The organism is Myxococcales bacterium (assembly GCA_016703425.1).
Taxonomy (GTDB): Bacteria; Myxococcota_A; Polyangia; order Polyangiales; family Polyangiaceae; genus JADJCA01.
In genome coordinates, this window is the sequence record JADJCA010000011.1 from 286,946 (window position 1) to 399,620 (window position 112,675).

Genomic DNA, 112,675 nt, shown 5'->3' on the forward strand with positions numbered 1-112,675 from the left:
AAGACAACGCCTCGCGCTCGCGCGCGCGCTCGTCGCCGATCCGGTCATTCTCTTCCTCGACGAAGCCACGAGCGCCCTCGACGCGACCACGGAGCAAGAGGTGCAAGCGCAGCTCGACAAGCTCACATGCACGCGGGTCGTCATCGCTCACCGCCTCAGCACCATCAAGAACGCCGACCGCATCCTCGTGATGGAAGACGGCGTCTTGGTCGAGATGGGCAAGCACGACGAGCTCGTCCAGAAGCGCGGCGCCTACGCGCGCCTCGTCGCGGCGCAAATGGGCGAGCAGGCTCTCAAGGGTCCTGCTCCGGCGGGGCAGCCGGCGCAAGGCTCGCTGCCGCCGGGGGCGCCGCAGGGCGCGATGGCCCCGCAAGGCGCGCCTAAGGGCTCGCAAGCGCCAGGGCCGCAAGGCGCGCGTCCGTCGATGCCGGCGCAAGCGGGCGCGCCGCCCAACCCGCAACAGGCCGCGGCGCAGCAGCAGGCCCAACAGCAAGCCCAGCAGCAGGCAGCCGCCGCTCAAGCGGCGCTCGCCCAGATGAACCCGGCGCAGCGGCAGCTCGTGGGGCAAGCGCAAGCGCACATGCAGCAGCTCGAAGCGCAGCTCGTGGCGCAGATGCAAGCGCAGCTTCAGACGGTTCCGCCGGAGCAGCAGGCGCAGGCACGAGCGCAGTTCCAGCAACAGGCGCAGGCGCAGCTTCGCGCAGCGGCGCAGCAGGTGCACGGCCAGCTTCAGCAGGCCCTCGCGCAAGCCGCCGACCCGTCGCCTCAGCAGCAGCAGCAGCAGCAGCAGCAGCAGCAGCAAAGGGAGCGCAAGAGCGCGCGCTCGCCCAGGCTCAAATGGAAGCGCAGCAGCGCATGAGCAGCCGGCCGCCGACGCCGAGTGCGCCGCCGCAGGGCGCGATGCCCGGTGCTGTCATCGGCTCGCGGCCGCCGCCGTCGCTTCACTTTGGCGACGAGCACGCGACCCTCGCGCGCGGGCCCAAGCCGCCGTTGCCGCCGCCCCGCGGCAGCACGCCGCCGGGCCAAAGCCGCGCGCCCACCGGAGCGCAGACGACGGCGGGCCGCGACGTGCGCCCACCGGCGCTCCGCGCCATCGGCGGCGGTGCCACGCCCGATGGCGGAGGGGCGCAGTTTGAGGCGGCCGACGATGCGCCGACGCTCAGCGAGAAACAGTTCGAGAACCTCTGGAGGTCGTCGGCCGGATGAAACATTCCACTCTTCTCAAGTTGGTCGGAATCGTGGCGACCGTTCTTGGGGCGCCGCTGCTCGGCGTCTTGATGACGCCCAAACGCGAGAACGTCGCGAAGGCCGAGGAGGCGCAGACGGAAGCGGTGACGTCGGCGACGGCGGCGGCCAAGCCCATTCCCACCAGCGATTTCGTCGGCGTGCTGCTTTCGCAGCAGATGGCCACCATCTCGTCGTACGCCGACAGCCGCGTGATGTCGCTTGAGGTCAAAGTCGGTCAGCGCATCCACAAGGGACAGAAGCTCGTCGTCCTCGACCCTCGCTCGACGCAGCAAGAGCTCGAAGGCGCCAAGGGCGCGCTCGCCGCCGCCGGCGGCCAGGCCGGCGCCGCGGCCGCCGAGGCCCGCTTCGCGAGCCAACGGGCCAACCGAAGAAACGAGACCATCGACCTCGGCGGCGGACGAAAGATGTCCCTCGTCTCCGGCGAAGATCAGGGCCAGGCGCTCTCCGACCGCGCCGCCGCAGCGGGACGTGCAGCCTCCGCGGCAGGCTCGATGGCGCAGGCGCGCGCACGGATCAAGCAGCTCGAGCTCGCCCTCGAGAACATGGAGCCGATGGCGCCCTTCGACGGCGTCGTGCAGCAGATCATGGTCGAGACCGGAACGACGATTCACAACGGCCAGCCGCTCGTTCGGCTCGTCGGTGGCCAAGGGCTGCGCGCAAAGATCGCGATCCCGGAGGAGGCCGCTGGCGTTTGGCAAGGCCGTCGACGCGCGCAGCTCGACGTCGACATTCAAGGCCAGACGCGCACATTTTGGGCGGTCATCGATCAGGTGGCCCCGGAGGTTGAACCGGCCTCACGCTCCTTCTTCATTGAGGGACCAGTACCGGTGACGCCAGAAATGTGCGGCGGCGATTGCGTGATGCTCGGTGGGCGACCTGTGAAAGCGAGCCTCATTTCCGACAAGGAGTGAGCCCGCGCGCCGCCACGTGCGATACTCCATGTCGCCGTGACGACCCGCGAAGCAGGCGCCCTGGTGGCAGGACGGTACCGGCTCGAGCGACCGCTCGGCGCCGGTGGGATGGGCGAGGTGTGGGTCGCGACGAACATCGTGACGTCGGGCCGCGTCGCCTTGAAGTTCTTGAAGCCCGAATACGCCAAGGTGCCCGATCTGCGGCTGCGCTTTGTGCGTGAGGCGCGCGCCGCGAGCGCCGTGAGTCACCCGAACATCGTCACGGTTCACGATGTGCTCGACCTCGACAGCGAGTCGCCAGTGATGGTCATGGAGCTGCTGCAGGGCGAGGCCCTGAGCGAGCGACTCGCGCGCGAGCGAGCGTTGACGCTCGGCGAGGTCGCTCGCCTGCTCGTGCCCGCGCTCCACGGACTTCAGGCGGCCCATCGGGCCGGGATCGTTCATCGCGACCTCAAGCCCGACAATCTCTTCATCGTGCGGCATCCCGACGGGACCGAACAGACCAAGGTGCTCGACTTCGGCATCGCGAAGATGGTCGCCGCCGGCGAAGAGGACGTGGGAGGCGCGCTGACCAAGACGGGCGCCATGATGGGAACGCCCTATTACATGTCGCCGGAGCAGGCCTTCGGCGAAAAGAGCATCGACCATCGCTCGGACGTTTGGTCGATGGGCATCATCTTCTACCAGTGCTTGACGGGCATCCTGCCTACGGAAGCGGGCAATTTTGGCCAGATCGTGAAGATCATCACGATGCTGGGCATTCCTCCCATCGGCGAGCGCGCGCCGTCGTTGCCGTCTGACGTCGCCTCCGTCATCACGCGTATGTTGTCGCGCCTTGCCGCTGACAGGCCCGCCGATCTCGCGGACGTGGCCGCCATCCTGCAACCCTACGGCTCGGGAAGCGTCGCCGACACCAAGTACGTCGTCGCCGTCGCGGGAAAGATGCCCTCGTCGGGGCAAGGTCGGGCGCTGACGGCGCCGAGCTCCAACGGCATGGCGGCGTCCCTCGTCGAGCCGCCCCTCGTCTCACGACGGTGGGCCTGGTGGTTGATGGGGGGCGTGGCCACGCTTAGCGCGGTCACGCTGGCTGTCCAGCAGCGCGGCGCCACGACGACCAGCCCCCTGCAGCCGCCCGCAAGCACGGCGCAAGTGATGGCCGCTCCACCGGAAGCGAAGACCATCATGCCGCTTGCGGAACTCGCTGAGCGAGACGCGAGCGCGCCCGATACCGGTGCAACGACGACGCGCTTGCCGGTTAAGCTCGTGGCCAAACCGGAGGCGACGCTCGCGTCACCGGTTCGACCGCAGGCATCGAACGCGCCCTCGCCGAAGGCAGCAGAGGGTGCGACGCCCGCTGGGAGCGGACGCGTGTCCGACCGCCTCGCGCCAGCGCCCTTCTGATACCTTTGCCCCGTGCGCGTCGCCACCGGCCTCTTCGTGTTAGCCATGACGCTCGCGGTGACGGGCGCCTCGGCGCAAGACGACGACAAGAAGACGCAGGCGCGCACCGAGTTTCAGCGCGGCAGCGAGCTCGCGAAGGCGGAGTCTTGGGCGGACGCACTCGCGGCGTTCCAGCACTCGCACGAGCTCTTGGCGCACCCAAGCACGCTCTTCAACATCGGCATGTGCGAGCGCGTCCTCGGTCGCTTCACGCGAGCGCGCGAGAACATGAAGCGCGCCCTTGCCGACGCGTCGCTACCGGCGTCCCTGGCCGAGGAGGCGCGCACCTATCTCGCGGAGATCGAGCGCCTCTTGGCGCACGTCGAGGTCGAGCTGTCGCCGGCCGAGGCCGGCATCGCCGTCGATGGGAGGCCGCTCTTTACGGAGACAAGCGCGGCGGGCGGGAGCGCGCCGGTGCTCATCGCTGGCCTTCGGCCGGCGGCGCCCGGCGAGTCTGCCCCTAGCAGCTCGTTTGAGCTCGTCGCCGACCCAGGGACGCGCGTCATTGTCCTGTCTCGCAAGGGCTTCCGAGACATCGTTCGGCAGGAGCGCCTAGCGCCGGGCGCGCGGACGAAGCTGAAGCTGGAGCTCGAACGTCTGCCCGCCACCTTGCGCATCGAGGCCAACGTCGGTGCGGCGACCGTTCGCGTCAACGACGTCGATGTCGGCGCCGCGCCGCTTGAGGTCTCGCGCCCGGCTGGCATCTACCGCGTCGTCGTTCACAAGCCCGGGTTCGTGCCCCACGAGATGAACGTGACCGTCGGCCCCGGCGACGAGGCGAAGGTTGATGCCTCGCTCGCGGAAGAGCGCGTCCCGGTCACGAAGCGGTGGTGGTTCTGGGCCGGCGCGGCGGGCGTTCTGGCCGGCGGCGCCGCCCTAACGTACGCCCTCACGAGGCCAGAGCCCTCCCCTCCTCCCTACAACGGCGGCAGCACCGGTTGGGTCGTCGGTGGGCAATCGCTGCGCTGGTAGCTCAGAAGCCGCAGGCGTCGCGGCAGCGAGCCTGCTGGCAGAGTGAAAAGACTCCGTATTCGGGCAGCCTGGTCGATGCCTCGTTGCACTTCTCGCTGCACGACTCGTTGCCCTTGCAGTCGAGGCTACAGGCATCGGCGCGGGCGACCTCCGGCAAGGCGTGCCATGTTGCGAACTCGTCACCGCAGCGGTCAAACCAACACGCGACGCAAGGGTCCAGACGGCTCGGATCGTCGAGGCAATCGCGCGCGCAAGAGACGTTGACGCACGCCAGGTATTCGCCGTAACGCGGGATGCCGGCGGGAATGCGATCAAAACACGATGTGAAGGTGTTCTCGTCGCAGTACGTGCACCCGAGCATCGACTTGCAGGCGACGTCATTCTCACAGGCTCTTCGACTCTCGCAGCAACGTGAAACCATGCACGCGCGACAGCGAACGCGCCCTGGTGTCTCCGTCGGTGGCGCGGTGCAAGAAGCCCGGTCCACGCGGTAGAAGTCATCGACCCCGGAGCAGGCGTCGTCGAGCAAGGGATGGGCGCTCTTGCCCGACGGGCAACCGTTGCAGCTGCTCCGCGCCGAGGCGCGACAGCGAGAAAGATCCGCCGCCGCGCTCTCTGCCGCCGAGCCTTTGGGCTGGGGACATGTGTCGGCGCAGGCTCCGCCGTCTTCGCAGGACCGCGAGGCGCAGCGGTCCCACGCGGCGCACGTCGGCTCAGCGTTGCATCGCGAGGTGGCGAAGGCACAGCTTGCGGCGAGGCACGTGCCGCACGCGTCGAGAGGCGCCGCGCTCGCGTCGTCGCGATCGAGTGCGCCGGAGGGGTCACCGGTCGTGCGAGCGCAGGCCGTGGCCACGCCCATGAGCGCCGCGACCACCGCGAGGCCGCGACCCCGCCACGAGGGCATCGGACGAAACGAGGGGCCTACCATCGCCGAGAAAGACTGGTATCACATCGAGTCGATGAGGGCTTTCCGGCGCGCTGGAAGTTTCGCGCTCCTCGCCCTCGCGGGGGGCGCGTGTTCCGACGATGCGCCACCCCGCGCCCAGTGGCTGCTGGTCCTTGATACGACGGCTCCGCTCGTCGACGACCTTCGTCGCGACGCGACCTTGTCGGCGGACTTGGCCGTCGACACCTTGCGCATCGACATCTTGGCCGCACGCCGCGATGGGCCGGCGGAGGTCACCGAGAGCCGCGTGATCGTCGCGCCAAGTCCCGAGAGCTTTCCCCTATCGCTCGGCATCGTGCCCGACGCCGACCACGGTGCATTGGTGCGCGTTCGCCTCTTCCGTGGCGCGCTCGCAGCGACGGGCCGTGGCCCCGCCGGCGAGACGGTGACGGACCCCTTTCCCGAAACGACGATCGATCGCCTGGTGCACCTCGGCTCCGCCACTGGCGTGCCCGTCGCGAAGGTGGTGCTCGACGCCGATTGTCTCGGTGTTCCGTCGAGCTTCGGCGAGGTTCGTCGCACTTGTCTCGACGGGGGAACGCGGAGCGGGGACCCCGCCGACGGCATTGTCGTCACAGCCGATGCGCCGCAAGCTCGGTTCGCGAGCGTGGTGCCCTTCGCCAGGGCCGCGCCTTGCGGTGGCGCGGCCCCCAAGGGCGCGGTGTGCGTCCCCGGTGGATTTACCGTCCTCGGGGACCGACGCCTCGAAGGCTTCTCCGAGGGCGGCATGGTCCCGCTTCGGCCGGTGCTCCTGAGCCCGTTCTTCCTCGACGAAACGGAGTTTACCGTCGGACGTTTTCGGGCGCTCGTGGCGAGCGGCAAACTAAAGACTGCGCCGCCCAAGACGCGGCTCAGTACGGACATTTTTCGTGCAGATTGCACATGGACGGGCGCGGCCGACGGCAGCGCCGACGCGCTTCCGCTCAACTGCATCTCGGTGGCCTCGGCGGAGGCTGCCTGCGCCGCCGAAGGCGGCACCTTGCCCTCGGAGGCCGAGTGGGAGCACGCAGCTCGCGGGCGCGGAGAGCGGCGCAGCTATCCGTGGGGCGAGGAAGCTCCTTCTTGCTGCACGGCGAGCGTTTCGCGAGAAAACCCGGTTACAACCCTCGTGTTGTGCAAAGGACGAGGCCCAGAAGCGGCGGGGTCGCATCGGCCGACGGCGGGGTGCCCGGGCGGCGGTGATCTGTCGCGGGACGGGGTCTCCGACTTGGGCGGGAGCCTCGCGGAGGTGCTGCGCGACAAGTTCCGCCCCTACGAGAGCAATTGCCTCGGCCCCAGCGGAATCGCGCGCGATCCCGTCTGCGCAGATCCGGCTGCGCCCTTCCGCGTTCGCCGCGGCGGGGAGTGGTCGGCCGGGACGCTGATCGCCATGAGCGCGCTCCGTCACGCGACGGTCGGGGACGGCGACAACGTGACGGGCTTTCGATGCCGCTATCCGGGGACGCCATGACTGCCGCACGCATCGGCGCGGGCTTCATGCTCATCGCCTTAGGCGCCTGCGCCGTCGACGAGCCGGCTCGTAGTCAGTGGCGGGTGGCTGTATCGACGGACGCGCCCGTCCCGTTGTTGGCCGATCGCCTGCTCGTAGAGGTCTTGGACGACAAGGGTTCGCTCGCGTGCTCCGCATGCTCGCGGCTCTTCGGCGTAGCGCGCGAGACAACCTGGCCCGTCTCGTTTGGCGTCGTTCCCACGGGGCGAGAGCGCTTCGTCCGCGCGAGGCTCTACCGAGGCGCGCGCATCGGCGCGAACGGACTCCCGGAAGGGGCGATGCTCATCGACGGCCTTGGCGCGCTCGAGGCCCCACACGGCGTCACCGACGTCGCGCTACGACTCTCGATGCTGTGTTTTGGTCATGCGGCGGAGCCTACTCGCCCGGCAGCGTGCGATCCGGCGACCGGTGCGACGACGCCGCCGCTCACGCTCAAGGGCGACGCGCCACTCGAGGTAGGCCAGGCGGCGATCGCTGTGGAGTCGGAGTGCGATGGGGTCCCGAGCGGCATGGCCTGCGTGAAGGGCGGGGTGTTCGTCCTCGGCGATTCGCGCACCGTTGGGAGCGTCGCGCCAACGACGCCCGAGCGCTTGGTGCGCATCGATGCGTTCGCGATGGACAAGGACGAGATGACGGTCCGTGAGGCGCGTTCGCTGCTCGCAAAGGTGGGCGGCGACGACCGGCCCGGCCGTCGCGGCGAAAACGTGTGCACGTTCACCACCGAGCCCAGCGACAACGACGAGCTCCCCCTCAATTGCGTCAGTCACGCGCTCGCAGGCGCGCTCTGCAACGCTCTAGGCAAGCGCCTACCCACGGAGGCTGAGTGGGAATACGCGGCCGGCAGTCGTGGCGAAGAGCGCGAAACCCCGTGGGGCGACATTGGCAGTGCGTGTTTCGATGCCGTCCTCGCGCGCGGGCGCTCTCCCGCAGAAGGCGGGCCAAATCAGACTGACTCGACGTCGTGCCGCGTCGTACCTGGCGAGCCCACGCGCCCCTTCGGACCTGTACGAGGCGGCAGCGCGGGCGACGTGACGCGAGAGGGCCTTCGAAACCTTGGGGGCAACCTCACCGAGTGGGTCAGTGGCGCGCCAGCCCCCTACGACGACGCCTGCTTCGGGCCAGCGGGTGCGCTGACGAACCCCGAGTGCAAGGCGCGCGATGAACAGAGGCTCGTCCGCGGCGGCCACTGGGCTCTTGCGCCGACGTTCTCCGCCACGACCTTCCGCGGAGTCCAACGCCGTGGCCTCGGAGACAGCTTCACCGGCGTGCGATGCGTCATGCCGTTCGGACGGAAGTAGGAGCCGGGGCCCCCCATGTCGACGCCTCGTCCCTTTGATGCTCGGGCGCGCACCTGTCGCGCGGTGAGGACCTTCGCTGCCTGCGGCCTGGTGTTCGCCCAAGTCTCGCTGCTCTCATGCACCAAGCGAGGGCGCGAGGTGGAGGCCGGAGCGGCCCTCGCGCGGGCCGTTGCCGACGAGACACGCTACGCGCAAGAGGGCCGTCCGCGCGTGTTCTTGGCCGATGGCGCGCGAGCCGACTGCGAGCCGTTCCGGCGCTATGTCGCGACGTGCCCCGTCGTCCCCACCTGCGAAGCCGTTCGGAAGACGCACGAGGCGTTGACGCACAACGCCTGCGCAAACGAGCGTGGCGCGCTCTCTCGCGTGATGCCGTGCGGCACGGGCGCCGCGCCCAGCGAATCCTATTGCACGACGGTAGCCTTCCCGTCCTGCCGTGCACTGTTGGGCAGCCGATGCGATCTACAAGTTGCGCTCTGCGAGGCTGACGACGGCCGACTCGCCACGGTTCGATGCGCCGGAGGGCGTTACGTGCCGTTGCCTCTGCGAGACGCAGGCGCAGAGTGAGCGGTTTCGGTTGGCGGCCGTCGGCGCAACAACCCGCGAGCCGTCGTCGATGTAGGCTAGCGAAATGGCTTCACAGGTGCGCTCGCCGACGAAGCCGCTCCTTCGAGGAGTTTCGCACCAGGTCGCGTTCTTCGTCGCCGTGGTGGCCACGGCCTGGCTCGTGAGGGGCGCGCCTTCAGAACGAGCGGCCGCCGCGGCCCTCGTTTTCGGAACGAGCTTGGCGCTGCTGCTCGGCACCAGCGCGCTCTATCACCGCATCGACTGGCAGCCGCAGGCCCGCGCGCGCATGCGCCGCCTCGACCACGCGGCCATTTTCATTCTTATCGCGGGCGGGTACACGCCGCTCCTGTGGCTCGTGCCGTCGCCCGACCCGGGTGCGGGCGGGGGCAAGGGCGCCCTCCTCGCCGTTTGGCTCGGCGCTGCCGTGGGGGTCGTCAAGTCGATGGTGTGGAGCCAATCGCCCAAGTGGGTGACGGCGGCCATCAGCCTCGCCGTCGGCTGGATGGTCGTCGGCCCCGTCATCGACCGAGCGCCAGCGATGAGCGCGCTCTCCGTTGGATGCGTGGTCGCCAGCGGAGTTCTCTACAGCCTCGGCGCCGTCGTCTACGCCGCGAGGAGGCCCGACCCCGTCCCCCGGGTGTTCGGCTACCACGAGGTCTTCCATGCGCTCGTGGTGCTGGCGAGCGCGTGCCTCTTCGTTCACGTGACCCTCGTCGTCCGGGGCGGCGCGCGCTAAGTGACGTCGCCGAGGCGGCGCCGGCTCACCCAAACTTTCTGGGCCGCGTCGGTCTAAGCGACGTGTGGCTCTTGCTCTTCGCCCTCATGGCCTCGGCGCCGCTCAAGGCGCCCGGCCTACACAGCCCGATGCCCGGGGGCACGCTCGCGGGCTACCCCGGCGACACGGGCTTGGACATCGGCGGTCACTTCCTGTCGGTGCACGCCATCGCCAGCGGAACCCTCGAGTACTCGGAGCGCGGCCACACGTTGTGGACTAGAGCGCCCGACACGCCACACAGCGTCCGTCTACGGCTCGATGAACCGATCCCGTGGACGGATCGCCGAGATCCGAAACGCCCGCGCCAGCGCGCCGTCACTCACGTGTACTACACACACATGTCGACGCTGCGCTTCGCGGTGCCGGAAGGCAGCGAATCCTCGGTCCACGTCAGCGGCGGTGAGTGGCTCGGCCGTTCGGGGATCGGCAACGGCGTTCCTCACTTGCACATCGGCCTTCTGCTCGACGGAGACGTGTCGCAGTCGTCGTGGGAGTTCATCCTGCGCGAAGGCGAGGTGCGAGCGGTTCTCGGCAGCTACCGGAACGGCGCGCGCCTCTGAGGCGCGAAGGGCGTCGAAGGAGTCACCGACGCGGCCAAATCGGCCTAGCGTGGCGGCATGGGCGATCGACACGCATATTGGGACGCCGTCTACTCCAAGAAGAGCCCGACCGAGGTCAGCTGGTACGAAGCGTCGCCGACGCGGTCCCTTGAGCTCATCAAGCGCGCTGGGCTCCCGCCAAGCGCGCCCATCATCGACATCGGGGGCGGTGCATCGACGCTGGTCGACGAGCTCTTGGCGCGTGGGCATCTTGACGTCACCGTGGTGGATGCAGCCCAGAGGGCGCTCGACATTGTGGCCCAACGCACGCGAGACCTGCGACCGAAGGGCAGCGCCGTGCACCTCGAAGTCGCTGACGTCACGGCCTTCGAGCCGCGGCGACGCTTCTCGCTTTGGCACGATCGCGCGGTCTTCCACTTCTTGACGACCGCCGCCGATCAGGCGGCTTACCGACGCGTCCTTCTCGCGGCGCTCGCCGACGACGGCACGGCGGTGCTCATGACGTTCGCCGAAGGTGGCCCCGAGACATGCAGCGGCCTGCCCGTCACACGATGGTCTGAGGCCGCGCTCGCCGCGTTCTTTGCGCCCGAGCTGTCCCTCATCGAAAGCGGACGCGACGTGCACACGACACCGTGGGGCGCGCTCCAGGCCTTCACTTGGGTTCGCCTCGCGCGCCGGGCGGTTCACATGCCGTAGGGGTTCGGGTGAAGCTCGGGCCGCGGCGCCGGGGCTTCCGTCTTCGCGGGCTCCGGCGCGCGCTCCGGCTTCGCCTCCGCTTGCGGGTGCGGCGCGGGCTTCCCCTTGGGGCGGCCGCGCAAGACTTGTCGGCCTCCGGCAAAAGGCGCCGGCGTCGGACGAGGTGTCGCGATGACGGTGGGCTCCGCTTGTGCCGCGGCGGGGGCGGCCGGGGCCGGCGACGCATGGCCAGCACCAAACGGCAGCGCCTCGAGCACGGGCGTCGGCGGTGGGGCCGGCGGCGCCGGGGCGGCGATGGCCGTGGCCGCCGTCACCGGTGCCGAGGTCCCCGAGAGCACGAAGGGAATCGCCATCAGACCGAACATACCCACCGCGACGAGCGCCGCGAGCGCGACGCCGCGCTTCGGTCGACGGATCTTCTTGGCCGTCGCGAGCGAAGCTGCCGAGAGATCATCGAAGGGCAAGAGCGAGTCGGTCGTCGTGATGATCGGATCGATGGGCAGGCCGATGGGAATGAGGCTCGGCTCCGTCGCCGGCGCGTCGTCGGCCGTCAGCACGAACTCCGCCATCTGCGGCATGGGAACGATCGGCGGCAGCGTCAGCGTGTGCGCTTCGCCGTCGAGGCGCCCCGACGGCAATGGCGTCGAGCGGACGAGCGCAGGGCCCGAGGTCACCGCCGGCGTTGCCGTCGGCATTTGATTGACGACCGCCGCGAGCCTTGGCGACGCGAAGGGCGCGAAGGCGCGCGCTAACTCGGCAGCGGACTGGTACCGCTCGTGCGGCTCGCGCGCGAGGCAACGATTGATGATCGCCTCCACCGTCGGCGGGAGATCGGGGCGCACCTTGCTGAGGGGCGCGAAGCGGCGCTCGAGGACCGCGCAGAACACTTCACCGACCGATTGGCCGTCGAAGGGCAGGCGACCCGCGAGCAGCTGGTAGGCCACGATCCCCATCGACCAGATGTCCGTGCGGTGGTCCACCGAGCGCGCGTCACGAATGTGCTCGGGTGACATGTACGGAGGTGATCCGAGCATGCCGTCGCGCGACGTGGTGAGCGTGTGCTCAAACTCTTCTTGGCCACGCGCCTTCGAGATTCCGAAATCCAAGACCTTGAGCGTGTGACTACCGTCGGGGTTCGCGTGGTCGAAGAGGTTCGACGGCTTCACGTCGCGATGCACGACGCCGACTTGATGCGAGCACGCCAGCGCGTCACAGGCTTGAACGACGCAATCGGCGACGTCGCGGAGCCCGAGGGGCCCTTCGGCGCGGAGCCGCTTGCCGAAGTCCCGACCGCGGAGGCGCTCCATCACGATGAAGGGTGTCTCTTCTTCCGGCGAGCTGACGGCGATGACCTTGACGACGTGCGTGCTGTTGATGCGGGAGACGGCGCGCGCCTCGCGGAAGAAGCGCTCGACCCAAACACGCTCCGACGGCGGCGAGAGGAGCAGCTTGATGGCGACGGCGCGGCCTGCCTCGTCGCGGGCCGCCACGACCCGTCCCATGCCCCCCGTACCGATGACACCCTCGACCTGATAACGACCCGCGATGAGCTCCCCGTCGCGCGGGGCGCTGGGATCGTGGCGTTCGTTACGGGCTTCGGCGAGCGATCTCATGCGGGGGCGTAGACTCCTTCAAGCAACCGAGATGCCACGACGTCGGTCGCCAGGACCTCGATCCGAGGGCGGTTTTCTATTGTCTCCCAAGCGTGACGCGCCGTCGCGCCGCGTGCATGGAGAACCATCTATCCATGTACGACAATGGCGACTTTGTGCGCGAATATCTGCGAGATAGCCGCCTCGCGCTGTGGCCTAGGCGTTCACAACCGCCGTCTCCGAGCGCGCTTGCGACGTCTGCGAACCGTCGCGACCAGCCTTACATGCCGCCGGGCGGCGGCATGGTGCCGCCGGGCGGCGGATCGCTGGGACGAAGGCGCGCCATCATCCGGTAGAAGCTCGGGCGCGCGACGCCAGCGAGCTCGGCAGCGCGCGACATCACGCCGCTCGCGCGCTCAAGGACGCGCGGCAAGTACTGCTCTTCGAAGCGGTCGAGGACGATCTTCCGAGCCTCGTGGTAGGTGAGCGACGCGAGGTCGTCGTCAGCCGAGCGCGCGACAGCGCTCGCACGGTCGAAGAGTCCGCGCTCGCTGCCGAAGACCGCGTAACGCTCGACAACGTTGCGCAGCTCGCGGACGTTGCCGGGCCAAGGATAGGCCGCGAGCATCGAGGAGAAGTCCGCGGGGAAGTCGGCGTTGGGGTCGCCCCGCAACGCGCGCAAGATGACGCGCGCGATGGGCAGGATGTCTTCTGTGCGGTCGCGAAGCGGCGGCACGGTGACGCGGGCCACGGCCAAGCGATAGTAGAGGTCGGTGCGGAACTCGCCGGTGCGCGCGCCTTCGGCGAGGCGCCGATTGGTGGCGGCGATGACGCGCACGTTCACGGGCTTCGGCGCGCGCGCGCCAACGCGACGAATCTCGCGCTGCTCAAGCGCGCGAAGGAGCTTGGGCTGGAGGTCGAGCGGCAATTCGCCGATTTCATCGAGAAAGATGGTGCCGCCGTCGGCTTCTTCGAACATGCCGCGGCGCGATTCCGTCGCGCCCGTGAAGGCGCCGCGCTCGTGACCGAAGAGCTCGCTCTCGACGAGGTTTGCCGGGATGGCGCCACAGTCCACAACGACGAACGGACCGTCATAGCGGGGCGAACGCTGGTGAATGCCGCGGGCGAGGAGGTCTTTTCCAACGCCGCTCTCACCTTCGATGAGCACCGTGAGGTCGGAGCCGGCGATGCGCTCAAGGTTGGCGAACATGTGCCGCATGACCGTCGACGAGCCGATGGCGTCGCCGAAGCGGTCGGCCTCGCTGAGCGGGAGCTCGATGGACTCCGGTTCGATCGAGATCTGGATGGTCGTGCCGCCGATGGTGATGGCGGTGTCTTGCGACAGCGTGGCGTCGCGCACCCGCATGCCGCCGATGTACGTGCCGTTCTTGCTCGTGTCCTGGAGCCGCGCGCCGCTCAAGTCGAGCAGGATGCGCAGGTGCTCACGCGACACGCCGGGATCGGAGATCCGAAGGTCGGCGGTTTGGCCCGAGCCGATGATGAAAAGGGGCCGGTCGACGCGCGCCGTGATCCCTTGTTCGGAGCCTTTGAGGATGCGAAGCGAGACGGCGCGCACTCGAAATGCGCTGGCGCTCGCCGCCACGGTTTGGGTCAACTCGGAGACGGGAGGCACGTCGGAAGTGTGCACTTTTTCTTCAGCCATAGCCAAACGCTCTTTCATGGCACCCCGAAAAAAGACGTCGCGCTGCTGCCGGGGCTGCTACCGGGCCTGCTACCGGGCGAGCCGGTACGCGTCGCAGTCGGCCTTGTGAGCCCCGTAGCTGGGCCAGCTTCGAAAGGCCGACATTTGGTACACGGCGAACGCGCATTTGGCGTTCTCGGCCGCGTCGTAGAGCCGCTCGACCTTCGTTGGGCATCCCGGCGTGTTGGCCACGTGCACGCTGTTGATGAGGAAGAGGCCGACGTCCCAGGTTCCGTTGGGCCGGCGCCGCGCCGCCAAGTCGTTGAGACCCGACTCGTATTGGCCGATGCAGACCATGCGTGGGATCGTCGCCGCTGGAAAGCCAGCCTTCGCCAAGAGGTTCGCCACCGCCGCGTCGCTCAACGTTCGTTCATCGGAGAGCGCCTCGCTCGTGGTGCCGGTCTCGTGTTCGACGCTTGGCGAGCAGGCGCCAAGCACCAAGACGGCGAAGGGCGCCAACTGAGCGGCGAGCGGGCGAGTCATGGGAACCTGCACCTATCGGTGCAACGAGTGGACCATGCGCCCGCCCTCGCGGCGGCCGTCCGGCGCTCGAATTCCGCGCTCGGAGCGGCGTCGATGGACCGCGGGGGGCCCACCTTGTCGCCGCCTCGCGACGCTTGGTTCGCTTAGCCGTCGACGACGTTGAGCACGTATTCGGCGATCTTCTCGTGACCCTTGGGCGTCGGGTGAATGCACGTAAAGTCGAACCAGAGCTCGGCGCCGGGGCCCCGGTAACACTGCAGCGCGGGGTCGTCCCGGTGGTAGCCGTGGCCGCAGAAGTTCTCGAGAAGAAATAGAACGTCGCTCCCGGTCTCGACGGCGTGGCGCACGAGCTCCTCTTCGAAGTGCGAAACGATGGGCTCGCCGGCCTTGAAGACGCCGCCGTTGCCGGTGAGGTTCGCCGCCGGGCACGACGAGAGATCACCGGTCGTGTCGGTGTATTCGTAGACGTTGCCAAAGATGACGAAGCTCCCGTTCGGGAAGCGCGCCTTGTCCTTGAGCCAATCAAGGGCGGAGCGGAGCTGGCCAGCGGCCTCGTCGGCAACGGCCTGTCCTTCGGCGGGCGTGAGGTTGTCGCCGCTCCAAGCGTGGACGTCGTTGCCACCCAGCGTCATGACGACGAGCGTGCGTTTCGGTTCGACGGCCGCTGCAAAACATGTCTCGAGCTGGCCCTTCTGCCCGGACTTGGGGTCGTTCGCGAGGTCCGCCATGCGCGCGCCCCAACGCGCGCAGTTCTTCACCTCGACGTCACCAAAACGCGCGCGAACGCCGGCTTCGACGCGCGCGCGGTAGATCTGGTTCGACGCGGTAGGGGGGGTGCCTTGCGTGATCGAGTCGCCGAGGAACACGAGCTTCTCCACGCCTCGAATCGACTGGGCCTGGGTGCCGGCGCAGTGGCGCCCCATCTTCGGCGCGAACCGATCGTAGTTCGGGCCCGGCACCGGGCCCGCGAGATCCGCGAAACAGTCCGTTGGCTTCGTCGGTGAGGGTCGGTCGTCGATGGCGTCGATCGCCACGTCGGGGGCCGCCGCGTCGGAGGAGGTCGCCGCGGCCGGCGCGTCGACGTTTCCACCACACGCGACGTGACCGAGCACCAGGGTCGCCGTGGTTGTCACCAAGGGCAGGAGCCATGGCAGCCAGGACGCGACGCGCATCACCGAAGCATGGCACTTCGAACCGAGCTGTGAAACCACTATGCGGCCCGACGAAGCTCGGCGGGCGCGGTCCGTCCACCTTGGTCAGGGAGGCGCACGACAGCGTCACGTCAGCGCGTGTTGCCCTCGAGCTCTTCGAGGACTCGCGTCGCTCCGTAGACGACCTTGAGCGCGTGCACGATGCCGCGGCCGTGCACGGCGACGGCGCGGTTCTTCTCGCCCTCGTAGCCGAAGTCACCGCCCAGCGAGTGGATGTTGCCGTCGAAGATGAGACCGACGATCTCGCCTTGCTTGTCGATGACCGGCGAGCCGGAGTTGCCGCCGATGATGTCGTTGGTCGTCACGAAATTGAACGGCACGTCTCGGTCGACAGCCTTCCCAGCGCTAATCCATCGCGGTGGCAGCTCGAACGGTTCGGCCCCCGTCGCGCGGTCGAAGAGGCCACCGAAGGTCGTGGCCATGGGCACATCACGCGCGCCGTCGCGATAACCTCGGGCGACGCCAAAGGACAACCGGAGCGAGAACGTCGCGTCGGGATAACGGCTCGTGCCCTCCGCCGCGAAGCGCGCACGGGCGATGAGCTCATCGTTCTTCTTGATGATCGCGTCGACCTTGTCTTCCCACTCCTTGCGGACCGCGCGGGCCGGGCCGTCGAGCGTTCGGGCCAAGACGAGCATCGGGTCCTGACTCTTGGCCACGGCGGCGAGATCGCCGAACAACGACTTGCGAAAGCTCGGCGAGCCCAGCTTGGTGCCACGCACGGCGGCTGACGCGACGTCGCGCGGGGACTTCTTGCCGAGCACGGCGCGCACCGCCGGGTCGTCGGGGGAGATGAGCTCGCGAAGCTTCACGAGGCCGTGCGTGAGCAGGAGCGACTCGAGGCCGACGTAGGTCGGTGCGTCGGCGAAGAGCTGCGCCTTGATGGCGGGCTTCTTCGCGTCGGCGTACTCCGGCAGGCGCTCTTCGTTCTTCTTTTCGAACTCGGCGGCGGCGCGAACCAGGGTGCGCGCGTAGCCGAAGAGGTCCGCGTCGATGGCGGCGCTTCCTTCGAGGGCCGCGTAGCGAACGAAGAGACGCTTCGCTTCCTCTTCGGCGCGCGCGATGGCATCCCACGCGCCCTTCGCTTGCGCAAGCTCGGGACGCGTGGCGGACTCGACGGCGTTGCGCAACGACGCCTCGGCGGCGCGCTTCTTTTCGAGGAAGGCCGGCTCCACGAGGGCCTCGCGACGGCCGCGGAGGGCCTTGAGCCCGTTCTCGATGGTGTGGAGCGTCTCCTGGGACGTGCGCCGCTCTTCCTTGCCGATGGAAGCGTATTGGTTGAGGAGACCTCGCTTCTCGGAGAGCCACTGCAAGCGATTGGGCAACTCGACGTCGCGCTTCCACGCGAGCTGCGAGAGCGTGAGGAGGCGCGACGTGCGCCCCGGGTGACCCGCGACGAAGGTGAGCTCTCCCTCCTTCGGTCCGACCTTTGACCATGGAAAGTAGTGCGGTTGCTCGAGCGGCCTCTGGTCCTTGCCGTAAACGCGCAGGAACGTGAGGTCGAGGTTGTACCGAGGGAAGTTGAAGTTGTCGGGGTCGCCGCCAAAGAAAGCGATGCCTGACTCCGGCGCGAAGACGAGGCGCACGTCCTGAAAGCGCGCGTAGCGGTAGAGGTGATAGAGGCCCCCCCGGTAGAGCGACACGACGTCGCAGCGCGCGCCGTCGTCCTTCGCGCACGCCTTCTCGAGCTTCGCGACGACGCCCTTTTGCGCGTCGAGGTAGGCGCGATCGGACAGGCCTTTGGTTGCCGCGGCGACCTGTTCGGTGACGTCGGTGATCTCCACCAACTGATTGACCTCCATGCCCGGGCAACGACGCTCGTCGGCTTGGGTCTTCGCCGTGAACCCAGCGGCCGTAAGATCGTTCGCCTTGGTGGAGAGCTGCGCGATGCAGTCGGCGGCGCAGTGATGATTGGTCATCACGAGGCCGTGCTTCGACACGAAGCTTCCGGAGCAACCGAGCGCGAGCCTTACAGCCGAGAGGCGCGTGTGCTCGAGCCACTCCTTGCTGGGCGAGAAGCCGCGGAAGCGACCGAGCCGCTCCGAGGGGAAGTCGCTGAGGAGCCACATGCCCTCGTCGCTCGTGAGCTCGGCGGCCTTTGGCGTCGAGGGCGTTGCCGGCAAAGCGCGCTCTTGCGCGACGGAGGGCACGGCGGGCAGCGGCGCTGGGACGTGCGGCGGGGCGGGCTCGGCGCCCCCGGCACAACCGACAAGGATCAGAAGCGCGAGGCCCGGCAGACGATGTGACATGGCGGGCGAGTAGAGCGCATTTCACAACGTGAATGCGCTCGAAACCAGGACACGCCCGATTGAACGGTCCTCGCCGATTCCGCCGAAGTCGGGCTTGCTCGCCAAAACCGTGGCAGGCCCGATTTCGGCGTCGACGACTGTGAAGTGCGCCCTCTACGACCGAGATGGGCTGGGCAAGGGGCGATCAGAGCACCGCATGGCTCAGCGCCAATGTGTGTGGCGCGAGGCGATCACGGAAAACGGGCCGGCGTCAGCTCGACGGTCGCTGGCACATGACCTGCGAGGTCCGAGAGCACGAGGTTCACATGAAGTCAGCCATGAATCCAGTCATGAAGTCAGTGAGCATCGAAGCGCTCGACGCCGTTGTGGAGGCCTCGCGCTTCCGGCGCGCCCGCTCCCCGCCTTGCCGCAACAACCCGAGAACTACGACTTCTTCGCTCCCTACGTGGATCGCAATCCGACGTATCAGCCCGGTCGAGACGCCCCGCCCACTGATCAAGGACCGCTTCGGCCCGAGGAGCTCTTGGACCCACCGCCGGCAGAGCGCGACGCCGCCTTCAGGGCCCCAACAAGCAACCAATTCGATGGGCCCGTCCGCTCGGACCCCAACGAAGCACCGCAACCCCAGGTGGAGGAGCCCTTCGACCAAAGGTTTGTCGACAACGTCCCGCCGCAGCCCGAACCGTGGCAGCCGCCCGACGAGACGATCGACGATCGCCCCGTTCAGTCGGACCCCAACGAGGCCATGCAGCCGACGGCTGACTACGACGGCGCAGGCTTCGAAGAGTGACGCTGCGCGCTGAGAGATGCCGCTGGTCTAGCTACCGCGCGCCGCGGAGCTCGTCGGCGTAGACGTCTTCGATGGCGCGGGGGTTGATCTTGATGCCGCCCGAGACGACCGGGTCCGCGTCTTCGCCTTCGTCGAGGCTGAGCATCGTGAAGTGCGACGTGAGCTCCTGAGGGATCGGGCTCGCGAGGTGACAGACATAGGCCGAGTAGGCGACTTGCGACGCCTTCCGGAAGAAGGTGAGGACGTGCGTCGGGAGGCACCGCGTGCCGCTGTAGTCCGTGTCGATGGACTGCTCGATGTTCATCGCCGCGAGGACCTTGTCGATGCCCTCGGCCTTGTCGACGTGAGCGATGCCCGTCGGCGCGTCGCCAACGCGCTGCAGCTTCTTGATGTCGATCTTGTCGATGCCCCACAGGGCGTCCTTCGGGACAAGCGGGGCGTCGAGCGCTTGGCTGACCTCGTCGCTGCGCAGGATGATCGGAATGGTGGTGCCGTCGGCGCGCTCAACGGAGCCCATGCGGCACGTGTAGCCGCCGGTCGCGACTTGTTCGCCCTTGGCGTTGAAGAACTTCATGCTCGTGCGCGTGCTGCCGGGGTGGCAAAGCGGGATCGCGTCGGCCTCGGTGCGCCGCTTGAGGCCTCGGACGATCTTCTTCACCTTGGCATCAGCGCCGATGGTGAACGTGTGCTTGGAGGGGCGACCGTTCATCTGGCCGGCGCCCGGCGTGACGGTCTCGAACTCAATGGCCGCGACATCGGGGAGCATGCGCATCGAGAGCGCTTCTTCCTCCGAACCGTCGGCCGAGGGGCCGTCTACGGCCGAACCCCCACAAGCGGCCGCGAGGAGAGAGACCGAGCTGAGAAGAAGCGTTCGAAGGTTCATGGAGCTCCTGCGCAAGCGACGCCGAAGCCGACAATCAACCACCATGCCACACATGGGCGCCGTATTTCGGCCGCAGAATGCGGCTCGCGGATCGCGGCCCGAGCGCGCCGTGGGTCGCCGGATCCATCGTCGGCATGGAGATCGGGACGCGGCTCCCAAAAAGCGGACTATAAATGCCGGCCCATGGGCTTCGATCCGAACGCGGCCGCCCCGCCCGATTCAGGCATCTTCGGCCTCCCCACGGCGCCCGACGACGCGCGCGTCGTCCTCGTGCCGGTGCCCTGGGACGCCACGACCTCCTACCGCGCTGGGACCGCTCGCGGGCCCGACGCGATCCTAGAGGCCTCGAAACAGGTCGACCTCTTCGACATCGAGACAGGCAAGCCGTACGAAGCCGGCCTCGCGATGCTGGACGCGGAAGCTGACGTTGCGGCGTGGAACCGAACGGCGCGCGCGCTCGCGCTTCCGATCCTCGAAGCCGGTGGCATCACGACCCCCGACGCGGACCTCGAGGGCAAACTCGCTCGCGTGAACCAGTTTGGCGAGCGCGTGAACCAGCGCGTCTACGAGACCGTGGGCCGGTGGCTCGACAAGGGAAAGATCGTCGGCGTCGTCGGTGGCGATCACGCGACGCCCTACGGCGCCATCCAAGCGCTCTCGGAGCGCCATCCCGGGCTCGGCGTCTTGCATATCGACGCCCACGCCGACCTCCGCCGCGCGTACGAGGGCTTCGAGTGGTCCCACGCGTCGATCATGGAGAATGTCACGCGGCGCTTGGACGGCGTGGGCAAGCTCGTTCAAGTCGGCATTCGCGACTTCTGCGAAGAGGAGTTCACGCGCATTCGTCAGAGCAAGGGACGCATCGTCACGCACTTCGACGCGGAGCTCGCTGACGCACGGCGTCGCGGCGCGCTCGACAAGCGCTTCGCCGACATCGCCCGGGCGTTGCCGCAGAAGGTCTACGTCTCCTTCGACATCGACGGCCTCGATCCTGTGCTGTGCCCCGGTACCGGCACGCCGGTGCCAGGCGGCCTCGCCTTTCACGACGTGAGCGCGCTCTTGCGCGCCGTCCTCGCGGCCGGCAAGCGCATTGTCGGCTTCGACTTGAACGAGGTCTCGCCCGGCGACGACGACGACGAGTGGAACGGCAACGTCGGCGCCCGTGTACTTTACAAGCTCATCGGCTGGACCCTCTTGTCACAGGGCATCGGGCGACCGCCGGAGCGGCTCGTCACGCCCTCGAAGCGGCGCCCGAGCGCCCCGCGCAACCCCCGCCGAAAGCGAGCCGTCGCGCCGCGCGCACCGGCCGGTCGACCCAAACGGTAGCTGCGCCCTAGCGACCTGAGTCCACGCTGCGCCGCGACACCGGTTGTCACGAGTGCACCGCCTGAAGCGGAGCTTGCGCATCTCGACGGCGGTTAACGCTTGGCGAGATGGACCTTCGGGGCCTCTTTCGGAGCGGCGAGCCCCGCAACGTCGTCGCGCGAGAAAGCCTTCGCGTGAGCCGCCGCGAGGAGCGCGTTGTCACGCTCGCCGCCCGCCGCCAGCGCGAGCGCTCGCACTCCGAGCAGCCGCGCTGTGGTGCGCGACAAGGTCTCCGCCCGCGCCATGGCGAGTGCTCGCGCCAGCGGCACGACGACGCGGTCCACCTCGTCGAGACGCTTCCGCCGCTCGAGGGCGCCGCGCGGCTCGACCTCGTAGGCGTCGAAGAAGCCGTGCATGGTGAGGTGGCGCGTAAGGCCCTTGTCCCACGACGGCGAGTAGAGCGCGGCCACGGGCCGAGTCTCGGCGAGCTTCCCGAGGGCCAGCTCGCTCAACGCCCCTACGAGGGTGACGTCGCGGACCAGGGGCCGGAGCGCGTCGTCTCGCTGGAGCTCGGCGCGCGCCATCCGGCCGCCGATGTCGTAGAGAGGCAAGAGGGCACTCGCCTCAGGCCCATCGCCGGCGAGCCACGCGGCGACGAGACGACGCGCGACGACGGGGTCTTCGGTCACGACGAGCGAGCCGGGCTTGTGCGAACCGAACGCGCTCTCGGCCCAATCCACGCGTTCGAGCGACGCGCGAGCCTCCAAGACGAGGCTCGACTCATCGAGCGCGACGGCGGCGAAGGTGGCCGAGAACACCGCCACCATCGCTGCGCTGGCGGCGGCCAGCGGCAGGCGCAAGCGAGCGACGGCGACGACGCCGCGGGCCATGGCGACGGCCGCGAAGGTGTGGACGCCGGCGAAGAAGAGGAGCGCCGAGGCGTCGTAGCGTTCGGGCCCGGGAGCGGGGCGGAACAAGGCGACCATGGCGGCGGCGGCAGTCACGGCGAGCGCGACGAAGAGCGGGCGGCCGCGCCTTTGGGCGACGGCGAGGACGACGCCAAGGGCGCCGAGGGCCGACGTGACCAACCCAACGTCGTCGCGAAGAAACGCTCGCAACGCCTGGGCGTTCGGCGCGAAGGGCGGCGCATCTGTGGCAGGGAAGACGAATGCACTCGCCCGATGGCGGGCCAGCGCGAAGAGCACGACCACGGCGAGCGACGCGAGCGCGGCGATGGCGACGGGGCGCGAGGGAACGAACGTGCGCCACGGCGATAGCGATGAACCGTCACGAGGAGAGAGCCCAGGCGCCGAGGCGAGAAACGTGGCGAGCCCCAGGATGGCGGCAGTGGGGAGCGTCGCCGAGAGCATCGCCGTAGCTTCCAACTGCCACGGCGGCGACAGCGTCGTCGCGAGCGACGCGGCGACCGCGACGAACGTGCCCAAACGCGTGGACGCGGGCGTGACGAGGACCTGTTTCGTGAGAAGAAAGAGGAACAGGCCGGCAAGCCCGGCTGCCAAGGCCGAAGGGATGGCGAGCCTAAACGCGAGCGTGCCGAGAGGAAGCGCGAGAAAGGGCGCGGCCACGAAGGGCTCGAGCGTCGGCATGGGCCCGACAACGCCGAGGCCCAACGCGCGCACCAGCAACTCGTCGTGGGCGCCGTCGTCGGCGAGCGGGAGCCGATGGAGGGCCAACAGTGCTGGCACCAGCGCCGCGATCGCGAGGAGCAGCGTGTCCACGAGACGCGCCATCTTGCCAAGGCGAGGCGCGCCTCGGCTGCTGGGATGGTCGTCGCTTTTGGGCTGGGCGTTGGCGATCACGGGGGGGGGTGCGCTACGGCGGCCTTCAGAGGATGCGCTCGGCGGCACCCCCACACATGCCGGGCGCCGGGAAAAGCGGCAACATTTCGTCCTTCGAGACGCCGCTCACCGGCCGCGTTATGGAATCCGAGCATGCCGCCAACGAGCCGACGGTCACCCATGCCTTGGCAACCCGCCGCCTTGGCGCTCCTTGGCGCCGCGACGATGAGCGCCGCGTGCGGTGAGCCGTCGTACGTCTTCTTGGTACGCACCTACGTCGGAGAGCGTGACTGCTTGCGGACAGCCGACGCCTTCGACGTGATGCGGGGCACGGACCCGGGCACTTGCGCGGCGCGATGCGTGAGCGTCGCGTCGCCCGACGGCGGCGCTCGGGCGACGCTCCTGGCGCTCACCTGCGGCCCCTTGCCCGTGGGCATGCGGGACGAAGCCAACGTTGCCTGGTGCCGCGCCGCGCTCGACGCCGAACAACGGAGCAACGCGTGTTTCGCAGACGGCGGCGCTCGAGCCCCGCTGACCGACGCCAGCGCCGAGTAAGCAGGCGTCACGAAGCGCGTCGCCAGCTCCCCACTAAACAGCGCGTGGGCGGCGGCCCTCGGCGCACCCGTCTCCGACTGGAGACGGATCGCGAAGCTGGGTTCTGCTTGTCGCGTGCGATCCAGGACTTCACACCCATTTCGTCGAAATTCTCTCACCGTCGGCTTGCGCGGCCGTTGGCACATGACATGTAGGTCGCCCTTCATGCCCCGCATCGCGCTATCCGTAGTTGTCCTCGCGTCCACCCTCGTCGCCGGCTGCAGCGCTGGGCGAGAGGAGGCTCCCGGCGAAACGGAAGACGCCCTCAGACGCCGCGTCGACGCCGAGTGGTTCTACGACGGCGCGCTCCCCGCCCTCAGCGAGGCCAGCGTGGTCGTTTCGCTCAAGGGCCACACGGTCCGCGTCTCGGGCTTTGCGCCCGGCGGCACGAACGTCGCGAACCTTCCCCACGTCAAGTCGACGCGTGAGGGCGACCGGCTCCACGTCGACGTCGTCTACCCGATCGCTACGGCGCGCCCCGGCAAGAGCAACTCGCCACCGGGCGAATACAACTTCCAGGGCGTGCGCCCCTACCGGCCCGACGGCACGGCTGTCACGCGCGACGAAGGCGAGCACTGGGTGCCCTGGGGCGGGTACCCCTTCGTGGCTTACAACGGCGGCATCGCGTTCCACGGTCCCATCACGGCCAACGACGCGGCGCAAACGCTCGACGTGCCGGAGGACGACGTTTGGTACTTGCAGCGTGGGCCCGTCTCGGGCGGATGCAACCGCATGGCCGCCGAGCACATCGTCGAGTTCACGCACGTCATCGGCGTGTCGATGCGCAAGGTCTACGTTGCCAACAAGACCTACGCCGCCAACACGCCCACGAAGGTCACGGTCATCGACGACTACGACACCATCGGCGACAAGCTCGTCGACGTCGACTACCCGACGTGGACCGGCGCCGTACGCCCGAGCCTGGAGCACGGCTCAGAGAACGTGACGATGTTCGGCTCCTGGGTCGCCACCGAGACGCCCAACGGCACCGATCTGCCGCCCTCGATGAAGTGGGAAGGCGGCGTGCGAGGAAAATACTACGTCTTCTCGGAGCACGCGAAGACGGGCCTCGTTTGCTCCGTCGACAAGATCGATCTGCCCGCGCTCAAGAGCTTCGCGGCGCAGAAGTTCGGCGGCGAGCTGCCGAAGGGTTTCTGCCAAAAGCGCGACTGCGTCGTGAGCGCCTTGCGCAGCGGCGCCAACGCGAAGAGCGCCTGCGGCCTTTGACGCGGCCGGACCGTCAGCGCTTCAAGAGGGCGCGCAAGACGACGAGCGGGTTGAAGCCGAGGAGTGACTCGACCTCGTAGCTCCCTACGGCGGCGCCCACGCGCTCCTTCAGCAGACCGAAGGCCGGCTCGAAGAGACCGAAGCTGTCGAAGCGAGAGATCAACGCGCGTGCGTTTTCGGCGACGACGCGCGCGCCGTCGAAGCCGAGCGCTGCGGCGATGGCTGTGGGGAGCGGCGAGAGGATCACGTCGCGTACGGTAACGGCGCGGCTCCAGGCGCCGGGCCGCGGATCGACGGCCAGCTCGCGGAAGAAGTCGAACTCGGCGAAGCAACCGAGCGAAAGAGGTCCGTAGGTCTCTTCAACGGCGCGTACCAGGTAGCGCTGATCGCGACGAAAGTCGCCCGAGAGCAAACCCACCTGGGCGCGCAGATTGTCGGGGCCCGCGACGAGATCGAAGAGCGTGCCCTTCCGACGCAAGACGAGCGACGTGTAGAGATCCTCGTCTTTGAACATGCCGAGGCACATCACGTGGCCGTCGCGGCACAAGGTGTCGAGCGTGCGGTGGACCATCGTCGCCGACGGAACGGGAACCCCCTTCAAGCGCTCGGGCCAACGCTCGATGATCCCGGCTTCCATGAGTTCGCGAACCACGGCGACGAGCTTGAGCGACTGATCAAGGAAATCGTCACTTGCGCGGCATCGCGCGCCGAACCGCTCCATGAGCTCTTCGAGGCCGTGATGCTCGAGCCCCAGCGCCCAACTGCCGCTGTGCATCTCGCACAAGGCCTCGAGCGACGGCGCCGTCTCGCCAGCGACGAAAGGCGGCGGCTCGATGCGCCCCTTGCCGGTGTGAAGGAGTTTGCGAACGCGCCCGCCGTCGCGAATGGCGATGATGCCGCCCCTCGGCCGCGACGATTCGCGCTCCAGCGGCGCGCGCGGCTTGAAGAGGGCGAGCAGGCGACGCCAGTCTTCCGTGGTCCACCCCTCGAAGCGGACGTTCGCGGTCAGCACGGGTGCGAGTATGCGCCTAGTTTTGACGCGGCGGCAAAGGCGAGGCGCACTCCCGCAATGGTTCTGAGGGGTTGCTCATGCCCGCGAGGACTGGCGCCGACCAGTAGCCACCAGTAGCCAAATGGGCGACCGCGATGCGTCGACGCGCTTGCGCATGGTCATGCGATGCGAAAGCGGACGAAGGGAGGAGACGCTTGTCAGATTGGCCGAGGCTTGACTCGGCCGTCCCCAAGGAGAACGCCGTGAAGAAGAACTACACGAAGCCCGTCATCGTCCAGCTCGGCAACGTTGCCAACATCAAGAGCAACTCAACTGGCCCGAGCAGCGACGGGAAGAAGTACGCCGGCTTCTTCAAGTGACCGAAGCGCGACGCGCGGACCCGGGCGGACGTTCGTCCCGGTCCGCGGCGCCGCGACTTCGCTTCACGGCGACTTGAAAGTCGCGCCACCAGACGAGGTAGCCGAGCAGCGTGAGCACGGCGCGCGTGGCGCTCGTTTGAACGCCAAAGGTGAGCTGCTCGAAGGACTCGGCGAGCCCCCTCCGATCGACCCAAGGCCCGTCGACCCAAGGTGCCGTCCCTTGATCGCGCAATGCGTCCGACGAGGCCATGAGGTCCACGAAGGCGGCGTGATTCTTCTTGAGGAAGTCGGAGCGGAACGAATCGAAGACGAAGGTGTCGTGGGCGCGGTTGCGAAGCTCTTCCGGGACGATGCCCTCTTGCGCGACCCGGAGGAGCTCTTTGTATCGCCCTCGGAAGTCATGAACCAGGTGAACGCTGATCTCGCCGTAGACGTAGTCCATGAGCGGAAGGTCGCAATAGGGCGACTCCTCGCGGATCTGCTTCGGAGCCATGAAGGGCGCGTAGACCGCGGTGCTGGCGGCGAGGTACGCGAGGTCGTCGCAGACGATGCCATCGCCAATCAGTCGAGCGTCAGCCGCGAGGCGGAGGCTTTCGACGCGCTCGAGGCCCTCGGCCGAGGCCATTTCCCCGCCCCGCAGCCACGGTACCGTCGAGCGCACCTCCCAATCGGGATTCACGTCGCCCACGTAGAACGGATTCAGGCGCCGGCCAGCGAAGGGGCGGACGAGCTTCCGATAACCCGAACGCGGCAACATCGAGAGCGCCGTTTGGAGCGCGAGGCTCGCCTCGGAACGTTGCGCGTAGCGCGCGAAGTCGCGGAGCACCGCGGCCCCTTCGCGCAAGAGCCCTTGCCGAAGCAGGTGCGGCACGACGCGCGGAGAACGCAAGAAGAGCTGATCGGCGCCGAAGCCGTTGAACAGCGTCGACGCGGGCTGAAGCCGCGCGGCAGCGGCGCGGCCGAACATCTGACCGAACCAGAAGAAGTCGCTCGGCTCGTCCGAGTAGACGTGCTCGCCTTTGAGATCGACGACGGGCAAGTCGGAGGGCGTGAGAATGGCCAGATCGAGGCCGTAGCGGTCCGCCACGCTCCGCGCATAGCCCTCGCTCGCGCGGAACGACGGAAGATCGGGGCGGGCGAACATGTACGCCTTGACGTGGCTCGCGCGGGCGCCGACGAGGCACGCGATGAACGACGAGTCGAGCCCGCCGGAGAGCTCGCAACAAATGTCGCCGGGCGTGGCTTGAAGGAGTCGCTCCTCGACGCCGCGCACAAGCAGCTCGCGAACGCGGAGGCCCGCCTCGCGGATGCCTTGCCGGCGATCGTGGTGGTAGCGCCACGCGCGGCGAACAAGCTGCCGTTCCGCGACGCCGCTTGGCGAGAGCGTCACGAGGTGACCCGGCAAGACGCGTCGGACGCCGGCGAGCGGCGTCTCTGGGAGCGCATGAAGGAGCGACGGCGTTCCGACGATGAAGCGGTCGCGGTAGATCGGGTCAGGCTCGCTGGCGCCCGCGAGGGCGAGCGGCAGCAAGCGGTTCGAGACCGCCCGTTGACGTTCCGCGATGAAGAGCTGCCGCGAGGCCGCGAAGCTCTTCCAAGCGAGGACGTCGCAAGGGCGCGCGATGACGGCGATGAAGTCACCTTCGGCGCGGGCGAGGGCTACGTCGCCCTCGCGAAGGAACGCCTCGAGGAGCAGCAACGCGACCGCGCTCGGCGACTGACCCCCGAGAGGGGGCGCGTCCGCGCGAAGTCGATCGATGCGCCCCTCGAAGACAAGCGCGGCCTCGCCGCGCTGCGCGGAGGGGTACGCTCCGGGCTCAAAGGCCACTCCGCCTTCGGCGCCCTTCACCAGAAAGCTGTCCGGCAGATGCACGCTCGATGTCTATCAGCTCCCAAGCGAGGCCGGCGCGAAGTGAGAACGTTCCGCCACCCGGTGCGCCGATGACCGCGCACCTGTTTCTACTTTCCCTCGCGGGCACGCGCTGGCTCGGCCCCGAACGAACGGCCGAGCTCTTGCGGCGGCTAGGAACGGCGCGACGGCGCGTGGGGCTCGCGGGGCGTCACAACACCAAGGAGGCGGTGCGCGCGCGCGTTCTCCAGGCGCTTCGGCGCGTGCCGCTCCCCATCGAGTGTTTGGACCAAGCGCTCGTGACTTGGTACCTGCTCAACTTGAAAGGTCACCCGGCGACGCTCAAGATCGGGATGCGTCTGTCGCCGGTGATCGGTCACGCGTGGGTCGATGCAGACGGGACCCTCTTCGGCGAAATCCCCGGCCTCGAAGACTTCGCCATCGTGAACGAGCTCTTGCCGTGGGGTGAGGAGGACGAGAATTGAGCGCGAAACTCGCGAAGGGTGTGTCGTTGACAGAGATCGAAGGCAAGGCCGTCCTCTTCGCGATGCGAACGGGGGACACGTTCGGCCTAAGCGAGACGGCCGCCGTCTTCCTGCGCGCCCTGCTCAAGGGGACGTTCGAAAGCGCGGTCGTTGCCGTCACCGACAGCTACGACGCCGATCCGAAAGCCGTTGGCGACGACATGCGCGAGCTCCTGGCGGAGCTCGAACGCATGAAGCTGCTCGAGCGAGCCTGAGCGACACGACGCGACGCGACGCGACGCGACGCGTGGGAAGCGAAAGATGCGATGGCGGAAACGCACCACCCGCGCCATAGTCGGCGCTTCGAATTGGGGGGGCGACCAGGAGTACCGCATGACGACTCGCCCGCTTCATTCCCTTCGCGCTTTCGCCACCCTCGCAACGTTTGGAGTCCTGACCGCCGTGGCCGCGTGCAGCAGCGACGCGACGTCGAGTTCGCCGGCAGCATCCAGCGACGCGTCCACGACGACGAACGCCGACGGAGCCACGACTTCACAGCAAAGCGACGCGTCGACCAGCGACGCCGCAGTGACCGCCCTCGACTGCACCACCGCGAACCAATCGCTCGTGTTTTCGTCCGTCTCGGCGAACATTCAGAAAGGCGCGTTCACGACGCCGCCGGCCGGCATCAAGACGCCGAGCCAGCTCTTTCTGGAGCTGAAAGAAACCGTTTCGTCGGTCGAGCGCACCTTCGACGTCGAGTTCTACGCGACGACCTTGGCGGTAGGAAAAGCCTTCGACATCGCAACGCAAGGCGCGCCCGGTGGCGCTGACACGGCGTGGGGCAGCTACTTCGAATCGGGCGCCGGCGCACCGCCGAGCGGCGACGTCTTCATCCCGCAGAGCGGAAAGATCACGGTCGTGTGCGCGACCGCCGACTTTCTCGGCGTGACGCTCAAGGATGTGGTGTTCGGTAGCGCCGGTGGCGGTCCGGGGGCTGTCGACGCGGCGGCGGCGGGCTCCTTCACCGCGAACGGGACGATCGTCGCGAAGCTCGTGGCCGGCACTCACTGAGGGGCGCGCTCGACGGGGCGCGGGGCCTTCGGGTAAAGCTGACGCGTCACGCGCCGACGCTGCGCGCAAACCTGAAGGTCCCATGAGTGCCCCTGCCGCCGTCACCGCCGAGAAGCTCTTCGAGGAGGCGTTTCTTCCGCTCTACCCGGAAGACGCCGCCCGGGATCTCAAGACCGCGCGACGCGTGGACGCGAACCCAGGGCAAAACCCGAACATCGAAGAGCACCTCCGAGAGGCAGCGCAAATCTTCGCGGCCATGGCGCCGGAAGCGCTCGGCGGCGCCGTCGACCTCGACTTCACCGACGCGAGCGTGCACCGCCTGACGCCGCTCCTGTCGGCACGAGCGCGCGACCGCTGGCGCGCCGAAGACGCCCATGGCACGGCGCGCGGCACGCTCTTCAACTTCGTCGTCCACGGCGCGGCCTACGTCGGAGAGTGCGCGAGGCGCGGCCGGGAACGCCAAGTGGCTCGTCCGTCGCCCCCTCTGGGAGAGCCTCCTGGAGCTTCGTTCCGCCGCCGGCGTCGCCGAGCTCGCGCCCTTCCACTTTTGGCTCAAGGCCCTCTCCGACGACGCGCTCGAAGGCCGCGTGGCGTCGCTCGGAGACCGCTACCGCACCCACGTCGAGACCCCCACGCTCGACGTCAGCGCGATGCCGGTGTTCCTGCCGACGGAGCGGCGCCTGCCGCGCCTCACCAAGGTTCGCTACGACGCGCTCTACAAGTACATGAGGGCGCACCTTCCCGAGATCCGCGATCTCGGGCGCGACTTTCCGAGCCCCGAGCGCTTCGACGACATGGGGCTTCGCTGGGTCGACGCTCACATCCTCGGTGGAGGACGGTTGGCGCTCCTCGCCGCCGCGGGCCGCGGCGGGGTTCACCTCTTCTGGCTCGACGGCGCCGGCTTCACCAAGGGCGCCTTCGTCGCGGGCGACGACTTCCCCGAGCCCGTCGTCGACGTGCGCGGCGAGCGCATCGTGGTGATGACGCGCGACGGGGCGCAGGACGCCGTGAGCGAAATGTTGTGGTGGGGGCCCTGAGCCGTCCGAGAGGCGCGCTCGAGCGGTGCCTCCCCCAACGCACCGCCCAGCACGCACACCCGCGAGACCGTTTGCGTCTACACTCCGCCGGTGCAGTTCCCCGGCAAGACCGAGACGCGGCTCGCCATCGTGATCATGAGCGTGGCCATGGCGCCGCTGCTCGTGGCCGTGCTCTTTGCGCGCTCGATGTTTTCGCAGGCCGCGTCGGTGTGGTTCAACCCGGAGGTTGGCACCGAGCTCGACCGCGGCGTGGGCCTCTACAAGGATTACGTCCGCGTCATCAAGGAGGACATGCGGCACCGCGCCGAGCTGCTCGCGGAAGACGACGCCTTGCGAGAGGCCGCGAAGAAGAAGAGCCCGGCAGACCTGGAGCGCGCGCTCGCGCCGCTGTTCGCCAAGTACCCAGACATCGTTGCCCTCAAGGTCCTGACGGAGAGCGGCGAGCTGCTCGGTCAAAGGGACCGCGGTCGGCCCGTCGACGAAGGCCGCGAGCGGAGCCTCGACGTGACCAGGCCGCTGACCCGCGACGACGCCGCCGCCTCGCTCGTCGTGACCTTCGCTGCGGACCGCAACAAGCTCGACGGCCTGGAGGCGTCGAGCGCCGTCGTGGCCAAGTATCACCAGCTCGAAGGGTCCCGCACCGATCTGTACACCGGCTACGTGACGGCCTTCGCGGCGCTCCTGGGCATCACGTCCGTCGCCACCGTAGGGCTTGGCATCTTGCTCGCGCGCGGTGTCACCAAGCGCATCAATCGGCTCGGCGCGGCCATGAACCTCGTCGCGCAGGGCGATCTCACGGCCCGCGTGCCCGTTACGGGAACCGACGAGCTGACGGAGCTGGCCTTCGGCTTCAACCGCATGCTGGACGAGATCTCGCAGACTCGCGCGCGGCTCGAATTCTTGCAGCGCTTGGGCGCTTGGCAGGAGATGGCCCAGCGGCTCGCCCATGAGATCAAGAACCCGCTCACGCCGATTCAACTCGCGGTGCAGGAGTGCCACCGAAAGTATGCGGGGGAAGATGGCAAGTACCGCTCCCTCCTCGACACGACCCTCGAGATTGTCGAAGAAGAAGTCGCGACGCTAAGGCGCCTCGTCTCGAACTTCTCCAACTTCGCACGCCTGCCGCACTCGGAGCTCCGCGACGGCAGCTTGCGCGAGTTCGTGCTCGAGTGCTCGTCGCAGCTCGGTCACCTGGAGGATGAAGGCGAGTCCATCGGCGAAGACGCGCGACGGACCAACGTCACCATCGATTGGCGTGTCCCAACGGGCGAGCTGCCGGTGGCCGTCGACCGGCAGATGCTCCGCCGCGTCGTCGTCAACTTGGTGCGCAACGCCGTGCAAGCCATTCGCGGCGCGCGCGGCGAAGGCGGGACGGTGCGCGTCTCAGCGGAGGCCGAAGGCCAGGGCGCGGTCCTTTACATCGACGACGACGGGCCCGGCATCCCCGACGAGCTGCAGGCTCGGGTCTTTGAGCCCTACTTCACCACCAAGTCTGATGGCACAGGCCTCGGCTTGGCCATCGTGAAGAAGGTCGTCGTTGAGCACGGCGGCTCCATCAGCGCGGCGAAGAGTCCCCTCGGCGGCGCGCGCTTCGCCGTTCACCTGCCGCCGCCCACGTCGTTGGCGCTCGCGGCGGCGCGCGAGGCGCGCGAGCTGGCTCTCCGCGCCGGCGTTTCGACGAGTCAGCTGGACGTCCCCGAGATCAAGGCGCTAAGGGAAGCGGCGCGGGCGAAGAAGAGCGCCCGGGAGGACGCATGACCGAGGAGCAAAAGACCGGCGGAGAGGCGCGGCTCGAACAAGAAGAGGGTGGCACGCTGCGAACCCTCGTGTTGGTCGTGCTCTTTGTGGCCGGTGTGGCGTTCGCGTCGCGGCTCGTCAGGCCGCCGGTTCATGCCCTCCAAGGCAAGCCAGCCCCGACGTTCTCCCTGGGCGCCCTCGACACGGGGAGCGGCGCGGCTGCCACCGTGTCGTTGACCGACCTCCGTGGCAAGGTCGTGCTCCTCGATTTTTGGGCCACATGGTGCGGCCCGTGCAAGGCCCAATCGCCGATCCTCGACGGTGTGCAGCGGCGCCTCAAGGATCGCGGCCTCGTGGTCGTGGGCGTGGGAACCAACGACTCGCCGGCCGCTGCGCGGGCATGGGTCAAAGGCCACGGCATTAGCTACCCCGTGGTCATGGACGAGGACGGCACCGTGTCCCGCGCCTACGGCGTCTCCAATTTGCCCACGCTCGTGGTGCTCGCCAAAGACGGCACCGTGCGAGCGGTGCGCGTTGGCCTGACCGACGCCTCGGAGCTCGAGCGCTTGGTCGCCGGCGTCTTGTAGGTTGGTGCCGAAACGCGAACGCTCCGCGGCTCAGCAGTCGTGGGAGTCGGCGCACGAGCTCGTCGACCCGGGAATGACGCTCGTCGACTCGTAGATCACGCGCGACTCGCAGGCGACGCCGTCCTTGGAGAAGCAGACCTCTTCGCTGCGATGGAACCCATCGGCGCGACGCACGGCCGGCAGACGAATGCGGAGGAGCAGGGTCTTGCCATCGGGAAGGATGCCGATGTCGCGAAGGCTCGTGCCGATGCGCGTCGTCGTCTTCGCGCCGAGGTCGAGTCGGTAGAGATCGCCACCGAGGCCATCGGCGGTGGCCTTGAGCGTGAAGACCTGACCGGCGCTCGTCTGCACGAAGCGATCGAGGGACGCGACGGGCCCGGCGAAGGCCGCGTAGCTGCGGGTCTCGAGATCGAACGTCCCGAAGGGTGCGTCGCTGCCGAAGGCGGCGCTCGCCTCGAGGCGCACCCCCTTTTCGTCGAGCGTTAGCTTCGCCTTGGCGGTGAGGCGCTCGACCTTGACCGACGCATCGACGAGCAACGACTTGCCATCGCGGGCCATGGCGAAGCGCGGCAAGGCGTGACCGATGGGCGTGAGCGTGAACTTGAGGGTCCGCGTGTCGATGACCATCAAGTGGAACGGATCGGCGCCGGCGGCGGGCACCAGCGACTTGTCGTCAAACATCGCCGCGTCCATGCGAGCCGTGTCGAGGTAGGCCACGGCGCGCTGGCCCGACGGATCCAGCGCCACGGGACCAAACCCAGGAAGGTTCTTCAGAAACGTGGCGCCCTTCGCGTCGAAGTCGACGACGCTCACGGGGTCTGGGTTCGTCCACGTTTGCGTCGTGTTGGGCGGCCGGTCCTCGATGCAATACGTCGGCGACAGAAAGCCGCGCGAACCATCGGGCACCACCACAAGCGGCGCCGCGCAGTTGGGGACGGAGACCTTCGAGACCGACAGGTTTGCGAGGCCTACGCTCGTGAGAACCGTCTCGGGCAGGTGATTCGACCACGTCGTCGAGCCAACGAAGACGGCGCTCTTGCCGCCGGGAAGGAACGTCACGCTCGTGGAGACGGACGCGAGGACGACCTCCCCGCGGAGCTTGCCCGTTTGCGTGTCGACGAGGGCCGCGCGGTCCGGCGCTCCCACGAGCACCGTGCCGTCGTCTTGGCTGATGGAGAGCGTGCGCGCGTCCGTCGACGACGGTGCCACGCGCCACTTCTCGTTTCCCGTGGCCAGGTCGAGCGCGACGAGCTCGCCCTTCTTGTCCCACGCGTAGCCGACGTCACCTTCGTGCGCGAAGACGAATCGCTCGGCTTGAAAGGAGAGCTCGCGGGTCTTCTGGGCGACGACATCGAGGAGGACGGAGACGTCGTTTCGTTGGAGGAGCGAGTAGCGCCCCGTCGGTGCAACGATCATCACGCCCGTTTGAAGGGACTCACCGGTGACGCCGCCGCTGGTGCGGTCGTTTGATTGAACGGCGCCACCTTGATCGCCGGTCGTGGGCATGGCGCAACCGACGGCGGCGCCCAGCGCGAGCACCGACACGAGAATGCGGGCAAGGGCAGAACGTGTGCGCGAAGACGAAGCTAAGTAAGCCAAGCGGACCTCCAATGTTTCGGAGCAAGCGCCGGTCCAGCGGGACAAGCACGACACCGATCTGATGGGTGAGACTGCGCGCCGGTCCCGCGCTTCAAGGAAACGCTCGCGATTCTCGCGATTCGGTGGGACTGCGCACGGCGCCACACGAAGACCGTGATCGCGGCGCCAGGCTGATCGACTGATCATGGCGCCGCGAGGGCGAAAGGTGCGCCGGTCGCTCTAACGCTTGCTCTAGGTCGGCTTGCGGATCGAGGCGCGCATCGGCAGGAAAAAGCGCGTTCCCGTGAGCTCGTTGAGGCCGGCGTACAAGTCCGTGTCGTAGGTCTCGCGCAGCGAGGCGTAGGTCATGACTTCGTCGATGGAGCCAGACGCCACGACGGCGCCCTTCTTCATGAGCACCACGCGCGACGCGTATTGAGCGGCCAGGTTGAGGTCGTGCATGACAACGAGGCAAGCGATGCGGTCTTTGGCGGTGACCTCGGCCAAGAGGTCGTAGAGGCCGAGCGCGTGCCCCACGTCGAGGAACGCCGCCGGCTCGTCCAACAGCAGGACCTCAGGCTTCTGCGCCAGTGCTCGCGCGATGGACACCCGCTTGTGTTCCCCGCCGCTCAGCGCCGAGGCCGGGCGATGGGCGAGGTCACGAAGGTCGCAGCGCGCGAGGACATCCTCGACGATGGCTTCGTCTTCGTCGGAGGGGCGCATCCACGCCCCCTGGTGTGGCGCACGCCCCATGCGGACAATCTCCCGCACCGAGAAGGAGAACGCGATCTCCTCGGTTTGGTGCACGACGGCGAGCCGCTGGGCCACGGCCCGACGCTCCAAGTCCCCGAGGGCCGTGCCAAAGAGCCGCACGGCGCCCGACGTGGGCGTCATCGCGCCGGCGAGGAGCTTGAGTAGCGTCGACTTGCCGGCGCCGTTGGGACCAAGGACGGCCACGAGCTCGCTGGCAGCCACGTGCAGCGTCACGTCACGAACGACGTCGCGCGCCTCGGCGTAGCCCGCGTGGACGCGCTGGGCCTCGACTGGGTGCGCGCCTCCTGCGGCGGCTGATTCAGTTTGTTCACGCGGCGCGGCGCGCATCCATTACCCTCGAGAAGCGTGAGCACGGAAAAGACAGCGCCGGGCCCGACGGGGGCCGAAGAACCCCGCGCAGCGGGGGACGACGCCAAAGCCAGCGACCCCTCGAGTCACCGGATCATCAAACGCTACTCGAATCGAAAGCTCTACGACACCAAGGAGAGCCGATACGTCACGCTGTTGCAGATCGGTGAGCTTGTGCGGGCCGGCGACGAAGTTCGCATCGTCGACAACAAGACCAAACAAGATCTGACAGAAGTCACGCTGGCGCAGATCATCTTCGAAGAGCAGAAGGCGAAGGGGCGCAACGTGCCCCTTCAGACGCTGAAGGGCATGATTCAGGCGCGCACCGAGAAGGTGCTCTCCGATCTTCGCGAAGGCCCCATCGGCCGTCTCATTCCAGGGCCGCCGCTCGCGGGCAAAGAGAAGGAGCCCGAGGTCGTGGAGGAGGCGCGTGAATCGAAGCCGCGCCTCGTCGAGCAGGCCAAAGTGACGCTCGAAGACTGGCAGCACCGGATGGACGACCGCATCCGCGCCATCCTGCCGAGCCTCAAGCCGTGGCACGAGCTCGAGAGCGAGGTTCGCGACCTCCGGGCGCGAGTGGCCGAGCTCGAGCGGCAGCTTCGCGAAAAGTAGGACACCCACCGACATCGTCCGCAAAGCGCTCGTCGCTTCTGCAAAGCAATAATATTGCAATGCATTTGTCGCTTTGTGGCGCGAACCGCGGCGATGATTACCTTCCTCGTTCGTGGCGCACCGGCCACCCGACGAAACTCGCGGAATAGACAGGCCGCGGGGCCGGTTCGTCCCGGGAACGAAGGCGATCCGAAAGCTCTCCTATGCCTATCTTGAGAAGCAGCGTGAGAACCACCCAGGCCGCGACTGACAGCTTCATGACCGAGGTCCTCGCGCACTCCGACGGCATGTACGCCGTCGCTTGCCGCCTCACGAAGAACCCGGCAGAGGCGCAGGACTTGGTGCAGGACGCGCTGGTGAAGGCCATGCGTGGGCGCGAGCAGTTCAGCCAAGGAACGAACCTCAAGGCGTGGCTCTATCGCATCCTCACGAACACCTTCATCAACACGTATCGCCGCGGGGGTCTCGAGCGAAGCGTCCTCGACGGCCCCGACGCCGATCCCTTGGCCGACGGGTGGGTGAGCGTATCGACGATGCGCCAGCTCCGCGATCCGGAGCAGGTCGCGCTTCAACCGGTCATCGAAGGCGAGGTACGCCGGGCCCTCGACGAGCTGCCGACTGAGTTTCGCCTCGCTGTGATCCTCTGTGACGTGGAAGAATTCTCGTACGAGGAGATCTCGCAGATCATGGGGTGTCCCATTGGTACGGTGATGAGTCGATTGCACCGCGGCAGGAAGCTCCTGCAGCGGTCCCTGCTCGGCCACGCGGTCGCCATGGGGATCGTCAAGGAGGAGCCAGCAGCCGCCAAGACGGAAGAGAAGCCGGTCGACCTCGCCGCCTACCGCGCGAAGAGGGCCGTATGAGTCAGCCTTGTGAGCACCAGCACCTGCTCGAGGCTTACAACGATGGCCAGCTCGATCCAGCGACGATCCTCACCATCGAAGCTCACCTGTCGCAGTGTGAAACGTGCCGCGAGCGGGTCCTGTTTCAGAAGGCCGTTCGAGGCTCGGTTCGGCGCGACGTGAGAAGCGAGGCGCTGCCGGAAGACGCGCGCGCTCGGTTCATGGCGGCGCTCGCCGGCGTCGCCGACGGCGAAGCCATTGACGCTCGTGAAGAGCGAGCGATGCTCCGCAAGGAAGAGCTGAGCGCTCGATCGCCCGCCGTCTCGTGGACGCTACGCTCCGCGGTGCCGCTCACCGCCGCCGCCGCGTTGGCGCTCGTATGGGGCGCTTCGGCGCAAGGCCCGCTCACCGCCCGCGCGTCGCTCTTCGGCGCGACCGCCATCGACGCGAGCCGCGAGATCTTGGACGAGCTGGTGCAGGAGCACTCGAGACCCTTGCCGCCGGAGCGCACCGATCCGAAAGACCTCCGAGAGTTCGAGCGCTACGTGGGCGTGCCGGTCAAGCCGCGCACCTTCGAGAAGGGGTCCGGCGCGAGGCTCGTGGGCGGTCGCGTGATGCCCATGCACCAAGAGCGCGCCGCGATGCTCCAATACGAGGTGGGAAGCGCGGAAGGTCCCAAGCGCGTGAGCGTGCTGATCTACGATCCCAGGCGCATCCAAGTCGGCAGCACCGAGCTGGCGCCGCGAACGGTGGGCACGTCCGAGGTTCGCGTCGGTCGTGCCCGCGGCTACTCGGTGGCGGTCACGGAGCGCGAAGGCGTCGGCTACGCGCTCGCGAGCGACCTCGACACGGAACGCAGCGCGCAGTTCGTCAGCTTCGTCGACGACCAACCCTAGACGCGCCACCACACTTGGCGACGCGGCGGCGGGCTGGCCCTGCCGCCCGCAGCGATGCGCAGCGGCGCCGCGTGGGCCTTCGCCAAAACGCTGGAAGCTCTGGGGCCTCCGTGGCATGTCTCAGGCCCCATGCGCTTCGTTTTTCTGATGGACGCACTCGACCGCGTCCTGCCCGACAAGGACACGACCTTCGCCATGCAACGGGCGGCGCAGCGACGGGGTCACACGTGCCTCTTCGCGGAGCTCCGCGACCTCTCGAACGTCGAAGGCGAGCCCCACGCCCGCGTGCGCACCATCGAGGTCTCCGACACGGCGCCGCACTTCAAGCTCGGCGAACCGAGCGACGTGCACCTCGCTACCGTTGACGCGGTCTTCATCCGCAAGGACCCGCCCTTCGACTCGAGCTACCTCTACGCGACGCTCCTCCTCGAGCGCGCTCGTGACCGGACCGTCATCGTCAACGATCCGCGGGGACTCCGCGACGCCAACGAGAAGCTCTACGCGCTCCACTTCATTCGCCACATGCCGCGCACAGCGGTGACGGCACGCGAAGACGCCATCACGGCGTTCGTGAAGAAGGTCGGCGGCCAGGCCGTGATCAAGCCGCTCCACGGAGCCGGCGGCGCCGGCGTCTTCATGTTGCGCGAGGGCGATCCGAACGTGCGCTCCATCATCGAAACGGTGACGCGCGAAGGCGCCGACATCGCCATGGTGCAGGAGTTTCTGCCGGCCGTGCGCCAGGGCGACAAGCGCGTCCTCTTGCTCGACGGTGAGGTCCTGGGCGGCATCAACCGCGTCCCCCGCAGCGACGACATTCGCTCGAACATCCACGTCGGCGGGTCCGCCCTCGAGACCAACGTGACCGAAGAGGAGCGCGCGGTGGTGCGCGACATCGCGCCGCGCCTACGGCGCGACGGGCTCTTCTTCGTGGGCCTCGACTTCATCGGTGGAAGACTCACCGAGGTCAACGTCACCTCGCCGACGGGCATCCAGCAGTTGAGCCGTCACCTGGGCCGCGACGTCACGGAAGACGTCATCGCCTGGGTCGAGCGGCGAGTCCACGACGCGAAGCCGCTCCCCCCCGCCAGCCTCGCGCCCTAAGCGTTCCATGCCCGTCACAGTGATCGTTCGGACCGACGAGGCCGGCGCGTCCACGTCGCCGTCTCTTACTTTTGATGGTCCGCGCGTGGTCATCGGTCGCGGCGCCGGCTGCGACGTCCGCTTGCCCGACGCGAGCGTCAGCCATCGCCACGCCACGCTGCAAGTGACCAGCGGAGCCGTGACGTTGTCCGACGAAGGCAGCTCCAACGGGACCTTCGTCGGAAAGAAACGCCTCTCGGCCCGCGCGCCGACCACGATCAAGTCCGGCGAGCTCGTGCGCGTCGGTCGCGTATGGCTCGAGCTCCGCATCGAGGAACGGCCCGCCACCCGCGACTTGTCGATGGCCACCAAAGACATCGCCCTCGCGCTCGTCGCGCGCGCCATGCGGTCGCTCGGCGAGGAGCACGTGCCGTACGTGCGGGTCGACGCGGGCCCCGACGAAGGCGCGGAGCTCGCGCTGGCCGAAGAGGGGCGCGTCTACGTCATCGGACGGGGTGACGCCTGCGATCTGGCGCTCGGCGACGCCGATGCCTCCCGTGAGCACGTTCAGCTCGTACGCCGCGGCGGAGCGATCCTTGTTCGAGACCGCGGCTCGAAGAACGGCGCGGACCTCGAGGGGGTGCCGCTCTCGGACGCGCGCGACGTCACCTGGAAGGCGGGGCAGTCGTTGCTCCTCGCCAACACAGTCCTCGTGCTCTTTGATCCAACGTTGTCGGCGCTCAAGAGCATCGAAGAGGCGGACGACGAGCCGCTCGCCGACGCCGACGTCCCTGCCCCGCCCGTGAGCGTGGCCGACGCCTTCGGCGAGCGCAGCGCGTCGAAAGCACCGCCCGCACCGCTGCCGATCGCGCCGCCGTCGGAGCGGCCTCGGCCGTCCGCTTCGCCGCCAGCGCGACGGAGGCCGCGGGGGGTTCAGCCGGGCGAAGCCGGATTGCTCGTCGTCGCGCTGATCATTTTGGTGCTGAGCCTCGGCGGACTGTTCTGGCTGCTCCGAACCTAGGGCGCCAGGGGGTGCTCAGCGCGAGCCGGAGCTCTGCGACGCTTCCGACTCTAGGGCCGAGAGCGTTGTCGCTTCGGCCTTGGCCGGCGCCGGCGGTGGCTTGCGACCCACGCCCGGCGGGTACGCGAGCGGCAACCCTGCGCGCGGCACCGCTTCCAGCATGGTAACGAGCTCGGCAGCGCTCTTGGGGCGATCCTGGACGCGCTTCTTCAGGCATTGCATGACGATGTCGTCGAGCGCTTCCGGGATGTCGAGGTCGGGGCGCCGGCGACGCATCGCGATGGGCACTTGCCGTTGGTGAAGGTCCAGGAGATCGCGGCGATTGGCCGCCGTGATGGGGAGCTCACCGGTCAGCGCTTCGTAGATGAGCACGCCGAGCGCGTAGATGTCGGTCCGCGGCTCGACGGCCCCGCCAATGCATTGCTCGGGCGCCATGTATTCGGGCGTTCCGAGCGTGTAGCCCGCCTGCGTCAGCGACTCCGCCGAGGTCAACTTGCTCATCCCGAAGTCGAGCACCTTGGAGGTGTTGTCTTCGCAAAGGAAGATGTTGCCGGGCTTGAGGTCGCGGTGCACCACACCTTTCTTGTGCGCCGCGTCGAGAGCCTTGGCGACGTCTGCGAAGACCGGGATCGCGAACGCCGGGGTGATGATGCCGTCCTTGGCGAGCTTGTCGGCGAGGGAGCGCCCATGAAGACGGTCCATGACGACGTAAATGGAGCCATCGGGCATCTGGTCGAGATCGAGGACGCGCGCGATGTTGGGATGGTCCACGTGAACCTGGATGTAGGCCTCGCGGCGGAGACGCGCGATCTCGCCGCCGTCACGCGCCGCTGCGCCACGAAGGACCTTCACGGCGACCTCGTGCCCGAGCGTGGAGTGCTCGGCCGAATAGACGACGCCGATGCCGCCGGAGCCGATCTTGCGACCGATGCGGTACTTGCCTCCGAGGACGGTGCCCGTGAGCTCGCCGGGCGTCGCGCCGAGATCTCCGCGCAGCTCGAGCCCGCGCTCCAGCGCAGAGATGCGATTTCGCTCGAACACCCGTTCGCTCTTGTCTCGGAGCGAGCGCTCGTAGAAAAGCCCGAGAGCGGCGCCGAGTCCCCCGGCCAGGATGGCGCTGGTCACGCCGGCGATGACGCCGCCGGCGAGGAAGGCGGCGCCGCCGCAGACGACGCCCGCTCCGGCCGCAAAGCCGGGGATCGCGCCGCGCATCGACGTTTCACGCCACTCTACCTGGTAGAGACACGAGTCGGCTCCGCGACTTATGCACGCGTCGTGCGTAACGTGGGCAGGCGCGAGACCCCAGATGCGCGGAAGGCCACCGAGCTCGCCCCGCCGAGCGGCACACAAGAGCTCCTCGCCGGGAGCGTCGACGGACATGGGCTCATCGTTGCCGTCGTCGCGCGCGCGATAGGTCATGCGCACGGCGGCCGACCCCTTGGGGCGGTCGGCGATCTCTTCGAGCTCCCAGGTGCCGACGCGGGTCTCTTCGCGAGCGTTGGACGCCAGGTAGCGATAGGCGTCGATGGGAAATTCGGCGACGCGCAACATCCGCACGCGCGCCCCGAGCGCCTCCGGGTGGGTGATCCATTCACCGAGATCGTGGAGGGCGCTGGGGCCGAGCGCGTCGACGATAGCGCGGAGGGCACGCTTGGCTTGCTGCGCGCTCACCCAACCGGTCTCGTTGTCGATGAGCGAAACGTCGATGCCGGCGCCGCTGAAGAGCGCGCGGGCGACGCGCTCACCTTTCTCGGCGCGGGCTCGCAGAAGGTAGGGCTTGAGGATGGAAGCGCGCAGCTCCTCCTTGCCGCCTTGGCGCACGTGACTGCGTCCCATCGCTGCGCCTTCGGGCATACCGACAGAATCTACGCCGATGGGACGGCACCGTCATCTGCAGCAGACGCCGAAGCGCGTCGTGCATGGGTCGTGCATGGGAGGAGGTGGGAGACGCGCGCGCCACTAGCCCTCAAGAGACGCCTAGAACGAGCCGCTCAGTACTGCACCCGCGCCACGGGGAGCGGCGGTTGGCAAAAGGGCGACCGCCGACCGTCTGCTTCCGAGCGTGAGCCAGAGCACGCCGGCGCCCACGGCGACGAGTGACGCACCGGCCACTGCGCCGCCGACGATCGCGCGTGTGGTCGCCGAATCGAAGTCCGCAGACGCGGAAGTGGCGCTTTCACCGAGCGGGCACACGCGCCGTCCCGACGACTCGGGGCACCGTGACTCCACGTCAGCACGACTGGACAATGCAGTGACCAAGACGACCGCACCGACGGCGACGCCAACGCCGCCGGCGCCAACGACGATCCACGGGGCCACGCGCGGAGCGCTCTTGGGCTCCACTGGCGGCGCCGGCGGCGGTGTAGGCGCCAGCGGCGAAGCAGAAGGCGCTTCGGCGGGGGGGCCCGCTGGCGCGGCGACGGGCGGCGGAGGCGACGAGGCGGCCTTCGGCTCTTCCCGCGAGAGGTTCGCGATGCGCTTCTTCACGGCGTCCACGCTCGGGTCCGTCGGTGAGGCGCGCGCCACGAACACGTTGAGCGCCACCAAGGCTTCGGCGCGGTTCTGCGCGAGCTCGTAGGCGCGGGCGATGATGGGGAGCAGCTCGTGTTTCGTGCAATCGCGCCGGTAAGAGTCTTTGAAGTAGGTCACGGCGGTCGCGTAGTCGCCCTCGTCGAAGGAGTGACGTCCGGCGAGGTAGGCGCCGTGGGCCGCCTCTGTGTCGGCCTTGGAGGGCGCGCGGGTGCACGCCGGGTAGTTCGACTCGGCGCGGAGCGCCGGTGCAAGCGTCAACGCGAAGGCCGCGCTCGCAAGGCCCACGAGGATCTTCGCGGTCATGCGCCGCCGAAGGTAGAGCGAAATCCGCGACGACGCGAGTCGCGTGACGTCACGCGCCGGGGCTTGCTACCGAACGCCCACGGGCGTGGGAACCAAGTGCGGGTTCTTCTCGCCGGCCTTGGCCTTCTCTTCGTATTTGCTCGGGCACTTGGTGAGGATGTTCGTCGCTTCGAACGTGCCGTCGGCCTTGAGCGCGCCCTCGACGGTGAGCGCGACGTCCATGCCCGGCGTGTCTTGGAAGTTGTCGGGGACGACGCATTGAGCAAAGCGGACAGGCATCGACTGACCGCTCTTCTCCACGGAGAAGAGGTACTCGCAGGGCGACTCGCGGCGATTGAGCGAGCCCTTCACGAGCACGCCCTCCGCACGAACGGGACGGCCGAGGTACTTGTCACGCTGAGCCAAGAGCTCGTCGACGGGCTTCGAGTAGATGGCGTTGTCCTTCATGCCGGTCAGCGCCATCGTCACCACACCGCCGCCCACGGCCACGAGGACCAGCACGAGGCCCAAGCCTCCTCGCGAGGCTTGCGGCGCGGCGCGGCGAGCCGAGCGAACGGGAAGCGCGACGGCCTCGGTCTCGTCTTGCGGGGGCTTGGCGGGCGGATCGGACATAGTTGAAACCCTGAGGGAGCGTTCATTCTGGGGGCCATGCGGCGTCGCGTCAACGTGGCCCCACCAAGTCCCGACACAAGCGACAAGCACCCACCTGCCCGTGGGTATAGGCGCGTCGGCGTGGCTCGGTGCCCGATGCTAGAGTTGAGCCTCATGGACGTGCTCACTGCGCCGGTCCTTGTTTTGAACAAGAACTTTGAACCCGTTCAACTGACCACGGCACGACGCGCGTTCGTCCTCCTCTATGGCGGCGCGGCCCTCGCGCTCGACGAAGAAGGCGAGACCTACGACTTCGATCTCTGGCGCTTCCTGCCGGTGCGGGACGACGACGATGGTGTGCCGACGGTCGCCGGCAGCGTGCGCGTCCCGCGCGTCGTGCACCTTCACCGCTACGACCGAACGCCGCGCCTCCAGGTGCGGCTCACGCGCCGCAACCTGATGGTTCGCGACGCGCACCAATGCCAATACTGCGGAAGGAAGCCGACCCTTCGCGAGCTCAACATCGATCACGTCCTGCCGCGCTCGCGCGGCGGCGTCGACTCGTGGGAGAACCTCGTCACATCGTGCAAGGCGTGCAACCTGCGGAAGGGCTGGAAGACCCCGGAGGAGGCCAACATGCGGCTCGCGCGCAGGCCCTTCCGTCCGAAGTGGACCATGTCCGCGCAGATTCTCTTGGGGACCGGTTCGCGCTACCGCGAGTGGGAGCCGTTCCTTCAGGCGAGCTGAGTCTTCGCGCAGGGAAAAAAGTCGCCTGCGTCGAACGCGTTCTTCGACGTCGAACGTTTCATGGGCATGGTCCTCCGCGTCACCCGCGCGCACCGCCACGCCTGCTTCCTCGCGGCGCTCCTTGCGAGCGCCATCGCGTTCGAGCCCTCCGTTTCCGTTGCGAAGGGCTCGGCCTTTCGGGACGAAGGGAGAAGCGCGCGCCCATTCCTTGGGACCTACGACACCAATTGGGGTCCCGTGTGGCTCCGTCTGGACCCCGAGGGCTCGCTCGTGGGCGACTACGCTGGGCCGTTCGTGGGAACCCTCGAAGGCACCGTCGTGGGGCGCCGGTACCACTTCGCTTGGCGTCAAACGAACGGCGAAGGCGGCCGCGGATACTTCGAACGAACCGAAGACGGCATCGCCGGTGAGTGGGGCAGCGGCGAGAGTGAGACCTCGGGCGGGGTCTGGTCCGGCCGACGGCGCTGAGCGCTAGCGCGCGTCGCCGATGAGCTCGCCGTTGTCGCAGCGCCCCCACAGGGTCCAAGCGCCCGACTCGCAGACGAAGACGTCTTCGCACGCGCAGCAGCTCCCCGGGCACCCGGAGGCGAAGCCCAAGGAGCAGTCTGGGAACGCGAGGTCGAGGCAGCCGGGGCCACCGAACGCGCCCGACGACATCGACAGAGACGTCGCGCGGGGAGACGTTCGCGTCGCTCACGGACGCCTCGACGGCGACGGAGGCGTCGCGAGCCGCGCACGTTCGGTCGAGCCGCCACGAGCCGGAGGCCTGGCAAACGTAGACTGCCGCGCAGGCCGGATCGACGCACGCGTTGTCGCGACGCGGACAGCCGCCGGCGGGGATGTCGACACAAGGCACGGGAGGTGGCAACTCGGGTGCGCACGCGACGAACGCCGCCGCGCCGGCAAACGCGACGAGGACCGCCAGCGCGAGGGGCGAGGCTCGAAGGCTCATTGGAGCTTGGTGAACCCGTTGCGCTTCGTGGCGCCCTTGCTCGGCGGTTTCGCGGTCGGCGCTCGGTCTGCGGGACGAAACACCACGAGCGTCGCGAGGTCGGCGCTGGCGGTGCCGCCGTCGAGGACGAGGTCTGCTTCGGCGCTCACGCCGTCGGCGGCAAAGGCCCGCAAGCGATAAGGAGTCTTTGGCTCAGCCGCGAGCTCAACGACGACGGCGTCGCCGGGCGGCGAGAGCGTTCGCTCGATGTCGTCGACGATGACGCGCGCGGCCACGATGGGGAGCTGCACGACCACGCGGCGGGGCTGCGGCGGCGGCAGCGCGATGGCCGACAGCGACGAAGGCGGCTGCGTCGCGGCGACGCGGGACGTCGGCCTCGTGATGAAGAGGGCGACGAGTGCCAGCACCACGAGGCCGGCTACCGCCAGCAACGCCCAGCGCAACGGAAGGGCCCGGCGCGGCGGTTGAGTCTCTTCGACGAGGTAGCGGTCGGAAGCGAGCTCGGTGCCAAGCGCGCCAAAGAGCTCCGGCGTGGAGTGCGGCGCCGACGGCACCGGCGAGGGCCTTAGCGTGAGGCCAGTCGCGACAAACAGCCGTTCCGCTTCGTCGTCGCCCACGACGCGACGAACGGCCTGGTGAAGCACGCGCATGCGCGGGGAGAACACGGCCTCGACGACCCGTGTTACCTCCTCACGTCGCGCCACCCGCACGTCGAGAGCCTCGAGGGCCGCGATGAACTCGCCGGCCGAGGGGTAGCGAACCGCGAGGTCGCGAGACAACGCGCGCGCGATCACCTCGTCGAGGACCGCCGGCACGTGCGACGCGCCAACGCTCCGGAGCCGCGGGATGTTGTTGTGGAGCACCGCGGCGAGGACCTGCGCCGGCTCTTCGCCGCGAAAGAGGCGGCGCCCCGCGAGCGTCTCCCAGAGCACGACGCCCATGGCGAAGACGTCGCTCTGGACCGTGCAAATGCGCCTGGCGTCGACGCGCTCCGGCGCCATGTAGGCGAGCTTGCCCTTGACCTCGTGCGTCCGTGTAACCTGCACGCGATGGTCGGCTTTCGCCACACCGAAGTCGGTGAGCCGAGACAGCCCGTCAGCGCCGACGAGGACGTTGTGCGGGCTCACGTCGCGGTGGATGATCCCAAGTGGCGTTCCGCCTTCGTCGGCGAGCTCGTGCGCCGCACGCAGACCCAGGAGGGCGTCGAGCGCGATGCGCATCGCGACGGGCACGTCGAGGGCGCGGCCCGCGTCGGCCAACTGGCGGCGAAGCTCGACGAGGGAGGCGCCTTCGACGTAGTCCATGACGACGAAGGGGACGTCGCCGTCGAAGCCGAGTTCGCGAACGCGGACCACGTTGGGGTGACGGATGGCCGACGCGAGGCGCGCCTCGTCGACGAGCATCGACACGTAGACGGGATCGCGAACGAGGTGCGGGTGCGGTCGCTTCAGCGCCACCAGCGGCAACGCCGGTAGCGCCGCGCGCGCCAGGTACACGGTCGCCATGCCGCCGGCGGCAAGCTCCACGAGAAGCTCGTAGCCGGAGACGGTCCCGGCCGGCGCCGCTCTCGTCTGTGCGATTTCCCGAGTCTCCAAGAGGTGCCTGATCTGGTATCACCGAACCATGACGACCTCCTCGCGGTCCACTACGTCCCGTCCTCGTCTCGGCGCCAACCCTGGTTCGGTGGGCCGCCTCGTCGTCCTCTTGGTCGGCTTCGCGGCAGCCTGCGGCGGCGGCTCAGCCATCGGCCCGGCCGGGTCCGTGGAGCCGACGGCGCCGCCCGGCGCGACGCCGCCGCCCTCGGGCGGCGTGGACCCGAGCAAGGGCGGCGGGCCGACGACGTCCACAACGCCGGCCAGCTCCACGCTCCCCGACGGCGGTGAGCTTCAAGGCGCCAAGCTCCAGTCGGCCACGAAGACAACGACGATCGAGACCAAGGGCGAGAGCGGACCCAAGGGCGGCTCGCAGGAGCCCGGTCGGCGGCGCGAAGACATCCAGGCCGTTATTGTGGCGCGGCGCGACGACGCCCGGAAGTGTTACGACGACGCGCTCAAGGCGCATCCGGGCATCGAAGGAGACTTGGTCGTCAAGTGGACCATCGATCCGAAGGGACAGCCGACGGACGTCGCGGTGGACGACGGCAAGAGCCAGATCCACGAGCCTTCGGTGGGCCAATGTGTCGTGGACATCATCAAGAAGATCAAGTTCGCCGAAAGCGCCAAGGGCTTCGAGACGCGAACGAACTACCCGTTCAATTTCAGGCCGCGGGGCCCGCAGCCGGCGAAGAAGTAAGGGCGCGGCGGGCAGGTTAGGACGGCGGCGCGCCGGGAAGCACGACCTTCGCGAGAAGCCCCCATTGCGTCCACCAGGCGAACCACGCCGCGAGTTTTTGAGAGACGTCTTCTTCCGTGAGCCCCATCGCGAGGGCTCGCTCGCACGCTTGTCCCAGCGGGAGCCCCTCCTTCAAGGCGGCGAGCACAGCGTGCGAGGCCGGCTCGAGCTCGTAGGAGCGGAGAGCGTCGCCGACGCGAAAGATCGCCAAGTGCACCTCGCGCTCGGCGGGCCGCGGCACCTCCGGGGCGCGACCCTCGGCGCGCACCGCTTCGCGGAAGTCATGGGTAGCAAACCGTGTGACCACGAGCCGAAGCGGCGCCTGGAGCTCAAAGCGCGCGAGGAGTACCGCGTCGGGCGCGGCCGTCGCGAGAGGCGTGGCATCGAACGGCGTGGGGTCGGCGGCGTGGTACGCGTCGATGAAAGCCCACTCGATGCGCGCACACTCGGCAAGCAGAGGGTCGTTGGAATACGGCAGCTCGCTCGCGACAAAGCGCTCCATGTCCTCGCTCAAGAAGCGCAGGTCGTGGTGGGAGGGCGGAAAGCGCTCCAGGTATCGCTCTCGAGCGCGCGGAAGCCGTCCCCCCAAGAGCTGGACGAGCGTCGGGAAGTCCTCTTTCAGTGAAGCGATGTGACGGAGCCAAAACTGCTCGCGGTAGACGTCGACCTGCTCGATGGGCGAAAGCGTGCGGCTGCCACGCGCGAGGGCGCTAACGGCGGCAGTGTCCGCGTCCAGGGCGAGCGGGAGCGGCCGCCTGATGGCCTCGGCGAGCAGGGCCTGAGCGCGGAGCAAAGACTCCGGAGGCGTGGGCTCCTTCGGGAACGCGTCGGCCTCGTCGACGATGCTCACGGCTCACCGCCGAGCGAGTGGGCGACTTCACGGGAAGGCGCTGTGGGTCCCAGAGGTCCCAGCACCTCGCGCCGAACCTTCCGAGCTAGCGAGGCCTCAGCCGCCAGCGTCGCCCAAGGCGGGATGTCCTCATCCCACTCGATGAGCGTAGAGACGGCGCCGGTCCGCGCGAGGGCTCGACGATAGAGCGCCCAAACAGGATCCGACACCTTGTCGGAGTGCGTGTCGAGGAGATACTTGCCCTTGTCGGTGTGCCCCGCGAGGTGCATCTGAATGACCCGATCGCCGGCGACGGTATCGATGTATCGCTCTGCGTCGAAGCCGTGGTTCTGCGCGCTCACGAAGACGTTGTTGCAGTCGAGGAGGACGCCGCAGTCGGCGCGGTGAGCCAGCTCCGCCACGAACTCGTCTTCCGGCATGCCGTCGCTCACAAAGGTCATGTAGCTCGACGCGTTCTCGATGCCGAAGGGCAAGCCGACGAAGTCCTGCACGCACCTTATGCGGTCGGCGATGTAGCGGAGGTTCTCCTTGGTGAACGGGAGCGGCAAGAGATCATGCAGCTGAGATGACGCCGTGCCGGTCCAGCAGAGGTGGTCGGTGAACCAAGCGGGGCGCACGCGCTCGGCGAGAACGCGAAGCTCCTTCAAGTAGTCGCGGTCGAGCGGTCTTGAGGAGCCGATGGAGAGCGAGACCCCGTGGAGAACGACGGGGCGTCGGTCGAGAAGTTTCGAGAGATTGCTGAGGGGGCGCCCACCCTCGAGCATGAAGTTTTCGCTGATGACCTCGAACCAATCGATTTCCGAGAGCGGGTCACCGGGGGTGCGTCGTCGCGCTCGCCAAAGATGTCCGGGTAGTGGCGCGGTCTCGCGCCGACGCCAACACCCAAGTCCGGGATGCGGTGCCGCTCTCTGAAGCCCATGCGCCGGACACTAGCGCGATTTCACAAAAGAGAAACGCCAGGCCGACCGAAGCCGACCTGGCGAGTCTCAAGGGAGCGTGCCGACGTTACCGTCGGCGACGACTCACTTCTTTGCGCTGCAGCCTTCCTTCTTGTCACCGCCGGGAGCCGCGGGGGCCGCCGGGGCGCCGGGCGCCGCGGCCGCGCCGCTGCAGGAACCCTTGCCGCTGCAGGAGGCCTTCGCGCCGGGGGCGGCAACGTCCGTCGGAGCCTTCGGGGGCTCGGGAGCGCCGCCGCAAGCCGCGAGCGAGCCCATGAGGATTCCGGAGACTGCAGTAATCGCGAGCGCCTTGTTCATGATGTCAAACCTCTCTCAGCGCCGGCACTTCACCGGCAAACGTGAGCGCCGCGCTGGGCGCCATACTCCGGAGCTTCGTGGGCTCCGGGCCCTCGCCAACAGCATGCTGGCTAAAGCGAGGGCGAAGCCTAGCGGCCATCTCGTGATTTGCGCCACTTTTTTTTTGCTTGCTAGATTTGTGCGAAAGGTCTGCGCGTTCGTGGCTTCGCCAGTCGGTTGTCGCTGGTCTGCTGTGTCCCGTACGATTCGGGGACCCGTGGTTAGCCTCCTTACCCGCCCGTCGTTGCCGCCGGGACGCGACATCTTCTCCGATCTGCTCGGTGAGGTACGTTCCGCTCGGCGCGAGGACACGCTCGCGCGCGAAGAGTGGTTTGGTCGCCTTGCGGGGCCCGGTGAGAACGAGCGACTCGTCGCGACAGCGAACGTCTTTGAGCTCGATACACTCCTCAAGGGGCTCCTTACGTTCAAGAACCCCAGGAATCACCCGGGCCCCTCCAAGCGCACAACGCCGGTGGTGGCCCAAGACTTCCGCGAGCAGCTCGTCTTCGTGGCGGAAGGCCTCGAGCGACTCCTCGACCTCACCCGGGCGCTCGTCCCTGAGGGGACGTCACGCGCGAAGGTCTTCGAGGAGTACCTCGCCTCCATGGCGCAAGAGGACGAGACCGGTAGCCCTCACGAGGACGCGCAAACACCCGACCAGGCACTCCTCCAGCTCCGAGCCGCGCTCGCGAACCACCATGAGATCGGCGCTGGCCTCGCGCGCCTGCCGCGCGTGACCTTCCGCCTCTTTCATGCGGTGTTGGCGACGGCGGAGCGAGACGTCTTGAGGTCTCGCTACTTTTCGCCGACGGGCCCGCTGGAGTTCCGCCCCGAATACGATCGCATCGAGAGCCGCCAGATCCTCGAGCTTGCCCGCAACGTCCCCGGTGAACAGAGCCGACAGCTCGTGGCCGTGACCTTCTTGGCGCTGTTTCGCCTCCTTCGGTACGTCGACCTCGCGGACGAAATCGTCCGCCGCCCCGAGGACCCGACGGTGCGCGGAGCGGCCTTCTTGGTGCTAGCGGTCCTCCGCTCCGACGCGCGCGGGTTGACCGACGAACTGCGGCAGCGGGCGGGTCGGCTTCTCGCCGAAGGCTACGAGCGGAGCGTCTTTCGCGTTCACGCGCGGGACGTCGGACGACGCTTCGACGCCCTCCGCGCCGATGGACACAAGATGCTCGAGATCAAAGCCGCGCTCGAAGGTGTCGCCGCGAACCTCCGCCTCGAGCTTCGGCGAACCTTCGAACACGACTTGATGGCGCCTGAGCTGGCGCCTTCCGTTGACGTCATGCGCGAGCGCGTGGCGTTGGTGTCGAAGAACCTCAGGCCCGCGTTCCAGAACGCCATCCTCTTCCTGGGGAAGGCGCTGGGCGTTCGCCTCGACGAAGACGGCGTCTTCGACGACGTGGCGGCCAAGCGCAACCTCTCGGAGCGCTTGCGGCGGGACGTGTGGATGTTTGCGCAGATCGTTCGCGCCTTCTCCGACAAGGCCAACGCCAGCAAGGGCGCCGAAGTGCCCTGGACTGGACCGTCCCCGCTGCGCTTCGTACGCGAGTTCTTGCGCTACTTCCGAGCCATGGGCGTGCCGCTCTTGCGAGCGGCCGACTACCCGCGCATCGACGCCTTCATCCAGACGATGAGCGGTCTTGAGGAGGCCGATCTCGTCGAGCCGGGACGGCTCGAGCACGCCGTCGCGGAGGCTTCCACGTTCCACGCGTTCTTGCTCGAGTTGGTGGCCAGCATCGGTCAACGCGACGAGCTTGTGTCGACGCCCTTCGACAAGCGAGCCGCCGCGCAGGCGCTCAAGCTCTACCTCGGCGCCGCCGACTGAGCGACACGACGCCGCGACGAAACGGTCGCGTTGGCAGGGGCGTCGCGCCGCGACAAGCGCGTCGCAGCGACGCCAAAACGCAGCCGATTTCGCGACAGGGATGCCTGGCACGCCCGGTGCTGTTGGCGCGCCATGAACCGCATCAAGGCCGCTGGACTGGCTTTCTCCATCGCCCTCACGGGCGCGTGCGCCGCACACGACGACGGCATGACCTCCGAGTCCAACCTCGGCGAGAGCCAAGCTCTCCTCTCGGGAGCTGTCGCGCCGCGCGCCGCCTTCGGCTCCAACCCCGGCGGGCTCAAGCTCTACGAGTACGTACCGAAGCCGCTCACGGTCGGGGCGCCGCTGGTGCTCGTGCTTCACGGCTGCACGCAGAGCGCCGCCGACGCGACCCACTGGGGCTGGAACGAGCTGGCCGATCAAGCCGGCTTCGTCGTGGGTTATCCCGAGCAGCAGACGGCGAACAATTCGGTGCGCTGCTTCAACTGGGGCGGCGAATACGGCGACCTCGCGAACCTCCAGCGCGGCAAGGGCGAGAACGAGTCGCTGAAGCAAATGGTCTCCGCGCTGGTTGCCGCGCACGGGCTCGACGCGAAGCGCGTCTACGTGGTGGGCTTCTCGGCGGGGGCCGCCATGGCGCTGGTCGCCGCCGCAGCCTGGCCCGACGTGTTCGCGGGGGCCGCGTCGCTGTCGGGGATCCCTTACGCGTGCAACGCCACCTACTCGGAGGTCTTCACGTGCCAGAACCCGGGCGTGGACCGGACGCCGAAAGACTGGGGCGATCGCGTGCGGAAAGCGTTTCCGAGCTTCAGTGGCTCGTTCCCAAAGGTGAGCGTTTGGCAGGGCGCGACCGATACGACGGTCGGCACCAAAAACCGACGTGAGATCGTCAAGCAATGGACGAACGTCCACGGCGCGTCCGACACCGCGACGTCGACGGACACGGTCGATGGCGCGAAGCGCGAGCGCTTCGCCGACGGCACCGGAAAGATCGTCGTCGAGAGCTACGAGGTCCCGGGCATGACCCACGGCGTGTCGGTCGCGCCGTCGCAAGGTTGCGGCAAGGTTGCCGCCTACTCCTTCGACAAGGGAATCTGCACGTCGCGCCGCGTCGCTGAGTTCTTCGGCCTCGTGGCGGCCGCGCCGCCAGCCCTCTTGCCAGACGGCGGCATCGCGCCTCCTTCTCCGGCCACCCTGCCGGACGGCGGCGTCGCACCGAGCGGCGCACAGGGCGGCGCGCCTGCTGCCGGTGGAGCGTCAGGCAAAGGCGCGGGAGCGACGACGAACGACACGCCCAGCGACCCGCGCACGGCGGCGAGCACCTGCGGCGTTTCGTCGACGCGGGCGCCGGGCTCCTTCGCGCTCGCGGTCGTCGGCCTCTTTGGTCTAGGCCTCGTGTCGCGCCGAACGCGACGCTCGCGAGGTGCCGCATGAGCGCGGTTTCAATCTGGCGCGAGCCCACGGCGACGCAATACCGAACGTTCTTTGCCGCCTGGAGCGGCTGGGTGTTGGACGCGTTCGACTTCACGATCTTCTTGCTCGTGATGCCGCACATCGAGGCCGAGTTCGGCGTCAAGAACGTCGCCACGACGGCCTCCATCGCGCTGACGCTCCTGGCGCGGCTCGTCGGCGGTTACGTGGCCGGCAAGGCCGCCGATCGTTGGGGGAGGCGATTGCCGTTGCTCCTGTCGATCGTGTGGTTTGCGCTCTGCGATGGCGCCGTCGCGCTGGCGCCGAGCTTCACCGCGGTGCTTGTACTCCGCACGCTGTTCGGTTTCGGCATGGGCGCTGAGTGGACGAGCGGCACGACGCTGGCGATGGAAAACTGGCCGGCGCGCAGCCGCGGCATCGCCTCCGGCGTCCTTCAGGGCAGCTGGGCCATCGGGTACCTCTTGGCGGCCGCCGTCTCGGCCTTCGTCGTCCCGCGTTTTGGCTGGCGGGGCCTCTTCGTGGTCGCCGCGTTGCCGGCGCTCTTGGTGCTGCCGATGCGTTTCGCGATCCCCGAGAGCGACGAGTGGAAGTCGGCGCGAGGCAAGACGGAACGGCTCGCCACGTTGCGCGAGGTCTTCCGCAAGTACCCCACGCTGCTTGGGCGAACGCTGTGGGCCTCTTTCGCGATGGCCGCCGGCTTCGGCGCCTACTACGCCATCACGGGGCTCTACCCGTCGATGCTCGTCGCCGAGCACGGAATGGACGCCGCGGCCGTCGCCAAGCTCGTCGCGATCTTCAACGTGGGCATGATGGTGGGCGCTGTGGGCTGCGGCTACTTGGCCAGCCGAAGCGGCACGACTTGGGGCCTCGCGGCGCCGGCCGCGATCTCGCTCCTGGTGCTGCCGCTCTACGTCGGCATGGGGAGCACGTCGCTCGCGCTCGGGGCGCTCCTGGCGGGCGCTTTTGGCGTCGGCTTTTCGGGCGTCACGCCGATGCTCTTGACGGGGCTGTTCCCCGCCGAGGCGCGCGCTCGCCTCGTGGGGATCGTCTACCACGTGGGCGCGCTCTTCGCGGGCTTCATGCCGATGCTCGTCGCGGCCTTGGCAAAGCAGATGCCGCTGTCGCGGGCCATCTGGATCACGGCAACGGCACTCGAAGTTCTGCTGGTCTTGCTCGTGGTCTTCCGAAAGCGCGATGAGTCGTCCGCAACGACGCCGGCCGAGGTCGAGGTGATGTCATGAAGCTCGGTCTTGCGATTATTTCCTTGAGCGCCCTTGGCTACTTGATGGCCCTACCCGCCTGTCTCACCTCGGAAGTGAGCGTGAACGACCTCGCCGCCAAGACCAATGGCGGTGCGTTCTCTGCGGCCGGCTCCGATCCCTCCGACAACGCGGCGAGCGCCGACTCCTCGGCCATTCGGTACCGTGAGCTCGCGGCCCACCCCGGCTGCACCACCGACGGCCTCACGTATCCGGCAGCCGCCATCCCCGGCTACACGTGCGCCGCCAAGGGCTACGAGCCGGCCTCCGAGGACGCGCAGAAGCCCATCGTCCTCTTGGTCCACGGCAACTCGTCAACGCCGGCCGACTACGAGAGGTTTCCGAAGGACGACCCGAACGCTCTCCCGATGCTGTCGGAGCGGCTCGCGGCTTCCGGCTTTCGGAGCTACGCCGTCGACTTCCGCATCGACAAGGTCGACGACCCGAACCAGAACAACGACACGGAGAACGCGGCGAAGAACTTCGACCACGGCTGGGCCGTGCCGATCCTCGAGCACCTCATCGACTCGGTGATGACGGCGAACCCGGGCCGCAAGGTCTCGCTGGTGGGCTTCTCGGTCGGGCCGACGATCATTCGCGATGCGCTGCGCCGCTTGCACCGGGCCAAGAAGAAGCCCTTCGAACGGATCGCCGCGTTGGTCTTCGCCGCCGGCGGCCATCACGGCGTCTCGACGTTCCGCAAACTCTGTGGGCCAAACCCGACCATGCGCGGGCGCGTGGCTTGCGAGCTGGGAGATCGCACGGCCTTCGCACCGACGGAGCTGTCAAAGCCGCTAAACGGCCCCGACGGCGCCTTCGAGGCGCCCTGCGCCGACGGAGCCTCGGCCTTCGGCCAGAAGGGCGTCTGCGGGAAGAACACGGTGCGCATCACCACCGTCGTCATGAAGGACATCAAGGACGGCACCTACCAGGACGAGTTCGTCTCGGAAGGCGCCAGCGCGCTCAAGGGCGCCCAGAACCTCACGGTGCCCCTCGAGGCGAGCGATCCCACGGGCTACTTCCTGAAAGGACTCTTCAAGAACCACTACGGCGCGCTGCGGAGCGAAGCGGCGCTGTCGCTCATCTTGGCGGCCCTCGAGAAGTAGCCGCGCCCTCGCGCCGGCGCCGCCCGCGCGTGTTGCCTTTTGCACGTTTCAGCGCCGCGCCAACGCGCGCGGGGCCCGGAGTCCGTTCGTCCCATGAAGCACATGTTGTCCGCCGCTTCGCCGGCAAGTTCACGCGCGCGCCGACGGCTGGAGGTCGGCGCGGCCGTTGTCGCGCTCATCCTCGGTGCACGGCTCGCGGAAGCGAGGCCCCAGCAGACCGACGAAACCAAGGAGCCGCCGGCGGCGCCGGACACACCGACCGCGAACCCGAACGAGGCGCCTCCGCCGGAGACGCGCCGCAAGGAGCCGCCGGAGCCAGGCGGCGCAACGGGTTCCGTCGTCGCCGCCGATGCGTCCGCAGCGAAGTCTGGGTCCGCGCCCGGCCCTCTCGCCCTAGAGCTCACGCCCTACGTCGCCATCGCCGGCGGCTTGAAGGTCGACAACGTCATCGACAAGGAGCGCGAGGATCGGGATGACCGCGTGGTGACCTTCGCGGTCGCGCGGTTCGGTGTCATGGGGCGCTTGGGCGCGCACGCATTGGTGCAGAGCGAGCTCATGGCTTCAGGGGGTGTGGGGCTCCACGGAGCGAGCGCCTACGAAGGGCAAGCGGCGCTCCAGGTCCGGCAACAGCTCGTTCGGGTGACCTATGCGCCGCTCGCCCTCGAGGTCGGCCGCATCCTCGACGAAGCGAGCGTCGACTACACGTCGGCGCACGTGCAGGACACCTTGCTTCAAGACACGGCGACGCGCGATCCGCTCCTCTACAGCGGCCTAAACCTCGGCAACGGCGGCCGCGTCAGCGTGGAGGTCGTGCCGCGACTCCGGCTCGCCCTGACCTTCAACGCCGGCAACCCCGTCTCGACCACCGCGACCTTGGCCGTCGGCGGGACGTTTCCGCCCTTTGAACGCATCTACACGCAGGCCTACCAGGCCGTGAACCAAGGGCCCAACCACTTCCCTGACGACACGTTTCACTCGATGGTGCTGACGCCGAGCGTGCTCTACACGGGCGGCGACGTCGAGGTGAAGGTCGCGGCGCAGGGCTTCGACATCAACACCAACACCACGCGCGCCGGCGACGATCACGTCCGCGGGTACAACGTGCGCGGCACGATGCGCGTGAAGCTCCTCGGCGACACCCTCTCGCCGTTCGCGTCGGCGGCCTACACGCGCAACGACACGCTCGAGCCCAACGCGCTCGACCGCCGCTCGCCGGACCGATACCAGGCGGTTAACTTGGGCGGCGGCGTCGACGTGCACGTGGCGCGGCGCCACGCGGGGCGCGAAGAAGCGGCCGACGGGGTGGGCGCGCAGCTTCAGCAGGTGCAGTTTCAAGTCGGCGACGGGCTCGTCACGACGCTCCGCTACGCGAACCTGGGTGGGAGCTACTGGCTAACGCCGAACGTTGCGCTCGGCGCGCGCGCCGCGCTCTGGGTGCAGCAACAGAAGGGCGGCGCCGACATCGGCGAGCGAACGTTCACCGTGGGCCTCCGGGCCGTCGTGCCATAGCGCGGCTCTTCATCCTGCCCCGCGGGCGGGCCGGGGCGGGCGCCGGCTATTTTGCCAACGACGCTACCGGGACGAAGCGAACCGAGTAGCTGACGACCTTCTTGCCGTGGGGCGAGCGTTCGAAGTCGATGCTCTTCCAGAACGCGACGGCACACTCGACGAAGCCTTCGCCACGAAGCGTCGTCCGCGGGTTGGCGACCTTGGCGCGCCCGCCATCGGCCTCGATGGTCAGGTCCACACCGAACTCACCCTGCTTTGCGGGGTTCACACGCCCGAAGCACGCGGCCAACTCTGGATAGCGGGGCTCCGCGGAGCGAAGGAACGGCTGCTTGGTCACTTCATCGAAGGGACCGCCACCGACGTGCATGCCGATGGACACGACCTTCGCGCGCGCGCCCGATGTGCCGGCGGCGTCGACGGGCGACGCATCGACGCTTAGACCTCCGTCCGCGCTCTTCCGTGAGGGCGGGTCCGACGCCACCGGCGCGGGGACCGGAGTCGGCCCGGAGTGCGCGCTGGAGTTGGTGGCAGCGGCGACGGGCGGGGAGTCGTCGAGCGCCGGAGCCGGCGAGGTCTTGCTCGCGGCCCCTTGCGGCGTGCAGCCGAGGGCGGCGAGGAGCGATGCCCAGAGGCAAAGGCGAGCTGGCACGGCGCGATGATGACGGAAGAGAACGACAGAAGAGAAGGAAGTGTCGAAGGACAAAACTCGAAGGGCGCCGTCCTTGTTAGAACGGCGCCCTTCGGGGTTGGGTCAAGGCCCGGGGTGGGGAGAGGGTTACTCTTCCCCGTCGTCGTGGCCGGCGCCCGACGTGGGCGCTCCGCCCAACATCGACGGGACACCCGCCGGCGGCGAAGCTTTCGCTTTTGCCCCAGAGGACTTGGCGCGGCCGGCGGACGGGGCCCGCTTGGCGGCCGCGCGGCCAGGGGCCTTTCTAGCTGGCTTTTTTGCAGCCTTCTTCTTGGCGCCGCCGGCCTTTTTCGCGGCCTTGCGCTTCGGCGCCTTCTTTGCCGTCTTGCCGGCAGCCTTCTTGGTCGTCTTGGTCTTCTTCGCAGCCTTCTTCTTAGCAGCCATTCTCGATCCCTCCTGAGAAGGTATGACGTGACGTATATGGTCACCTACGTCATCTGTCAAACAAAAAAGTTGCCTTCGTGCACAAAGGGCTTGCGTCTGGCTCGTCGCAACCCTAGCCGCCCGCGCGCTTTTCGCTCGACGTTTCTCGAGTCGATCACGCGATCGCGCCGTCTTGAAATTGGGTTGTTCGCGCGCGTGATTTTTTTTTCGATCGAGGTGATCGCGATGAGGTGATCGCGCGCGTCGACGTTGATGACATCGGGTGTGCTCCCTGGATGGCGAGCGCGCTCGCGACCGTCGAGAGGCGACCGTCTCGTGTCGCTCGACGTGCCGCGAGCGAGGCGCACGGGTCTTCGGCACCGGAACTGTGAGCGTCCGAGCGCGCGTCGCGGAGCGGCCATCCAGTTCTCCCGCGCCTTGACGACGACTTCCAGCGAACGGTACCGTCCTCGTGCTTCGATGCACCAACGGCTCGACGGACTCGCCGCGCGCTGCGCCGGCTGACCGTCATAGGAGGTTACGAGATGCGTTTGGCTCACATGCTGGTCGTTGCGGCGGCCACCCTCGCACTGGGCTGCGGGCACACCGACGAAGAGATGGCGGACAAGCAGCGCGAGATCGACAAGCTCGCCGCCGAGCTCAAGGCCGCCAAGACGCAAATGGCCTCGGATCAAGCGAAGTTCCACGACTCGCAGGCGCAGATCGAGTCGCTCCGCGCGCAGCTCAAGCAGGCCGGCATCACGGAGGGCAAGATGCAGCAGGCGCTCTCCGAGTACAAGCTGCGAGCCGACCAGTTGGCGGCCATCGAGGCCCGCTACCGGGACCTCAAGGCGCGTCTCGAGAAGCTCACGCAAGTGGGGCTCAAGGTCGCCGTGCGGAACAACCGCATGGTCATCCAGCTCCCTGGCGACGTGCTCTTCGACTCAGGGAAGGACGAGCTCAAGCCGCAAGGCAAAGAGGTCCTCTTGCAGGTCGCCGACGTCGTCGGCAAAGACAGCGACCTCTCGAAGCGCATGTTCCAAGTGGCGGGGCACACCGACAACCAGAAGTACGCGGGCCCGTTCCGCGACAACTGGGGCCTTTCTCTTGCGCGCTCGCACCGCGTCCTCGGCTCTTTGATCACGCCGCCCAAGCCCAGCAAGGACGGCAAGAAGAACGATGGAGGCGGCGGCCTGAACCCCAAGAACTGGTCAGCGTCGGGCTACGGCGAGAGCGATCCCATCGCGGGAAGCGTGGAAACGCAGGCCAACGACGACAAGCAGAAGAACCGTCGCGTCGAGCTGGTGCTCCAGCCGAACGTCGAAGAGATGCTCAACCTCGGCACGCTGAAGTAGCCGCGTTCCCCGTCATCGAGGGCCGACGCTCACCCGGTGAGCGCGGCCCTCGTTGGTTTTGTTACCCGGCATTCGTTGCCCCTCGACACCGTTCGAAACCAGCAAGGACTCCCATGCGCGTAGCGACCATCGACATCGGAACCAACACGGTGCTCCTGCTCGTGGCCGAGGCCGGTGCCGACGGGACGCTCGAGCCGATCCTCGAGCGGGCGACGATCACTCGCCTCGGGCAAGGCGTTGACAAGACCAAGGCGCTCGCGCCGGAGGCGCTGGCGCGAACCACGACGTGCATCGATGCCTACGCCGATCTGATTCTTGCCCATGGGGTCACAGCCATCGACGTCGTCGGGACAAGCGCGATGCGCGACGCGGCGGGGGGCGCCGACCTCGCGGCCTACGTAAAGAACAAGCTTGGCGTCCCGGCCCGCGTCATCAGCGGTGAGGAGGAGGCGCGCCTTACCTTCGAGGGCGCGCTCGTGGGGCTCAACGTGGGCCCGCGCGCGACGGTCTTCGACATTGGCGGGGGCAGCACGGAGGTCGTCCAAGGCACGTGCGCTTCGCCAACGGCCGACGCCCGCGTCGAGTTTGCCGTCAGCTACGACATGGGCAGCGTGCGGATGACCGAGCGGCACCTGCACCACGACCCGCCGACAAGCGAAGAGTGCGCCCAAGCGACGGCCGACATCGATGCCATCGCAAAGACCCTGCCGCCCCTGGCCCAGGGCGAGCGCCCCGTTGCCATCGCCGGCACCATGACAACGCTCGCCGCCATCGCCATCGACCTCGCTCCCTACGACAGCGCTCGCATTCACGGCCTGGAGCTCGAGGTCGCGACGCTCGTCGCCACCACCGAGCGCCTGCTGCGACTTCCGCTCGCCGAGCGGCGCAACGTTCGAGGGCTCGAACCCAAACGTGCCGACGTCATCGTCGGCGGCGCCCTCGTAGCCACCCGACTCCTCAAGCGGTGGGGCGCGGAGCGCGTGACGTTCTCGGATCGGGGTGTCCGCTGGGGGCTAGCGCTTGCACTCTGCAAACGAGCCGCTACCATGTAGTCCGGTGTGTTCGCTGCGTATCTGCCGGCAAGGCCTGCGAAATGCCTCTGTCTGACCGAATGCTACATCTGGTCATTGACGGATAGGAGCCCGGCAAACTAGAGTGGCGAGGGCTAAGCGTCCGCCCTGATTCCGTCTCCGGTCTCGAAGACGAACGAAGGTTGGTGCGAAGGAAGCCGCGGACCGCTCGCCTGTTCAGTAGGGGCGCGGCGTCACCGCACGGCGGGTGGGGTCTCCCAAAAAGACTCGCGGGGGCGACGAGGAGTGACAATGCAGGGTGGCGCTGAGGTCAAATTCAAGGTCGGTGACAAGGCCGTCTACCCCGCCCAGGGCGTAGCGGAAGTCATCAAGATCGAGGAGAAGGACATCGGTGGCACTCGCCAGCGGTTCTACGTCCTTCGCATCCTCGACACAGACCGCAAGATCATGGTCCCGGTCAGCAACGCCAGCGCCGTCGGCCTCCGCCAGGTGATCAGCGAGCAAGAGATCCGCGAGATCTTCGACATCCTCCGCGAGCGCACCATCGCCTTCGACAACCAAACGTGGAACCGCCGCTACCGCGGGTTCATGGACAAGATCAAGACGGGCTCGATCTACGACGTCGCAGAGGTCTTCCGCGATCTCTATCGGCTCAAGACCGACAAACAGTTGTCGTTCGGCGAGCGGCGCATGCTCGACACCGCACGGTCGCTCATCGTCAAAGAGATCGCGATCGCGCGCGAGCAGACGGAAGAGCAAGTGAAGAACGAGATCGAGAGCATCTTCCTCACGAACTGAGCAAGCGGTTCACGGTGGGCGCGGCCCGCGGGAGGCGCCAACGCTGCGATCGCCTGAGATCGAAGGCGGTCTACGGCTCGTCGAGTAGGCCGAACTCCCATTTTTCGCCCGGCTCGCGGAGGCCCGCCACGGCCGATTCGACGCGGCGCAAGAGCTCGTCGGCGGCAGCTGCCGGTGAGGCTTTGACGCCCACGGCGACGCCACCCTCCCAGAGCCACACCTTCGCGCCGGCGACGCCGTCGACGCCGTAGACCAACTCGAGCGTTCTACGCAGCCGCGGCGGCAGGGCATCGCTCACGGTGCGCCCTCGTCTTTGAGAATCGCTTGGGTCACGTCCCCAAGCTTGTACGTCCGCCGCCCGCGGTGGTCACCCATGAACTTCTGCACCTTGTCGGGGTGCACGGGGACGAGCTCCGGCCCCATGGGGCCTTCGACGTCGCTGCCGGCGACGAAGACGACCTCATCGCCGCGAAGGCTGGCTTGGCTGTAGTGCTCGCGGACGTGAAGCTCGGGCATCTTGGCCAGCGGCGCCTTGGCGAGACGGGCCGCGAGCGCGCAGCGGGGCGTGTCGAAAACGCGAGTGCCGCTGTCGTCCTTGAGCTCCGCGCGGAAAGGGCTGCGCTCGTCGACGAGCATGCCGCAATGGGGGCAGCGGACTCGCGACGCGCTGCCGCTGCCTTTGGCGCGGCACGACAGGGAGAGCAACGCGAGGAGGAGGAGCGAGCGGCGCGTCATGGGAAGAGGAAGACGCCACCGGTATGCCATGCGTAGCGGACAATGGGCATAAGCCCCACAACGAACGCGACGAGGAACGCGCCCGCGCTCCGGCCGAAGCGCGTGCGCGCAAACAGAAGCGACAGCGCTGGCTCGCGCGATAGGAGCCACGCCGTGACGGCGCCGAGGGCCCAGACGACGCCCGCGTAGAGGGCACCGAAGAGGGGGAAGCCGATGGCCCCGACGTCGCCATGAAGCAGGCAAAACGGGCAGAGGTGGTGCGGCGTCTCGAAGGCGTGGGGAGCGACGCCGAAGACGACGGCGAGGACTCCAAGGGCGGACGCTAAGACCGCCACGGCGCCGGCAGCTAGCATGGCGCCCGTGTTTGGACGCCGCGCCACGCGCGCGCCCGCGATGACGGCGAGCAGCACGAAGGCGCCGCCCGTCACGGTGACGCCGAGGCGCGGCAACGAGACGTGGCCGGGGCCCGCCGCGAGCGCGGTGTCCAGTTCGGCCGAGCAACAGGAGGCGGTCGCCGACAGGTCGAGCTCGAGGAGAAACAGGGTGCTCAGCGCGGCGTGGATCAGCGCGAGCGGCGCGAGGACCGCGGTGGCGCGCGCGAGGGCCCGAGCGAGCGTCAGTCGAGGCATCAAGGCATCGAACGCGTAGAGCTGCGCGAGCACCCCCCCAAGGACGGCCAGCGCGACGGAGAGCGCGAGGGCGGGCACGCCGTAGCGGTTGGCACCAAAGACGCCATAGGCGCACATGGCGCCACGCAGCGAGTGCGACAGCCGGTCGGCGGTGAGGACCCCGAGGCCGAGGTCAAGGACCGCGCCCACGGCGGCGACGCGCGCGAGGATCTGCGCGAGCTCCACGCGTCGTTCGATGAGGAGCTGCCCCTCGGTGGCGGCGGACTTCTCCGCGAGATCTGCTGAACGAAGCAGGCGCAGCGCGGTGCTGGCGGCGCGGATGAAGAGCGCGGCGAGCGTCACGGCCGACGCGAGCCGCAAGAGCACGAAAGGCTGGAGGAGGTTGGTCACGCGTCTCCCGTGAGGCGGCCATTCTGGAGGGACTCGACGCGCACGCGCGCGCGCGGCACCGTTCGAGTGAGACCGTCCACGAGGCGCGGATCGTGCGTGGCGACCACGATGGCGCGCCCTTCCTCGGTCAATGTCGCGAGATCCTCCGCCAATCGCCTCGACGCGCCTTCGTCGAGGTGCGCCGTAGGCTCATCGAGCAGGACGATGGCAGGGTCGCGCACCAGCGCTCGGCACATGGCCACGCGCGCGGCTTCGCCACCGGAGCGCACGGCGGCTTTCGCGCCGACGAGCGGCGTGAGCTCAAACCGGGCGAGGAGCGCCTCCGCACGTTCGCGATCGGCGCGGGACTCGCCATCGGGCACACACGACAACAGAACGTTGGCGCGCACCGACAAGCCGCGGAGCAACTGCGCGTCTTGGAAGACGAACCCCACGTTGCGGCGACGTACCTCCGACTTGTGGGCGTCTCGCAGACGGGACGTGGCGACGCCATCGATACGAACCTCTCCGCTGGTGGGCGCGAGCATGGCACCCAGCATCGCGAGCAGCGTGGTCTTGCCGCTGCCGCTCTGGCCTTGAAGCACCAGCAACTCGCCTCGATCGACGCGCAGCGACACGCCGTCGACAACCGTGCGACGCCCTCGACCATCGGGCACTCGTTTCACGAGGGCTTCGGCTTCGAGGGTCGCGCGCGCAGGCACGAGCGGCGTTGGCGGCGCGCTGGCCATCGTGCCGGGCGTGTTGGCGAGCATGGTGGCGAGCATGATGGCGAGAGATTGATAGGGCAGCGGGCGGGGGGATGCCTTCGTGTTCGGGCCGTGGTGGCTATTTTTTCAAAGTGTGCCACCATGTGCCTTCGTGACACGGGCGCCCTGGCTGGGGTGTTTGGCGTGCATCTACGTCGTTGAAATAACTAGTGGCACTGGTTGTGCTGAGGGTTCTTGGGGCGATGCGCACGAACGATCGACGAATCCGCTGGATGCTGGTGGCGAGCCTCACGGCCCTCGCCGCCGCGTGCACGCTGAATCCGCAGCCGATTCCCCCTGGCTTGACGGAAAAGTCGAGCGACGGGCCCGACGCCGGCGCGCCTTTCGCCGGCGCCGCAAGTGACGCCAGCACGACCACGAACCCCTCGGATCCGAATCGCGAAGGCGGCGTCGCCGAGGCGGATGCGAGCCCGCCGTCACCTCTTCTCGATGCGGGCGTTCAGCCCAGCGACGCGGGCGCCGACGCGACGCTCGACGCCGGGGCTGACGCCACCGGCGTCGCCAGCAGTGACGGAGGAGACGCAGGATGAAGCGGCGGCTCCTCTTAGCTTTGCTCGTTGTCGCTTCGGCGGCCGTCGCCTGTTCGTTGAATCCGCAGCCCATCCCTCCGGGCGTCGACGAGCCGGCCAACGCCGGCCGAAGCGACGCCAAAACCGGGAGCGACGCCGCGTCACCTCCGCAGGTCTCGACGGGCGGAGGCGACGCCGGTTCCGGGTCTCAAGGCTCGGACGCCGCTACGCCGGACGGCGCGAGCAACGGCGTCACGGATGAGGGGGGTGTGACCGACGCCGCCGCCGACGGCACCATCGCACCGGGCGACGCCGCGTCGGACGCCCCCGCCGACTGACGCGTCCGTTGGTCCGCGCCTCGAAACGCCGCTAACGCGTTCTTCAGGGCTTGGCAGCGCGTGAGACGACGTACTCGTCCATCACCGACGCCGCGATGTCCGCGAGGATGCCGTCAGTCACGCGCAATCGGCGCGAGAGGTTCCGCGCGATGTTCAGCGTGATGAGCGCATAGGCCTTGAGATCGTGTCGGTAGAGCGCGTCGAGATCTTCCGTCGTGATGCGCAAGAGCCTCGTGGGTCCGAGGGCACGAACGGTGGCGGAGCGCGTCTGGACGTCGATGAGCGACATCTCTCCAAAGCAGTCGCCGGGACCGAGGATCGCGATGCGCGTCGCGCGACCGCGGCGACTGCTCTTCAGCACCTCCAGCTCGCCATCGAGCACGACATACATCTCACGGGCCGCGTCGCCCTCGCGGAAGATGGCGTCGCCGGCGCCGACGCGCTGCGCCTTGAGCGACCGGGCGAGGTATTCGAGGACGTCCTCGAAGAGCGCACCAAAGAGCCCGATGTCCCTGAGCTGCGCCGCCGCGACCGGGGGATCGACGGGAATGCCTCGCTGCGAACTGCGTTCCGTCGTGTGCGCCATTCCTTGGGATTACGCCGCCTCGAGGGCAATGACAAGGAAGCGCTTCCGTCCACCACACGCGGGGGGCGCCGCGGCGGAGCCTCGCCCTCACCCCCGCGGCGAGCCGAGCGTTCGACTGAAGACCATCCGCGCGCGGCCCGGCCCCGCGTAGTCGGAGACCTCGACGGAGTCCCAACCGAGCGCCAGGTGAAACTGAATCGACCCTTCGTACCCGCGCGTCGTGATGGCCTTCATGCGCTCGCAGCCAGCGGCTCGACACTCGTCGGTAAACGTCTCGTAAAGGAGCCGGCCCACCCCTCGACGACGGTAGTCGGGGTTGATGCCGACGAGGTGCACGTACCCCGTCGAGACGGGCTCAGCGGCTACGAAGCCCAGCAGAAATCCGATCATGCCCTCGTCGGGATCTTCCGCGATGAGCGCGCGGGCTCCGAGCTCGTAGAAGAAAATCGGATGGGCGAAGGTGCTGATGGGGCCACCCCACCAGTGATCGATGACCTCAACGATGCGATCGAAATCGCCCTTGGTGATGCGACGGGTTCGCATGAGGGTGCAGCGTCCGACGGAACCGCCCCTCAAGCAAGCCCAACGGCGAAGGCGCCGGCTCCGCCTCGCGCAGAGCGATGGGGGCCTCAGCGGCGGAGACGGCGAACTTCCCTTCGTTTCACCTTACGCAAGGCACTATGCTGGCCGCCGTGCTCATCGCTCCGTCCATCTTGTCTGCCGACTGGACACGCCTCGGCGAGGAGGTGGCCCGCGTCGAGGCCGCCGGCGCCGACTGGCTTCACCTCGACGTGATGGACGGTCGTTTCGTGCCGAACATCACCATCGGACCCCCGGTGGTGAAGGCGCTGCGTCGCATCACGAAGCTCCCGCTCGACGTGCACCTCATGATCGTCGAGCCGGAACGTTACGTGGAGGCCTTCGCCGAGGCGGGCGCGGACACCATCACAGTGCACGTCGAGGCGAGCACGCACCTGCACCGAACGTTGCAGTCGATCCGCGCCCTCAAGAAGCGCGCCGGTGTCACGCTGAACCCGGCCACGAGCCACGAGACGCTCCGTTACGCGCTCGACCAGGCCGATCTGGTCCTCGTCATGAGCGTCAACCCTGGCTTCGGAGGGCAGTCGTTCCTGGAGCTCGTCTTGCCGAAGGTCCGCGCGATTCGCGAGATGATCGACCAAACGGGGCGGCCCATTGACCTCGAGATCGACGGCGGCATCGACGCGCGCACGGCGGCGTTGGCGGCAGAGGCCGGCGCCAGGGTCTTTGTAGCTGGAAACGCGGTCTTCTCGCGGCCCGACACGGCGGAGGCCATTCGCGGCATTCGCGATTCGGCGCTGCGCGGCGCCGCAAATGCGGGCCCCGCGTGAACAGGCACTCGCTCGCGGCGGTCACGGCGGTCGTCCTCGGTTGCTCGGGCGCCTCGCCCGCGCCGGCGCAAGAGCCAACGACAACGACGCCGCCACCCCTGGTGGCATCAACGCCGCTTGACGCCGGCGCGCCGGTGGCCCGCGTCGCCGCCGGCGGCGACGACACGCGCCGCATCGCGCGCATGCTAAAGAAGGTTTCCGAGGCGCGCGGTCTCGTCGCCAAGAGCGAGGTGCCGGGAAGAACCCTCGACCGAGTCGCGCTGCTCGACCGCGTGAAGGCCCACGTCGCCCGCGAGGTGCCCAAGGCGGCGATTCGCAACGAGGGCCTCTCCATGAAGCTCCTCGGCTTGCTGCCCACCAACTTCGACTACGAAGCCGAGACCTACGCGCTGCTCGAGGCGCAGCTCGCGGGCTACTACGAGCCCGCCGACCGCACGATGTACATGGCCGCAGACCTCGACGACGACAACGCAAAGGCGACGCTCGCGCACGAGCTCGTGCACGCGCTCCAAGACCAACACTGGGATCTGGGCGTGCGCTCAAAGTACAAGCCCGGCAAGAGCGACCTCTCGGCCACCACCTCGGCGCTAGCCGAGGGCGACGCCACGAGCGCCATGTTCGACGTGCTCATCGCGGGCTCGGGGCGCACGGCCATCGATCTGCCCGCCGAGGTCTTCACGCAACAGATCATGGCCAACGTCAGCTCGGGGCCCAGCGCGCGGGCTCCGCACGCGATGCGCGTCGCGCTGGTGGCGCCCTACGTCTTCGGCACGCTCTTCGTCCACGCGCTACGCACGAAAGGCGGCTGGCCGCTCGTGAACCGCGCCTGGGCCGAGGGCGTTCAGTCCACGGAGCAAATCCTCCACCCGGAGAAGTGGCTCGCCAAGGAGGCGCCGCTCGTCGTCCCGGCCCCCGACGCGCAGAGCTTCGGCGCCGGCTTCTGCGAGCTCGACACCGACACCTTCGGCGAGCTGGGCCTGCGGCTCACCTTCGGCGAATGGATCGACGAGTCGCGCGCCGAGAGCATCGCGCGCGGGTGGGGGGGTGATCGCGCCACGCTCGCCACGAGGGGCGACGAGGTGGCCTTGGCACTCCGAATTGTCTACGACGAGAAAGCCGGGTCGAAGCGGCGCACCGGCGCCGAGGCGGCGTTCGCGGCGCTCGTCGAGGGCTTCGAAGCCAAACAGGTCGGCGCTGCCAAGGCGGGGGCGAAGAGCGCGAAGAGCCAGACCTTCGCGTGCTTCGAGCGGCCCGAGACGGGTCCACTCTCGTTCCTCGTGAAAGAGCGCGAGCTGATCCTCATCGCAGGGCCGACGCGAACGGGCGCAAGCTCGTGGACCGCGACCGGTCAATGCAAGAACGCCCGCGTCGTCGCGGACACGATCCTTGGCCAGAAGCGGTGACGGGCTTTCACGGCCAGGCGCGGCGCCGCGCGCATCCCCGCGGATTATCCGAGCGCCGCGCGCCGGAGCGCGTCGTTCCGCATCGAGCGAGGTGACCTCGCATCAACGTTCCCCCGTCGACGGGGGACGGCCGAAGGCGCACCCAATCCGGCGAGGTGTGCAGTCGCGCTCAAGCACGAGGCGCGAGTTCCGGATGCCGGCCGGCGCAAAAATGCTCAGCGAAGGGTCTCGCTCGCTGACGAACATGTTGTCCCGGAAGACGAACCGACAGTCCGGATCTCCGCGTTCGCACGCTCCGAGGATGAGGCTCGCGCCGGGGCGTGCTGGGCCCTCGATGCGAATCGACAGAGTGGAATCGCTGCTCACGAGCCGTCCCCCGAGGTAGGTCCATCCAAACGCGGGCGACGGGGACGGGTACAGCTCCATGGCGTAGAGCTTCGCCCCCGCGGCGGCGAGGGGACGACGCTCCGCATCGAGCGGCACCATGGCAACGTCGCTCAGGCGAAAACCGCCCGTGTCGAGAGACTGCGCCAACACCAAGGCCGTGGGCGGCGCACCGACAAGCTCATCGTTCGCGGTTCCTGATTCTGAATCCTCGAACGAGGGGTCGGCAGGCGCGCAGGCGGCTAGACCGACAAGCAGGGCGAAACCGGATGCTCGAATCATGGGCTGGCTCACGCAATCCATGTGCCGGCACGACGCTCGCGCCTTCGGCTCCGCCGCCGACGCATTCGCGTGAGTCTCCGCTTCGTACCCGAGCGCGACCCCCGCCGTACCGACGCCATCGCCCGCTACAGCCCCCAGCGCGTGGGGAGGTTACGCTTCGCGCTCGGCGTCACTCGACGGCGCAGCCGTCCACCACGCGCCGTCCCTCGAAGTCGAGGAAGAAGCCCGTGTCGCGGAAGAGCGGGAAGTCGAAAGTGAGCTGCGCGCTCCAACGGGGCGCGGCGTCACCGAGGTAGACCGTCAGCGACAGGAGGGCCTGCGCCGCCTCCGGCTCGTCGACGAGCGGAGGAAAACGTTCGGCGAGGGCCGGCGCGAGCGTGCCACCCCAAGAGCCGCGGAGGAACTCGCGCACCTTCGCGAGCCGAGCGATGCACGCCTCCGTGGGCGGCGCGTCGAGCTCGACGCGAACGGGGAACGGATCGCGGATGCCGACGTTCACGTGCATCGTGCCGGCCCAACGGCCTTCCGCCTCGAGGACGTTCTGGAAACCGTGAGCCACGGCCGAAGGCGGCGGCGGAACCGACGAGAGAAACTTCTCGACGGCTTCCGCAAGCTCTTGGTCTTCCGCCAAGAGCTCCGAGACGCCGTCTTGATCGAGGAGCCACTCGGCAAGATCGGTCCCGCGTCGAAGCGGACGCGGCTGGTGCTCGAGGAAGTCGGCGAGGCCCGGCGCGAGGCCCCGAACGCTCGACGGCGAGTCGAGCTCCACGAGGCCGCGTTCAGCGAGATCCGCAAGGAGGCGTTCGGCGTCGGCGGGCTCGAGGTCGAAAGCGGCGTGGGGCATCGCCGGGAACTCTCATCGCGGAGCACACTTAGTCAAGGCAAAGCGCACGGCCGTAAGCGAAAAAAGATCGGCGCCTGCGGAAAGACGCGCGCGGCAAAGACCGGACCGCGACGCGATCAGCGTTCGAGCGCGAGCGTTGAGGGCCGCGGCGCGCAACAGAGTTCGCGAACGAGATGGAGGCCGGCGTAGGCCGCGAGCTTTTGGACCTGCGTGCGGTCGCCGGGGAACCTTCGCTCCTTCACCACGAGGCCACCGGGCCACGCGACAGCGAGGAAGACGGTGCCGACGGGCTTCTCGTCGCTGCCACCGGAGGGGCCGGCGATGCCCGTCACGGCCAACGCGACGTCGGCGCCAGACACGTGCTTCACGCCCTCGGCCATCGCCGCGGCGACCTCGCTGCTGACGGCGCCGTGGCCACGGATGACCTCCTCGCCGACGCCGAGCATGCGCGTCTTCGCGGTGTTCGCGTAGGTCACTGCGTCGACCACCAAGACCTCGCTCGCGCCGGGCTCTTTGGTGAGCAGGTGCCCAATCAGGCCGCCAGTGCACGACTCGGCGATGGCGAGCTTGTAGCTGCGGCTCCGCAGCTCTCGCCCGAGGACGCCGGCGAAGGTGTCGTCACCCTCGCCGTAAATGACGTCGGCGATGCGCATGCGCACTTCTTGGGTGGCGCGCTCTGCGAGGTCTCGCGCTTCGGACGCCGGCGAGGTGCGCGCCAAGACCTTGACCTCGATCTCAGGAAAGTGAGCTCGATAGCCGATCGTGACGCCGGGGAAGAGCTCTTCGACGCCGCGGAGACGCTCGCCCACGACGCTCTCCGGCAGGCCGAACGTGCGTAGCCGGACTTGGTAGCTCTCCTGCGGCGCCAGCGCGCGGATGCGCGGCACGACTTGCTCGTCGAACATGCGGCGCATCTCCGCCGGGACGCCCGGCATGAAGAACGCGAGCGCCTCGCCGATGCGCACCGAAAAGCCCGGCGCCGTTCCGATGGGGTTCGGCAAGATCTCGGCCCCCGCGGGGAAGTCCGCTTGCTTCATGTTCGAGTCGGACATGGTGCGGCCGAGCCGCTCGAAGCGACGACGGATGGCTTCGAGCGACGGTTCGTCGCGAACCAGCGCCGCACCAAGCATCGTCGCCACAGCGTCGGTCGTCAGGTCGTCGGTCGTGGGCCCGAGGCCGCCGGTGCAGACGAGAACGCGGCAGCCGCGAGCGAGCCGATCGAGCACGCCGAGGATCCTCGGCTTGTCGTCGGCCACGGAGATGTTCTCGACGACCTCGAACCCGAGATCCGTCAGCGCCGCCGAAAGCCACGCGGCGTTGCTGTTGAGGAGCTCGCCACGGACGAGTTCGGTCCCGATGCTCAAGACGGCGGCTGTCATGGGATCCCCGAGGGTAGCCGCAGACCCGGGAGGTCGTCAGCGGACTTTGCGGGTGCCGCTGTAGGTAGCGTGGCTGGGCCGAAAGGGCACAGGCCACGTCGTGTACGGACCTTCACGCCACGGAAAACTCAGCCAAAACTGCGAGGCGAGTCCCTGGCGCGGCGGTTGCTGCGTGGGCTGCCGTGAAGCGCGCAGCTCCCAGAATTGTGCGGACGTTGGTCGCCGTCGCGTTCGCCGCCGGCACCATCGTGCAAGCGCATGCCGCTCATGCGGACGGCTCGCTGCGGCGCTTTCAGGAGCCGCACCGGCCCCCTCCGACGTCATCGTCGAGCTCCTCGTCGTCGGACTCGTCAGAGGACAGCGACGGCTCGACCCACAAGAAGAAGAGCACCGGCGCATCGATCGTCGGTGGCATTCTCTCGGCCCTCTTCTCCGGCGGGTCGGGGTCCCATCAGACCGCGACCGACGACGAGCCGCCGGTGGTCGACGATCGCGCTGAGATTGAGGCCCTCGTGCTCCGCCGACGCCTCGCCACGACGATCTACTCCGACGACGGTGGCAGCGCCTACGTGAGTCCATACCGCCGAGACGAGGGCGCGGACGGCAGCGTGACGGCGCGCCGCGTCGCGTTCCAACGCAACGGCGAGCTGCGCGGCGGTGGCTTCTTCGCGGTGAACGAGGAGGTCGCCTCGCACGACGCCAACTTGAACGGTTTCGTGGGGCTCTTCATGCTCGGCGCCGGTTGGGAGCGCTTCTACGAGCCCAATCGGGCTGCAAAGACCTTCGACACCCTCGACGTGTTTCGTGCGCGCCTCGGGCCCAACGTGCTCGGCGCAACGGTGTCGGCGCTCGAGCTCTACGCACTCGCTGGTGGCTCACTCATGCACGGGTTCGGCGAGACCATCCCGAAGTTCGACCTGGCGCTCGAAGCGCGCGCTTATCCCGTGAGGCCGCTCGCGTTCTACGCCGGCGCGACGACGAGCCTCGGCGCCCACGGCCCACCCATCCTCGACGGGCGCCTCGAAGGAGGCGTATCGCTCGGTCGAGTCGATCTGCGGGCGGGCTTCCGAGCGCTCAAGCAGCAGCCGGAGCAGAGCTTTCTCGGGCCTGTGGTCAGCCTGCAGGTAAGGCTGTAGACCGCACGCATCAAGGTTCGTAGACGCACCGAAGGCCGACGTCGTCGAGTCTTTCGGTCTTCGCGAGCTCGCGTCGCGACCAGGTGCGAAGCTCGGCGGCTAGCTCGGTGCGCCACGAACCACCTCGCACCGCCGCAACGGCGCTCGCCGCATCACCACGGGTCCACTCGGCGACGTTGCCAGCGAGATCGTAAATGCCCGAGGCGGTGGCCCCCGAAGCGTGGGCCCCTACGGTGTCGGCGCCCCCTGCCCCGCGAGCGCAGGGGCCCGTCGCGAGGCCCCAAGCGGCGCGACGGCAAACGGCGCCCGTGTCGCCCCACGGATAGCGCGAGCCGCGAAGGCCCGCCGCCGCAGCGATCCATTGGTCGTCGGTCGGGAGCGCGCCGCCGCGCGCGACGCAAAAGGCTGACGCCTCTTCGTGACCGACCCCCGCCATCGCGCGCAGCCCGTCCTCGGCGGGCTCGCCGTCGGTCTTCGTCGCGGCCTTTTGAGCGCGCTGCCACTCGGCGCGCGTGATCTCGAAGGCGTCGATGGCGAACGTCTTCACCCGAAGCTCGCGGGGCGTCACCTGCCCTTGCGCCTCCCAGTCGGACGGCCCGAGCGTGAGCGTCGTGTCGGGGACGACGACGCGCGAAGGCGGAGCGGAGCAGGCGCCCGAAGCGACGACGAGGGGCGCTGGACACCCTTCGGGGCGGCAGAGCCCTGCGCGGGACGTGAAGCCATCGCCGCAACGCGCCTCGTCGCGCTCGCGCCGCGCGTAGCCAATCGCGAGGGCGACGGCGAGAGCCGCCGCGACGACGATCGCCAGCGTCGCGCGCGAAGGCCGGACCGTCATGGGCGAAGGCCCCTCATCCGCGGACGTCGCAGGCCAAGACGCCGATGCCTTCGATGTCGATTTCGAGGCGATCGCCACCGACCAACGGCCCCACGCCGCTCGGCGTTCCGGTGACGAGCAAGTCGCCCGGCTCGAGCGTCATCATGCGGCTCGCGTAAGCGACGAGCGCTGCGACCGAGAAAACCATCTGGCTCGTCCGACCATCCTGGCGGGTCACGCCGTTGACGCGGCAGCGCACGGCGAGATCACGCGGATCGAGCCGCGTTTCGACGACGGGACCGACGGGACAGAACGTGTCGAAGCCCTTGGCGCGGGACCACTGGCCATCGCTTTTTTGGAGGTCGCGAGCGGTGATGTCCCCGACGCACGTGTAGCCGTAGACGAAGTCGAGCGCCTCTTGCTCGCGGACCGCCTTCGCCCGCGTGCCGATCACGACGCCGAGCTCCGCTTCGTGTTCCACGCGCTTGCTTTCCGCTGGCAGGACGATGGCGTCGCCGGGACCGATCAGCGAAGAGCTCGGCTTCAAGAAGAGGAGCGGCTCCTTGGGCACCTCGTTGCCGAGCTCTTTCGCATGCTCGGCATAGTTGCGACCGACGCAGAGAATCTTGGGCGGCAGGACCGGCGCCAGGAGCCGCTGCGTTCGCCAAGGTAGGGCCGCCCCATCGCGACGGCCCCCAAGCCACGGGGGCGCATCGAGCGGGAACGCCCTGTCGCCATCGATTTCTGCGAACACCGGGCCCGAGGGGAGCGCGAGACGAACGATCTGCACCGCATGCTTGTCTCACGGCGCTCCGAGCGCTTGCAAGGCAGGCGAGGGCGGCGGCGGGCGAAGGCGGCGACGACGGGCAGGCGCGCGAGGCTAGGCGCAGCCGTGGCGCGCCCCTACCATCAGCCCGCCCAAAGCCGCCCATGAACATCCGCCTCGCCTTTTCACCCGACAGCGATGACCTCTTCATGTTCTACGCGCTCGTCGCGGGAAAGATCGACACCGGGGGCCTGACGTTCACCGCCGAGCGTGCCGACACCGAGAGCCTCAACGCGCGCGCCGATGCCGGCGACGTCGACGTGCTCGCCGTCTCGATCGCGCGCTACGCCACCATTCACGAGCGCTACCAGCTGCTGCCCCACGGCGCGTCCGTTGGTCGAGGCTATGGGCCCGTTGTTGTGACCGTGCCCGGCGGAGCCACGTCGCTCGACGACCTCCGCGAGAAGCGTGTCGGAATCCCGGGCGCACGCACGACGGCGGCGCTGGTGCTCCGCATCTTGATGGGCGCGCGTCCGTATGAGCCGGTGGTGCTCCCCATCTCGCCTTACGCCCGAACCTTTGAGGCGTTGCGCGGCGGCGAGGTCGCGGCGGCGTTGCTCATCCACGAGGGTCGCTTGACCTACGAGCGCGAAGGATTCGCCCGCGTGCTCGACATCGGCGAAGCGTGGGCCTCGCAAACCGGCGGCTTGCCCCTTCCGCTCGGCGGCAACGTCATCCGCCGCGACCTCGGCGCGCCGCTCATCGCCAAGGTTTCAGACCTCTGCCGTAAGTCCATCGAGTGGGCCATCGCGCACCACGACGAGGTGGCCCAGGCGCTGCTCGCGGCCGATGAGCGCGCCGACGTGGGCCTCGACGCGGGCCTCCTCAATCGGTACCTCGCGATGTACGCGAACGAGGACACGCGCGACATGCGCGAAGACGTCGTCCGGGCGATGGCCGAGCTCTTCCGTCGCGGCGCCGACGCAGGGGTCTTTCTGGGGAATGTGCCCCTCGATTTGGCCCCGTGAAGCTGCGACGCGACAGACCTCACGCGACCAAACCAGGTCCATCCCGGCCCGCGGGGCGGGGGCCCCTCGATCCATGCGGGGCCCACATTTCGGGACGGTAGCCCCGGTTGTCGCGGGGTTGTCTGGGAGTTGGCAATAAGAGCGTTTGGCGCGACCCTTGCGAAGAGGTTGCCCATGCTTTCCCTCCGCCGCCGCCAACTCCTTCAGTCCCTCGCCGCTGGCGCGGGGCTCTCCGCCATCCCTACCCTCGGCTGCTCCGCGAACGCGGAGGAGGAAGAGGTCACGCTCGATGAGCTCGACGCCAAGGCGACGGCGCTCTCGAAGGTGAAGAAGATCGTGGTTCTCATGATGGAGAATCGCTCCTTCGACCACTACTTCGGGCACCTGTCGATCGCGAAGGCCCAGGGCGGTGAAGGCGTCGAGAAGTACAACTACGATCCCCGTCGACCGGACCAGCGCCCCGGCGACCGCCGCGTCAACGGCCTGACCGGCAGCGAGTGGAACCCGAAGGCTCCGAACGGCAAAGAGGCCGACGGCGTGAAGGTCTTCTACGCCCACGACAAGCAGCTCGGCTACAGCATCGGCGACATCAACCACGAGTGGGTCGAGTGCCACAACCAGTGGAACCCCGTTCGCGTCGCGCCCGGTCAGCTCCCGAAGCAAGGCAAGATGGACGGCTTCATCATCGAGCACCTCCGCGATCGCGGCGAGCTCGGCGACCTCGGTCCGGCCTGGGGCGCCACGTGTGACGCGTTCCAGCAGATTTGCACCGACGGCACTCAGAACGCGAGCGCCCTGCTTTGCGGCGCCGAGGCCGGCAAGGACGCGTCCGTCGAGCTCAAGCTCGCGGCCTGCGGGCACGCCGACTCGCCGATGTCGTATTACAAGCGAAGCGACACGCCGGTCTTCCACGCGATCTACGACCGCTTCGTTCTCTGCGACAACTGGTACGCGTCGGTCTGCGGGCCGACCTGGCCCAACCGCTACTACGTTCACAGCGGCACCGCCGGCGGCGCCATCGGCACCGACGTCAAGCGCGACTCGCGCCACGACCTCGACACCATCTTCAAGGTGCTCCGCGACTCGAACATCAACTTCTACAACTTCTACGTCGATGCCCCGCTCATTCAGGCGATGTATGGCAACGACGCGACCAACTTTGCTGACGCGAACCGCGGCATGGCCAACGTGTTCGCGGGCAACAGCCCCGCGGGCAAGCTCTTCGTGGACGCCGCCAAGGCGAAGAAGGGCTGGCTCGAGAATCTGATCCGCAGCGTCGCTCAGGACCGTTCCTTCGAGGAGCGCTGCAAGGTCGGCGACCTGCCGCCCGTCTCGTACATCGAGCCGCCGTATTTCTCTGCCGACGATCACCCGCCGCACGACATCCAAATGGGGCAGGCGTTCGTCAAGAGCGTCTACAACATGCTCTACGGCAAGACGGCGAACCGTAAGCAGGCGAGCGAGACGCTCCTCGTCATCATGTACGACGAGCACGGCTCGTTCTACGACCACCAGGATCCGGGCGTCGCGTTCGCTTCCTCGTCAGCCGACAAAGACGCCGATCGCAACTTCAAGCCGCTCGGCTTCCGCGTCCCCGCCATGGTCCTGGGCCCGATGGTGAAGAAGGCGCACGTTTCGCACACGGTCTACGACCATAGCTCGGTCCTTCGGACCATCTACAACTGGGCCGCCGTTCACGCGAGCATCAACTCGGGCATCTTCACCAAGTGCAGCCCCGGCAAGGAAACCCCCTGCAAGGCAGCTGTCCGCGGCGTGCAGACGCAGGAGATGATCGACGAGGTCTACCGCGCTGGCTTCCCGACGGACCATCCGCTGCGGCCGCTCCACGCGCAACAAGCCGTGAACGTCATCCACAAGCCGATGCTCCGCGTCCTCGCGGCCAACGACATCTCCGACTGCCTCGATCCGAACTACGAAGGCACCGAGTCGACCTACAACCCCGGGACCACGATGCCCTTCATGCCCGAGGTGAAGACGAAGGAAGGCCTCGTGCTTGCCAGCATGCAGTTCAGTCACGGGCAGGCAGGCGTTGCGGCGGCGCTCGGCGTCAAGCAGCCCTCGTTCCGTCAGAAGACCGAGGCCGTCAAGATCGTCATGGAGCACATGTATCGCCTCGGCGCCGTCAACATCGGCTGACCGAATCGGGGCGCACCGGAGCGCCAAATAGACGAAGGGCCGCCGCGGATACCGCGACGGCCCTTTTTCTTTGGCAAGCGAGAGCGTTTAGCCCTGCTTCAACCGCACTGAGAGCTGAGGCTGGTCAACGCGGCGGCGCAGCTCGATGCTTGACCCGTGTCGACGACACTCTGGCACGTGGTCTTCGTGGAACCCGTGAGCGAATCGCAGCACGTCTGCAGGTCTTCGCACGCGGTGGCGCTGCCACCCTCCGGCACGGGGCCGCCGGCCTCGATGATCACGCTGGCTTCGATCGGTGTGCCAGCCTCCTTGATGGTGATCGAACCGCCATCGCGGCTAGTGGCCGGCGGATCCGCCGAGCTGCCCTGACCGGTCTTCGAGCCTGCCGACTCGTTGCCCGAAAGAACGGTTCCCGGAGACTCGAACGTGTCGCCGGGGGCCTCGCGCGTATAGGACAGGGACGTGTAGGTGCCCGGACCGCCGCTCGAGCACGCGCCCACGAAGAGCGCGCCCCAGAGCGAAAGATGAAGCTTGTTTCGCATGGGAACCTCTCAGAAGTAGTAGAGCGCGGCGATGTTGTTGGTGAAGAGCGCCCACGGATCGCTTTGAACCGTGGTGCCGAACGCGAGCGTGTCGGTCGCGCTGCTGTTGGTGCCGTTCGGCGTGTCTTGCGACTGCTTCGTCGCGATGCGCGCCATGTTCATACCCACTGAGCCTTGCAGCGAAAGCTGCGGCACGCCAATGAATCCGAACTGGATCTCGGCGCCGGCACGGGCGCCGAGCTCGATGCGCGAGCCGGTGCGGCTCGTGTCGGGCTGGCCCTGCTGCTTCAGCGTTGATGTTCCACCGGCGAGGAGGAGCTCCGGAACGATGGTGAAGGTGAAGTGCTTGCCGTACGCGAGCGCCACGGGCACGCCGGCCTTGACGCCGCCGACGAGGACGCCCGGCTGCTCGACGGTTTGCGTCTGGTTGCCGTTGACGTTTTCCGCCGAGCCCGACTGGGTGCGGAGGCCGAGCGACACGTCGAGGCCGATGCGGTCGCTCATCCAGTAACGCATGCCGATGAACGGCGCGGTGACGAGGCCGAGGCCCGCGACGGGGATCTGCGAGACGCCCATGTAGCCGACGGCAAAACGCCCGACGACCTGCTCGTGATCGCTGGGCCCTTCCGGGGCCGCAGCACCAGCGGCCGGCGCCGCAGGGGCCGCGGGAGGCGTGGGCTTCGGAAGCATCGAGGTGGAGTTGGCGTCGCCGCCCGTGGAAACACTTCCGCCGACGCTGCCGCCGACAGTGCTCGTGTCCTGGGCCGCAGACGTGCGGGCGCCGAAGAGACAAAGTGCTGCAGCCGAGACGGCCAAGATCGATCGAATCATGATTGGGGTTCCTCTCCTCTCAACGGCGGGAGCTAAAGCCGAAGCCTCGCCCCCGGTCAAGGCCGTTTCGCCCTAAGTGCCCCTCCGGCCTGCGTAAACTTGTGCAAACGTGGCCTCAGAGGAAGATTCCGGGCATCGATGCGTATCTGGAGGCTCGTTTTCGTACTGCTCGTCTTCGTCGCGTGCCGTCGCGACGCCGGCGGTGGCGGCGCGGGCGTCGACGCCCGGCCGATTCGCGTCGTATCGCTGTCGCCCTCCACCACCGAGACGCTCTTTGCGCTCGGCGCTGGCGCCGTCGTCGTGGGTCGCTCGCGGTATTGCAACACGCCACCGGAGGCCCGCGCGGTCCCCGTCGTCGGCGGCTACACCGATCCGAACTTCGAGGCGATCTTCGCCGCGACACCCACGCTCGTGGTCGGCGCTCGCGGTCCTGCGGGCCCTGCGCTCGCGAGCCGCCTCGCGGAGCGCGGCATCGCCACGATGTTCCCTGAGACGGAGACGGTCAGCGCGATTCACGAGTCGATCCTCGCGCTCGGCGCCGCCGTCGGTCAGGGCGAGAGGGCGCGCGCGCTGGTTGGCGCCTCGTCGGAGCGAATCGCGAAGACCGCGGCTCGCATCGGCGGCAAGAGGCGGCCTCGCGTGCTTCTGCTCTTCGACTTGGAGCCGCTCGTCGCCGCGGGGCCGAAGAGCTTCCCCGACGAGCTCCTGCGCCTCGCCGGCGGAGACAACGTGGTCACGGAAGGGCCGCCCTACCCCGTCTTGAGCCTCGAGCGCGTGCTGGCCCTCGATCCCGACATCATCCTCGACACCACGGTCGCCATGACCAAAGCGCCGACGCGCATCCACAAGGACACGCCCGGCCTATCTTCGCTGCGCGCGACGCGCGAAGGCCGCGTCGTCGGCATCGACGACGAGAGCGTCTTGCGGCCCGGTCCGCGCGTGGCCGAGGCCGTGGAGCGTTTCGCCCGCGCGCTCCACGGCGAGCGCTAGCGAGCGCGTTTACTCAGGAGAACCGTCGGCGGTTTCGGCGGCGACGCTGGCAGCCGGCGTGCCCGGCGCATCGCCGCGAAGCGTCATCGCGACGAGGAGTGCGACGCCCATGCCGATGGCGCCAGCAATGTAAGGTGCACGCATCGAGATCGCGCCGTAAACGTAGCCGCCGAAGGCCGGGCCGATGACCCGAGCCAACGCGGCGAACGACTGGTTCGTCCCCAAGACGGCGCCCTGCCGCGTGGCATCGGCGCGTTTCGAGACGAAGGCGGAGACCGTCGGCTGTGTGATCCCGTTGCCGAGCGCCAAGAGGCCCGACGCGGCGTAGAGCAAGCTGCGGCCGAGGCTAGGCGAGAGCGCGATGCCTGCGAACGCGAGACACTGGAGGGCCGTCCCGACGCGGACGAGGCTCGCCTCAGCGTAGCGCCTCGTCAGCGGACGAATGAGGCCGCCCTGCACGACCGCGGCGACGACGCCGATGAACGCGAGGAGAATCCCCGTGTCGACCTGGTCCATACCGAAGGCGTCTTTGTTCAAGTAGCGGAAGGTCTGATCGAGGTTCGTGAAGGCCACGACGATGAGAAAGTTCACCAGGATGGCCCTGGCGAGCGGCGCGTCGGCGAGGACGGCGCGCGCGTGACCCATGTCGATGGGCGCGAGCGTTCGGCGCGGACCGAGCGGCGGAAGCGACGTGCCCGTCGACTCGGGGGGGCTCGCAGAGCCGGGACGTGACGAAGGCCTCGCGCGGCGCTCCGGCGGCAAGGACTCGGGGAGACCGAACCAAACCCAGATGAAGTTCACGAGCGAGAGCGCCGCCGCGGCGAAGCAAGCGACGACGTCGGTCTTCCTGTTGACCGTAATCTTTGCGAGCAGTCCTCCCATCGCGGGCCCAAGAATGAACCCGATGCCAAAGGCCATGCCGACCATGCCCATGCCGCGGGCGCGGTCTTTCGGCGTCGTGATGTCGGCGATGTAGGCTGACGCGGTGCCCAGGTTGGCCGTCGCAATGCCACCAAAAGCGCGCGCGGCGAAGAGCCACGCGACGCTGTGGCCGTAGGCGAGACCGAGCCCGAGGCCCAGCATCGTGAGGCCGCTCGCGAAGACCGACCAGACGAGGATCGGCCGACGACCCACGCGGTCCGAGAGACGGCCCCAGATGGGGACGAAGAGAAACTGCATCAGCGAATAGATCGCGCCGAGGAGCGTGCCGACGAACGCCGTCGTTCCGAAGCCGTCGCGGGCTTCTTCCGCGAGAAACGGAATGACGAGACCGAAGCCCAAGAGGTCGAGCACGATGGTGAGGAAGATCGCGCCCAGCGAGGGGTTTCGCTTTGCCTTCATGGCGCCTCGCGAAGGGCGAGGACGAAGGCCTCGACGTTGCCCTTGGGGCCAGCGACCGGCGAATCGCACGTGGTGACGACGCGAAAGCCCGAGGTTCTGACCTCTTCGAGGACCTTTTGGATGGTCCCTTCGCGAAGCGCTTCGTCGCGCACGACGCCGTGGCTCCGCGAAGCTTCTTCGCGACCCACCTCGAACTGCGGCTTGATGAGCGCCACGAGCGAGCCGCCAGGCGACACCGTTCGAGCGAGCGCCGGCAAGAGGAGGCCGAGACCGATGAACGACGCGTCCACGACGGCGAGGTCAACGAGGCCGCCGATGACCTCCGGCGTGAGCGTGCGACCGTTGGTGCGCTCGTGGACCGCCACGCGCGGATCGACCCGCAGCTTGTGGGCCAGTTGGCCGTAGCCGACGTCGACGGCGACGACCTCTTTGGCGCCGCGCTGGAGCAAGCAATCGGTGAAGCCGCCGGTGGAGGCGCCCATGTCGAGGCACCGGAGGCCCGCGACAGCGACACCGAAGGTGGTGAGCGCGCCGTCGAGCTTGAGGCCGCCGCGCGAGACGAAGGGGTTGTCGGACCCTTTGACGGTCACGTCGGCGTCGTCTTTCACCGGCACGCCGGCCTTGTCGACGCGCTCGCCATCGACGAAGACCGTCCCGGCGAGGATCATCGCCTGGGCCCGCGCCCGCGACGGAGCCAAGCCCCGGGTCACGAGGAGCTGGTCGAGGCGCGCTTTCACGCCGCGGAAATAGCACAGAAGCGTTGGGTTTTTGCCGATGAGGCGCCGCGTCGGGCAAACTGAGGCCATGGCCGTCCCCCCGACCGATGCCGCCGCAGCCGCTGGCGCGCCCTCCCGGGCCGGCGCTTGGGTCGACCTGTCGCTGACGCTCCCGATCTTCCTCGTCTACCACTTCGGCGTCGTCTTCCTGAACGTTCGCAACGCGACCGACTGGGTCACGACCAACCTCATGGCCGTCTCGGAGGGGTCAACGGGCGTCTATTTGCTCCTCACGGCCTCCATCGGCGTGGTCTTCGCCGGCTTCTTCTCGTGGCTCGGTCGCGGGCAGGCGTTCAAGACGGGAAAGTTCGTGCAAGTCCTCGTGGAGGGCACGGCCTACGCCATCGTGATGCGGCTCACGGGCGCCTGGGCCGCAGGCCTCTTCTTGGGCCCCCACACAGGCAAGGAAGGCTTCGCAAGCGGCGTCATCACGTCCTTCGGCGCGGGGTTTTACGAAGAGCTCGCGTTCCGCGTCATCCTCTTCGGCTTCGGTGGTCAGCTCGTCGCGTGGCTCGTCACCGGCGAGCCGTTTCGTGCGCTCACCGGCGGCTCGCGGCTCTCCGCGCGAGGCTTCTTCGTCATCGCGCTTTGGGGCGCCGCCTGCGCGCTCCTGTTCAGCGGCGTCCACTACATTGGGCCGCTAAGGGACACGTTCACGCTGCCATCGTTCGCCTTCCGCGCGGCGCTCGGCGCGGTGCTCACGCTCATCTACGCGTTCCGCGGCTTCGCGACCGCCGTGTGGGCCCACGCCATCTACGACGTTTGGGTGGTGGTGTTCTAGACTCGCGCCATGCTCCGCGACGCACTTCGCCTCCTCATCCTCGTTCTCATCGTCTGGGTTCTCTACAAGCGTTTCGGAGGAAAGATCATGGGCGCCAAGGCACGGGAGCTGGTCGGTGCGGGGGCTCTGCTGCTCGACGTACGAACGCCATCGGAGTTTTCCGGTGGGCACCTTCAAGGCGCCATCAACATCCCCGTCTCGGAGCTCGGCGCACGCGTGGCCGAGCTAGGCGAAGATCGCGCGCGTCCCATCGTTGTCTATTGCGCGAGCGGCATGCGCAGCGCGTCGGCCAAGACGACGCTCCGCGGCCTGGGCTTCGCGGACGTGCACGATCTCGGCGGCATGAACCGCTGGTGATCGCCGTCGCCGGTCCGTGTTATCAGCGGAGAATGTCCCTCCGTTTCGCGTTCTGTTTCGCGGCCCTCTCGGCAACGCTCGTCACGACCACGCTCACCCTGATCCCTGCCTCCGTCGCGCAGGCGGCCGATCCGGAGCCGCCGGCGAGCGAGTGCACGGTGCTCAACTACGCGGCCTACGCCAACCCGGCCGACGGCGCCGCCGACGCGTACATGTTCTCCGGTTCGTGCAAGTTCAACGTTGCGCCGGCCGGCAAGCCCCCGGCCTTCGAGAGGATCCACGTTCAGATCGAGGGCGAGTGGTCGCCGAAGCTCAAGCGCGCGTCAGAGATCGTCAAGATGGTACGGCCGGAAGGTACGCGGACGTTTTCGACCTGGGCCACGTGTGACGCGAACCCCTTCATCATGGGGTCCGCGCCGGTTTGCAAAGATCGGGGCATGGGCGGCCAGGACTTCGCCCTCAACATCCGCCGCGACGACGCACCGCTCGCCAAGTCGCGCGTGAACGCAGCGGCCGTGGCAGCGCTGACGGCGCGCTTGGATTCGCGCGCGAAGCTACGCTACGTCGGCCTCATCAAGGACCTGGTTCTCGCGCCGGACCAGCGCCCGGTGGGCCAAGAAACGACGGCGCGCGTCAGCTTCGTGGGCGGCGCGGCCGCGTGCCCCATGGAGATCGACTTCGGCGACGGCTACGTGCGCAACGCGACCTCGCCCGACGAGGCGACGCTCACGCTCGGGAGCCACGCGTACCAGAAGGCGGGGACCTACGACGTCGTGGCCCGCGCCCTTCCCGGCTGCAGCGGCAGCGCCACGAGCAAGATGACGGTGACGGCCCCGCCGGGCGCCGCAACTCCGCCCCCGGCGCCGACGGGCAACGGCACCCTCATCGCCGTCGCCGTCGGCGGGAGCTGCACCTTCTCGGTCAACGGCGCCGCCAAGGGCACGAGCTCGCAGCTCAAGCTGTCGGTGCCGCCGGGCACGTATTCGGTGACGTGCAAGCCGGCGTCCGGTGCCCAGAAGACCCGCTCGGTCATCATCAAGTCGGGCGAACCCGCGATGGCGATGTTCAAGCTGCAGTAGCGCTGGGCTCGCCCCTTCGCAGCCCCCCCGCGCGGGGTATGGGCCCCCCACGCTTCGTGTTGGAGCGGGAGGTTTCCATGTGCGCTCGATCCAGCGCTCCGCTGCGACGCGCGCGCTTGCGATGGGAAAACAGGCGGAACGCCGGCTCCGACGGCGGCCGGCGACGGCACATGAGTTGCTCGTTGCTCTCCATGCCGCGACGTGCGGCAACTGGAGGCTCCGATGACGACTTCGCATGCTTGGCGCGCCCTCACGATTGGTCTGTTCACCGTAGCCTTGGGGCTCACCACGGGCTGCAGTGGCGGCGCCGAGAGCGAAGAGCCTGCGGGGGACGGCACGGCGGAGGGCGCGGTCGAGCTACGCGATGACGTCCTCGCCGGTGGCGGACGCTTCGCCGTCACGCAGGTCAGTGACGGCCAGTGGGTGTGGAACCTCAAGGCCAGAAACGGCGAGACGGTCCTCCAATCGGAGCGCTATGCGTCGAAGCAAAACGCTGAGAAGGGCATCGCGTCGGTCCTGCGCAACATCTTCAACGACGCGCGCATCGAGCTAAGGGAGAACCTCTCCTTCGCGGTGATGGCGAAGAACGGCCAGGAAGTCGGGCGCAGCGAGCGCTACGCAACGGCGAGCAATCGGACGCGTGCCATCGCCGGCATCCGCGCGCTCGTGGCCGGCTTCGCGGAGCAGGACTCGGAGGCGCCGTCGCCGCCGATGGCGGGCCTCGAGGTGCCCACGAACCAAGTCCTCGTCGTGCCCGCTGGTGACGGCTTCCGAATTCGCCTCGTCGACGCGAGGGGCAAGCTCTACGCGCGCATGCCCGGGGGCAAGAAGCTCTCGAACGCGGAGCTGGAGGAGTGGTTCTTTGCGTTCGAGGGGCTCACGTTGAACGCGCGAGACGAGCACGGCTTGCCGATTTCGCAGGGCGGCGCGATGGAGAACGTGCAGGTGCTTCAGGGGTCCGCCGGGTGGTACTTCCACTTCGTCGACTTCGACCGCAACGCCCAAGGCCTCTACGAGCGACGCATCCTGATGACGAGCCCGAAGACCGACTATCCGTCGGAGAGCGCAGCGCGCGAGGCCGCGAAGGCCGCGATGGACGTGCTCGACCACTCGCCCATGGGTTGAGCGGCGCGGCGCCTCGGGCCGCCGACGAGCCTCACCGACGCGCGATGAGGGCGACGCCTGCGAGGCTCACGGCGGCGGCCGCCAGCGTCATGACGGTGACCGTTTCGCCGCCGTAGGCGTAACCGAGGACGACGGCGACGAGCGGATTCACGTACGCGTAGGACGTCGCGAGCACGGGGCGCACGTTTCGCAAGAGCCAGCTGTAGGCCGTAAAGGCCAGCACGGAGCCGAAGAGCGTTAGGTAAAGGACGGCGGCGAGCGAGCGTGCGGAAGGCACTTGGAGCACGCGCTCGCCCGTGGCGATCGCGAGCGCGACGAGGGTGACGCCACCGACGACCATCTGCGTCGCCGTTGCCATGGCACCCTTCGGAAGCGGCAGCTTGCCGCTCATCACCGAGCCGGCGGCCCACGCGACGGGTGCCATCAAGAGGACCAGTCCGCGCGCATCGAAGAGGAGTCCGCCGCCGAGGTTCAAGAGGACGACGCCCGCAAAGCCGAGCGCGAGCCCGAGCCATTCGCGCCCGCTAGCGCGCAGCCCCGCGAGGCGCGCGAAGGCGGCGGCCCAGATGGGCATCGATGCGACAACGACAGCGGCAACGCTCGACGAGACGGATTGCTCGGCGATGGCGAGGGCGCCGTTGCCGAAGGTCAAGAGGAGCACGCCGATCTTCGCGCTCGCGAGCCACTCGGTGCGCGTCGGAGCCGGTGCGCCGCGGAGCCGTAGGAAGGCGTACATGCCACCGCCAGCGAGCAGAAACCGCGGGCCCGCCATCGTGAACGGCGGGAGCGTCTCGAGAGCCACGCGCATCGCGAAGTAAGTCGAACCCCAGACGACGTAGACAGACAAGAGCGCGAGCGCGACGAGCGCGTTGCGCGGCGCGACCGGCTGCGTCGGCGCGGTCATCGAATCACGGCGAAGAGCTCCGCCGAGAGCGGCTCCCTGTCCTCACGCCACGGAGGTGCCTCCCGAACCGCGTCGACGGGCGCCGAACAGACTGAGCAGGGCTGTCGAACGCGGTGGCGATGGCGCCGACGGTAAGCACGGCTCGCAGCATACTCGCTCCAGCGGGAGTGGAGCTCGAGCGTCGTGACGGGTCGCACGCTCGCGGTCGTCGCCGCCAAGACGTAACGTGCCTCCATGCGCGTCCTCTTCCTCTACGCGGAACGATTTCGATTTCGGACGCACCACAAGGCGCTTGAGAGCGCCCCCGACGACGACCGCGACGTGACGGTGACGAACGCGGCGCTGGCTTTCGTCCACGCCGAGCCTGACGACGGCGCCGAGCAAGAGACGAAGCTCGTGAAGAACCTCAAGTGGGTCGCGGGGAAGTTCGAGTCCAAGCGTTGCGTCCTTCACTACTTCGCTCACCTCGGCGAGGCGCGCCTCGAGGCGGAGGCTACGAGAGCGCTCCTTGAGCGCGTGCGGTCGCGCCTCTCGGGTGCCGGCTATGAGGTCGTCGTCACACCCTTTGGGCACTTTTGCGATCTGGGGATTGAGCTCCCCGGTGACTCGATGGCGCGGATCTACAAGCAATTCTAGCGGGCGAATCAGCCTCGCCGCTTCGGGGCGGCGAAGGCCTGAGCTCATCCGCGGGGACGTGCAAGGCGTGCAGCTCAACCGCGTGGCTACCGGGACGCGACTTGACACCGGTGGGACGGCGGCGCAAAAGCATGGGTCCGTGTTTCGCAATGTTTTGTGGCTCATCGCCTTCGTCGTCGGCATGCTCGGCGTGAGCAGGTCGGCCACGACGAGCAGGCTGGCAATAACCGTCGCCGAAGCGGGCTCGCGAGCCGTGGTTTCGCAGGCGGCGGCCCGCCCCACGGCGGGGCAGCCTTCCCAACGCGGGACGTTGCGCCACGCGCACCACGACGCCGGGTGCGATCAGACCGGGGAGGTCGAGGCCGACGACCTGGGCGAGGTCGACGACGCCGACCCCTTTGGTCCGGCAAACGGAGTCGACGACGAGGACGCCGAAGACGCCATGGTGGCCACGTGCCGCCTCGATCTCTCGCGCTTGCGTACCGAGACGCGACCTCAACCGTGTTCCCTAGTGGCCGCACGCCCCGGAAGCCGCGACGTCGACATTCCGCCACCGCGGAGCGCCTAGCTTCAGGTCACTCTCGGGCCGCGTTCGGCCCTGAGCAGCGGTGGTTCGTCGGAGGTGCTGGTGTCTCTTATCCAACTGGGCATGAGTTGTGTCGTCGCCTTTGGGTTGACGTTGGTCGCCGCGGAAGCGCGCGCCGCCGACGAGGGCCCGGTGTCGTTGACGCTAGCCGAGAGCCTCGCCCGCGCCGAGGCGCAGGCGCCGGAGGTCATCATGGCAGGCCACGAGCTGCGCGACGCAGCGGCGCGCCGCGTCGGCGCTGGCCTCATATTGCCCTCAAACCCCCGGCTCTCGGTCGACGCGCGACCCGTGCTCCGAGGCGGCTCGCTGAGCGACGTCGGCTACGCCGCGACGGCAGACATGCTCTTCGAACCTGGCGGAGCGCCTAGGGCTCGCGTCGAAGAGGCCGACCGCTTCAAGAGCCTGGCGCAGTCGGAGCTCCGCATCCACCGACTCTCGGCTCGAGCGCGAGCGTTCTCCGCGTACCTTCGCGCCCTCATCGCCGAGCAGCGTGTGAGGGAGTCGCGCGCCGCTGTAGAGCTAGGGGAGCGCGTTCTCAGCGCCTCCCGCGACCGAGCCGACGCGGGCGCGTCCGGTGACATCGAACGCAGCCTGGCGGAGAGCGAACTCGGTCTGTCCCGTGCCTCGCTCAGCGCCGAGGAGCAACGGCAGTTCGACTACGTCATGGACCTTCGCGATGCGATGGACCTTCCGGCCGACACGGGCGTCACGCTGACGACGCCCCTCACGGACCCGCAGCCCGTGCCTCCGCCGGCAACGCTGGTGCCGAAGGCCGTCTCGTCGCGCGCCGATCTCGATACGATTCGCCGTCGCATCGACCTCTTGCTGGCAACGGAGACGCGCCTCGAACGGGAGACCTTCCCGAAGGTCGGAGGCTACGTGGGCGTCGACGCGACGCCACTGTCACCCATGGTGGGCATCGTCGGGGTGTCCGTAGAGCTACCGGTGGCGCAGCGGAACCAGGGGCCACTCGCGCGCACCGCAGCCCAAAGGACCGGCGAGGAAGAGCACCTCGTGCTGGAGGCGCGCCGCATCGTGCGCGAGGTCTACGCGACGCACGCGATCTTCGAGGCGCGGAGGCGGGAGCTCGGCATCTTGACGATCACGGCCCTGCCGGCGGCGGAACGCACGCTGGTGCTCGTCGAGAGCGGCTGGCGCTCCGGCCGCTTCGACATTTTTCGCGTCGTGAGCGCGGCACGCGACCTCGCGCGTGTCCGCACCGCGCGGCTCGACGCGCTCGAAACGGCTTGGCTCGCGCGCATCGCCATTGACCGCGCCGTTGGAGGACTCGAACCATGAGTGGTGAAGCCGGTAACCCGACAACCAAGAGCCGCGGCCTCGTGAGCGTGGGCGTCCCCAGTCCACGCGCTCGGGTATTGCGAGTGGTTGCGGTGGCGAGCCTGGTGATCGGCGTCGGCCTTGCGGTCATGGTCGCGCTCAAGAAGACCAAGGTCCCCGACGCCTCTGTAGCGCCACCGCGAGACGTGGCACGTCTCGACGGGAAGTGGATCCGCTTCTCCAAAGAATTCGCGCTCCGCGCCGGCATTGAATCGGCCGTCGTCGAGCAGGCGTCTTTGGAGCCGACCATCAGCGTCACGGGCGCCGCAACATTCGACCCGGAGGCCGTCGCGGCTGTTGGCGCCCGAATCGCCGGGCGCGTCCGCAAGGTGGTGAAGTACCCTGGCGACGCCGTGAAGCGGGGCGAAGTGCTTGCGGAGCTGGAGAGCGCCGAGCTAGGCCAGGCGCAAGCGGCGGTGTTGTCTGCGCGGGCTCACGTGGAGGCCGCGACGGCGAACGAGGCCCGCGAGAAGCAGCTCGCCGAGGCCCGTGTTTCGTCGATGCGTGACTTCGAGCTTGCGCGCGCCACAGCGCAAGCGACACGAGCCGAACTTCACGCGGCGGAGCAGAAGGTGCGCGCGCTGGGTGGCGCTGGCGGCGGCGAAATCGGTGTCATGGCGCTGACGTCACCGATCGACGGCAAGGTCGTCGAGCTGCGCGCGTCACGCGGTCAGTCTGTGGAGCCCAGCCACACCGTCTTCAAGGTCGCCGACATCCGCTCGTTGTGGATCGAGTTGGCCGTCTTCGAGCGAGAGCTGGGCCACGTTCGCCGTGGCGACGTCGTCGAGATGTCGCCACAGACAAACACGCAGATGCTCGTGCGCGGGAAGGTCGCCCACGTTGGAGACATCATCGACCTCGACACGCGAAGCGCGCAGGTGCGCGTCGAGATCGACAATCGAGAAGAGAAGCTTCGGCCTGGGCAGTCCGTGATCGCGAGGATCCACACGCAGACGGCGCCGCTATCGGTCGTCGTCCCACGAGACGCGGTCACCACAGTAGACGGCAAAGCCACGGTGTTCTTGGTGCACGAGGAGACGGCCGTTGAGCCCCGCGCGGTGATCGTCGGCTCGCGCGACGGAACCCGCGTCCAGATCAAGCAAGGTCTGGAGGTTGGCGAGCGAGTCGTGGTGAAGGGCGTCTTCGCGCTCAAGTCCGAGGTCTTTCGATGATGAAGCGACGAAACGCCGCCCGATGTTAACAAGCCTCATCGAAATATCGGTCCGCTTCCGGATCATGGTGCTCACCCTCTTCGTCGTCCTCCTCGCGGCCGGCGGATGGGCCGCCACCACACTTCCGATCGACGCCATCCCTGACGTGTCCACGACTCAGGTCTCGGTGCTCACCGAGGCGCCGGGCCTCTCTCCCATCGAGATTGAGCGCACCGTGACGTTCCCCATGGAGGCGGCGCTCAACGGAACCCCCAACCTGGTAGAACTTCGCTCTGTTTCGCGCTCAGGCCTCTCGGCAGTGACCGTCATCTTCAAAGACGGAACAGACCTCTGGCTCGCGCGCCAGATCGTGTTGGAGCGCGTGCGGAGCGTTGAATCCGACCTGCCAAAGATTGCGAAGAAGCCCGAACTGTCTCCCGTCTCGGGAGGCCTCGGCGAGATCTACCAGTTCGTGGTTCGCTCCGACCAGCACTCGCCGACCCAGCTGCGAACGATCCTCGATTGGGAGGTGCTGCCAAAGCTCCGAAGCGTTCCCGGCATCATCGAGGTCAACACGATGGGAGGCGACCTCAAGCAGTACCAGGTGCTGATCGATCGTGGTCGCCTCCGGGCCCATGAGATGACACTTCGCGAGGTAGCGAGCGCCCTCGAAAGCTCGAACCTGAGCGTCGGTGGCGGCTATCTAGACCGCAGCAGCGAGTCCTTCTCGCTGACCGGCGTCGGTCTCTTGCGCAACGAGGAAGAGATCGGCAACGTCGTCTTGCGAACCGGCCGCGATGGCACGCCGCTTCTCGTCAAGAACGTCGCGACCGTGCGCGTCGGGGCGGCCCTCCGTCACGGCGTCATCACCCGCGATGGCGAGGGCGAAGCCGTTACCGGCATCGTGATGATGCTCGTAGGCGCCAACAGCCGCGACGTCGTTCATGCGGTGAAGCGGCGTGTCGTCGAGATCCAAAAGACCCTCCCGCCGGGCGTGATCATCGACCCGATCTACGACCGCTCCGACTTCGTGGGACGCACCCTTTCGACCGTCATGAAGAACCTCGTGGAGGGGGTCCTGGTCGTGACGTTCGTGCTGGCGCTCCTCTTGGGCACGGTGCGTGGCGCGCTGGTCGTCGTCGCCGGCATCCCAGCGTCGATGGCCATCGCGCTCTTTGGCATGCACCTCTTCGGCGTCACCGGCGACCTGATGAGTCTCGGCGCCATCGACTTCGGGTTCCTCGTCGACGGTCCCATCGTCATCCTAGAAGCGGTGATGGCAGCGGCGTCCGGCGCGCAGCTCGCATCGGCGGCCCGCGCGCGCGCCTATGCCAAGATCGCAGCCTCGGTGGCTCGGCCCGTCGCGTTCGCTGTGGCGATCATCATGCTGGTGTACCTGCCATTGCTCACGCTCGAAGGGATCGAGGGCAAGATGTTTCGGCCTATGGCCGTGACCATGGCCTGCGCGCTCTTCGGCGCTCTCGTCTACTCCGTTCTCTTCTTCCCGGCACTCCTTGTGACCTTCGTGCCGCCGCCGAAGAAGGGCGGCGCGACCTGGCTCTCGCGGCTCGAGGAGGCCTACGGCGAAACGCTGCGGCGCGCTATTGGGATGCGCTGGGTACTCTTGGGCGCGTTCACCGTCGCGCTCGCCGGCGCTGTCCTTCTCCTGGCGCGCGCCGGCGCAGACTTTCTGCCTCGCATCGAAGAAGGCGACGCCGTCGTCACCATTCGCCGTGCCCCATCGATGAGTCTGGCTCAAGCGAAGGAGCTCGACCTTGCCGCCGAGCGCGTCCTCAGGCGCTTCCCCGAGGTCGTCACCTCGCTGGCCATGACGGGCCGCGCCGAGGTGGCCATCGACCCGGTGGGCAACGACAACACCGACATCTTCGTCCACTTGAAGCCCAAGGAGCAGTGGACCACGACGCCAGATTTCGACGAGCTCTCGACGCGCATCAAGAACGCCATCGAGTCCGACGTGCCGGGCACGTTCGTTTCCGTCTCGCAACCGATCGAGGACAAGACAAACGAGCTCATCTCCGGTTCACGCGCCGACGTACAGATCGCCCTGTTTGGCGACGAGCTGACCGAGCTCAAGAAGCTCAGCGAGGCGGTCGGCGGCGTGGCCCGCACCGTCCGTGGTGCCGGCGACGTGCGCGTCGAGCGCGTTCTTGGTGCTCCGACGATCGCGGTCCGCCCGGACCGCGGTCGCCTCGCTCGATACGGCGCCTCCGTGGAGGACGTCCTGTCGGTCGTGCAAGCGGCACGCGTGGGCATTCCTGTCGGCCTCATCTACGAGGGACAGCGCCGCTTTGACCTCAGGCTCTTCGTGCCGCCCCGCTCCTCGACGCCGGAGGCCATGGGAGAGCTCTTCGTCGAGGCGGGGGGAACGACGGTACCGCTCTCCGAGGTGGCAACGGTTGAGGAGACCGAAGGCCCAACGCAGATCCGACGAGAAGCGCTGACGCGAACGGTCCGCGTAGAGGTGAACCTGAGGGACGCGACCTCGTCTCATGGGTCGCCGAGGCCCGCGCACGTGTTGCCAATGAGGTCTCCTTGCCGCCGGGCTACGAGATCTCGTGGGGTGGGCAATTCGAGAATTTCGAGCGCGCCAAGAAGCGCCTCGCGGTTGTCGTTCCCATGGCCCTCGTGATCATCTTCGGCATGCTCCTGTGGATGTTCGGCGAGACGCGCTACGCGGTAAGCGTCTTCGTCGTGGTGCCCTTCGCGCTCGTCGGCGGCATCCTCGGGCTCGTGACGCGAGGGCTGTCGTTCAGCATCCCGGCCGCCGTCGGCTTCATCGCGCTAGCCGGGGTTTCGGTCCTCAATGGGGTGGTGCTGGCAAGCGAAGTGAAGCGGCGCTTCGAGCACGGCGCGACGGCATGGGACGCCACCGTCGAGGGATCTGTTCACTCGATGCGTGCAGTCCTCACGACGGGCGCGGTGGCGGCACTCGGCTTCCTGCCGATGGCCATCGCGACCGGCGCCGGGGCCGAAGTGCAGCGCCCCCTCGCGACGGTCGTCATCTCGGGCATCTTCATGTCAACCGCGCTCACGATGTTCCTCCTGCCAGGCCTCATCGAGGTCGCCCTCCGGGCCAAGCGCGAGGAGTTCAAACCCATCACGAGCGTGATGCCGCCGTCGCAGCGGCAACCGGGCAAGTACGTGCCGCCGGACGATGCCGACCTGGGTGCCAAGCGCTAGCTAGACCGGTTCACATTCACACGATGCGAGGCTGGGGCTCTAGACCGTCACGCACAAGCCGTTCCGGCTACGTGCCCGGTCTCAGCCGATAGACAATCGCCACGACGACCACGACCCACAGGACCAGGTTCAAGACGAAGGGCACGTCGCGGAGCATCTCTTGCGTGGGGCTCTCGCTCTTGAGGCCGCGACCGCCGCGACCCGACACGAGGTACAAGAAGCGCAAGATCCCGAAGACCGTGAACGGCGCCGTGATCCACAAGAGCTTCGAGTTGAAGAACAGCTGCGTCGCCGGATCGAGCGTGTAGGCCACGTAGGTGACGACGGTGGCGCCGCCGGCGAGACCCAGGGCGACGTTGAGCGCCCCCGGCGTGTAGGCCTCGAGGGCCGCGCGCTGCTTGCCGGCATTCTCATTGGCCAGCTCGTGGCGACGCTTGCCGAACCCCAAGAAGAGCGCCAACAGCGCGGTCGACGCGAGCATGTAGAGGCTCGGCGTCACGTTCGTCGCGAGGCCGCCGGCGACGACGCGAAGGACGAAGCCGAAGGCAATCAGTCCCACGTCGAGGTAGGCGACCTTCTTGAGCTTGAACGTGTAAGCCAGGTTCTCGACGAAATAGACGAGCGCCACGACGCCGAACATTGCGTTCAGCAAGAACGCCATCCCCAGCGAGACCACCACGAGCAAGACGGCCATGGTGCGGGCGAGGCTCTCGGGCACTTCGCCGCTCGCGATGGGGCGCTCTCGCTTCACCGGGTGAACCCGATCGGCCTCGACGTCCACGAGGTCGTTGATCGTGTAAACGGCGCCCGCCAAGAGGCAGAACACCGCTGTTGCCGCCAGCGCCTTGCCGGTGACGGCGAGGTTCAGAGCGGGCCCCACGGGCGTGCTCAAGAACACGCTCTTGTGGAAGAACATCGGAGCGAGAACGAAGAGGTTTTTCACCCACTGGTGAGGCCTCACCGTCCGGACGAGCCCGGCGATCACGGCGGCACCATAGCGCTTTCGACGAACCCCGTCTCGTTTCCTTCTGTCGGCAGCCGCGCCAGAGCCCATGCGGGGCGGTCCCCAACGGGCCCGCCGCGGCTGTGCGGCCTTCGTCGAACCTGCGCACCGAGGTCCCTCGCGCAGCGACGCGCTTGGTGCTTTGCCGAAGGCTCGTTACTGTCTGTGCGTGTTTTCCTCGATGAAGCGGCCGAGCGCTCTCGCCGCGTGGACCCTCGCTCTCGGTTTCTCCGCGTTCCCTTGCGGGGCCGAGGCCAGCACGAAGCCGGCGCGCCTCGCACGAATCGCTGAGCTGCGCGACGCGGCCGGTCGCGGCGCGCCACGCGCCTACGTCGCGTTGCGTGAGCTTTGGCAGGAGTGGGATCAGGGTGATCCGCGCGAAGTGGAAGAGGCGCTCCGCGACGTCGCCGCCGACAAGTCCATCGCGCCGCCCGTTCGAAGCTACGGCGCGCTGCTCGCTGCCTACGCGCGCCGCCGCCGCGGCGACCTCGACGGCGCCGAGAGCCAGATCAGAAAGCTCGGGTTCGTCTCGGCCTGGCAGGTCGTGGGCCCCTTCGACAACGAAGGCAAGACGGGCCTCGCCCGCGCCTTCGAGCCAGAGGTCAGCGCCGAGTCTCCCTCGGCGGCAAAGAGCTACGACGGCAAGGAGCGTCCGGTGCGGTGGCGGCTCCTTCCGAGCGGCGCGCCGTTCGGTTGGATTGATCTCGGCAACGTGATTCGACCCGCGGAAAAGGGCTGCAGCTACGCGTCGACGTACGTCCGCGACAGAACGCTGGCGGACGGGAAGAGTCGCGCCATTTCGCTGTGGGCGGGGAGCGCCGGAGCCTTCAAGCTCTTCTGGAACGGGCAAGAGGTCATGGTCGACCCCAAGTACCGCTCGCTCGACGCTGACCGGCAGGCCGCCGCGGTGGTCCTCGAAGGCGGCTGGAACCGGCTGCTCGTCAAGGTGTGCGGCGAAGAAGACGCGCCGCTCTTCTCGGTGCGACTCGCCGACGACAAGGGCGCGCCCGACGAGCGGCTCGAAAGCAGCGGAGACGCCGCCCACCACGCGGCCGCAGCGACGAAGAAGGGCAGGCGCGCGCCTTCGCTCCTCGCCGGCCCCATCGACGCCTTCGAGCGCGCGGCAAAGGGCGAGAGCGCCGAGGCCCTCGAGGCCTACGCGCGCTACCTGGTCTTGTCGTTGGCCGACGACCCGGCGGAGCGAAAGGCCCGCGAGCTGGCTCGAAAGGCCGCCGAGCGCGGGCCGTCGGTCTCACGCTTGCTCCTTGCCGGCGAGCTCGCCGAGAGCCGCAATCAGCGGGCCCAATGGATCGAGCGCGCCGAGGCGATGGTCGCCAAAGGCGGCGCCACGGGCGGCGTCTCGGAGCGCGATCGCATCGCCGTCTTGCACGCGCGAGCCGCGCACGCGCGGAGCGGCGTGTATTTCCGCGACGCGATGCCCTTCTACGATCGCATCCTGGCGCAAGATCCCGACGACGTGACGGCGCTCTTGGCCCGCTTCGAGCTCTACCTCGAGGCCGACCTCGCGAGCACGGCGACGACGCTGCTGGAACGCGCCGTGACGAGAAGGCCGCGAAGCGTGGCGCTCCTGCGCGCGCTCGCGTCGTCGCTGCGGCAGCAAGGCCGCGTCGCCGAGGCCACAGAGATCGAAGAGCGCTACGCCCAGCTCCGCTTCGACGACCCCGGTTACCTGCGGGACCGCATCGAATTGGCCGTCGCACGCCGCGACAAGGCGTCCGCCGCGCGCCTCCGCGAACGACTCATGAGGGTCATGCCCGATCACTTGCCCACGCTCCTTTGGGTCGCGCGGAGCGCCCTCCAGCTCGGCGAGCCGGAGCGGGCGCTCCCCCTCCTCAGGCGATGCCTCGAGCTTGCCCCCGAAGACATCGACGCGCTCCGCGCCTTGGCCGACGCAAACTCGGTCCTCGGCAAGCGCGACGAGCAACTGGCGCTGCTCCGTAAGGTCTTGGTCCTCAAGCCTCAGGCGAAGGAGGTCCGCGAGTACCTCTCGCAGCTCGAGCCGGAGCGGCCCAGGCCCGATGAAGCCTACGCGCGCCCCTCCAGCGAGTTCCTCAAGCTGCGCGGAGCGCCGGCCGACGGCGCAAGTCAGCGGACGCTCTCCAGCCTGCGAGTCACCACGGTGTACCCGAACGGCCTCGCGAGTCGCTTCAACCAGCTCGTGTGGCAGCCGCTGACGGAGAGCGCCGCCCAGGAGGCGCGCCAATACGCGTTCACCTACGAAGCCGACAGCGAAACGGTGCAGCTGCGCGGCGCACGCGTCTTTCGCAAGAGCGGCGCCGTGGAGGAGGCCGTCGACGTCGGCGAGGGCCCGGCCAACAACCCCGCCATGGTGATGTACACCAGCGGCCGCACCGTTTACGTGCGCTTTGCACGCGTCGAGGTGGGCGATGTCGTAGAGCTTCGCTACCGACAGGAAGACGTCAGCGCCCGCAACGCCTTCGCCGACTACTTCGGCGAGGTCACGACCTTCCCGTCGAACGAGCCCGTGGCGCGCGCCGAATACGTGCTCATCACGCCGAAGTCCCGCACGTTCCATTTCAACGAGCCTCGCGTCGCGGGCCTCAAGCGAACCTCCACAGAAGGCGGGAGCGAGCGCATCGACCGCTTCGTGGCCGAGAATCTGGCGCCGCTCCCTCCTGAGCCGCTGCAGCCGCCTTACAGCGAGCTCTTGGGGTACGTGCACGTCTCGACCTACAAGTCGTGGGAAGACGTGGGCCGCTGGTACTGGGGCCTCGTCAAAGATCAGTTCGTCGCCGACGACGAGGTTCGCCGCCGCACGCAGGAGATCACCAAGGGCCTCACGGATCCGCGCGCCAAAGTGAAGGCGGTCTACAACTGGGTCGTCCAGAAGACGCGCTACGTCGCCCTGGAGTTCGGCATCCACGGCTTCAAGCCCTACCGCTGCGCCCAAATTTTCGCGCGAGGCTTCGGCGACTGCAAAGACAAGGCGACGCTGATCGTGACCATGCTGAAAGAGCTTGGGATCCCGGCCACCATCGTCATCGTGAGGACCGGCATGCGCGGCGACTTCGACGAGAAGCCGGCGAGCCTCGCGCCGTTCGATCACGCCATCGCTTACGTGCCGAGCATGGACCTCTACCTCGACGGCACCGCCGAATGGACCGGCTCCTCGGAGCTTCCAGCCATGGACCGGGGAGCGTTGGCGCTTCAGATCAACGAGGGAAACGCGAAGCTCGTCCGCTTGCCCGACGCGCCCGCCGCGGAGAGCGTCTCATCCAAGACCATCGAGGTGAACCTCGAAGCCGACGGCAAGGCAACCATCGACCTCCGCGCCGAGGTCACCGGCGTTTCTGCGCCAGGTTTTCGCGAGCGCTACCACGCGACCTCGACGCGCAAGGCTCGCTTGCAGGAGGATCTGTCGCAGGAGGTCCCGGGCCTCGAGGTCGCCGCCGTCGAGGCCAACGACCTCTTGAACCTCGAGGAGAAGGTCTCGCTCCGGGTTCGCGGCAAGTCGTCGATCGTGGGAAAGCGAGAAGGCGACCGCTTGAGCCTCGCCGTGGGTCCGCGCGAGTCCATGGTCCGCGACTACGCGGCCCTCTCGCGGCGCTCGACGGACCTCAGGTTGCGCGCCCGCTCGACCACCGAACAAGCTTGGAAGGTGAAGCTGCCGCCGGGCATGAAGGTGGCCGACCTGCCGGCGGCCCAAAGCGGGACGACCCCCTTCGGCAGCTACCGGCTACGCGTCGAACAGACCGGCAACGTCGTCTCCGTCAGCACGACGGTCACGCTCGACAAGAGCCGCATCAAGGCCTCGGAATACGGGGCGTTCCGCACGTTCTGCGAGAGCGCCGATCGCGCGCTCGGTCAACGGCTCGTGCTCGCCCGATGACGTTCCGCGCGGCCTCCCCCGCTTGCCCCGCCTGCGGCGCGCTCGTGTCGAGCCGCGTCCTGTTCGACGTCGCCGTTCTGCGATGCCCGTCGTGCAACGGCGCCTGGCTCGATGGCTTGGCGATGACCGCCGCTTCGCTGGATCGCCGTGAGCCGCGCGCGTCGGCCCTTCGCGCCCTTCCCTGTGTGCGCTGCGGCGCTCCGCTGACGGAGCCCGACGGCCTTCACGAGCTCGCTGCTTGCGGCGCCGGCTGCGGCGTCTTCGTCCCGGCGGCCGCGGCGGACGCGCTGCTCTCGCGCACGGGACACGGCACGCTCCCGCCACCGGCGCCGCACCTCGTCCGTATCTTGGCTATCGTCCGCGCGCTCGAGCGCGAACCCCGAAGCGAGTCCCCATCATGAGCCGTCCCCGCCACCCACGAGCGCTTACCGTTTCCCGCGTTCTGCTCGCCGTGCTCGCCACAGCCACCAGCGTCGGCTGCGCCGGCGCCGCTGCCGACGGAAGCGCGAAGACCTCGGCAGAGTCCTCGAGAGCCGTTCGGTCGCTCGCCACGCTCCGCGAAGACGCGGGCGACGGGGCTGAGGCCCTTGGCCTGTTGGCCCTGGGAGAGATGATCTTGCCGGGCGGGGATCGCACAAGAGCCGTGAGCGCGATCCAGCGACTCGAACAAGACGGCGCGCGCGGCCACCTCGCGGCGCTCGCGCGAGGCCTCCACGCCGAGATGCACGGCCGCCCCACCGCCGCCGCCGACGCGTACGTGCAGGCGCTCCTGGCCGCGAAGGAGAGCGCCGAAGAAGACGTCGCTGTCACCGCGTGGTTCGCGGCGCACCGTATCGGGCAGTTGCGGTCGAGCGTCGCGGGTGTCCTCGAGAAGTACCGACGCGTCTTCGAGGCGCTCACCGTGGCGCCGGGCCAGCTCGGGTGGCGGGCCGTCGCCGAGCTCCTCGACTTCACGCTCGCCGCCGAACAAGCGAAGGCCGAAGGAGAAGGCGCCGCGGCCGCCGAACGCATCGCGGCGCGCGTCGGCTGCGCAAGGCCGGTTCGACTGGCGGGCCCCTTCGGAGCTGGGAACGCCGCGTCCCGACGACGCCACTACGCGGCGGAGCGTCCCGGACCTTGGCCGCCAGTATTCGCCGACGATCCCATCCGAGGCACCACGCCTCGCGTCCTTCGGACGGACCAGCCGCGCTGCCACGCCACGGCTGCCGAGGAGACCGAGGCCGGCGTCTTCTACGCGGAGACCTTCTTCACCGCCGCCGAAGAGACGGATCTCATCGTCGCCGCGCAAGGTGCGCTGGCCGTCTTCATCAACGACGCCCCGGTCCTCGATCGCGATCTACGTGAATGGGGCGTGTGGCAGCGCTTCGGCGCCCGCATCGTCGTTCCCAAGGGTCGCCACCGCGTCGTCGTCCGCTTGCTCGGCGACGGCACGACGCTGCGATTTCTTCGCCCCGACGGCCGCCCCGCCGCCGTCACCACCGACGGCGATCCTGAGAAGGCCTACTCATCGGTGCCGGCCCGGGTGCTCGCCGATCCCAACCCCATCGACGCCATCGTGCGACGTCGCGGCGAGAAGGACGGGCTCCGCGCCTTCTTCGCCGCCTACGTCGCGCACGTCGAGTCGATGGACGACGTGGCCGCCGCGCTCCTCGAGCCGCTCGTCTTGCCGGAGGACGCCGCCGGCATCGCGCTGGAGCTGGGCGCGCTCTACGCGCGCGGCGACACCGCGTACCCCGACGACGCCAAGCGCCGGAATGAACGCGGCCTTCGGACGCGGGCCGCGGCGCGCGACCCGGGCCTTTGGTACTCGCGGGCGTGGCTCGCCATCGACTCCGGTGAGCAACGGGGCGGCGTCGAGGCGGTCGTGCCGCTCTTGGCGCTCTCACGAGAATTTCCCGAAGTCCCCGACGTGGCCGAAGGGCTCGCGCGCCTCTACGGTCGCCTCGGCTGGCGCGGCGAGCGGCTCGCGACGCTGAAGACGATTGGCGCGCGGTTCCCCGACGACACCTCGGGCCTTCGCATGCTGCTCGCGGCCCTCGACGAGGAGGGCCCGCCGGCGGAGGCCGACGCGCTTGCCGCCCGAATCCAGAAGCTCGACCCGGACGCCGAGTTGGCGGTCGACCGCGCGCTCGCGAAGCACGATTTCCAAGGCGCCATCGCGGAGCTTCGCCGCATCCAGAAGCGGCGCCCCGACAAGAAGGACCTCGCGGGCCGCATCGCGCAGGTCCTCGAACAAAGCGGCGATCCCGCGGCAGCGGCCAAGCAGCTCGCGCTCGCGCTCGAGCGCGACCGCAACAACGCGAAGGCGCGCTTTCGCCTCGCCGACCGGGCGCTGGCCCGCGGCGATGAGGCGGCGCTTCGTCGTGCCCTCGCCGAATCGCTCGAGGCCGGCGCCGCAACGAGTGATCTGCGCGACGCCATCGCGCTCGTCGAAGGCGCCACGCACCTTGAGGGCTACCGCATCGACGGCCGCGCCGTGCTTCGCGAATTTGATCGCTGGGAGAAGAGCGGCAAGAAGATGGATGGCACCGCGGCGCGCATCCTCGACTACGCGGCCCTCTGGGTTCATCCCGACGGGACGAGCGAGATGCTCGAGCACGAGATCCAGCGCATCCAGTCGCAAGAGGCCGTCTCGAAGGAGGCCGAACAGCCGCCGCCGGAAGGCCTCGTCTTGCGCATGCGGGTCATCAAGAAGGACGGCAGCGTCCTTGAGCCCGAGCTCGTGGCCGGCAAGCCCACCGTGACGATGCCTCACCTCGAGATCGGCGACGTCGTCGAGACCGAGCGCATCATCCAGACGAGCAGCGACGGCGACCCGCGGCGGTATCGAAGCCCGCACTGGTTCTTCCGCGAAGCCGACAAGGGCTATTGGCGGAGCGAGTTCGTGACCGTCACGCCGAAGGGCAAGGCCCTCGAGATCGAGACCCGCGGCAAGGTGCCGGCGCCGACCAAGAGGTCGCTCGGCGCCTTCGTCGAGCACCGCTTCCGCGTCGACGAGAGCCCGCCGGCGGTCATCGAACCGGATGCTCCGCGGCCCGTGGAGTTCCTTCCGAGCGTACGCATCGGTTGGGGCATCGATCTCGAGTCGACGCTCTTGCGCCTCGTCGACGTTGGCACCGACGAGACACCGCTCGACCCGCGCCTCGGCGCCATCGCCGCCACCATCGTCCGCGACGCGCCGGCCTCCGATCCGATGGAGCGGGCGCGACGCGTCTACCGATGGGTCCTGTCGGCCGTCGAAGAGGGCAACGAGAACGACGGGCGCCGCGCCGTGCTCGCGCGACGTGGCAGCCGCCAAGCTGCGTTCGTGCACTTGGTCCGGCAGCTCGGAATGAACGTCTCGCTCGCCATCGCGAAAAACCGCCTGGCGATGCCCGCGCTCGGAAAGATGAGCGAGGTCGAAAATTGGGACAGCTTGGTGTTGCGCCTCGAGCCTCCCAAGAACGCGACGAAGGCGCCGCCTCCCGCGCAGTGGATGGTCGTGCGCGACAAGTTCACCCCCTTTGGCTTCGTGCCTCCCGAGCTCCGAGGGCAACAGGCCATCGTGCTCGCCGCCGGCGCGCCGCGCGTCACCTTGCCGAGCGAGGGCTCCTCCGACGGGGTCTTCTTCGAAGGGCGCGCCGTCGTCCGGGAAGACGGCGGCGCGAGCCTCGAGCTCGCGCAACGATACGGCGGTCGCATCGCGACGCAGATGCGCGGCGTGCTCGATCGCATCGCGCCGGGCCAGCTACGCGATTTCGTGGAGACGCGCCTCGTCGGCCGGACCTTCTCCGGCGCGCGTATCAAGGACGTTGTCGTCGAACACAAGGACGATCTCGACCTCCCGATCACCATCCGCGTCACAGCCGACGTCCCTGAGCTCGTGCGACGCGGCGAACGAACGAGCGTCCTCAAGCCGGTTTTTCCCATCAAGCTCGTCCAACTCGCTTCGCTTCCGGCGCGAGAGACGCCGCTGCTCTTGCCGACGTCGTCGCACGCCGAGGTCCTGTTCAAGGTCGTCTTTCCCGAAACGTGGCGGATGCCGTCGAGCCTTCCGCCGGGCGAAGTGAAGGACGGCGAGCGCTGGGTCACAGTCAACGACCGTGTCGAAGGGCACACCATCACGCTCGACCGGAAGGTCGAGGTGCCCGCGGGGCGCGTCGCGCCCGGCGGCGACTACGCCGCGCTCCTCAAGTTCACGCGCGACGGCGACGCGCTCCTCGAACGCGAGGTCGCCGTCGGACGGTGACCCGACGGGCGGCGCGCGGCCCGCTTGCGCGTGCCGTTGGTAGGCGCTACGCGCGCTTACCTTGCTGCGCCTACTTGGCCGGAACGCCCGCGTCGCCAGCGACGGGAGCGGCCGGCGCCGAGCCCGGCGGCGCCGCGAGGCCGTTGATGCGCTGTCGCACGCCGACGTAGGCCGCGTCGAGCTTGGCCCACTCGTCGACGAGTCGAAGCCGCTCGGTCGCCGACTGCGGATAGACGCCGCCGTCTTTGGTCTTCGCGAGCTCGCTGTACCGCCGCCAGAGCTCTTTGGCCTCGTCCCACTTGTGGAGGCGCTCCTTGGCGCTGGCGAGCACGAACACGATGCGCGGCTTCGTCGCCGCCGTTTGCGGAGCCGCGTCGTCGGCCACCATGAGCGCCGCCTCCGCGTCCTCGGTCTTGCCTTTGGCCAAGAGCGCCTCGCCGAGCGCGTATTGCGCGACGGCACTGCGCGGCTGAAGCTTCACGGCCTTGCGGAAGGCCAGGAGCGCGCCTTCTGAGTCGCCGTCGACCCATTTCTTGGTCCCATCGACCACCGACGCCATGGCCTCGCTCATGGCGGTCTGGTTGTTCGCGTCGAATCGCTTGGGCGCGTCAGCCGCCTTGTCGGCCTTCTCGACCTTGTCCGTCTTGTCGGACTTTTCCGCCGTCTTGTCGGCCTTCTTCGGGTCCTTGGAGTCGGCCTCGGCGGTCGTCCAAACGAAGGCGACGGAGGCTGCAAGGAGCGTGGCAACGAGGGTGCGAGCGCGCGGCAACATGGCCGCGAGACTAGAGCGTATTTCGTGCCTGCGCGACGCCGAAGTCGGGTTCGACGAGTGGTGTTTCCTTGCAAGCCTTGGAAATCGCCCCGAAGATCTCCCGAATGCTGCCCCGTGTCCTCGAACCCGAGATCATGGACACGGCCCTCGACGCCGCCGACTACGACGCCATGGATCACGGCGCCGTGAACGAGGCCTTCTGCCGTGATTTTCTCGCGGCACGCCCTCAGTTGGCGTGCGTATTGGACGCGGGCACCGGCACCGGGCTCATCGCCGTGGAGCTTTGCCGCCGCGCGCCCGCGGCGAACATCGTGGCCATCGACCTTGCCAACGAGATGCTCGCGCTGGCGAAGAAGAACGTTCAGGCCGCGGGCTACGCCGACCGCATCGAAGTGGCGCGACGCGACGCGAAGCGAACAGGCTTCGACGACGGCGACTTCAGCGCCGTGATCTCCAACAGCCTCGTGCACCACCTGCCGGAGCCCGGAGCTTTTCTCAAGGAGGCCGCGCGGCTCCTCGCGCCGGGTGGGCTCCTCTTCGTGCGCGACCTCGCGCGCCCCGAAGACGAGACCGCCGTGTCGTCGCTCGTCGACCGATACGCGCTTGTCACCGCCACGGACCCGACGCTCCGCTCACGGGAGTCGCGGCAACGAGCGCTCTTCGCGGCGTCGCTTCGAGCGGCGCTCACGTGCGACGAGGTGTCGGCCCTGCTGCCCGACGCGCTTCGGGTCGGGGCTCGCGTCGAGCTGACGAGCGATCGTCACTACACGCTCGTCGCGCGGAAGGCGCGTGCGTGAGCCGCGTCCGCGCGTTTCCGTGGGCCACGCTCGACGCTCTCACGAAAGCCGAGGTCGCGCGCGCGCGCCACTTCGGCGACTTCATCGCGCACCTGCTCGCGACCAGCACGAGCGCTCGCGCCGCGACGCTCCGGGGCCTGTTGGGGGTTTCCCCCGAGGTTCGGCTGCGCGCCATCGACAGCGCGGCATCCGCGAGCGCGCCTGACGACGAGCGCCTCGCGGTGCACCTCCTCGTCGCAAAGACCGAAGTCATCGTCGAGACGGAGAGCGCGCTCGCGGCCGACGTGGTGGCGCGGGCTCTCGAACGAAAGGGACCGTCGCTCCCGCCGCGGGGCACGGCGGCGCTCGCCGGCGCCTTCGGTGCTGTCGCGGTGAGCGCGCTGAGGCGCCTCCGAGCGGACGCCGACGTTCGTCTCAAGTTCGCCGGACTGTCCAAGGACGTCCTGGCGAGGCAGTCTCTGGCGGACCCCGTCGCGGCCCACGTCACGGTGCTCCTCGACGCGGACGCTTACGACGCCCGTCTCGTCTTTTCGTCCCGAGCAGCAGGAAGCGTTGGCGCGCGACCCGTAGGACGGCGCGCCCTCGCGGCGCTCGACGTTCGAATCGCCGTGCCCCTCACCTTGGCGCCCTCGTGGGCGCCGGCGCGCGAGCTTCGTGCGCTCGCGACGGGCGACGTCTGGCTGACGGGAGGCCGCTCGACGGCGCTGTCCTTCGTCCTGGCCGCGCCGGGCGCGCGCCGCGGCGTGCGCTGCACGGCCACGGCTGGGCTGGCTCTAGGCGTGCGCGACGTGGCTGCGGCATCGTTCCAAGTCGTGGTAGGGGACGTAGTCGAGGATTTGACGATGAGCGAAGCGACGGAAGACACCCTCCTCGAATCGGCCCTCGACGCACCGGTGATCGTTCGCGTCGAGCTCGGCGCCGTCGAGCTGTCGGCCCGCGAGTGGGCGAGCCTGCGCGCCGGCGATGTGGTGACCGTTGGCGCTCGCGTGGGCGCGCCCGTGCTCCTCCGCGCGGGCTCTCGCGAGCTAGGCACCGGCGAGCTCGTCGACATCGACGGCGAGGTCGGTGTCCGTGCCCTTTCGATGCGCACCTCGACGCCGCAATCGGCTTCTTTGGAGGGCGGCGCTTGAGCCGGCTTCCTCGCCGACTGAGCGCTCTGGCCCTCGCCGGATTGCTTGCGCACTGCAGCAAAGCGCCGGCGCCCGGCGACGCCGCCGCGCCGGCTTCACTGGAGGCCGCCTCGTCGGGAGGCGCCACAGCGTCCCGCGACGCGGGCGCCACCCTCGCCAAGCCCGCCGCAGACGGCCCAATGACGTTCAGCGGCGAGTACGACGCGGTGGCGGGGACGCTCTACGTGCCCGACGGGGGCGACTACGCCGGCGTGAAATTCCGAGGACTCACCAGCGATCAGGGCCTCGGCAAGGGCACCCTTCGCATCGACATCGACGCGCTCGGACGCGCGACGGGCAGCCTCGACGGCGCCCTCGGCGCGCTGACGCTATCGGGGGCCCTCACCGACAAGACGATTCTCACCGCGCGGCTGGCGCCGGCCGCACCGACGTCGGGCGGCTACTACGGCACGGTGACGGCGGTCCTATCCCCCGCCGGCGAGCTCACCGGCTCACTCAAGGTGTCGCTCCATGACGCGAGCCTTATCCGCGAAGCGAAGCTCTCGCTGAAGCGCAAGTAGCCCTCCGACAAGACACGCCGCCAAGACGGAGCCGACATGGCCGGCGCGGGGCGTCACCCTTCGCTGTCGCCCGCTTCGCTCTCGGTCGACACTTCGCCCGAGACCTCAACGGACATCGTGTCGGGCGCGCTGCGCCAGCGTTCGAGTTCCTTGGCGAGGCCGTCGATCTCTGCGCTGGCCTCCACGAGACCGAGGGCGCGCGCCATGGCCTCGGACGACGGCCCGTGACCGTCGCGGAGTCGGCCAAGCAGTTGCTCCGCCGCCAGCGCCACGGCCTCGAGGCGGAGAGCCTGGCGTAAGAGCTTGTCGGGCGAGGACAGGTGGCTTCGAAGGCCCAACGCGAGGCCCAGCGCGTTCATGCGGTCCATGAGCCAGGCGCGGCTCTCGCGCTCTTCCTCGAGGTCGCGCTCGAGGACGCCGATGCGGCCCTCCATGGCGTTGAGGTCGACGTAGCGATCGACGGGCGTGTCGGTCAGCGCCACGAGGGGGACCTGCGCCAAGCGATCGAGGATCGCCTCTTGGCAGGTCTCGTAGCCGTTGCGCCAGTGTTGACTGGGCCCGGCGTCTCCCTCGCGCACGCCGTTGCGCCGCGCTTCGTCGAGGGAGTCGAGCCGATCGACCCAGGCGCGCGCGTCGAGGAGCTCTTGCCGGAGCGAGCGAAATCGCTCTTGCATGACCTCGCCCTTCTGGCGGAGCGCCTCGTTGTGACGGGCAAACTCATCGACGGTGCGCTCCAGCCGGTCGGCCTTGTCGGCGGCGTGCGCCACGGCCACATCGCGAGCGCTCAAGCCCGACACGCGGACCACCTGGCAGAGCAGCGTGAGCTTCTCCCGCGCCACCGCTACGTAGTCCGCGTCGTCGGACACGAGCTCTTCGATGGCTGCCAAGGCTTCGAGCTCGGCGTCAGTCAGCACGTGTCGATGGATACCAAAGGGCACGACGACGCGCGACCAAAGCGACCGGCTCTGCGGAGGCCAGCCTCGGCAAGCCCGTGTTCGGCGTCGTGTGGCTGTGAAATACGCTCTAGTCTGCGCCGATGCTGACGCGACCGGCGTATCTGGGGTGGGCGCTCGCGCACTACGGCAAGGTCCCCTTCGACCTCGCGTCGAGCGGCATGCCGACGCTGCGCCAGAGCGAGCTCGGCGCGGCGAGCCTTGACGATCCCAACGGCTGGGAGATCTTGCAGGGCGCCATCGCGAAGCACAACGCGGTCACCCGCTCGGAGGCCATCGGCGCGCTGGGCGCGTCGCACGGGCTTTGGCTCGCGTACACGTCGATGATCGACGCTGGCGACGACGTGCTCGTCGAAGACCCGGCTTACGAGCCGTTGTGTCACGCGGCGCGCGCGGCCGGCGGCAACGTCGTTCGCTTCGATCGGGGCCCCGACGTCAACTACGCCCTGGACCCGGAGCGCGTCCGGGCCGCCATGACCCCGCGCACCAAGGTCGTGGCCATCTCGAACCTTCACAACCCGAGCGGTGCGCGCGCGAGCGACGACGCCATGCGCGAGGTCGCCAAGGTCGTCGCCGATCGCGGCGGCTACCTCTTCGTCGACGAGGTCTACGCTCCCTTCGACGACCTGGTCGACGAAGCGGGGATCTTCCACGGAAGCGCGAGACGCCTCGCGCCGAACGTGGTGGCCACGGCGAGCCTCACCAAGGCCTACGGCCTTGGCCCGCAGCGCATCGGGTGGGTCTTGGGCCCGCCCAAGGTCATCGACGCCGCCATGGACGCCATCGTGGCCTCCGTCGGCGTCTTGCCTATCGCGTGGATGCACCGCTCCGCGCTGGCCCTCTCTCACGTGGGCGCGCTCTCGGCGCGTTCACGCTCGCTGCTCGGCAAGAAGCGCGAGCGCGTGGCCCGCTGGATGCGCGAGCAAGAGAACCTCGCGTGGAGCGCCCCACCGGCTGGACTCTTTGGCTTCGCGACACTTCGCCGCAGCGCCGCCGACCTTAGGCCGGTGATCGAGCGCGGCATCGAAGCGCACGGCGTGATCGTCGCGCCGGGATCTTTCTTCGGAGTTCCAAACGGCTTTCGCCTCGCCTGGTCGCTCCCGGAGGAGCAACTGGACGAGGCGCTTCTTCGCCTGAGCACCGTGCTCACCACCGCGACGTCGTGAGCGCCGCGCGCGAGCGCCGTTCGTATCAGGAGCCGATCAGAAGAGGCCGCCGAGCAAGCCGCCGAGGCCGCCACCGCCGCCGCCGCCGAGCAGACCGCCAAGCGCGCCGAGGCCACCCGCGGGGTTCGCGCCGCCGCCACCGGTGAGGCCGCCGAGGCCCTTGATGAGACCGCCGACTTGCCCTGCGATCTGTCCGATCTGCGGGTTACCCGTCGCCTGACCGAGGAGGTTTCCGATGGGCCCGATGGCGGCGAGGGGGTTGCCTCCCTGAAGCGCGTTGAACACGCCGGGCAACGCACCAAGCGCGCCAAGCGGGTTGGCTTGCGGCTGCTGCGCAACGGGCGCCTGTTGGAACACCGGCTGCGGCGCGAAGCCTTGGCCGCCTTGCGGGGCGAAGGGCATGAAGCCGCCGTTGGCGCCGTAGGCCGGTTGCCCGAAGCCTTGTTGGAAGCCGGGTTGAAACCCCTGTTGGAATCCGCCGGGAGCGGCGCCGTATTGCGGCGCTTGGATGCCGGGCGGGAGCGCAAAGCCTCCTTGCGGTGCCGCCACCATGTAAGGCTCCGGCGCGAAGCCGCCCTGCGCGCCGAACGCGGGCTGCGCACCGTACGCGGGCATCCCAAACTGACCGGCAGGCGCCGGCGCACCGTACATGCCCGCCTGGGGATCGAACTGGTTGGGGTCGAAGGCGCCCTGCTGCTGCGGGAGCCGCGCGCCCAGCGCACCGACCGCAATGCCGCCGCTCACCGCGTCGAGCGAATCAAGGTCGATGGAATCGAATTCGTTGTTGGGCATGATCGACATCTCCGAGGACGAGAACTGCAAAGGCTCGGCCACTCGGAAGGAGCCTTTTCGCCCTCGTATTTCGCGGAAATTTTGGGCGCACACATCGCCGCCGGATCCGGTCCTCTCCGCACTGTCGCCTCAGGGAAACTCAGGGACGCTGTAGGTCTTCGAGGAGAGCGGAACGCTTCGCAAGTCCGCGCCCTGCACAGAGAATCAGCGGTCGACGCGGCGACGCGAGCGGGCGTCGCGCCGGGCTTCGGTCGCGCGGGGCCGGGGCGGGGCCCGCGGCGTCGATGGTGTGCATGCTAACGATCGACCTGCGCGGCCATGCCCCCGCCCCCCGCCGAATCGCGCTGCCGCGCGCCCAACGCGCGAAACCAATGAACAACGGCGGGCGACCGTGAGGTCGTCCGCCGCGTGGCCAGGCCAACGAGCTGGCCGGCTGGCGTTCGTCAGAACGTACCGAGCGGTCCCACGCCACCGACGCCCGCGCCCGGGCAAGGTTCGCGCTCAACGCTCCCGCCGAGCGGGCTACCCAACGGACTGCGGAGGGGTTGGCGAAGCGACGTTGCCGCCGAGGTTGAGACTGCCGAGTTGGCTGCCGAGTTGGCCGCCGAGTTGGTTGATGAGCGGCCCGAACTGCGCGCCGAATTGCCCGACGAGGCCGTTGATCACGGGGCCGAGCGCCCCGAGTCCTTGACCGCCGGTGAGTCCACCAAGCAAGGGCGCGAGGGCGCCGAGGCCCTGCCCTTGCGTCAAGCCGTTCACGATGGCGCCGATGTTCAAGGCCCCGCCATTGGGAAGGAAGCCGAGCGGATTCGCCCCGCCGAGGAAAGCGTTGGGATCGGCCGACGGCGCCGCACCGGCCTGGACGAAGCCACCGGCAGTCCCGCCGAGGGGATTTCCGAACGACGGCGTGAAGACGTGCGACGCGTCGAGCTGCGGCTGGCCGTATTGGCCGTAGGGATCGAAGCCGCCGTAAGGCGCGCCGAGCGGACCTGGCGCTCCGGGACTCGACGCAACCGGCGTCGCGAGGCCACCGAGCTTCACGCCACCAATCACGGCGTCCAGGTCTTCAAGTGCGAGCTTCATGATCCGAGCCTCCGCTGATGCAAACTGCAAGGGGTTTGCCAACGCCCCTCACGCCGGCATTTCCACGGATGGCAGACGATTCCGCGGGCCGCATGGACACGGCTCGGCTCACTTTGCCTCCGAAGGGCGACGAGAGAGCGCAACTAGACCTCGCGCGGCGCGGCCCGGACGACGCTCAACGCGCCACCGCCGAGCGCGTGGCGACGACGGTCACGCCGGCGAGGATGAGCGTCCCCGCGAGCAGCACGTGCCCTTGCGGGCGCTGCCCCAACTGAACAAACGCGAGCGCCCCTGCGACCAGCGGCTGCAAGTAGATGTAGATGGTCACGAGCGTCGCGCTCGACCGCCCGAGAGCCCAGGCGTTCGCGGCATACGCGACGATGGTAGGGACGACGACGATGTAGACCAGCAAGGTGACGCCCAAGGCGTCGATGACCCCGAGGGTGCGGACGAGGGGCCCCACACCGAGCGGAGCAAACGTGAGCGCGCCCCAAGTGAAGATCCATCGAATGACCTCGATGGCACCGAGGCGGCGAATGGTCGAGCGACCGAGGACGATGTAGCCCGCGTAAGCGAGAGAGTTGGCGACGACGAGGACCGCGCCGCGATCCACGCTGGAGAGCCCGGTCAGCTCGACGACGCCCAGGAGCGCGAGGCCAATGCCGGCAGCGACGCGCCAGGTGGGCTTCTCGTGTCGGAGGACGACGGCCAGCGCCGCCGCAAAGACAGGGATGGCCACGCACAGAAGCGCGGCAGAGAGCGGCGTCGTCGCTCGGAGGCCGAAGAGAAAGAGCGTCTGGTTCAGCGAGATGCCGAGCACCGACAGGCCCGCCAGCGCGAGGTGATCGCGCCCCGAGAGCGGTGGTGCTGGTGGTGCTGATGCCCCACGGCGGCGACGAAGCAAGAGCGCCAGCCCTTGAAAGAAGAGCGCCGCGAAGCCCATGCGAGCCATGGCGATGGCCTCCGGCGAAAGGCCCGCACCGCCGCTGTGGCGCGGCATCATCGCGAGCTTTCCTTCGACCGCGTTGGACGCGAACGCTAGCTGAACCACAAGGAGCGCGGCGTGCGTGGCCCACGGACCGGGCCCTGTGGTGGCGATCTTGTCAGTCATGCATGGAGCGGGTCACGCGCCATGAGCGAGCCGGCGGCAGGGAGCGACGCGACCCGTTCGGATTCATAGCTGGTACACTTCCGCGCGCGGGAGCTCAACTCGGGTTGTCGCGGCTGAGGCATTTATGTGGACAACCCTTCCTCTCTTTGGGACCGGCCTGCTCCTCACGGTCATGTTGGTGGCCAGCTACACGTTCGCCGTGTCGCTCGCCGCGCACGCCGACGGCAAGCCTCGGACGCTTCAGGCGGCTCGTTTCGGCGCCTACGGAGTCGTGATCCTCATCCTGACGACGGTGCTGGTCTTGGCCTACGCCTTCGTGAGCCACGACTTCCGACTGCGCTACGTCGCGCACTACTCGGACCGGTCGATGTCCACGCCGTACCTCTTCACGGCGCTCTGGGGCGGCCAAGACGGCTCGCTCTTGTGGTGGCTCTTCCTCTTGTCGCTCTACATCGGAGCGTGCGTGAAGTGGCTCGGCCGCCGCTTCCTTGAATTGCAGCCCGCGATCTTGGCGACGTGCATGGCCGTCGTCCTGTTCTTCGCGGTGTTGATGACCTTCAGCGCGAATCCCTTCAGCACGAGCATCGCCGGCGCGAGGCCCGACGGCGAAGGCCTGAACCCGCTGCTCCAGAATTTCTACATGATCATCCACCCGCCGAGCCTCTACGTGGGCTTCGTCGGGTGCACGATCCCCTTCGCGTTCGCCGTCGCCGCGCTCGTCACCGGCCGCCTCGACACCGAGTGGATCGTCGCCAGCCGCAAGTTCACGCTCTTCTCGTGGCTCTTTCTCGCCATCGGCAACACGCTCGGCATGCTCTGGGCCTACGAGGAGCTCGGCTGGGGCGGCTATTGGGGCTGGGACCCGGTCGAGAACGCGGCCTTCATGCCGCTCTTGTCGGCGAGCGCGTTCGTGCACTCGGTCATGATCCAAGAGCGCCGGGGTCTCTTCAAACTCTGGAACGTGTTCCTCGTGTCGCTCACGTTCCTGATGACCATCTTCGGAACGTTCCTCACGCGCTCCGGCGTCATCGCCAGCGTGCACTCGTTCGCGCAATCGTCCATCGGCAACTACTTCGTCGGCTTCATGGTCGTCCTCGTGGCGTTCCTCATGACGCTCGTGCTCTACCGGTGGCCCGAGCTCCGCGACTACCCCAAGGAGGCGCGCCTTCGCAAAGCCGCCATGGCCACCGGCTGGACGGTTGTCGGCGTGGGCATCGCGGCTGGCTTGGTCCTCACCAACGTTCCCATGAGCGGCGCGGTGCGCGCCGCCATCGTGTCGGCCGTCGCCGCGGGGACCGTCTTTGCCTCCGTCGAGCTGGTGTTCCGCAAGATGACGGCGGGCCTCGACCTCTCGCATCGCCGCCCCGCCATCGAGTCGCTCTGGTCGCGCGAGTTCACCTTCGTCCTCAACAACTGGGGCCTGCTCGGCTTCATGTTGTTCGTGCTCGTGGCCACGACCTTCCCGATGATCTCGGAGGCCTTCTGGAACGAGAAGGTCACCGTCGGGCCGCCCTACTACAACGCGTGGGTTCAGCCCATCGGGCTCACGATCTTCTCGCTCATGGGCATCGGCTCACTCTTCGGATGGAAGAAGACGAGCGACGCGGCCCTCCGCAAGGCGTTCTTCTTCCCGAGCCTGACCTTCGTCGTCGTCCTCGTCCTCCACTTCGCCCTTGGCAGCCGCTTCGGTTACCCGGCCACGGTCTTCACGGACCCCATCTATCCCGGGCCCCTCGGGCAGGTGCTCCGCGCGTTCAACGGCATCACGCCGGTGCTCGGCATCTCGCTGTGCGCCTTCAACGCTGCCGTCATCGTGCAAGAGTTCGCGCTCCTCTTCGGCGCGCGCCGAAAGACCGGCGCCAACAAGGACGTGCCGAAGGCCCTCTTCTACGCCGGCTTCCTCCCGGGCTTCTTGATGACGCTCGTCACGTTGCCGCCTCCCTCGCGCCGTCGCTACGGCGGCTACGTGGTCCACTTCGGAATCACGATGATGTTCCTTGGCTTCACGGGAGCGTCTTGGAACATCAACAAGGAGACGACGATGTCGCCGGGCCAGACCTACAAGGTCGACGCCTACGACCTTCAGTACGTCGGTCCGCGCATGGAGGTCGACACCTCGAAGCGCATGATCTTCGCCGACCTCCGCGTCCAGAAGAGCGGCAAGGACATGGGCCTCGTGACGCCGGCGAAGTTCATCTACAAGCGCCGCCCCGAGTCGCCGACCACGGAGGTCGCGATGCTCCACACCATCGCCGACGACCTCTACGTCGTGGTGGGCGCGATCAATCCGCAGACGAAGGTCGCGAGCCTGCAGATCCACGTCAACCCGCTCGTCGGGTGGATCTGGTTCGGCGCCATCATCCTCATCTTCGGCAGCGTCGTCTGCATGTGGCCCGAGCTCCGACCCAACGAGTCGCGGGCCTGGGCCGCGGCGCGCGGCGTGGCGGGCGCGGCAGCGAGCATCACGCTCGGGGTCGTCTTGGCCTCGATGCCCGCCCCAGCCTTCGCGCAGAGCGCTGGCAACGGCACCGCCGGCGCCTCGAGCCTCCACTCGGGCACCGTGAAGATCGAGAACGCCGAGGAGCGCGACCTCTTCGGAAAGCTGCGCTGCATGTGCGGCACTTGCCCGCGCGACCTCTTGTCGACCTGCGCGTGCGACACCGCCGAGGAGACCCGCGAGCGGCTGCGCGCGAGGCTCAAGGCCGGCGAGGCCAAAGACGCCATCATCTTGGCCTACGCGAAGGAGTACGGCTCCGCCGCGCTCTCCATTCCGCCGAACACGGGCGCCATGCGTGCCATCTACATGGTGCCCGTCGCCGCGATCGTGGCTGGCGCCGCCGGCGTCGTGGTGCTCATGCGTCGCTGGCGCAAAGGCGAGGGCGCCGCCGCCGCTCCGAAGGACAGCGCGGGCGCGACAAAGGACGCCAAAGACGAGTACGATCGCCGCCTCGACGACGAGCTGAGGGAGCTCGATGACTGAAAGCAAGGCCAGCTTGGGCGAACACGTGACGCCTCCCGAACCGAAAGCGGCGACGAACGACGAGGCCGACCGCGCGAGCCTCGAAGCCGACGCGGAGA

At 68.4% G+C, this 112,675-nt stretch carries 107 protein-coding genes and 2 pseudogenes (2 of these 109 cut by a window edge); 65 read left to right on the forward strand and 44 right to left on the reverse strand.

Going from position 1 to position 112,675, the window contains the following annotated elements; translation table 11 throughout:
* The 5 genes in view from IPG50_21995 to IPG50_22015 are tightly spaced (at most 36 nt apart) and all read left to right on the forward strand, a layout consistent with a single transcriptional unit that may run on beyond the window.
* Positions 1 to 859, forward strand: partial view of an ATP-binding cassette domain-containing protein gene (locus IPG50_21995; GenBank protein ID MBK6694856.1) — the end only. The gene continues 1,952 nt to the left of window position 1, outside the view; the window shows 859 of its 2,811 coding nt (coding positions 1,953–2,811); its start codon lies off the left edge, out of view; it ends in the stop codon at positions 857 to 859.
* Complete coding sequence (locus IPG50_22000) at positions 856 to 1,206, forward strand: hypothetical protein (GenBank protein MBK6694857.1); 351 nt, start codon at positions 856 to 858, stop codon at positions 1,204 to 1,206. Before IPG50_21995 ends, IPG50_22000 begins: the two co-directional genes overlap by 4 nt.
* A 32-nt stretch (positions 1,207 to 1,238) precedes the next feature.
* Entirely contained in the window at positions 1,239 to 2,159 is a 921-nt protein-coding gene (locus IPG50_22005) for a biotin/lipoyl-binding protein (GenBank protein ID MBK6694858.1), read from the forward strand.
* A 36-nt stretch (positions 2,160 to 2,195) separates the two neighbouring features.
* A complete protein-coding gene (locus IPG50_22010; GenBank protein ID MBK6694859.1) occupies positions 2,196 to 3,560 on the forward strand; it encodes a protein kinase in 1,365 nt (454 codons plus the stop codon).
* Positions 3,561 to 3,572: 12 nt separating this feature from the next.
* A complete protein-coding gene (locus tag IPG50_22015) occupies positions 3,573 to 4,571 on the forward strand; it encodes a PEGA domain-containing protein (GenBank protein ID MBK6694860.1) in 999 nt (332 codons plus the stop codon).
* 1 nt (position 4,572) lies between these two features.
* Here the strand turns inward: IPG50_22015 and IPG50_22020 are convergent, their stop codons facing one another.
* Positions 4,573 to 5,475, reverse strand: a complete 903-nt coding sequence (locus IPG50_22020; protein MBK6694861.1) for a hypothetical protein — start codon at positions 5,473 to 5,475, stop codon at positions 4,573 to 4,575.
* Between the two features lie 55 nt (positions 5,476 to 5,530).
* Here IPG50_22020 and IPG50_22025 point away from each other — a divergent pair, with 55 nt between their 5' ends.
* From IPG50_22025 to IPG50_22050, 6 genes are all read left to right on the forward strand, one after another.
* The gene (locus IPG50_22025) at positions 5,531 to 6,967 is read left to right on the forward strand and encodes a formylglycine-generating enzyme family protein (GenBank protein MBK6694862.1); all 1,437 of its coding nucleotides are present in this window, start codon (positions 5,531 to 5,533) and stop codon (positions 6,965 to 6,967) included.
* Complete coding sequence (locus tag IPG50_22030; GenBank protein MBK6694863.1) at positions 6,964 to 8,304, forward strand: SUMF1/EgtB/PvdO family nonheme iron enzyme; 1,341 nt, start codon at positions 6,964 to 6,966, stop codon at positions 8,302 to 8,304. The genes IPG50_22025 and IPG50_22030 overlap by 4 nt, the downstream gene beginning before the upstream one ends.
* 15 nt (positions 8,305 to 8,319) lie before the next feature.
* On the forward strand, positions 8,320 to 8,868 hold the full coding sequence (locus IPG50_22035; GenBank protein MBK6694864.1) for a hypothetical protein: 549 nt from the start codon (positions 8,320 to 8,322) through the stop codon (positions 8,866 to 8,868).
* A gap of 64 nt (positions 8,869 to 8,932) precedes the next feature.
* Positions 8,933 to 9,604, forward strand: coding sequence for a hemolysin III family protein (locus tag IPG50_22040; GenBank protein MBK6694865.1), 672 nt, complete (start codon positions 8,933 to 8,935; stop codon positions 9,602 to 9,604).
* Positions 9,605 to 9,666: 62 nt separating this feature from the next.
* A complete protein-coding gene (locus tag IPG50_22045; protein ID MBK6694866.1) occupies positions 9,667 to 10,203 on the forward strand; it encodes a hypothetical protein in 537 nt (178 codons plus the stop codon).
* Positions 10,204 to 10,260: 57 nt separating this feature from the next.
* On the forward strand, positions 10,261 to 10,899 hold the full coding sequence (locus IPG50_22050; protein MBK6694867.1) for a class I SAM-dependent methyltransferase: 639 nt from the start codon (positions 10,261 to 10,263) through the stop codon (positions 10,897 to 10,899).
* Here IPG50_22050 and IPG50_22055 read toward each other — a convergent pair.
* The 5 genes from IPG50_22055 to IPG50_22075 form a co-directional block, all read right to left on the reverse strand.
* Positions 10,887 to 12,512, reverse strand: coding sequence for a serine/threonine protein kinase (locus IPG50_22055; protein ID MBK6694868.1), 1,626 nt, complete (start codon positions 12,510 to 12,512; stop codon positions 10,887 to 10,889). The genes IPG50_22050 and IPG50_22055 overlap by 13 nt on opposite strands.
* Positions 12,513 to 12,771: 259 nt before the next feature.
* The gene (locus tag IPG50_22060; protein ID MBK6694869.1) at positions 12,772 to 14,154 is read right to left on the reverse strand and encodes a sigma 54-dependent Fis family transcriptional regulator; all 1,383 of its coding nucleotides are present in this window, start codon (positions 14,152 to 14,154) and stop codon (positions 12,772 to 12,774) included.
* A gap of 69 nt (positions 14,155 to 14,223) precedes the next feature.
* Positions 14,224 to 14,676, reverse strand: a complete 453-nt coding sequence (locus IPG50_22065) for a hypothetical protein (GenBank protein MBK6694870.1) — start codon at positions 14,674 to 14,676, stop codon at positions 14,224 to 14,226.
* A gap of 143 nt (positions 14,677 to 14,819) precedes the next feature.
* Positions 14,820 to 15,848 carry an SGNH/GDSL hydrolase family protein gene (locus IPG50_22070; protein MBK6694871.1) on the reverse strand — a complete coding sequence of 343 codons (1,029 nt, stop codon included), beginning with the start codon at positions 15,846 to 15,848 and terminating at the stop codon, positions 14,820 to 14,822.
* Between the two features lie 110 nt (positions 15,849 to 15,958).
* Positions 15,959 to 17,956: a S46 family peptidase gene (locus IPG50_22075; protein ID MBK6694872.1), complete on the reverse strand. Its 1,998-nt coding sequence runs from the start codon at positions 17,954 to 17,956 to the stop codon at positions 15,959 to 15,961.
* 583 nt (positions 17,957 to 18,539) lie between these two features.
* Here IPG50_22075 and IPG50_22080 point away from each other — a divergent pair.
* On the forward strand, positions 18,540 to 18,926 hold the full coding sequence (locus IPG50_22080) for a hypothetical protein (GenBank protein MBK6694873.1): 387 nt from the start codon (positions 18,540 to 18,542) through the stop codon (positions 18,924 to 18,926).
* 31 nt (positions 18,927 to 18,957) lie between these two features.
* On the opposite strand, the gene IPG50_22085 is transcribed toward IPG50_22080, so the two are convergent.
* On the reverse strand, positions 18,958 to 19,809 hold the full coding sequence (locus IPG50_22085) for a hypothetical protein (GenBank protein MBK6694874.1): 852 nt from the start codon (positions 19,807 to 19,809) through the stop codon (positions 18,958 to 18,960).
* 183 nt (positions 19,810 to 19,992) lie between these two features.
* Here IPG50_22085 and IPG50_22090 point away from each other — a divergent pair, with 183 nt between their 5' ends.
* Positions 19,993 to 21,135, forward strand: coding sequence for an agmatinase family protein (locus IPG50_22090; protein ID MBK6694875.1), 1,143 nt, complete (start codon positions 19,993 to 19,995; stop codon positions 21,133 to 21,135).
* Positions 21,136 to 21,227: 92 nt separating this feature from the next.
* Here the strand turns inward: IPG50_22090 and IPG50_22095 are convergent, their stop codons facing one another.
* The gene (locus IPG50_22095) at positions 21,228 to 22,865 is read right to left on the reverse strand and encodes a hypothetical protein (protein ID MBK6694876.1); all 1,638 of its coding nucleotides are present in this window, start codon (positions 22,863 to 22,865) and stop codon (positions 21,228 to 21,230) included.
* A 228-nt stretch (positions 22,866 to 23,093) separates the two neighbouring features.
* Here IPG50_22095 and IPG50_22100 point away from each other — a divergent pair, with 228 nt between their 5' ends.
* Complete coding sequence (locus IPG50_22100; GenBank protein ID MBK6694877.1) at positions 23,094 to 23,468, forward strand: hypothetical protein; 375 nt, start codon at positions 23,094 to 23,096, stop codon at positions 23,466 to 23,468.
* Positions 23,469 to 23,672: 204 nt separating this feature from the next.
* Complete coding sequence (locus tag IPG50_22105; protein MBK6694878.1) at positions 23,673 to 24,734, forward strand: L,D-transpeptidase; 1,062 nt, start codon at positions 23,673 to 23,675, stop codon at positions 24,732 to 24,734.
* Between the two features lie 13 nt (positions 24,735 to 24,747).
* Here IPG50_22105 and IPG50_22110 read toward each other — a convergent pair whose 3' ends face one another.
* Positions 24,748 to 25,746, reverse strand: coding sequence for a hypothetical protein (locus IPG50_22110; GenBank protein MBK6694879.1), 999 nt, complete (start codon positions 25,744 to 25,746; stop codon positions 24,748 to 24,750).
* Between the two features lie 194 nt (positions 25,747 to 25,940).
* Here IPG50_22110 and IPG50_22115 point away from each other — a divergent pair, with 194 nt between their 5' ends.
* The gene (locus tag IPG50_22115; GenBank protein MBK6694880.1) at positions 25,941 to 26,105 is read left to right on the forward strand and encodes a hypothetical protein; all 165 of its coding nucleotides are present in this window, start codon (positions 25,941 to 25,943) and stop codon (positions 26,103 to 26,105) included.
* Here the strand turns inward: IPG50_22115 and IPG50_22120 are convergent.
* Positions 26,098 to 27,978 carry an asparagine synthase gene (locus IPG50_22120; GenBank protein MBK6694881.1) on the reverse strand — a complete coding sequence of 627 codons (1,881 nt, stop codon included), beginning with the start codon at positions 27,976 to 27,978 and terminating at the stop codon, positions 26,098 to 26,100. The two genes, IPG50_22115 and IPG50_22120, sit on opposite strands and share 8 nt — an antisense overlap.
* A 68-nt stretch (positions 27,979 to 28,046) precedes the next feature.
* Here IPG50_22120 and IPG50_22125 point away from each other — a divergent pair, with 68 nt between their 5' ends.
* The 6 genes and pseudogenes from IPG50_22125 (at position 28,047) to IPG50_22150 (ending at position 32,853) form a co-directional block, all read left to right on the forward strand.
* Entirely contained in the window at positions 28,047 to 28,439 is a 393-nt protein-coding gene (locus IPG50_22125) for a lasso peptide biosynthesis B2 protein (protein ID MBK6694882.1), read from the forward strand.
* Entirely contained in the window at positions 28,436 to 28,693 is a 258-nt protein-coding gene (locus tag IPG50_22130; protein ID MBK6694883.1) for a PqqD family protein, read from the forward strand. Before IPG50_22125 ends, IPG50_22130 begins: the two co-directional genes overlap by 4 nt.
* Before the next feature lie 118 nt (positions 28,694 to 28,811).
* Positions 28,812 to 29,492, forward strand: a complete 681-nt coding sequence (locus IPG50_22135; GenBank protein ID MBK6694884.1) for a hypothetical protein — start codon at positions 28,812 to 28,814, stop codon at positions 29,490 to 29,492.
* An 82-nt stretch (positions 29,493 to 29,574) separates the two neighbouring features.
* Positions 29,575 to 30,529: pseudogene (locus IPG50_22140) on the forward strand (hypothetical protein).
* Positions 30,530 to 30,619: 90 nt separating this feature from the next.
* Positions 30,620 to 32,287: a HAMP domain-containing protein gene (locus tag IPG50_22145; protein ID MBK6694885.1), complete on the forward strand. Its 1,668-nt coding sequence runs from the start codon at positions 30,620 to 30,622 to the stop codon at positions 32,285 to 32,287.
* Positions 32,284 to 32,853, forward strand: a complete 570-nt coding sequence (locus tag IPG50_22150; GenBank protein ID MBK6694886.1) for a TlpA family protein disulfide reductase — start codon at positions 32,284 to 32,286, stop codon at positions 32,851 to 32,853. Before IPG50_22145 ends, IPG50_22150 begins: the two co-directional genes overlap by 4 nt.
* A 30-nt stretch (positions 32,854 to 32,883) precedes the next feature.
* On the opposite strand, the gene IPG50_22155 is transcribed toward IPG50_22150, so the two are convergent.
* The gene (locus tag IPG50_22155; GenBank protein MBK6694887.1) at positions 32,884 to 34,452 is read right to left on the reverse strand and encodes a PQQ-binding-like beta-propeller repeat protein; all 1,569 of its coding nucleotides are present in this window, start codon (positions 34,450 to 34,452) and stop codon (positions 32,884 to 32,886) included.
* 231 nt (positions 34,453 to 34,683) lie between these two features.
* On the reverse strand, positions 34,684 to 35,532 hold the full coding sequence (locus IPG50_22160) for an ABC transporter ATP-binding protein (protein ID MBK6694888.1): 849 nt from the start codon (positions 35,530 to 35,532) through the stop codon (positions 34,684 to 34,686).
* An 18-nt stretch (positions 35,533 to 35,550) separates the two neighbouring features.
* On the opposite strand from IPG50_22160, the gene IPG50_22165 reads away from it, so the two are divergent.
* The 5 genes from IPG50_22165 (at position 35,551) to IPG50_22185 (ending at position 40,004) form a co-directional block, all read left to right on the forward strand.
* Positions 35,551 to 36,165: a polyhydroxyalkanoate synthesis regulator DNA-binding domain-containing protein gene (locus IPG50_22165; protein ID MBK6694889.1), complete on the forward strand. Its 615-nt coding sequence runs from the start codon at positions 35,551 to 35,553 to the stop codon at positions 36,163 to 36,165.
* 203 nt (positions 36,166 to 36,368) lie between these two features.
* On the forward strand, positions 36,369 to 37,028 hold the full coding sequence (locus IPG50_22170) for a sigma-70 family RNA polymerase sigma factor (protein ID MBK6694890.1): 660 nt from the start codon (positions 36,369 to 36,371) through the stop codon (positions 37,026 to 37,028).
* The gene (locus IPG50_22175; GenBank protein MBK6694891.1) at positions 37,025 to 37,903 is read left to right on the forward strand and encodes a zf-HC2 domain-containing protein; all 879 of its coding nucleotides are present in this window, start codon (positions 37,025 to 37,027) and stop codon (positions 37,901 to 37,903) included. The genes IPG50_22170 and IPG50_22175 overlap by 4 nt, the downstream gene beginning before the upstream one ends.
* 129 nt (positions 37,904 to 38,032) lie before the next feature.
* On the forward strand, positions 38,033 to 39,004 hold the full coding sequence (gene gshB / locus IPG50_22180) for a glutathione synthase (GenBank protein ID MBK6694892.1): 972 nt from the start codon (positions 38,033 to 38,035) through the stop codon (positions 39,002 to 39,004).
* A gap of 7 nt (positions 39,005 to 39,011) precedes the next feature.
* Positions 39,012 to 40,004: an FHA domain-containing protein gene (locus tag IPG50_22185; GenBank protein ID MBK6694893.1), complete on the forward strand. Its 993-nt coding sequence runs from the start codon at positions 39,012 to 39,014 to the stop codon at positions 40,002 to 40,004.
* 15 nt (positions 40,005 to 40,019) lie between these two features.
* Here the strand turns inward: IPG50_22185 and IPG50_22190 are convergent, their stop codons facing one another.
* From IPG50_22190 to IPG50_22200, 3 genes are all read right to left on the reverse strand, one after another.
* Positions 40,020 to 41,858 carry a serine/threonine protein kinase gene (locus IPG50_22190; protein MBK6694894.1) on the reverse strand — a complete coding sequence of 613 codons (1,839 nt, stop codon included), beginning with the start codon at positions 41,856 to 41,858 and terminating at the stop codon, positions 40,020 to 40,022.
* A 123-nt stretch (positions 41,859 to 41,981) separates the two neighbouring features.
* Positions 41,982 to 42,839, reverse strand: a complete 858-nt coding sequence (locus IPG50_22195; GenBank protein MBK6694895.1) for a hypothetical protein — start codon at positions 42,837 to 42,839, stop codon at positions 41,982 to 41,984.
* A gap of 66 nt (positions 42,840 to 42,905) precedes the next feature.
* Positions 42,906 to 43,451: a cytochrome c maturation protein CcmE gene (locus IPG50_22200; protein MBK6694896.1), complete on the reverse strand. Its 546-nt coding sequence runs from the start codon at positions 43,449 to 43,451 to the stop codon at positions 42,906 to 42,908.
* A gap of 153 nt (positions 43,452 to 43,604) precedes the next feature.
* On the opposite strand from IPG50_22200, the gene IPG50_22205 reads away from it, so the two are divergent.
* The gene (locus IPG50_22205; GenBank protein ID MBK6694897.1) at positions 43,605 to 44,177 is read left to right on the forward strand and encodes an HNH endonuclease; all 573 of its coding nucleotides are present in this window, start codon (positions 43,605 to 43,607) and stop codon (positions 44,175 to 44,177) included.
* A gap of 66 nt (positions 44,178 to 44,243) precedes the next feature.
* A complete protein-coding gene (locus tag IPG50_22210) occupies positions 44,244 to 44,645 on the forward strand; it encodes a hypothetical protein (protein ID MBK6694898.1) in 402 nt (133 codons plus the stop codon).
* A gap of 3 nt (positions 44,646 to 44,648) precedes the next feature.
* Here IPG50_22210 and IPG50_22215 read toward each other — a convergent pair whose 3' ends face one another.
* Both IPG50_22215 and IPG50_22220 read right to left on the reverse strand, forming a co-directional pair.
* Positions 44,649 to 44,834 carry a hypothetical protein gene (locus tag IPG50_22215; GenBank protein MBK6694899.1) on the reverse strand — a complete coding sequence of 62 codons (186 nt, stop codon included), beginning with the start codon at positions 44,832 to 44,834 and terminating at the stop codon, positions 44,649 to 44,651.
* A 291-nt stretch (positions 44,835 to 45,125) separates the two neighbouring features.
* Positions 45,126 to 46,724, reverse strand: coding sequence for a protein kinase (locus IPG50_22220; GenBank protein MBK6694900.1), 1,599 nt, complete (start codon positions 46,722 to 46,724; stop codon positions 45,126 to 45,128).
* Between the two features lie 28 nt (positions 46,725 to 46,752).
* Between IPG50_22220 and IPG50_22225 the strand changes: the two genes are divergently transcribed.
* Complete coding sequence (locus IPG50_22225) at positions 46,753 to 47,421, forward strand: AgmX/PglI C-terminal domain-containing protein (protein ID MBK6694901.1); 669 nt, start codon at positions 46,753 to 46,755, stop codon at positions 47,419 to 47,421.
* 16 nt (positions 47,422 to 47,437) lie between these two features.
* Here the strand turns inward: IPG50_22225 and IPG50_22230 are convergent, their stop codons facing one another.
* The 3 genes and pseudogenes from IPG50_22230 to IPG50_22240 form a co-directional block, all read right to left on the reverse strand.
* Entirely contained in the window at positions 47,438 to 48,310 is an 873-nt protein-coding gene (locus IPG50_22230; protein ID MBK6694902.1) for a putative DNA-binding domain-containing protein, read from the reverse strand.
* Positions 48,307 to 49,229, reverse strand: a pseudogene (locus IPG50_22235) (DUF692 domain-containing protein). The gene IPG50_22230 and the pseudogene IPG50_22235 overlap by 4 nt, the downstream one beginning before the upstream one ends.
* Before the next feature lie 103 nt (positions 49,230 to 49,332).
* Complete coding sequence (locus IPG50_22240; GenBank protein MBK6694903.1) at positions 49,333 to 49,566, reverse strand: hypothetical protein; 234 nt, start codon at positions 49,564 to 49,566, stop codon at positions 49,333 to 49,335.
* A gap of 256 nt (positions 49,567 to 49,822) precedes the next feature.
* Here IPG50_22240 and IPG50_22245 point away from each other — a divergent pair, with 256 nt between their 5' ends.
* From IPG50_22245 to IPG50_22265, 5 genes are all read left to right on the forward strand, one after another.
* The gene (locus IPG50_22245) at positions 49,823 to 51,436 is read left to right on the forward strand and encodes a hypothetical protein (protein MBK6694904.1); all 1,614 of its coding nucleotides are present in this window, start codon (positions 49,823 to 49,825) and stop codon (positions 51,434 to 51,436) included.
* A 132-nt stretch (positions 51,437 to 51,568) separates the two neighbouring features.
* Positions 51,569 to 52,870: a PHB depolymerase family esterase gene (locus IPG50_22250; GenBank protein MBK6694905.1), complete on the forward strand. Its 1,302-nt coding sequence runs from the start codon at positions 51,569 to 51,571 to the stop codon at positions 52,868 to 52,870.
* Positions 52,867 to 54,108, forward strand: coding sequence for an MFS transporter (locus IPG50_22255; protein ID MBK6694906.1), 1,242 nt, complete (start codon positions 52,867 to 52,869; stop codon positions 54,106 to 54,108). Before IPG50_22250 ends, IPG50_22255 begins: the two co-directional genes overlap by 4 nt.
* The gene (locus IPG50_22260) at positions 54,105 to 55,232 is read left to right on the forward strand and encodes a hypothetical protein (GenBank protein MBK6694907.1); all 1,128 of its coding nucleotides are present in this window, start codon (positions 54,105 to 54,107) and stop codon (positions 55,230 to 55,232) included. The genes IPG50_22255 and IPG50_22260 overlap by 4 nt, the downstream gene beginning before the upstream one ends.
* A 93-nt stretch (positions 55,233 to 55,325) precedes the next feature.
* On the forward strand, positions 55,326 to 56,741 hold the full coding sequence (locus IPG50_22265) for a hypothetical protein (GenBank protein ID MBK6694908.1): 1,416 nt from the start codon (positions 55,326 to 55,328) through the stop codon (positions 56,739 to 56,741).
* A 46-nt stretch (positions 56,742 to 56,787) separates the two neighbouring features.
* Here the strand turns inward: IPG50_22265 and IPG50_22270 are convergent, their stop codons facing one another.
* Both IPG50_22270 and IPG50_22275 read right to left on the reverse strand, forming a co-directional pair.
* Complete coding sequence (locus IPG50_22270) at positions 56,788 to 57,390, reverse strand: hypothetical protein (protein MBK6694909.1); 603 nt, start codon at positions 57,388 to 57,390, stop codon at positions 56,788 to 56,790.
* Positions 57,391 to 57,516: 126 nt separating this feature from the next.
* Positions 57,517 to 57,813 carry a hypothetical protein gene (locus IPG50_22275; protein MBK6694910.1) on the reverse strand — a complete coding sequence of 99 codons (297 nt, stop codon included), beginning with the start codon at positions 57,811 to 57,813 and terminating at the stop codon, positions 57,517 to 57,519.
* Between the two features lie 539 nt (positions 57,814 to 58,352).
* Between IPG50_22275 and IPG50_22280 the strand changes: the two genes are divergently transcribed.
* The 3 genes from IPG50_22280 (at position 58,353) to IPG50_22290 (ending at position 60,976) form a co-directional block, all read left to right on the forward strand.
* Positions 58,353 to 59,147 carry an OmpA family protein gene (locus IPG50_22280; GenBank protein ID MBK6694911.1) on the forward strand — a complete coding sequence of 265 codons (795 nt, stop codon included), beginning with the start codon at positions 58,353 to 58,355 and terminating at the stop codon, positions 59,145 to 59,147.
* A 113-nt stretch (positions 59,148 to 59,260) separates the two neighbouring features.
* The gene (locus IPG50_22285) at positions 59,261 to 60,199 is read left to right on the forward strand and encodes a Ppx/GppA family phosphatase (GenBank protein MBK6694912.1); all 939 of its coding nucleotides are present in this window, start codon (positions 59,261 to 59,263) and stop codon (positions 60,197 to 60,199) included.
* 270 nt (positions 60,200 to 60,469) lie between these two features.
* Positions 60,470 to 60,976 (forward strand): CarD family transcriptional regulator, encoded by a 507-nt coding sequence (locus tag IPG50_22290; protein MBK6694913.1) that lies wholly within the window; start codon positions 60,470 to 60,472, stop codon positions 60,974 to 60,976.
* Positions 60,977 to 61,046: 70 nt separating this feature from the next.
* Here the strand turns inward: IPG50_22290 and IPG50_22295 are convergent, their stop codons facing one another.
* Genes IPG50_22295 through IPG50_22310 form a run of 4 tightly spaced genes read right to left on the reverse strand, consistent with a single transcriptional unit; the run spans position 61,047 to position 63,494 of the window.
* Positions 61,047 to 61,274: a hypothetical protein gene (locus IPG50_22295; protein ID MBK6694914.1), complete on the reverse strand. Its 228-nt coding sequence runs from the start codon at positions 61,272 to 61,274 to the stop codon at positions 61,047 to 61,049.
* Entirely contained in the window at positions 61,271 to 61,711 is a 441-nt protein-coding gene (locus IPG50_22300; GenBank protein MBK6694915.1) for a nitrous oxide reductase accessory protein NosL, read from the reverse strand. The genes IPG50_22295 and IPG50_22300 overlap by 4 nt, the downstream gene beginning before the upstream one ends.
* Positions 61,708 to 62,730: a hypothetical protein gene (locus tag IPG50_22305; GenBank protein MBK6694916.1), complete on the reverse strand. Its 1,023-nt coding sequence runs from the start codon at positions 62,728 to 62,730 to the stop codon at positions 61,708 to 61,710. Before IPG50_22305 ends, IPG50_22300 begins: the two co-directional genes overlap by 4 nt.
* Positions 62,727 to 63,494: an ATP-binding cassette domain-containing protein gene (locus tag IPG50_22310; GenBank protein ID MBK6694917.1), complete on the reverse strand. Its 768-nt coding sequence runs from the start codon at positions 63,492 to 63,494 to the stop codon at positions 62,727 to 62,729. The genes IPG50_22305 and IPG50_22310 overlap by 4 nt, the downstream gene beginning before the upstream one ends.
* A gap of 185 nt (positions 63,495 to 63,679) precedes the next feature.
* Here IPG50_22310 and IPG50_22315 point away from each other — a divergent pair, with 185 nt between their 5' ends.
* The gene (locus tag IPG50_22315; protein MBK6694918.1) at positions 63,680 to 64,027 is read left to right on the forward strand and encodes a hypothetical protein; all 348 of its coding nucleotides are present in this window, start codon (positions 63,680 to 63,682) and stop codon (positions 64,025 to 64,027) included.
* Complete coding sequence (locus IPG50_22320; protein MBK6694919.1) at positions 64,024 to 64,344, forward strand: hypothetical protein; 321 nt, start codon at positions 64,024 to 64,026, stop codon at positions 64,342 to 64,344. The genes IPG50_22315 and IPG50_22320 overlap by 4 nt, the downstream gene beginning before the upstream one ends.
* A gap of 43 nt (positions 64,345 to 64,387) precedes the next feature.
* Here IPG50_22320 and IPG50_22325 read toward each other — a convergent pair whose 3' ends face one another.
* Together IPG50_22325 and IPG50_22330 are read right to left on the reverse strand one after the other, a co-directional pair.
* Complete coding sequence (locus tag IPG50_22325) at positions 64,388 to 64,930, reverse strand: cyclic nucleotide-binding domain-containing protein (protein ID MBK6694920.1); 543 nt, start codon at positions 64,928 to 64,930, stop codon at positions 64,388 to 64,390.
* Between the two features lie 87 nt (positions 64,931 to 65,017).
* Entirely contained in the window at positions 65,018 to 65,473 is a 456-nt protein-coding gene (locus IPG50_22330; GenBank protein MBK6694921.1) for a GNAT family N-acetyltransferase, read from the reverse strand.
* Positions 65,474 to 65,610: 137 nt separating this feature from the next.
* Here IPG50_22330 and IPG50_22335 point away from each other — a divergent pair, with 137 nt between their 5' ends.
* Positions 65,611 to 66,300, forward strand: coding sequence for a ribulose-phosphate 3-epimerase (locus IPG50_22335; GenBank protein ID MBK6694922.1), 690 nt, complete (start codon positions 65,611 to 65,613; stop codon positions 66,298 to 66,300).
* Positions 66,297 to 67,703, forward strand: coding sequence for a hypothetical protein (locus IPG50_22340; protein MBK6694923.1), 1,407 nt, complete (start codon positions 66,297 to 66,299; stop codon positions 67,701 to 67,703). The genes IPG50_22335 and IPG50_22340 overlap by 4 nt, the downstream gene beginning before the upstream one ends.
* Before the next feature lie 102 nt (positions 67,704 to 67,805).
* Here the strand turns inward: IPG50_22340 and IPG50_22345 are convergent, their stop codons facing one another.
* The 3 genes from IPG50_22345 to IPG50_22355 all read right to left on the reverse strand — a co-directional run bounded on the left by IPG50_22345 (position 67,806) and on the right by IPG50_22355 (position 70,592).
* Positions 67,806 to 68,369 carry a hypothetical protein gene (locus tag IPG50_22345; protein MBK6694924.1) on the reverse strand — a complete coding sequence of 188 codons (564 nt, stop codon included), beginning with the start codon at positions 68,367 to 68,369 and terminating at the stop codon, positions 67,806 to 67,808.
* Positions 68,370 to 68,538: 169 nt separating this feature from the next.
* A complete protein-coding gene (locus tag IPG50_22350) occupies positions 68,539 to 69,213 on the reverse strand; it encodes a hypothetical protein (GenBank protein MBK6694925.1) in 675 nt (224 codons plus the stop codon).
* A gap of 116 nt (positions 69,214 to 69,329) precedes the next feature.
* A complete protein-coding gene (locus tag IPG50_22355) occupies positions 69,330 to 70,592 on the reverse strand; it encodes a competence/damage-inducible protein A (GenBank protein MBK6694926.1) in 1,263 nt (420 codons plus the stop codon).
* Positions 70,593 to 70,774: 182 nt separating this feature from the next.
* Between IPG50_22355 and IPG50_22360 the strand changes: the two genes are divergently transcribed.
* Positions 70,775 to 71,728, forward strand: coding sequence for a hypothetical protein (locus IPG50_22360; protein MBK6694927.1), 954 nt, complete (start codon positions 70,775 to 70,777; stop codon positions 71,726 to 71,728).
* A gap of 10 nt (positions 71,729 to 71,738) precedes the next feature.
* Here IPG50_22360 and IPG50_22365 read toward each other — a convergent pair whose 3' ends face one another.
* Both IPG50_22365 and IPG50_22370 read right to left on the reverse strand, forming a co-directional pair.
* Positions 71,739 to 72,563, reverse strand: coding sequence for an SUMF1/EgtB/PvdO family nonheme iron enzyme (locus tag IPG50_22365; protein MBK6694928.1), 825 nt, complete (start codon positions 72,561 to 72,563; stop codon positions 71,739 to 71,741).
* A 13-nt stretch (positions 72,564 to 72,576) separates the two neighbouring features.
* A complete protein-coding gene (locus IPG50_22370) occupies positions 72,577 to 73,332 on the reverse strand; it encodes a fumarylacetoacetate hydrolase family protein (GenBank protein MBK6694929.1) in 756 nt (251 codons plus the stop codon).
* Positions 73,333 to 73,472: 140 nt separating this feature from the next.
* On the opposite strand from IPG50_22370, the gene IPG50_22375 reads away from it, so the two are divergent.
* Positions 73,473 to 74,336, forward strand: coding sequence for an ABC transporter substrate-binding protein (locus IPG50_22375; protein MBK6694930.1), 864 nt, complete (start codon positions 73,473 to 73,475; stop codon positions 74,334 to 74,336).
* A gap of 174 nt (positions 74,337 to 74,510) precedes the next feature.
* Positions 74,511 to 76,493 (forward strand): alkaline phosphatase family protein, encoded by a 1,983-nt coding sequence (locus IPG50_22380; protein MBK6694931.1) that lies wholly within the window; start codon positions 74,511 to 74,513, stop codon positions 76,491 to 76,493.
* 98 nt (positions 76,494 to 76,591) lie between these two features.
* On the opposite strand, the gene IPG50_22385 is transcribed toward IPG50_22380, so the two are convergent.
* Together IPG50_22385 and IPG50_22390 are read right to left on the reverse strand one after the other, a co-directional pair.
* Positions 76,592 to 77,035, reverse strand: coding sequence for a hypothetical protein (locus IPG50_22385; protein ID MBK6694932.1), 444 nt, complete (start codon positions 77,033 to 77,035; stop codon positions 76,592 to 76,594).
* Positions 77,036 to 77,044: 9 nt separating this feature from the next.
* Complete coding sequence (locus IPG50_22390; protein MBK6694933.1) at positions 77,045 to 77,866, reverse strand: hypothetical protein; 822 nt, start codon at positions 77,864 to 77,866, stop codon at positions 77,045 to 77,047.
* Between the two features lie 138 nt (positions 77,867 to 78,004).
* Here IPG50_22390 and IPG50_22395 point away from each other — a divergent pair, with 138 nt between their 5' ends.
* Positions 78,005 to 78,856: an ABC transporter substrate-binding protein gene (locus IPG50_22395; GenBank protein MBK6694934.1), complete on the forward strand. Its 852-nt coding sequence runs from the start codon at positions 78,005 to 78,007 to the stop codon at positions 78,854 to 78,856.
* A 9-nt stretch (positions 78,857 to 78,865) separates the two neighbouring features.
* On the opposite strand, the gene IPG50_22400 is transcribed toward IPG50_22395, so the two are convergent.
* Positions 78,866 to 80,197, reverse strand: a complete 1,332-nt coding sequence (locus IPG50_22400; GenBank protein MBK6694935.1) for an MFS transporter — start codon at positions 80,195 to 80,197, stop codon at positions 78,866 to 78,868.
* On the reverse strand, positions 80,194 to 81,003 hold the full coding sequence (locus tag IPG50_22405) for a TlyA family RNA methyltransferase (GenBank protein ID MBK6694936.1): 810 nt from the start codon (positions 81,001 to 81,003) through the stop codon (positions 80,194 to 80,196). The genes IPG50_22400 and IPG50_22405 overlap by 4 nt, the downstream gene beginning before the upstream one ends.
* Between IPG50_22405 and IPG50_22410 the strand changes: the two genes are divergently transcribed.
* The 4 genes from IPG50_22410 to IPG50_22425 all read left to right on the forward strand — a co-directional run bounded on the left by IPG50_22410 (position 81,002) and on the right by IPG50_22425 (position 84,315).
* Entirely contained in the window at positions 81,002 to 81,754 is a 753-nt protein-coding gene (locus tag IPG50_22410; GenBank protein MBK6694937.1) for a CPBP family intramembrane metalloprotease, read from the forward strand. The two genes, IPG50_22405 and IPG50_22410, sit on opposite strands and share 2 nt — an antisense overlap.
* A gap of 87 nt (positions 81,755 to 81,841) precedes the next feature.
* The gene (locus tag IPG50_22415) at positions 81,842 to 82,111 is read left to right on the forward strand and encodes a rhodanese-like domain-containing protein (protein ID MBK6694938.1); all 270 of its coding nucleotides are present in this window, start codon (positions 81,842 to 81,844) and stop codon (positions 82,109 to 82,111) included.
* A 32-nt stretch (positions 82,112 to 82,143) separates the two neighbouring features.
* Positions 82,144 to 83,190, forward strand: a complete 1,047-nt coding sequence (locus IPG50_22420) for a hypothetical protein (GenBank protein MBK6694939.1) — start codon at positions 82,144 to 82,146, stop codon at positions 83,188 to 83,190.
* A gap of 222 nt (positions 83,191 to 83,412) precedes the next feature.
* Positions 83,413 to 84,315, forward strand: coding sequence for a DUF1508 domain-containing protein (locus IPG50_22425; GenBank protein ID MBK6694940.1), 903 nt, complete (start codon positions 83,413 to 83,415; stop codon positions 84,313 to 84,315).
* 31 nt (positions 84,316 to 84,346) lie between these two features.
* Here the strand turns inward: IPG50_22425 and yedA are convergent, their stop codons facing one another.
* A complete protein-coding gene (yedA, locus tag IPG50_22430) occupies positions 84,347 to 85,219 on the reverse strand; it encodes a drug/metabolite exporter YedA (protein MBK6694941.1) in 873 nt (290 codons plus the stop codon).
* 234 nt (positions 85,220 to 85,453) lie between these two features.
* On the opposite strand from yedA, the gene IPG50_22435 reads away from it, so the two are divergent.
* The 6 genes from IPG50_22435 (at position 85,454) to IPG50_22460 (ending at position 92,131) form a co-directional block, all read left to right on the forward strand.
* On the forward strand, positions 85,454 to 85,855 hold the full coding sequence (locus IPG50_22435) for a hypothetical protein (protein ID MBK6694942.1): 402 nt from the start codon (positions 85,454 to 85,456) through the stop codon (positions 85,853 to 85,855).
* Between the two features lie 139 nt (positions 85,856 to 85,994).
* Positions 85,995 to 86,423, forward strand: a complete 429-nt coding sequence (locus tag IPG50_22440; GenBank protein ID MBK6694943.1) for a hypothetical protein — start codon at positions 85,995 to 85,997, stop codon at positions 86,421 to 86,423.
* An 81-nt stretch (positions 86,424 to 86,504) separates the two neighbouring features.
* Positions 86,505 to 87,740: a TolC family protein gene (locus tag IPG50_22445; protein MBK6694944.1), complete on the forward strand. Its 1,236-nt coding sequence runs from the start codon at positions 86,505 to 86,507 to the stop codon at positions 87,738 to 87,740.
* Positions 87,737 to 88,951: an efflux RND transporter periplasmic adaptor subunit gene (locus tag IPG50_22450; protein MBK6694945.1), complete on the forward strand. Its 1,215-nt coding sequence runs from the start codon at positions 87,737 to 87,739 to the stop codon at positions 88,949 to 88,951. Before IPG50_22445 ends, IPG50_22450 begins: the two co-directional genes overlap by 4 nt.
* Positions 88,952 to 88,973: 22 nt before the next feature.
* Positions 88,974 to 91,580 carry an efflux RND transporter permease subunit gene (locus IPG50_22455; protein MBK6694946.1) on the forward strand — a complete coding sequence of 869 codons (2,607 nt, stop codon included), beginning with the start codon at positions 88,974 to 88,976 and terminating at the stop codon, positions 91,578 to 91,580.
* Entirely contained in the window at positions 91,484 to 92,131 is a 648-nt protein-coding gene (locus tag IPG50_22460; GenBank protein MBK6694947.1) for an efflux RND transporter permease subunit, read from the forward strand. The genes IPG50_22455 and IPG50_22460 overlap by 97 nt, the downstream gene beginning before the upstream one ends.
* 67 nt (positions 92,132 to 92,198) lie before the next feature.
* On the opposite strand, the gene IPG50_22465 is transcribed toward IPG50_22460, so the two are convergent.
* Complete coding sequence (locus IPG50_22465; protein MBK6694948.1) at positions 92,199 to 93,185, reverse strand: decaprenyl-phosphate phosphoribosyltransferase; 987 nt, start codon at positions 93,183 to 93,185, stop codon at positions 92,199 to 92,201.
* Between IPG50_22465 and IPG50_22470 the strand changes: the two genes are divergently transcribed.
* From IPG50_22470 to IPG50_22480, 3 genes are read left to right on the forward strand one after another with little or no spacing between them, the layout of a single operon-like run.
* Positions 93,184 to 97,005 (forward strand): DUF3857 domain-containing protein, encoded by a 3,822-nt coding sequence (locus IPG50_22470; GenBank protein ID MBK6694949.1) that lies wholly within the window; start codon positions 93,184 to 93,186, stop codon positions 97,003 to 97,005. The genes IPG50_22465 and IPG50_22470 overlap by 2 nt on opposite strands.
* Complete coding sequence (locus IPG50_22475) at positions 97,002 to 97,406, forward strand: zf-TFIIB domain-containing protein (protein ID MBK6694950.1); 405 nt, start codon at positions 97,002 to 97,004, stop codon at positions 97,404 to 97,406. Before IPG50_22470 ends, IPG50_22475 begins: the two co-directional genes overlap by 4 nt.
* Positions 97,403 to 101,233 (forward strand): hypothetical protein, encoded by a 3,831-nt coding sequence (locus IPG50_22480; GenBank protein MBK6694951.1) that lies wholly within the window; start codon positions 97,403 to 97,405, stop codon positions 101,231 to 101,233. Before IPG50_22475 ends, IPG50_22480 begins: the two co-directional genes overlap by 4 nt.
* A 70-nt stretch (positions 101,234 to 101,303) precedes the next feature.
* On the opposite strand, the gene IPG50_22485 is transcribed toward IPG50_22480, so the two are convergent.
* On the reverse strand, positions 101,304 to 102,005 hold the full coding sequence (locus tag IPG50_22485; protein ID MBK6694952.1) for a tetratricopeptide repeat protein: 702 nt from the start codon (positions 102,003 to 102,005) through the stop codon (positions 101,304 to 101,306).
* 104 nt (positions 102,006 to 102,109) lie between these two features.
* On the opposite strand from IPG50_22485, the gene IPG50_22490 reads away from it, so the two are divergent.
* The 3 genes from IPG50_22490 to IPG50_22500 are packed head-to-tail and all read left to right on the forward strand — an operon-like array spanning position 102,110 to position 104,492.
* Complete coding sequence (locus IPG50_22490; GenBank protein MBK6694953.1) at positions 102,110 to 102,802, forward strand: class I SAM-dependent methyltransferase; 693 nt, start codon at positions 102,110 to 102,112, stop codon at positions 102,800 to 102,802.
* Positions 102,799 to 103,932, forward strand: coding sequence for a FliM/FliN family flagellar motor switch protein (locus tag IPG50_22495; GenBank protein ID MBK6694954.1), 1,134 nt, complete (start codon positions 102,799 to 102,801; stop codon positions 103,930 to 103,932). The genes IPG50_22490 and IPG50_22495 overlap by 4 nt, the downstream gene beginning before the upstream one ends.
* Positions 103,929 to 104,492 carry a hypothetical protein gene (locus IPG50_22500; protein MBK6694955.1) on the forward strand — a complete coding sequence of 188 codons (564 nt, stop codon included), beginning with the start codon at positions 103,929 to 103,931 and terminating at the stop codon, positions 104,490 to 104,492. The genes IPG50_22495 and IPG50_22500 overlap by 4 nt, the downstream gene beginning before the upstream one ends.
* Positions 104,493 to 104,545: 53 nt before the next feature.
* Here IPG50_22500 and IPG50_22505 read toward each other — a convergent pair whose 3' ends face one another.
* Positions 104,546 to 105,406: a hypothetical protein gene (locus IPG50_22505; protein MBK6694956.1), complete on the reverse strand. Its 861-nt coding sequence runs from the start codon at positions 105,404 to 105,406 to the stop codon at positions 104,546 to 104,548.
* Positions 105,407 to 105,528: 122 nt separating this feature from the next.
* On the opposite strand from IPG50_22505, the gene IPG50_22510 reads away from it, so the two are divergent.
* Positions 105,529 to 106,611: a pyridoxal phosphate-dependent aminotransferase gene (locus IPG50_22510; GenBank protein MBK6694957.1), complete on the forward strand. Its 1,083-nt coding sequence runs from the start codon at positions 105,529 to 105,531 to the stop codon at positions 106,609 to 106,611.
* Positions 106,612 to 106,647: 36 nt separating this feature from the next.
* Here the strand turns inward: IPG50_22510 and IPG50_22515 are convergent, their stop codons facing one another.
* The 3 genes from IPG50_22515 to IPG50_22525 all read right to left on the reverse strand — a co-directional run bounded on the left by IPG50_22515 (position 106,648) and on the right by IPG50_22525 (position 109,597).
* On the reverse strand, positions 106,648 to 107,403 hold the full coding sequence (locus tag IPG50_22515; protein MBK6694958.1) for a hypothetical protein: 756 nt from the start codon (positions 107,401 to 107,403) through the stop codon (positions 106,648 to 106,650).
* Between the two features lie 522 nt (positions 107,404 to 107,925).
* Positions 107,926 to 108,486 carry a hypothetical protein gene (locus IPG50_22520; GenBank protein MBK6694959.1) on the reverse strand — a complete coding sequence of 187 codons (561 nt, stop codon included), beginning with the start codon at positions 108,484 to 108,486 and terminating at the stop codon, positions 107,926 to 107,928.
* Between the two features lie 175 nt (positions 108,487 to 108,661).
* Entirely contained in the window at positions 108,662 to 109,597 is a 936-nt protein-coding gene (locus IPG50_22525) for an EamA family transporter (protein MBK6694960.1), read from the reverse strand.
* 124 nt (positions 109,598 to 109,721) lie between these two features.
* Between IPG50_22525 and ccsA the strand changes: the two genes are divergently transcribed.
* Positions 109,722 to 112,577 (forward strand): cytochrome c biogenesis protein CcsA, encoded by a 2,856-nt coding sequence (gene ccsA, locus IPG50_22530; GenBank protein ID MBK6694961.1) that lies wholly within the window; start codon positions 109,722 to 109,724, stop codon positions 112,575 to 112,577.
* Positions 112,570 to 112,675, forward strand: the start of a protein-coding gene (locus IPG50_22535) for a zinc ribbon domain-containing protein (protein ID MBK6694962.1). The gene runs 668 nt beyond the window's last position; 106 of the gene's 774 nt are visible here — the first part of the coding sequence; it begins with the start codon at positions 112,570 to 112,572; its stop codon lies off the right edge, out of view. Before ccsA ends, IPG50_22535 begins: the two co-directional genes overlap by 8 nt.

Coding starts and splice junctions, on each gene's coding strand:
- IPG50_22265 (MBK6694908.1), top strand. CDS start 55,326: ATGAAGCACATGTTGTCCGCCGCTTCGCCGGCAAGTTCACGCGCGCGC.
- IPG50_22205 (MBK6694897.1), top strand. CDS start 43,605: ATGGACGTGCTCACTGCGCCGGTCCTTGTTTTGAACAAGAACTTTGAA.
- IPG50_22055 (MBK6694868.1), bottom strand. CDS start 12,512: ATGAGATCGCTCGCCGAAGCCCGTAACGAACGCCACGATCCCAGCGCC.
- IPG50_22520 (MBK6694959.1), bottom strand. CDS start 108,486: ATGAAGCTCGCACTTGAAGACCTGGACGCCGTGATTGGTGGCGTGAAG.
- IPG50_22150 (MBK6694886.1), top strand. CDS start 32,284: ATGACCGAGGAGCAAAAGACCGGCGGAGAGGCGCGGCTCGAACAAGAA.
- ccsA (MBK6694961.1), top strand. CDS start 109,722: ATGTGGACAACCCTTCCTCTCTTTGGGACCGGCCTGCTCCTCACGGTC.
- IPG50_22320 (MBK6694919.1), top strand. CDS start 64,024: ATGAAGCGGCGGCTCCTCTTAGCTTTGCTCGTTGTCGCTTCGGCGGCC.
- IPG50_22375 (MBK6694930.1), top strand. CDS start 73,473: ATGAACATCCGCCTCGCCTTTTCACCCGACAGCGATGACCTCTTCATG.
- IPG50_22275 (MBK6694910.1), bottom strand. CDS start 57,813: ATGGCTGCTAAGAAGAAGGCTGCGAAGAAGACCAAGACGACCAAGAAG.
- IPG50_22050 (MBK6694867.1), top strand. CDS start 10,261: ATGGGCGATCGACACGCATATTGGGACGCCGTCTACTCCAAGAAGAGC.
- IPG50_22040 (MBK6694865.1), top strand. CDS start 8,933: ATGGCTTCACAGGTGCGCTCGCCGACGAAGCCGCTCCTTCGAGGAGTT.
- IPG50_22185 (MBK6694893.1), top strand. CDS start 39,012: ATGCCCGTCACAGTGATCGTTCGGACCGACGAGGCCGGCGCGTCCACG.
- IPG50_22280 (MBK6694911.1), top strand. CDS start 58,353: ATGCTGGTCGTTGCGGCGGCCACCCTCGCACTGGGCTGCGGGCACACC.
- IPG50_22260 (MBK6694907.1), top strand. CDS start 54,105: ATGAAGCTCGGTCTTGCGATTATTTCCTTGAGCGCCCTTGGCTACTTG.
- IPG50_22240 (MBK6694903.1), bottom strand. CDS start 49,566: ATGAACAAGGCGCTCGCGATTACTGCAGTCTCCGGAATCCTCATGGGC.
- IPG50_22060 (MBK6694869.1), bottom strand. CDS start 14,154: ATGGCTGAAGAAAAAGTGCACACTTCCGACGTGCCTCCCGTCTCCGAG.
- IPG50_22135 (MBK6694884.1), top strand. CDS start 28,812: ATGACGACTCGCCCGCTTCATTCCCTTCGCGCTTTCGCCACCCTCGCA.
- IPG50_22325 (MBK6694920.1), bottom strand. CDS start 64,930: ATGGCGCACACGACGGAACGCAGTTCGCAGCGAGGCATTCCCGTCGAT.
- IPG50_22315 (MBK6694918.1), top strand. CDS start 63,680: ATGCGCACGAACGATCGACGAATCCGCTGGATGCTGGTGGCGAGCCTC.
- IPG50_22035 (MBK6694864.1), top strand. CDS start 8,320: ATGTCGACGCCTCGTCCCTTTGATGCTCGGGCGCGCACCTGTCGCGCG.
- IPG50_22350 (MBK6694925.1), bottom strand. CDS start 69,213: ATGCCCCACGCCGCTTTCGACCTCGAGCCCGCCGACGCCGAACGCCTC.
- IPG50_22470 (MBK6694949.1), top strand. CDS start 93,184: ATGCGGGGCGGTCCCCAACGGGCCCGCCGCGGCTGTGCGGCCTTCGTC.
- IPG50_22335 (MBK6694922.1), top strand. CDS start 65,611: ATGCTGGCCGCCGTGCTCATCGCTCCGTCCATCTTGTCTGCCGACTGG.
- IPG50_22480 (MBK6694951.1), top strand. CDS start 97,403: ATGAGCCGTCCCCGCCACCCACGAGCGCTTACCGTTTCCCGCGTTCTG.
- IPG50_22515 (MBK6694958.1), bottom strand. CDS start 107,403: ATGCCCAACAACGAATTCGATTCCATCGACCTTGATTCGCTCGACGCG.
- IPG50_22365 (MBK6694928.1), bottom strand. CDS start 72,563: ATGACGGTCCGGCCTTCGCGCGCGACGCTGGCGATCGTCGTCGCGGCG.
- IPG50_22210 (MBK6694898.1), top strand. CDS start 44,244: ATGGTCCTCCGCGTCACCCGCGCGCACCGCCACGCCTGCTTCCTCGCG.
- IPG50_22100 (MBK6694877.1), top strand. CDS start 23,094: ATGCCTTGGCAACCCGCCGCCTTGGCGCTCCTTGGCGCCGCGACGATG.
- IPG50_22065 (MBK6694870.1), bottom strand. CDS start 14,676: ATGACTCGCCCGCTCGCCGCTCAGTTGGCGCCCTTCGCCGTCTTGGTG.
- IPG50_22300 (MBK6694915.1), bottom strand. CDS start 61,711: ATGACGCGCCGCTCGCTCCTCCTCCTCGCGTTGCTCTCCCTGTCGTGC.
- IPG50_22465 (MBK6694948.1), bottom strand. CDS start 93,185: ATGGGCTCTGGCGCGGCTGCCGACAGAAGGAAACGAGACGGGGTTCGT.
- IPG50_22330 (MBK6694921.1), bottom strand. CDS start 65,473: ATGCGAACCCGTCGCATCACCAAGGGCGATTTCGATCGCATCGTTGAG.
- IPG50_22400 (MBK6694935.1), bottom strand. CDS start 80,197: ATGAAGGCAAAGCGAAACCCCTCGCTGGGCGCGATCTTCCTCACCATC.
- yedA (MBK6694941.1), bottom strand. CDS start 85,219: ATGACCGCGCCGACGCAGCCGGTCGCGCCGCGCAACGCGCTCGTCGCG.
- IPG50_22085 (MBK6694874.1), bottom strand. CDS start 19,809: ATGAACCTTCGAACGCTTCTTCTCAGCTCGGTCTCTCTCCTCGCGGCC.
- IPG50_22125 (MBK6694882.1), top strand. CDS start 28,047: ATGACCGCGCACCTGTTTCTACTTTCCCTCGCGGGCACGCGCTGGCTC.
- IPG50_22195 (MBK6694895.1), bottom strand. CDS start 42,839: ATGACCGCGAAGATCCTCGTGGGCCTTGCGAGCGCGGCCTTCGCGTTG.
- IPG50_22215 (MBK6694899.1), bottom strand. CDS start 44,834: ATGTCGTCGGGCGCGTTCGGTGGCCCCGGCTGCCTCGACCTCGCGTTC.
- IPG50_22285 (MBK6694912.1), top strand. CDS start 59,261: ATGCGCGTAGCGACCATCGACATCGGAACCAACACGGTGCTCCTGCTC.
- IPG50_22410 (MBK6694937.1), top strand. CDS start 81,002: ATGGCCGTCCCCCCGACCGATGCCGCCGCAGCCGCTGGCGCGCCCTCC.
- IPG50_22070 (MBK6694871.1), bottom strand. CDS start 15,848: ATGCGCGTCGCGTCCTGGCTGCCATGGCTCCTGCCCTTGGTGACAACC.
- IPG50_22425 (MBK6694940.1), top strand. CDS start 83,413: ATGACGACTTCGCATGCTTGGCGCGCCCTCACGATTGGTCTGTTCACC.
- IPG50_22225 (MBK6694901.1), top strand. CDS start 46,753: ATGACGACCTCCTCGCGGTCCACTACGTCCCGTCCTCGTCTCGGCGCC.
- IPG50_22030 (MBK6694863.1), top strand. CDS start 6,964: ATGACTGCCGCACGCATCGGCGCGGGCTTCATGCTCATCGCCTTAGGC.
- IPG50_22525 (MBK6694960.1), bottom strand. CDS start 109,597: ATGACTGACAAGATCGCCACCACAGGGCCCGGTCCGTGGGCCACGCAC.
- IPG50_22175 (MBK6694891.1), top strand. CDS start 37,025: ATGAGTCAGCCTTGTGAGCACCAGCACCTGCTCGAGGCTTACAACGAT.
- IPG50_22445 (MBK6694944.1), top strand. CDS start 86,505: ATGAGTTGTGTCGTCGCCTTTGGGTTGACGTTGGTCGCCGCGGAAGCG.
- gshB (MBK6694892.1), top strand. CDS start 38,033: ATGCGCTTCGTTTTTCTGATGGACGCACTCGACCGCGTCCTGCCCGAC.
- IPG50_22485 (MBK6694952.1), bottom strand. CDS start 102,005: ATGTTGCCGCGCGCTCGCACCCTCGTTGCCACGCTCCTTGCAGCCTCC.
- IPG50_22395 (MBK6694934.1), top strand. CDS start 78,005: ATGCGTATCTGGAGGCTCGTTTTCGTACTGCTCGTCTTCGTCGCGTGC.
- IPG50_22160 (MBK6694888.1), bottom strand. CDS start 35,532: ATGCGCGCCGCGCCGCGTGAACAAACTGAATCAGCCGCCGCAGGAGGC.
- IPG50_22510 (MBK6694957.1), top strand. CDS start 105,529: ATGCTGACGCGACCGGCGTATCTGGGGTGGGCGCTCGCGCACTACGGC.
- IPG50_22415 (MBK6694938.1), top strand. CDS start 81,842: ATGGGCGCCAAGGCACGGGAGCTGGTCGGTGCGGGGGCTCTGCTGCTC.
- IPG50_22450 (MBK6694945.1), top strand. CDS start 87,737: ATGAGTGGTGAAGCCGGTAACCCGACAACCAAGAGCCGCGGCCTCGTG.
- IPG50_22075 (MBK6694872.1), bottom strand. CDS start 17,956: ATGTGGCTCCTCAGCGACTTCCCCTCGGAGCGGCTCGGTCGCTTCCGC.
- IPG50_22105 (MBK6694878.1), top strand. CDS start 23,673: ATGCCCCGCATCGCGCTATCCGTAGTTGTCCTCGCGTCCACCCTCGTC.
- IPG50_22190 (MBK6694894.1), bottom strand. CDS start 41,858: ATGCCCGAAGGCGCAGCGATGGGACGCAGTCACGTGCGCCAAGGCGGC.
- IPG50_22390 (MBK6694933.1), bottom strand. CDS start 77,866: ATGATTCGATCGATCTTGGCCGTCTCGGCTGCAGCACTTTGTCTCTTC.
- IPG50_22000 (MBK6694857.1), top strand. CDS start 856: ATGAGCAGCCGGCCGCCGACGCCGAGTGCGCCGCCGCAGGGCGCGATG.
- IPG50_22025 (MBK6694862.1), top strand. CDS start 5,531: ATGAGGGCTTTCCGGCGCGCTGGAAGTTTCGCGCTCCTCGCCCTCGCG.
- IPG50_22435 (MBK6694942.1), top strand. CDS start 85,454: ATGCGCGTCCTCTTCCTCTACGCGGAACGATTTCGATTTCGGACGCAC.
- IPG50_22255 (MBK6694906.1), top strand. CDS start 52,867: ATGAGCGCGGTTTCAATCTGGCGCGAGCCCACGGCGACGCAATACCGA.
- IPG50_22355 (MBK6694926.1), bottom strand. CDS start 70,592: ATGACAGCCGCCGTCTTGAGCATCGGGACCGAACTCGTCCGTGGCGAG.
- IPG50_22475 (MBK6694950.1), top strand. CDS start 97,002: ATGACGTTCCGCGCGGCCTCCCCCGCTTGCCCCGCCTGCGGCGCGCTC.
- IPG50_22310 (MBK6694917.1), bottom strand. CDS start 63,494: ATGCTCGCCACCATGCTCGCCAACACGCCCGGCACGATGGCCAGCGCG.
- IPG50_22290 (MBK6694913.1), top strand. CDS start 60,470: ATGCAGGGTGGCGCTGAGGTCAAATTCAAGGTCGGTGACAAGGCCGTC.
- IPG50_22420 (MBK6694939.1), top strand. CDS start 82,144: ATGTCCCTCCGTTTCGCGTTCTGTTTCGCGGCCCTCTCGGCAACGCTC.
- IPG50_22490 (MBK6694953.1), top strand. CDS start 102,110: ATGCTGCCCCGTGTCCTCGAACCCGAGATCATGGACACGGCCCTCGAC.
- IPG50_22405 (MBK6694936.1), bottom strand. CDS start 81,003: ATGGCCTCAGTTTGCCCGACGCGGCGCCTCATCGGCAAAAACCCAACG.
- IPG50_22345 (MBK6694924.1), bottom strand. CDS start 68,369: ATGATTCGAGCATCCGGTTTCGCCCTGCTTGTCGGTCTAGCCGCCTGC.
- IPG50_22250 (MBK6694905.1), top strand. CDS start 51,569: ATGAACCGCATCAAGGCCGCTGGACTGGCTTTCTCCATCGCCCTCACG.
- IPG50_22020 (MBK6694861.1), bottom strand. CDS start 5,475: ATGCCCTCGTGGCGGGGTCGCGGCCTCGCGGTGGTCGCGGCGCTCATG.
- IPG50_22095 (MBK6694876.1), bottom strand. CDS start 22,865: ATGGCGCGTCTCGTGGACACGCTGCTCCTCGCGATCGCGGCGCTGGTG.
- IPG50_22170 (MBK6694890.1), top strand. CDS start 36,369: ATGCCTATCTTGAGAAGCAGCGTGAGAACCACCCAGGCCGCGACTGAC.
- IPG50_22385 (MBK6694932.1), bottom strand. CDS start 77,035: ATGCGAAACAAGCTTCATCTTTCGCTCTGGGGCGCGCTCTTCGTGGGC.
- IPG50_22455 (MBK6694946.1), top strand. CDS start 88,974: ATGTTAACAAGCCTCATCGAAATATCGGTCCGCTTCCGGATCATGGTG.
- IPG50_22200 (MBK6694896.1), bottom strand. CDS start 43,451: ATGTCCGATCCGCCCGCCAAGCCCCCGCAAGACGAGACCGAGGCCGTC.
- IPG50_22090 (MBK6694875.1), top strand. CDS start 19,993: ATGGGCTTCGATCCGAACGCGGCCGCCCCGCCCGATTCAGGCATCTTC.
- IPG50_22380 (MBK6694931.1), top strand. CDS start 74,511: ATGCTTTCCCTCCGCCGCCGCCAACTCCTTCAGTCCCTCGCCGCTGGC.